Origin of the sequence: Enterobacter sp. HK-058-C-ECC, from assembly GCF_047531125.1 — a bacterium.
GTDB classification, from domain to species: Bacteria; Pseudomonadota; Gammaproteobacteria; order Enterobacterales; family Enterobacteriaceae; genus Enterobacter; species Enterobacter quasiroggenkampii.
The window spans coordinates 108,776-224,118 of sequence record NZ_JBLKCH010000003.1 but is presented as its reverse complement, the minus strand read 5'-3'; the positions used below and the strand labels follow the sequence as shown (position 1 = coordinate 224,118).

Genomic DNA, 115,343 nt, shown 5'->3' with positions numbered 1-115,343 from the left:
CATCGGTCTTAAACTGGCCGATACGCTTCCTGGCGTCAAACCTCAACTTCTCCGTCAGGCGATGGGTCTTAACGATCTCCCTGACTGGCTGCGCTAACTTAGATCCCCATCACACTTTATTTTCCCGGCCTCTGCGCCGGGGAAATCCCCTCGTTTGAAATAATCTAATTCCACCTCATTTTTCGCATTAGATTTACTAATGTCGCTTTTTTTTCGGTGCGGAAATTTGGCCCGTTTTTCCGCACGAAATATCACCATGTGCTAAATCCTGTTAGATCATTGTTAATTTTGTGCGGGATTAATCGCATTTTTCCAGTGAATAACTCTGTAGGCTTTTTAGCGTTTTTTGGTCATAAGCTAATGTGATGACCCATTTTGCCTTATGGTTAACTGCCGGTTTCGGTGGTAAGTTCAGGTAAAAGAGAACGTTTGCGTCGGTGCCCGAACGCGGGGCCGATACCGGGTTTCACGGTGAATTTTTTCAACGAGGACAAGATGGCTCAACAGACTCCTTTGTACGAACAACACGTGTTATGCGGCGCCCGCATGGTGGACTTCCATGGCTGGATGATGCCGCTGCACTACGGCTCGCAGATTGATGAGCACCACGCGGTGCGCACCGATGCCGGTATGTTCGACGTGTCCCACATGACAATTGTCGATCTGCGCGGTAGCCGCACCCGGGAGTTTTTGCGTTATCTGCTGGCAAACGACGTCGCCAAACTGAAGACGCCGGGTAAAGCGCTCTATACCGGCATGCTGAATGCCTCGGGCGGCGTGATTGATGACCTTATCGTCTATTACTTCACTGAAGATTTCTTCCGCCTCGTTGTAAACTCCGCCACCCGCGAAAAAGACCTCTCCTGGATCACCCAACACGCCGAACCTTATGCCATCGACATCACCGTCCGTGACGATCTGTCGCTGATCGCCGTGCAGGGACCAAACGCGCAGGCGAAAGCCGCCTCTCTGTTTAACGACGAGCAGCGCAACGCCACCGCTGGCATGAAGCCGTTCTTTGGCGTGCAGGCGGGCGATCTGTTTATCGCCACCACCGGCTACACCGGTGAAGCGGGCTACGAAATTGCGATGCCAAACGAGAAGGCCGCTGATTTCTGGCGTGCGCTGGTGGAAGCGGGCGTGAAGCCTGCGGGTCTGGGCGCGCGCGATACGCTGCGTCTGGAAGCAGGCATGAACCTCTACGGTCAGGAGATGGATGAAGGTGTCTCTCCGCTGGCCGCCAACATGGGCTGGACCATCGCGTGGGAACCGGCTGACCGTGACTTTATTGGCCGTGAAGCGCTGGAGATGCAGCGCGAGAAGGGCACTGAACAACTGGTGGGCCTGGTGATGACCGAGAAGGGCGTGCTGCGCGGCGAACTGCCGGTGCGCTTTACCGATGCTGACGGCAATCCTCGCGAAGGCGTGATCACCAGCGGAACCTTCTCACCGACGCTGGGCTACAGTATTGCACTGGCACGCGTGCCGGCGGGGATTGGCGAAACGGCGGTGGTGCAAATCCGCAACCGCGAAATGCCGGTCAACGTGACCAAACCGATTTTTGTTCGCGCCGGTAAGCCGGTCGCCTAATCATTTTTATCAGGAGAACTTCAATGAGCAATGTGCCAGCAGAACTGAAATACAGCAAAGAACACGAGTGGCTGCGCAAAGAGGCGGACGGCACTTACACCGTAGGGATCACCGAGCACGCGCAAGAGCTGCTGGGCGACATGGTGTTTGTTGACCTGCCTGACGTGGGCACGACCGTGAGCGCGGGCGACGACTGCGCCGTGGCGGAGTCCGTAAAAGCAGCATCCGATATCTACGCGCCGGTAAGCGGTGAAATTGTTGCCGTCAACGACGCGCTGAGCGATTCGCCAGAACTGGTCAACAGCGAGCCTTATGAAGGCGGCTGGATCTTCAAGATCAAAGCCAGCGACGAATCCCAGGTTGCCGCGCTGCTGGATGCGACCGCATACGAAGCACTACTGGAAGACGAATAACGTTGTGCCGGATGGCGCTGCGCTTATCCGGCCTGGAGATCAACGTAGGCCCGGTACGCGTTAGCGCCACCGGGCAACAGCGTTACAGATAACTACGATTCACTGCACGTTTCAGGAACCATCGCTCATGACACAGACTTTAAGCCAGCTTGAAAACCGTGGCGCCTTCATCGAACGTCACATTGGGCCGGATGCTCAGCAACAGCAGGAGATGCTAAAGACAGTTGGCGCGGATTCATTAAACGCACTGATCGGCCAGATTGTGCCAAAAGACATCCAGCTTGCCACGCCGCCTCAGGTGGGGGAAGCCACTACGGAATTCGCCGCGCTGGCGGAGCTGAAGGCCATCGCCGGCCTGAACAAGCGCTATAAGTCTTACATTGGCATGGGCTACACCAACGTGCAGTTGCCGCCGGTGATCCTGCGCAACATGCTGGAAAACCCGGGCTGGTACACCGCCTATACGCCGTATCAGCCAGAAGTCTCCCAGGGCCGTCTGGAAGCGCTGCTGAACTTCCAGCAGGTGACGCTGGACCTGACCGGCATGGATATCGCCTCCGCTTCTCTGCTGGATGAAGCGACAGCTGCCGCCGAAGCGATGGCGATGGCTAAGCGCGTGAGCAAGCTGAAAAACGCTAACCGCTTCTTCGTGGCGGCGGACGTGCATCCTCAGACGCTGGACGTGGTGCGCACCCGTGCGGAAACCTTCGGATTTGACGTGATTGTCGACGACGCTGACAAAGTGCTGGATCATCAGGACGTCTTTGGCGTGCTGCTCCAGCAGGTGGGCACCACCGGTGAAGTTCACGACTACGGCGCGCTGATTGCCGAGCTGAAATCCCGCAAGGTGGTTGTGAGCGTTGCCGCCGATTTTATGGCGCTGGTGCTGCTGACGGCGCCGGGCAAACAGGGCGCGGATATCGTATTCGGCTCAGCACAGCGCTTCGGCGTACCGATGGGCTACGGCGGCCCGCACGCGGCGTTCTTCGGCGCGAAAGATGAATTCAAACGTTCCATGCCTGGCCGTATTATCGGCGTCTCCAAAGATGCTGCCGGTAATACCGCGCTGCGCATGGCGATGCAGACCCGCGAGCAGCATATCCGCCGCGAGAAAGCGAACTCCAACATCTGTACCTCACAGGTGCTGCTGGCTAACATCGCCAGCCTGTACGCCGTGTTCCACGGCCCGGCTGGTCTGAAACGCATTGCCAGCCGCATTCACCGCCTGGCCGATATCCTGGCCTGCGGCCTGCAGCAAAAAGGTCTTAAGCTGCGCCATGCCCACTACTTCGACACCCTGTGCGTGGACGTGGCGGACAAGGCCGCCGTGCTGGCCCGCGCGGACGCGGCAAAGATCAACCTGCGCAGCGACATCCACAACGCCGTCGGCATTACGCTGGATGAAAGCACCACCCGCGACGATATCCTGAACCTGTTCAGCGTGCTGCTGGGTGACGCGCACGGTCTGGACATTGATGCGCTCGACAAAGAAGTTGCGCTCGACAGCCGCTCCATTCAGGACAGCATGCTGCGTAACGACGCCATCCTGACGCACCCGGTCTTTAATCGCTACCACAGCGAAACCGAGATGATGCGTTACATGCACTCTCTGGAGCGCAAGGATCTGGCGCTGAACCAGGCGATGATCCCGTTGGGATCCTGCACCATGAAGCTGAACGCCGCGGCAGAGATGATCCCAATCACCTGGCCTGAATTCTCCGAGCTGCACCCGTTCTGCCCGCCAGAGCAGGCGGAAGGTTATCACGTGATGATCAACCAGCTTTCCGACTGGCTGGTGAAGCTGACCGGTTACGACGCGCTCTGCATGCAGCCGAACTCCGGCGCGCAGGGTGAATATGCGGGCCTGCTGGCAATCCGTCACTATCACGAAAGCCGCAACGAAGGCCATCGCGATATCTGCCTGATCCCAAGCTCCGCCCACGGCACCAACCCGGCCTCTGCCCAGATGGCGGGCATGGAAGTGGTGGTTGTGGCGTGCGATAAAAACGGCAACATCGACCTGGCTGACCTGCGCGCGAAAGCCGAGCAGGCGGGCGACCGACTCTCCTGCATCATGGTGACCTATCCGTCCACCCACGGCGTGTATGAAGAGACCATCCGTGAAGTGTGCGACGTGGTGCACCAGTTCGGCGGTCAGGTATACCTCGACGGCGCAAACATGAACGCGCAGGTGGGCATTACCTCGCCGGGCTTTATCGGTGCGGACGTATCGCACCTCAACCTGCACAAAACCTTCTGTATTCCGCACGGCGGTGGCGGCCCGGGCATGGGGCCAATCGGCGTGAAAGCGCACCTGGCGCCGTTTGTGCCGGGCCACAGCGTGGTTCAGATTGAAGGCATGCTGACCCGTCAGGGCGCGGTCTCTGCGGCACCGTTCGGTAGCGCCTCTATCCTGCCAATCAGCTGGATGTATATCCGCATGATGGGCGCGGAAGGGCTGAAGCAGGCGAGCCAGGTGGCCATTCTGAACGCCAACTATATTGCGACGCGCCTGAAGTCTGCCTTCCCGGTGCTCTATACCGGCCGCGACGGTCGCGTGGCGCACGAGTGCATCCTCGATATTCGTCCGCTGAAAGAGCAGACCGGCATTAGCGAGCTGGACATCGCCAAGCGTCTGATCGACTACGGCTTCCACGCGCCTACCATGTCGTTCCCGGTTGCGGGTACGCTGATGGTGGAGCCAACGGAGTCGGAAAGCAAAGCCGAGCTGGACCGCTTTATCGACGCGATGCTGGCCATCCGCATGGAGATTGACCGCGTGCAGGACGGTGAGTGGACGCTGGAAGATAACCCGCTGGTTAACGCCCCGCACACCCAGCACGAGATGGTGGCTGAGTGGAACCACGGTTATTCTCGCGAGCTGGCGGTCTTCCCGGCAGGTGTGGCGAACAAATACTGGCCGACCGTGAAGCGTCTCGATGACGTCTACGGCGACCGTAACCTGTTCTGCTCCTGCGTACCGATGAGCGAATACCAGTAACATTGCTGCTGTAGTAACGTAGGCCGGGTAAGGCGAAGCCGCCACCCGGCTTTTTTATTGGGAGAAGATAATGGCAATTGCACTGGTCACCGGCGCCAGCCGCGGCATCGGGAAAGCCACCGCGCTGCAGCTGGCCCGCGAAGGCTACACCGTGGCGGTGAACTATCATCACAACATTAACGCCGCGCAGGACGTCATCAGGCAGATTGTGGATGCGGGTGGTCAAGCCTTTGCCGTACGTGCAGACATCAGCGATGAAGCTCAGGTGCTGGCGATGTTTAACAGCCTCGATCGCGAAGGCGAGCCGCTGACCGCGCTGGTCAATAATGCGGGGATTCTGTTTGAGCAATCCACCATCGAGAATCTCTCCGCCGAGCGCATTAACCGTGTCCTGGCGACCAACGTCACGGGCTATTTCCTCTGCTGCCGGGAAGCGGTAAAACGCATGTCCTTCAAACATGGCGGCAAGGGCGGGGCGATAGTAAATGTCTCTTCCGCGGCGTCCCGTCTGGGCGCGCCGGGTGAATATGTGGATTACGCCGCGTCCAAGGGGGCGGTGGATTCGCTGACAACGGGTTTATCGCTGGAGGTCGCGGCGCAGGGCATTCGCGTTAACTGCGTCCGTCCGGGTCTGATCTATACCGATATCCATGCTTCCGGCGGAGAGCCGGGGCGAGTGGATCGCGTAAAATCGTTACTGCCGATGCAGCGCGGCGGCCAGCCGGAAGAGGTCGCCCAGGCGATTGTCTGGCTGCTGAGCGAAAAGGCGTCGTACGTAACGGGGAGTTTTATAGAGCTGGCGGGCGGGAAATAAGCCGGGTGGCGACCCGGCCTACTATGCGTGTAGGCCCGGTAAGCGCAGCGCCACCGGGCAAAAAATCACAGCGCCTCGCCGTTGCTGGCAATCACGCCCTTATACCACTCGAAGCTCTTCTTACGGGAACGCGACATGTCGCCCGTGCCGTCGTCGTGCTTGTTCACGTAGATAAAGCCGTAGCGCTTGCTGTACTGGCCGGTGGTAAACGACACGCAGTCGATACAGCCCCATGGCGTATAGCCCATCAGATCCACGCCATCGTGGGTGACGGCCTTGATCATCTCTTCCACGTGGGCACGCAGGTAGTCGATGCGATAGTCATCGTTAATGCTGCCGTCTTCTTCCACCTTGTCGTAGGCGCCGAAGCCGTTTTCCACGATAAACAGCGGCTTCTGGTAACGCTCGTACAGTTCGCACAGGGAATAGCGCAGGCCTACCGGGTCAATCTGCCAGCCCCAGTCGGAGGCCTTCACGTGCGGGTTCGGTACGCTGCCTTCGAAACCGGAAATGGCATCGCCGGTACCGCCTTCCGCTTTCACCGCGTTGGTCATGTAATAGCTGAAGCCTAAGTAGTCGCAGGTGCCTTCACGCAGGATCTGCTCGTCATCCGCTTCCATTTTGATGGAGAACCCGCGGCGCTCCCATTCGTTCAGCACGTAGGACGGGTAGTAGCCGCGCAGTTGGACATCGGTAAAGACGTAGCGCTCGCGCATTGATTCCTGGGCGAACATCACGTCTTCCGGTTTGCAGGAGAACGGATAGAGCGCCACCATCGCCAGCATGCAGCCGACTTTCATCTCCGGGTTGATGCGGCGCGCGGCTTTCACCGCCAGGGCGCTGGCCACAAACTGGTGGTGCAGGACCTGATACATGGTCTCTTCCGGATTTTCATGTTCGGTATAGACCACGCCCGAGCAGCAGTAGCCGAACAGCGGCGCGCGCCAGTTACGCTGGTTGTTGATTTCGTTGAAGGTCATCCAGTATTTGACCTTGTTTTTGTAGCGCTCGAAGACCACTTCCGCGAAGCGCACAAAGAAATCGACCACTTTACGGTTGGTCCAGCTACCGTACTCCTTCACCAGGTGCAGCGGCATTTCGAAGTGGGAGAGGGTGATCACCGGTTCGATGTTGTATTTCAGCAGCTCATCGAACATGTCGTCGTAAAACTTCAGCCCTTCTTCGTTTGGCTGCGTTTCATCACCGTTCGGGAAGATACGCGTCCAGGCAATAGACGTGCGGAAACACTTGAAGCCCATCTCGGCAAACAGCTTGATGTCTTCTTTGTAATGGCCGTGGAAATCAATCGCCTCATGATTGGGATAATATTTCCCCGGCACCACGTCCTGCGTGATTTCGCGCGGCACGCCGTGTGCGCCGCCGGTTAATACGTCGCAAATGCTTGGCCCTTTGCCGCATTTGTTCCAGCCGCCTTCAACCTGGTGAGCGGCAACCGCGCCACCCCATAAAAAATCTTTTGGTAAGGTCAATTTTTTCATCGGTGCTATTCTCAATAAATGGCTTATTGGCATCGAGTCTAGCAAAGCGAAATTAAATGTCACGATATAACAATTTACGGTAAATGTGATTTGTCACATCAAAAAAACAGGGTGTTTTATTCTGCAAGTTTCTTCGCCAGCTTACGGCCGAGAGATTCCAGAATATAGATGACGGGAATTTGCGTGGTGATATCGTAGACGCCCGCAATACGCGTCTGGGGAACGTGCCAGGAGAGATTAAAGTCCGCCAGTTTTGCGAGACGCGAGTGCTCGTGGCTGGTAATGGAGAGCACCTTGCAATGATGCAGGCTAAACTGGCTGGCGAAGCGCAGGATCTCCTCGGTCTCACCCGAGACGGAGAGCACAATCGCCAGCGCATTTTTCGCCATGTCATTGGTGACCGGGAAATAAGGGTCATCAATATGGTTACTGAATTTTCCGATATTAGAAAAGAAACGTGCGCCATATTTTGCCAGCGAGCCTGACGTTCCTGCGCCGACAAATATAATGCGTTCCGACGATAAAATAATATCGACCGCACTATCTAATAACGCGTCGAACTCTTCATTATTTACGCTTTTAAAGAAGCTGATAATTTCGCTGGCGCCGAAATTCGCCTGCTGGGGCTCGTTTTGTTCAAGATAAAGCTTAAAGCGTACGCGAAACTCCGAGTAGCCTTCGCAGTTAAGCTTGCGGCAAAAGCGCAGGATAGTGGTCGTCGAGACACCCGCCGCATCCGCCAGCTCGCGGATGGTCATGTACATGACTTTGTCACGGTTTTTAATGACATAGTTGTAGACCATCATCTCCAGGTTATTGAGACTGGCAATGGCGGAGTGGGTAAACATACTCACAATGGCATAACTCTTATTCAGACCTCATGTATCCATCATAACATGCGGCCAGACGGCAGGATCCATTTTTATGCTCTTGATTCTTAATGGTTAAATTTTAATGTGAACAAATGTTAGGTGAAAAATTCATTTATGCCTATGATTTTTAGGTATAAATCCTGAAGTGAAATTATTTTAGCTAACAGGTGTTCACTGGAATCATTCTCAGTTAGCATAGTGATGCGATGAATAATCATCTTTTGTTTTCCCGGAGTTTTGTATGGTGAGTAGACCATTAATCGCACAGGGATATTCGCTGGCTGAGGAAATAGCCAACAGCATCAGCCACGGCATTGGCCTGGTGTTTGGGATTGTCGGTTTAGTGTTATTGCTGGTGCAGGCGGTCGATGCCAATGCCAGCGCAATGGCTATTACCAGCTACAGCCTGTATGGCGGGAGCATGATCCTGCTGTTCCTGGCCTCGACGCTGTATCACGCGATCCCGCATCAGCGGGCCAAGATGTGGCTCAAGAAGTTTGACCACTGCGCTATCTACCTTCTTATTGCAGGCACCTACACGCCGTTTCTGCTGGTGGGACTCAACTCACCGCTGTCGCGCGGCCTGATGATTGTTATCTGGAGCCTGGCGCTGCTCGGGATCCTGTTTAAGCTCACCATCGCGCACCGGTTTAAGGTGCTGTCGCTGGTCACCTATCTGACCATGGGCTGGCTGTCGCTGATCGTGGTGTACCAGCTGGCAATCAAACTGTCGATAGGGGGCGTAACGCTTCTGGCCTTAGGCGGCGTGGTGTATTCGCTCGGCGTCATTTTCTACGTCTGCAAGCGTATTCCGTACAACCATGCCATCTGGCACGGCTTTGTGCTGGGCGGCAGCGTGTGCCACTTTTTGGCGATTTATTTGTATGTGGGGCAGGCGTAGTTTTTTGTCGGGTGGCGGCTTCGCCTTACCCGACCTACGGGATAAGTAGGCCCGGTAAGCGCAGGGCCACCGGGCGATACAGCATCACTCTTCCAGTGAATAGGGCAGAGGCTCGATGCTCAGTGTGTTCACATCGTCACGCACGCGGAACACGCTGTCCGCTTCCATGTCGTTGTTCATAACGGCCTGCACCAGAAGACGTCCATCATCCAGCTGTACGGCGGCTAATACGGTGCCGGTACGGCGCCAGTTTTCACCCATCTTCAGCTCTAAATCTTCCCCTGCTTCAGGTACGCGGCTGGCATGGCCCGCGAGTGTCCATAACGCGCGTTTGTTTGCCCCGCGGAATTTCGCACGTGCGACCATCTCCTGGCCGGTGTAGCAGCCTTTTTTAAAGCTGATGCCGCCCAGCGCCTGCAGGTTCGTTGCCTGAGGAATAAACTGCGCGCTGTTTGCGACGTCAATGATCGGCAGACCCGCTTCGATGTTCAGCGCCAGCCACTGCTGACTGTTGTTAAGCTGCGCTTCGCCGCGCAGCGCCTCGGTGACGCGCTCGGCGGTTTCAGCATCGGTGACTAACAGAAAACGCTCAGCCGGGTGTTCAAACCACAGGATAGAGGTGGCACCTTCGCTGACGAGCTGCTTTTCGGCATCCGGCAGTTCGCTGAACAGATTTTTCAGCGCCGCACGCGCCTGGAAGCCGGCCACACCCAGCAGGACATGTTCGTCGTCCGGGGCGATAGTGACTTTGGAGAAGACCGCGTATTTTTTCAGCTCTTTGAGCTGGGCGTCACGCAGGCTGCGGCGCTCAATAAAGGCAAAACCGTCCTGACGGCGGAACAGACGCAGGTTGCTCCACATTTTGCCTTTTGGGTCGCAATGGGCGGCCAGCAGGTGCTGGTGTTCGGTCATCTGACTGACGTCGGCGGTCACCTGGCCCTGCAGATATTTTTCGGCGTCGGCACCGGTGAGCGTCGCCAGCGCCCAGTCATCAAGAGAAATAAGCGTCAGCGGCAGACGCGCAGAGGCGGCGGGCTGGCGAGGAGAAAATGGTGTAAAGGCCATAACGATATCCTGAATTGCTTAACGCTTTGATAATGCCTAATGGTAAAAGAGCCTGCAGGCAATGCAAGCGCTTTCAACAGGCCATTTGTGCCATAAACCGGTTGTGCGTAACACCACGCAAAATAATGTAATCCGCTGTCTTTGTAGGGATTATTCTGGAAGCCTGCTCGTCGATCGCAATATTCCAGTAATGAAACGCTCAAAAACACGTTACACTAGCTGGTGTCCCCGTAGAGAAATAAAGAACACTGAATGGGGTACCGACTGTGCCAAACGTAATGCAGGAAACTGAACATGGATATTAACAACAAGGCCCGTATTCACTGGGCGTGCCGTCGCGGCATGCGTGAACTTGATATTTCCATCATGCCTTTCTTCGAATATGAGTATGACACCTTAAGCGATGATGATAAGCATCTGTTTGTTCGCTTGCTTGAGTCTGACGATCCGGATTTATTCAACTGGCTGATGAACCACGGCAAACCCGCCGACACCGAGTTGCAACGGATGGTGCAATTAATTCAAACACGGAATCGGGAACGTGGTCCTGTGGCAATCTGATCTTCGCGTCTCGTGGCGCTCGCAGTGGATGTCTTTGTTGCTCCACGGCCTGGTTGCGGCCTTTGTGTTACTGATGCCGTGGCCGCTGAGCTATACGCCGCTGTGGCTGCTGTTACTCTCGTTTGTCGTGTTTGACAGCGTACGCAGCCAGCGTCGCATTAATGCCCGTCAGGGAGAGATCAAGCTACTGATGGATTCCCGCCTGCGCTGGCAGGGAAAAGAGTGGGATATTCTCGGTATGCCCTGGATGCTCAACAGCGGCATGATGTTACGGTTACGCAAGGTGGACGGCGGGCGTTGCCAGCATCTTTGGCTGGCGGCTGACAGTATGGATGCTGCCGAATGGCGAGACCTGCGCCGGATGCTGTTGCAACAGACGACGCAGGGGTAATGCGCGTTAGCTAAACTTTTCTGCCATTTCGCCCAGAATCTGCTCGCACCAGGTTTGCAGGCGTTCATCGCTAAGATCGTACTGGTTGGTTTCATCCAGCGCGAGCCCAACAAACAGCTCGCCGTCGGCAATAATCGGCTTTTTACTGGTGAACTCGTAACCTTCGGTTGGCCAGTAGCCGATGAAAGACACCCCTTTCGGCGCCAGCTTGTCGTGCAGCATGCCGAGCGCGTCCAGGAACCACTCCCCGTAACCCAGCTGATCTCCCATGCCGTACATGGCAATGATTTTGCCGTCGAGATTGACTGAATCGAGTTGATCCCAGATGGCTTCCCAGTCTTCCTGTATCTCACCAAAATCCCAGGTTGGGATGCCTAGGATCAGTACATCGTACTGTTCCATCAGCGCGACCGCGTCATCTTTCAGGTTATGCAACGTCACCAGTTCCGGGCCAATGATGTCGCGAATTTTCTCTGCCGCCATTTCGGTGTAGCAGGTGCTGGAACCATAGAACAGACCAATATTCATCGCGTAACTATCTCAATTCTTGCGTTGACTTTGCGCGTAGTGTACCAGAAACCGGTCACAATCAGGCATAATGACCTGACTGCAGAATCAAAGGGGCTGATGTGGAAAAGGATCTCGCACTCGTTGAACAGTTTCTCGACGCGCTGTGGCTGGAAAAAAATCTGGCCGAGAATACGCTCAGCGCCTATCGGCGCGATCTTACCATGCTGGTGGAGTGGCTGGCCCGTCGGCAGCTCTCGCTGGCGAGCGCGCAAAGCGACGATCTGCAGGCACTGCTCGGTGAACGTGTCGAAGGGGGCTACAAAGCGACCAGTTCTGCGCGCTTGCTCAGCGCCATGCGTCGGCTGTTCCAGCATCTCTACCGTGAGAAGATCCGCGAGGACGATCCCAGCGCGCTGCTGGCATCCCCAAAACTTCCGCAGCGGCTGCCGAAAGATCTCAGCGAAGCACAAGTTGAGAGATTATTACAGTCACCAGCAGTTGACCTGCCGCTGGAGTTACGCGATAAAGCCATGCTTGAGCTATTGTATGCTACCGGCCTGCGCGTTTCGGAACTGGTTGGCCTGACGATGAGCGACATCAGCCTGCGTCAGGGCGTGGTGCGCGTCATCGGTAAAGGAAACAAGGAAAGGCTGGTTCCGCTGGGCGAAGAGGCGGTTTACTGGCTGGAAACGTATCTGGAGCACGGTCGCCCATGGCTGCTCAACGGCGCGTCTATCGACGTTCTGTTTCCGAGCCAGCGCGCACAGCAGATGACGCGGCAAACGTTCTGGCATCGCATCAAGCATTACGCCACACTGGCCGGTATCGACAGTGAAAAGCTTTCGCCGCACGTATTGCGTCATGCCTTCGCGACGCATCTGCTCAACCACGGCGCGGATTTACGCGTGGTGCAGATGCTGCTGGGACATAGCGATCTTTCCACGACGCAAATTTACACCCATGTCGCGACGGAACGCCTGCGGCAGCTACACCAACAGCACCACCCTCGTGCGTGAGTGCCGACGAATTGTAACAGGATCAACTATGAAAAAGAGTTTCGCGCTGTTCACCCTGCTGGCAGCCTCCTTTACCGGTTTCGCCCATGCTGACGACGCCGCTATCAAACAGTCGCTCGCTAAGCTTGGCGTCACCGGCAGCGATATTCAGCCAGCACCGGTCGCCGGAATGAAAACGGTACTGACCAACAGCGGCGTGCTGTACGTCACCGAAGACGGCAAACACATTATTCAGGGGCCAATGTACGACGTGAGCGGCGCGCAGCCGGTCAACGTGACCAACCAGCTGCTGATGAAAAACCTGAACGCGCTCGAAAAAGAGATGATCGTCTATAAGGCGGCGCAGGAAAAACACGTCATTACCGTCTTCACCGACATCACCTGCGGCTACTGCCACAAGCTGCATGAAGAGATGAAAGATTACAATGCGCTGGGTATTACCGTGCGCTATCTCGCCTTCCCGCGCGCGGGCGTACAGAGCCAGCCAGAGCAGGACATGAAGGCCATCTGGTGTGCGAAAGACCGCAACAAAGCCTTTGATGATGCGATGAGCGGAAAAGAGGTTAAGCCAGCCTCCTGCGATATCGACATTGCTAACCACTACGCGCTGGGCGTGCAGTTTGGCGTGAGCGGTACGCCAGCGATTGTCCTGAGCAACGGGTATGTCGTTCCGGGCTATCAGGGACCAAAAGAGATGAAAGAGTTCCTCGACGCGCACCAGAAACAGGTTAGTGGTAAATAATCCGCGTGAAAGCCCCGATAAAATTGCGCCGCCGCGAGGCGGTTGAACCGGTTGATTTACCGGACGATCTCCCGCCGCTGCTGAAGCGCCTCTACGCCAGCCGCGGCGTGCGTCGCGCTGAAGATCTTGAACGCAGCGTGAAAGGGATGCTGCCCTGGCAGCAGCTGAACGGCATCGAAAAAGCCACTGAAATGCTCTACCACGCCCTGCGTGAGGGCACGCGCATCGTGGTGGTAGGGGATTTCGACGCCGACGGCGCCACCAGCACCGCGCTGAGCGTGCTCAGCCTGCGCGCGCTGGGCTGCGATAACGTCACGTATCTGGTGCCGAACCGTTTTGAAGACGGCTACGGACTCAGCCCGGAAGTGGTCGATCAGGCCCACGCCCGCGGTGCTCAGATGATCATGACCGTCGATAACGGGATCTCTTCCCATGCGGGGGTTGATCATGCCCACGCGCTGGGGATCCCGGTGCTGGTTACCGATCACCATCTCCCCGGTGAAACGCTGCCTGCCGCCGAGGCGATTATTAACCCCAACCTGCGCGACTGTGATTTTCCGTCGAAATCCCTTGCGGGCGTAGGCGTGGCGTTTTATCTGATGCTGGCGTTGCGTACCCTGTTACGCGACAAGGGCTGGTTCGAATCCCGCGGTATTGCCGTACCAAACCTGGCCGAATATCTCGATCTGGTGGCGCTGGGTACCGTCGCTGACGTGGTCCCGCTCGATACCAATAACCGTATTTTGACCTGGCAGGGCTTGAGCCGTATCCGGGCAGGCAAGTGCCGCCCGGGGATCAAGGCGCTGCTGGAAATCGCCAACCGCGACCCGCTCAAGCTGGCGGCAAGCGATTTGGGCTTTGCCCTCGGGCCGCGCCTGAACGCGGCCGGAAGACTGGACGATATGTCCGTTGGCGTCGCGCTGCTGCTGTGCGACAACATTGGTGAAGCGCGCGTGCTGGCCAACGAGCTGGACGCCCTGAACCAGACACGTAAAGAGATTGAGCAGGGGATGCAGGCCGAAGCGCTGACCCTGTGTGAAAAACTGGAGCGCAGCGGCGATACGCTGCCGGGCGGCCTGGCGATGTACCATCCCGAGTGGCATCAGGGCGTGGTCGGCATTCTGGCGTCGCGCATCAAAGAGCGCTTCCACCGCCCGGTGATCGCCTTCGCCCCCGCGGGCGACGGCACGCTGAAAGGCTCTGGCCGCTCGATTCAGGGTCTGCACATGCGCGACGCGCTGGAGCGTCTCGATACGCTGTATCCGGGCCTGATGATCAAGTTCGGCGGCCATGCGATGGCGGCAGGCCTGTCGCTGGAAGAGGCGAAATTCGACGAGTTTCAGCGCCTCTTCGGCGAGCTGGTTACCGACTGGATTGACCCGGCCCTGCTGCAGGGTGAAGTGGTGTCCGATGGCGAGCTTTCACCGCTTGAGATGACGATGGACGTGGCGCAAATGCTCCGCGATGCCGGTCCATGGGGGCAGATGTTCCCGGAGCCGCTGTTCGACGGCCGTTTCCGCCTGCTGCAGCAGCGCATCGTCGGCGAGCGTCATCTGAAGGTGATGGTGGAACCGGTCGGCGGCGGCCCGCTGCTGGACGGCATTGCCTTTAACGTTGACACGACGGTGTGGCCGGACAACGGCGTGCGCGAGGTCGAGCTGGCGTACAAACTGGACATCAACGAGTTTCGCGGTAACCGCACCCTTCAGATCATCATCGACAATATCTGGCCAATTTAGCGGCAGTAATCTCTATAAAAAAGGGCGTGGATTCGGTACAATCCCGCTCTTATCACCGCATTTTGACAAGTCCATAAAAGAAAACAGACCATGTTTGAAATTAATCCGGTAAAAAACCGTATTCAGGACCTCACGGAGCGCTCTGACGTTCTTAGGGGGTATCTTTGACTACGATGCCAAGAAAGAGCGTCTTGAAGAAGTAAACGCCGAGCTGGAACAGCCGGACGTCTGGAACGAACCTGAACGCGCACAGGCGCTGGGTAAAGAGCGTTCCTCTCTCGAAGCTATCGTAGATACGCTGGATCAAATGGCCCAGGGGCTGGAAGATGTTTCCGGTTTGCTGGAGCTGGCCGTCGAAGCCGACGACGAAGAAACCTTTAACGAAGCCGTAGCAGAACTCGACGTGCTGGAAGAGAAGCTGGCGCAGCTTGAATTCCGTCGCATGTTCTCCGGCGAATACGACAGCGCTGACTGCTATCTCGATATTCAGGCAGGTTCTGGCGGTACCGAAGCGCAGGACTGGGCCAGCATGCTGATGCGTATGTATCTGCGCTGGGCCGAAGCGCGCGGCTTCAAAACCGAAATTATCGAAGAGTCTGAAGGTGAAGTGGCCGGTATTAAATCCGTCACCATCAAGATCATCGGTGATTATGCCTACGGCTGGCTGCGCACTGAAACTGGCGTTCATCGCCTGGTGCGTAAGAGCCCGTTCGACTCCGGCGGCCGTCGTCATACCTCCTTCAGCTCCGCGTTTGTTTACCCGGAAGTTGATGAAGATATCGATATCGAAATCAACCCGGCGGACCTGCGTATCGACGTTTATCGCGCATCCGGCGCGGGCGGCCAGCACGTTAACCGTACGGAATCGGCGGTGCGTATTACCCACATTCCAACCGGGCTGGTAACGCAATGCCAGAACGACCGTTCCCAGCATAAGAACAAAGACCAGGCCATGAAGCAGATGAAAGCGAAGCTTTATGAGCTGGAGATGCAGAAGAAAAATGCAGAGAAACAGGCGATGGAAGACAACAAGTCTGACATCGGCTGGGGCAGCCAGATCCGTTCTTACGTCCTTGATGACTCCCGCATCAAAGACCTGCGTACCGGGGTTGAAACCCGCAACACGCAGGCGGTGCTGGACGGCAGCCTGGACCAATTTATCGAAGCAAGTTTGAAAGCAGGGTTATGAGGAACCAACATGTCTGAACAACAAGCACAGGGCGCTGACGCGGTAGTCGATCTTAACAACGAACTGAAAACCCGCCGCGAGAAGCTGGCAGCGCTGCGCGAGCAGGGCGTGCCGTTCCCGAACGATTTTCGTCGTGACCACACCTCAGACCAACTGCACGCTGACTTCGACGCGAAAGAGAACGAAGAGCTGGAAGCGCTGAACGTTGAAGTGGCCGTTGCGGGCCGCATGATGACCCGTCGTATCATGGGTAAAGCCTCCTTCGTGACCCTGCAGGACGTTGGCGGCCGTATCCAGCTGTACGTTTCCCGTGACGATCTGCCGGAAGGCATCTACAACGAGCAGTTCAAGAAGTGGGACCTGGGCGATATCCTGGGCGCAAAAGGTAAACTGTTCAAAACCAAAACCGGTGAACTGTCTATCCACTGCACCGAGCTGCGTCTGCTGACCAAAGCCCTGCGCCCGCTGCCGGACAAATTCCACGGCCTGCAGGATCAGGAAGCGCGCTATCGTCAGCGCTACCTGGATCTCATCTCTAACGATGAATCCCGCAAGACCTTCAAAATTCGCTCCCAGATAATGGCCGGTATCCGCCAGTTCATGGTCAACCGCGACTTTATGGAAGTGGAAACCCCGATGATGCAGGTGATCCCTGGCGGCGCGTCTGCGCGTCCGTTCATCACCCATCACAACGCCCTGGACCTGGACATGTACCTGCGTATCGCGCCGGAACTGTACCTGAAGCGTCTGGTGGTTGGTGGTTTTGACCGCGTGTTCGAAATCAACCGTAACTTCCGTAACGAAGGGATCTCCGTTCGTCATAACCCAGAGTTCACCATGATGGAACTCTATATGGCGTATGCGGATTACAAAGATCTGATCGAGCTGACCGAATCCCTGTTCCGTACGCTGGCGCAGGATATTCTGGGCACCACGCAGGTCCCTTACGGTGAAGAAGTCTTCGACTTCGGCAAGCCGTTCGAAAAACTGACCATGCGCGAAGCGATCAAGAAGTACCGTCCGGAAACCAATATGGCCGATCTGGATAACTTCGATTCTGCGAAAGCGATCGCCGAAAGCATCGGTATCAAGGTTGAGAAGAGCTGGGGTCTGGGCCGTATCGTGACCGAGATCTTCGAAGAAGTGGCCGAAGCGCACCTGATTCAGCCGACCTTCATCACCGAATACCCGGCTGAAGTCTCTCCGCTGGCGCGTCGTAATGACCAGAACCCGGAGATCACTGACCGCTTCGAATTCTTCATCGGCGGCCGTGAAATCGGCAACGGCTTTAGCGAGTTGAACGATGCGGAAGACCAGGCTCAGCGCTTCCAGGATCAGGTTGATGCGAAAGCGGCAGGCGACGACGAAGCGATGTTCTTCGACGAAGACTACGTGACCGCGCTGGAGCACGGCCTGCCACCAACGGCGGGTCTGGGGATTGGTATCGACCGTATGGTGATGCTGTTCACCAACAGCCACACCATCCGTGACGTGATCCTGTTCCCGGCGATGCGCCCGGTGAAGTAAGGCGTTAAGATGTAAAAAAGCCCCGAAAGGGGCTTTTTTATTGCGCCGCGAAGGCTTTGAGTTTTTCGCGGGCGGTTGTCGCTTCCATGACCATCCACGGGCTAAAGGCCCAGGGCGTCGCGTCCAGCGCGCGGAATAGCGCGTCCAGCTCAACCCACTGATAGTCCATCACTTCATCTTCGTTTATCGTCACGTCATTGGTGATGCGGGCGGCGAACACCGGGCAAATTTCGTTTTCCACGATCCCGGATGGGTCGGTTTCCCGATAGCGAAATTCAGGGGCGACGGCGGTGATATCGGTCAGTTCTGCGCCCACTTCAAAGCGGCAGCGGCGGATTATCGCCTGGACTGTCTCTTCACCCGACTGCGGGTGGCCGCACACGGAGTTGGTCCAGACGCCGGGCCAGGCTTTTTTGCTTAAGGCGCGTCGGGTGATCAGACATTCGCCTTTTGCGTTAAAAAGCCAGGAAGAGAACGCCAGATGCAGCGGGGTATGTAACGTGTGCGCGGCATACTTTTCCTGAGTGCCAATCACCATTCCCTGGTCGTTTACCAAAATAACGTGTTCTTGAATACTCATTGATGCTCCAGTGCCAAAATGCCGAGTGGTTCAGCACCATCAGCCGAAGCATTATACTGCATTCTTATACGAACGGTTTGGCTCGTAGAGCGGAAAAGGGCATGACCCCTGTTCGTTTTGGCTGTTATCATAGTGCGCCATTCACGCTGACCGAGGATCTGTTTTGTTTGCAGGAAGCCTGACGAGAAAACCCCTTACCGCTATTTTTTGCCTGACGCTGACGCTATTACTGGCGGGCTGTTCAGGGAGCAAATCTTCGGATACGGGAAGCTATTCCGGTTCGGTCTACACCGTCAAACGTGGGGACACTCTGTACCGGATTTCGCGCGCAACGGGGACCAGCGTGAAGGATCTGGCGCGGCTGAATAACCTCTCGCCGCCCTACACCATCGAGGTGGGGCAGCAGCTGAAGGTTAGCGGCGGATCGTCCGCGGGCAAAAAGCCCTCTTCGAAAGGCAAAACCGCCAAAGTGACGCCGTCTTATCAGGTGCCGCAATCGTCATGGCCGCCGGTTGGACAGCGCTGCTGGATTTGGCCTGCCAGCGGTAAAGTGGTCGCCCCTTACTCACTCTCTGAAGGTGGCAACAAGGGTATTGATATCGCCGCTGCGCGCGGTACGCCGGTTTATGCCTCCGGCGCGGGGAAAGTGGTTTATGTGGGTAACCAGCTTCGCGGCTACGGTAACCTGATTATGATTAAGCATGGCGAAGACTACATCACGGCCTATGCGCACAACGACACGATGCTGGTCAACAACGGGCAGAACGTCAAAGCCGGGCAGAAGATTGCCACCATGGGCAGCACCGGTACGGATTCAGTGAAGCTGCATTTCCAGATCCGCTATAAGGCGACGGCCATCGATCCGCAGCGCTATCTTCCTGCGCCCGGCAGCAAACCGAAGTGCTAAGTGATTATTTAATCGCCGGTTAGTTTTGAAGAGGCTTGTATGAAGGTGCGTAAGGTCTATAATGCCTTACGCACCTCAAAGCGGGCGTAGTTCAATGGTAGAACGAGAGCTTCCCAAGCTCTATACGAGGGTTCGATTCCCTTCGCCCGCTCCAAACAAACCTTTCTCAAGTTCTCCGCACCTCTACAAAACCCAGTAATCATAAGCCTCTCAGACTGATTTGATAATTCCAAACTCTACATGGTTCTAGTTAAATCTACACATACAGTTGTATAGTAATGTGTATAGGCGGTTCGCCATCATTCGGAACTATACACAATGCCACTTACTGACCTTGAAATCAGATGTTCTAAGCCGCGTGAGAAGCCCTATACGCTTAGTGACGGTAACGGCCTGTCGTTGCTTATTGAACCTAACGGATCTAAAGGGTGGCGGTTTCGATACCGCTTCGATGGCAAGCCCAAAATGCTGTCATTAAGTAGTCGGCAGACGGTTTATGACTGGGTGGCAAAAGGTGAAGTTGTGATGTCCGGAAACAAAATCGACGCCGCAGCTACTGAGAGCAGGAAAAAAAGTCTGCAAAAGCTGAGCCGCCAGACATGGGGCGAGAACGCGCCCTTGAAATGACATGGACTGACTTTTGGGAGATGATCAAAGCAAACGACAACGTAGAGCCTTTTCCTGAGGATGAAGGCCATATTATTGAGCGCGTTCGTGCCGCAGTGGATGAAATTTACTGGGATGTTGAATTCATGGATGACGGCGGGATCCGGCTTGATGATGGGGATGCTGAGTATTTTTTTACTCAGTACGATCTCAAAGAGAATGCCCTTGTGGCTATCCATGCCCTGAGACGGGAAATTTGCTATACGCTGGATAGGATCCGTTCCGGAAAACTGATAGATGATGTTTCTCTCTGGAGTTCGGCAGGTTTAAAGGCTCTCACGTTGCCTCTGGAGAACTTCGACTGATAAACCGTCATTACAAAGAAAAAGTGTAAACCCCGCCCAAAGCCCTGCTATTACTGGCCTCGCAGCAAAAGTGTAAAGTCAAGATATACAGAAATATACATGAAAATCTTCCCTGAGCCCGAAAAGTGTCAAGTCAGCGACTGATGCTAAGAAATGCCAGGGTTTTGGAGTTAAAAAATGGAAAGTGTAAACCCCGTTGAGAGCCTTACTAATACTGGCCTGAGAGCAAAAGTGTAAAGTGACGATGTATAGAAATGTTAAGGTTCGCGCGGGGTGGAAAGCAAAAGTGTAAAGTGGCCATCCTCACCCGCGCCAGTTACCCAAGAGTCATGCTTGGTCTCATGCTCCTGCTTACTCTCACAAGGGCAGGGTAAATGGGAGGAACGGAGCAGGGGAGTCTAAGTTACAGTTGCTTCGAACGGCCAACTAGCTACAAAAACTGGCTTAAAGCTAAGCAAATGGTTGTATACTTCGCTTTTAATAAAGACCTATTCATTGGAAGAAAACATAAGGATTGAATAATATGGGGTGTGATTGCATTAATTTTATTCCTGCTACATTCAAACCATCTAAGATAGTGGAGTTTTTAGAGTTTGTTGGTTATAGGTTTCAAGGGAAAAAGAAAACAGATGAATATGTTGTTTATTCAATGACTTTCTTTGAATTCATAGATTACAAATATAAAGAAGGTGTTTCACTCGAGATATATGACTTTGGAATTGATCGTGAAATAGAGATTAGTACTCACACTAGCATATGGCGTTCAGCTGATGATACGGATTTCCACAACTACACTATAAAGAAAATAAAAGAAAGGTTTGGTGGGTGGTTTCATTCTGATTATGGTAGGAATAGATATTTTAAAATTAGCTCTGACAGACTATCTGGAGCTGAGGCTGGAGTTTTGTATGCATACGAAAGTTTTTGTGAGAATCTGAAAACAATAACTATGATTACAAATTATCTTGAGAATAACAATGAAGGTGTTATTCAAACTTTTGATGGTGAGTTTTCATTTTTGAATAAATACAATCCAAAGGTAATGATTGCTAACATATTGATTCCGTATGTTATTTCTCTAACTGAGGAATTTTTCAGAGCTTCGTATATCGCATTGTTACGGTACTCTTCTGTTCGAGATAAAATAATATCTTCATCCAACCGTTTGGGCGGTGATGAGCTTGTTAGAATACAAAATAAAGAAATGGATGTTTGTGAGGCTATTTCAAAGTGGCTAAACTTCCAAGAGATAAGTAAAGTTTCAAGTCACTTTTGTGCTATTAATAAGAAAATTGACGTGTCAGGGGTTTTTCGAAAATACAAAAGAAATAAGCTGAATGGGTATGATTTATTTTCTCAATTTATTGAGAGGAGGCATGATTTGATACACAGAGCAAGCTATGATCACGATTATACAAAAGAATCAATTATTAGAGATATCAAAGATATAAATAATTTAATTGGGTTTATATATCTCCATATTGCTTTTGTGAATGGGTGGGAGGTTGATAAATATAGGAATGTCTCAATTTTAGAGTTGCCTAAAGGTAATTTACGTGTTTGATTTGTATCTCCGTAAAAACAATATAAATATTTTTTATAAAAAGGGCACAATTAAGGTGCCCTAGCATTGCAGGGTATCAAATACTTGTTTGAGGTTATTTGAATTCTTGGGGATGTATCGAAAAGGTACCGTTGCCTTCATGGGCCAAATGAAGTGATTCACAGCCACTCCACTAGGCTTTCGCTCTCAAAATTTTTTGATGGGTGATTTTTGATTTTATCTTATGAAACAGATACTTAAGTTTGCAGTCTTATAATCCAGATCAAACGAGAGAGTTGAACTGTCTATACGCTCAGTCAATTTTGTCCTCCATCTGATTACTCATAGTCCTTATTGCTCACGACATGACGTTTTCTCAGAAAGCCAAAGATCATAGCTATGAATGGTAGTCTTTTTTAAGGTCAGTTGGTGTCATCGGTCAGCTAAAGCGTTAAGCTATGTTGGATGTGTATAGGAATGTGTATAGTTGATTTTTTATAACAGGAACGATCCGCGTTTTAACTGGGTTTGTTTGTTGTTGTTTTGTTCCCTTCGTCCGCTTCAATCTCCGGATAAATCAATAAGTTATGATTTGGCAGTTAGTTACGTTGCCCCGCTTTAGCAGGTACAACTTAAACTACCCATTGTTCTACGCCCGCACCTGTCGCGTGATTGGTCTGTGGTACAAGGGAGCACATCATCACGCTGGCGGTGGTTCCAGGTTCTTACCGCGACAGCAAAACAACGAACAAAAAGCCGCATATCTGGCATATCTCCCGAACAGATTGATCATACGCATTTAAGCCCGATGTGCGGCCTTGTGGCTGCGTAAACAGGTGTATAGTGGTAAACGTACCTGCACACGATATGCAGGCCCTTCCAGCGCTTCGCTCACGCTCCGAAAGGTACACGAGCACCCTGATAAGGTGTGATCCCTCTGACAATCTGATTTGGTCACTGGTGACTTTCGCAAAGCGAAACCAACCAGGTTGGCCTGATGCAGTCGCTATGCTCCGCTTGTTGCTTGTACCACTAACGGGGCTTTATGGCTTCTATTGTCTGAAATCTAATACATTGCACAAACATCAAGTGGATTACTGTAAAGTTCATCTCTATGATTATGTGTGCCATTGCCAGTTAAGAAATGCGGAGAGGACAATATGGATGTTACTGATGAGGCTTTGTTGAGTTCTGGCTTTACACCATCGGATTTGAAGAAGATAAAGAACAACGTTGAAAGCTATGGTGGAACGTTGGGGAATGCAATCAGGGACCTGGCCAGGCGATTTATTCTTGCCGTGTGGGTTGTATCCGGTTGCCTTGCTGTATTCATTTTTCTTGTGATGTTCGCATCTGAGCAGAGTGTTTTCTCTGGTGCTATTGGCCTTTCTTGTGGCGCAGCGGTTGCAATTTTTATACAACCGCCTGTACTTGCTTATAAATCTTGGCGATTCTGTAGAGCGAACAAATCTTAATTAGTACTGTTATCAGTAGCCAGAAGATCAAAAATGACTTTCGCTTTGACACCATATCCAGCGATTTTCATCGTTAGCTTAGGCTTGCTCATTGTGTCAACTTTTCGGTAGTAATCACGCGGCAGCCAACGGAATAATCGCCAAGCTCCGGGTTTCCTTGCTAAGCCGAAGATACTATAGACACTCGTCCCTAGAGTCACTGTATTATAAAGAGCTAATCCACTTTTTGGGCTAAACCCCATAAATTGTGCGGTCTCCATTGCGCCATCAGCAAAAATTCCTTCCGATTTGGATTGTTCACCATAGCGAAGATGGCTTGCTTCTTTTGTTATACCGTTAATACCATCAACAAATAAAACTGCTCCTGCAAGAACTCCAACAGGGGTCATAGTGGACATCATAACCATCCCACCAAATAATGCTGCTCCAGATACCACTATATGAATTGCCGAAATCACGTATCCGACGATTTTATTGTTTTCCCTGACAAACTCGACCTTTGCATAAAGTTGGGCGGCTCTGGTTCTTAACAAGCGTTCTTGTTCTTGCAGATTATCTGTTTCGGCACGCAGATTTTTGATGCATGCAATGCATTCTTCATCGGTTTTGGCCCGTAGTGCAGTTTCAAATTCTTTCTCTACGACCTGCCTTATCTCTTCGACAAACTTGATACGTGTTATCCCATCTTGCAAATAGAATGCTGATAGCCGATTTGCAGTTTCGACGAGTTTCCGGGCTTCCAGATTTACCATGGTATCTGACCATGTTCTGTTCCACCCCCTGTTGAGCAGCGCAATATCCATTAAAGACTCCATCCCAAAATGTGTCTGGTCATTTTAAGTGCAATAAGGTCGAAGACAACAGGAAATACTTTCACAACCCGCCCCGTGGGGGGCCGTCTCTTTATTCTCCCAGTTTACATCTTCCTGCTTAAAATATCCTGGTGTTGCCACTGCGTCACACCAGCGTGAAAGCTGGCTATGCTCTTAGAAGGGTATGGCTGTGAGGTAGACAGGTACTAAGTAGATTGAATCATGCACTCTATAAGCCGCCTGGTTGTGAAAGGTGTAGATGGTTCCCTTCACTGACAGATAGATCGCATCATTTTCGACTTTCCTCAATGCGTTTTTGTCCGTAGTGATCATGAAAGGCTCGTCATCGTCCTTCAGACTCTTAATAAATGATTTATCGTCTTTGTTAGCATCATACAAATAGAAACGGTAGGAAAAGCCTGTGGTGGCGCCTGCACTCGCTTCCGTGATGAATAGATTAGCCTGGTTGTTTACTTTCACCTTCTTGATAATCTCTTGCTCAAGTGGTGAGAAGTGCAGCATGTTGTAAACCCCAAAGGCGATAACAATCAACGGTATCAGAAGAAGATACCGTCTCTTAAAAACCTGTGCGTTTTGCATAGTCGATACCCGCTCTTATCCAATATTGGTCATTAGGATCATCGCCGTAAGGCGTTGAGCCATACCAATTACCAAAAGCCGCATCAGTTGTTCCTGCGCGACTTTGCGCCCATCCTGCGCCCCTAAGTAATACTTCGTCAGGAATCCCCGCAGCGTGACCAACAGCCCCGTAATGGAAGTTTCCAAAACTCTCGAACTGTCTATCGCGCTGTTTGTAATCCCATGGTCCATGCCCTCTTACCTGCTGATAAAACCATGCATAGGTGAGGGCTGACGGGCCACGATGAAAGCGAGCCATCATCATATTACTGACGATATTCACGCCTGGCGGGGCGAAAGAGGACACATCAAACGGCGGGTGAGGTGATGCCGCTAATGTTGGGTATCTCACGCTTGCGCTCTCTCATTCCATGCATCGGTGAACTGCACGTTACCATCGCAGTATTTCCATGTGATTTTTTCATAACGAAGTTCTACGCACTCAAGGTGGGTATGCTTCTCTTTGGTCGGATCTTTGGTGTCGTGCATCACTGGCGAAACGCCGACAACTTTTACGCCTTCAAGCAGGAAGTTGAAGTATTCCGCTTCCTGTCCTGCGTCGTTGATCTTGTACCATTTGAACTCAGCAGATTTTAGCGTCTGACCAGTGGCTACGGCTTTATAGAGGTAGGGGGATGAACTATCAAACTCTTTTTGAATTAGCACAGCTGAGTGCTTGCGGGTTCCTGTGATCTTTCCCGTCATTCCGTCCGTTGGAATGCTGAGATTATGGGAAAATCCGGTGATCTCAATGCTGCCCTCACGATCTTGAACGTCTACAGAGCCTTTAATGTCTGCGCCGCCGTCATCTTTAAGCCATAGGTAAGCTGGAATAGCCATTTTTCTTTTCCTCATGTTGTTATACAAATTCATAAGGAAATTGTACCGACAGGGAAAGTGGGTGGTAAATAAGCGTATCAAATTCAAAGCGTTATATTTTATTGAGTTTGAGTTAAGTTAAACTAAATACATTTCTAATGTAAAAAGGCCGCATCCCGCAGCCTTTTCCTCTCACACTCACCCTCACCCTCACCCTTTCGGAAACACCCAAACATGCTTCTCCGGCAGCGAAAGATGGCAGTGCTGCGGATCCCGAACCTCATGCCCATACGCACGGATCACAAAATCATCCCCCACCGTGCGGAACAGGTACTCCCAGCGGTCGCCGAGGTACATGCTGGTGAGCAGCGGCAGCTCAAGCTGATTTTCCCCTGGCCCCTCAACCACCGCGACGCGCTCGACGCGGATCACCGCCGTGGCGTCAGCGCCACTCTGCACGCCTTCACCGGCCTGGCCCCACAGCACCCAGCCTTTGCCTTCGATACGCGCTCTACCGTCGCGCACTTCGGTGACCTTGCCGTGCAGGCGGTTGTTGCTGCCCATAAACTCGGCGGTAAACAGCGTCTTCGGCGAGCCGTACATCTCCTGCGGCGTGCCCTGTTGCTCAATTTTGCCGTTGTTGAGCAGCAGGATACGGTCGGAAATGGACATCGCTTCGTTCTGGTCGTGCGTCACCATCAACGCGGACAGCCCGAGCTTGATAATCAGCTCGCGCAGGAACACGCGGGCCTCTTCGCGCAGCTTGGCGTCGAGGTTGGAAAGCGGCTCGTCCAGCAAAATCACCGGTGGGTTGTACACCAGCGCACGGCCAATCGCCACGCGCTGCTGCTGCCCACCGGAGAGCTGGTGCGGGTGACGTTTGCCAAGATGGCCCAGGCCAAGCTGGTCCAGCACGTCCTGCACGCGCTGCTGGATCTCTTTGGCCGGAACTTTGCGCAGCTTGAGCGGATAGGCCACGTTCTCAAACACGGTTTTGTGCGGCCACAGGGCATAGGACTGAAATACCAGCCCCAGGTTACGCTCTTCCGCCGGGACCTCACTGCGCGGCGTGCCGTCGTATACTTTATTGTTGCCAATCACAATCGAGCCCTGGGTCGGTTTTTCCAGACCCGCGACGGCGCGGAGCAGGGTGGTTTTGCCGCTGCCGGAGGGGCCTAACAGGGAGACCACTTCGCCGCGCTTCAGGTTCATGGAGACACCTTTTAAAACAGGATTGTCGCCGTAGGTTAAGTGCAGATCGTCAACCGCTAATTCAATCATGTATTTTCACTCCGAAACGAAGGGCAATGCCCAGACCTACCACGACAAGCAGGATGTTAATGAAAGAGAGCGCCGCCACGATATCAATGGCACCCGCGGCCCAGAGGGAAACCAGCATCGAGCCGATGGTCTCCGTGCCGGGCGAAAGCAGATACACACCCGTTGAATATTCGCGCTCAAAGATCAGGAACATCAGCAGCCACGAACCGATAAGACCGTAGCGAGAGAGCGGAATGGTGACGTGGCGGGTGATCTGCCCGCGCGTCGCCCCGGTGCTGCGCGCCGCCTCTTCAAGCTCCGGCCCTACCTGCAGCAGCGTGGAAGAGATGAGCCTCAGCCCGTAGGCCATCCACACCACGGTATAGGCCAGCCAGACGCTGAAAATGGTGCTGCGCAGCGAGCGCAGCCAGACGATGACGTTCTCACGCATCCAGTCGGTCCAGGCAAACCCGGAAAGCCAGCCGGATTTCAGCGAGTTATCCAGCCACATCGGCAGGAACAGGAACACCCACAGGAAGGCCAGACCCGCCAGCAGGCCAGGCACGGCGCGCGGCACCAGCACGCTGTAGTCCAGGAAACGCGTGGTGTTGTCCGGCTTACGGTGCATGGCAATGCCGACAAACAGGTAGCACACCACGGCCAGCGCGCCGCCAATGACGCCAATCGCCATGGAGTTGACGATGGCGCGCAGCAGGTTGGGCTGCGCCCAGATGGTGCGGAAGGTGTTCAGAGAAAGCTCGTCCCACAGCGAAACGCCCACGCCCCAGTTGGAGATAAACGCGCGCAGCACCACGCCGAGCAGCGGAACGCCGATGGTAACGGTGAGCCAGAAGGCAATCACCGCGCCAGCCACCCAGCGCCATTTACCCAGCGGTAGCGCGCGGGCCTGCGAGGCCTTGCCCTTCATGGTGACGAAGCGGTTGGCAGTACGCATCAGGCGACGCTGGAGCATCACCAGCGGGATTGTGATGCAGATCAGCACCACGGCAACCGCCGCCATCAGGTTATAGGATGGGGTACCCATCTTGTTCGTCAGCTTATAGAGATAGGTCGCCAGCACCATGTTGCCTTCCGGGTCGCCGAGGACCAGCATCAGGCCGAACACTTCCAGCCCGAGGAAGAACAGCAGCACGGTGGCGTAGAGAATGGACGGACGTACCATCGGCAGGCTGACGGAGGTCATCACCTGCCAGGGCGACGCGCCCGCGGTGCGTGCGGCTTCTTCCACGTCGGAGCCCACGCTGCGCAGCGCTGACGAGATATACAGATAGGCGTGCGGGACGTGCGTCAGGCCGGCGATGACCACAATGCTCGACATGTCGTAGATGTTCCACGGCACAAAGCCAATCAGCGCCTCGGCCCACTGGGAGAGAAAGCCCACCGGACCGGCGGCCACCACGTAGCCGAAGCCCAGCACCATCGGTGACACGAAAATCGGGACCAGGATCAGCGGCTCAATCAGCCGGCGACCGGGCAGGTCGGTACGCACCATCAGAAACGCCAGCACGCCGCCCAGTGGGATAGAGATAAAGACCAGCCCGAAAGCCAGAATAAAGCCGCTTTTCAGGGCCTTATAAAAATCGGGGTCGGTGAAAATAAAATCAAATGATTCAAAGCTCCACTCTTTTGACGGCGAAAAGAACGGCGCGGACAGGAAGCTCTGGATCACGATAAACGACAGCGGCGTGTAGATAACCAGGGCGGTTATCAGCACGACGATGCCTCGCGGCAGGCTTTGCCACTTTCTGCGTAATGTATTCATGGGGTATCCCTGGTATTGCAGCCCAGAAAAACGAACTCAGTCGATAAGGGAGCGCGGCGGCCAGCGCCGCGCTCAGACGCTTATTTACCGGCGGCGGTACGCCACTCTTTGATGTACTCGAGGCGTTTTTTCGGCTGCAGGTATTCCAGCAGCGTTTCATCAACCGGGATCGGCTTCAGCGCGTTGCCGAGGATTTTGGTCAGGCCGTCGATATCGTTCTTGCCTTCGATATCGTTACGAATGGAGGGGATGTCCGCCTGATTGGCCAGAATGTTTTGCCCTTGTTCAGAAAGCACGTAGTCCAGCCACAGCTTCGCGGCATTGCTGTTTTGCGCCTGCTGGCTGATGAACGACACGCGCGACAGCACCAGGGTGTAATCCTTCGGATAGGAGATGCCGAGTGACGGATCGTTTTTCGCACGCGCTTCCGCATAAGAACCGAGGATGTTGAAGCCAATCAGGTTTTCACCGGAGGAGACGCGCTCCATCATGGTGCCGGTAGACGACTGCACCGACAGGCCTCCTTTGGCGACGTCGGCCAGGGTCTTAAAGTAGTTTGGATCGGCGTTGTGATCCTGCACCGAAAGCATAAAGCCCAGACCCGATTTTTCGATATCGTAGGTGGTGACTTTGTTCTTGAATTTGTCCGTCTGGCTGGCAATCAGCTTCGCCAGTGCGGCGTGAGAATCCGGCACGTCGCCAGCCGGGATCAGACGCTTGTTGTAGATAAAGACCACCGGCTCATAGGTGGTGCCGTAGGCCTTATCTTTCCAGACCGCCCATTTCGGCAGCTGGCTTTGCTCCGGAGATTTGTACTCCATGGCGTAGTCGGTGGCGAGCTTCAGGCCGGTGTCCATCGAGGAGCTCCAGACCACGTCGCCGCTCACGCCGCCGGAAGCCTGTTCGCTGATGAAACGGTTGTACAGCTCGGTGCTGTTCATGTCGTTGTATTCGACTTTAATGCCCGGGTAGGTTTTTTCGAAGCCCTGAATCAGCGGACCGGCAGCTTTGATGTCGGTGGTGGAATAGATGACAACCTTGCCCTCTTTCGTGGCGGCATCAACCACTTTTTGATACTCAGCAGGATACCCCTGCGGCAGGGCAGAGAGTGCAGAAGCAGAGAACAGTACGGTAGCGGTAAGCAGAGAAATTCGGAACGTGTTCGACATTATAGTTAACCTTTTAGTTACATTTGAGGAACTAATTGTCAACATAGCGTAAAGCGCGCCTCCGACAATAGGGAGGCGAGGGCAATGATTCCGAAGTGTGATTGTCGCCGTCGTTTCAGCAATTAACACCATAAAATCCGCGAACGTTAGCCAACGAACGGTTTCGGATTACGGTTTATCGGGGGCTTTGCGGTATAACCGGCGAGGATGACCAATATTGCCGTACAGCATTTCAACGCTGATTAACCCGCTTTCCACGCAGTATTCGAGATAGCGGCGCCCCGTGGTTTTGCTGATCCCCACGTTTTCCACCACCTCCTCAACCGACATCGCGCTGTCGGGATGCTCGGCGAACAGGCGTTTAATCCGCTCCAGCGTCTGGGGCTCAATGCCTTTTGTGGACGGCGTAACGGAGGCTTCCGCGGCAGGCAGATGAAACAGGCGATCCAGCGCATGCTGGTCGACCACCTTCACCTGCTGCACGGTGTGGATGAAGCGCATAAACCGCTCCAGCGAAGCGTGCAGGCGCTGGAAAAAGACGGGCTTGATTAGGTAATCAAACGCGCCGCTGCGCATGGCGTGGCTGCAGGTCTGCATATCGCTGGCGGCGGTGATGAAGATCACCGAACACTCATAGCTTTTCAGCAGCGGGTTATCGATGAGCTCCACGCCTTTACCGTCCGGAAGATAGTTGTCCAGCAGGATAAGCCGCGGCTGATGCTGACGAATCAGGCTGCATGCCTGCTCAATCGACGCGGCGATACCCACCACGCGTAAATGAAAATTCTGCTCGATATATTCGCGATGCAGCTCCGCCAGGTGCGGCTCATCTTCAACGATCACAACATCAAGTGCTCGGGTCATGCTTTAGCCCATTCGGAATAAACACAGAAAAAATAGTCCCTTGTGGCGTGTTGTCGGCAATCTCAATGCTGCCGCCAGCCTTATCGATATATCCTGCCACCAGATACAGGCCAATACCGTGCTCGGTGCCCACAATGTCGTTTTCACGTTCCGGTTTGCTGCTGAATCCCTGGCGGAAAATATGCGGCTTCATCGCATCCTCCACCCCACAGCCCCGGTCGGCCACCTCGATCAGCAGCTCCTGGTTACGGTCAGAAATGTAGAGTTCCACCGGCGCGGGGACCGGAGCCTTAAGGGTCGCGTCCACCGCGTTATCCAGCAGGTTACCAATAATGGACATCAGCTCCGTTTCGTTGAGCGTGGCAGGCATGCGGGTGAGCTGGCAGGCGGGGTCAAACAGCAGCTCGATGCCTTTTTCGCGCGCACTGACGTATTTTCCAAGCAGCAGACCACACAGCGCGGGAGAGGAAAAACGGGCGGAGACGAAGTCCAGCACCCGCTGCGCGCCTTCGGACTGCACCTGGATGTAACGAATCGCCTCGTCATAGTGTTTCATCTGCAGCAAGCCCACCAGCGTGGCGGTCCAGTTCAGTTGCTCGTGGCGCATAATGCGCAGGTTATCGGCATAGCGCTTGATCTGACTGAGCTGGCTGCTGAGGGTGTTGATGTCATTTTTGTCGCGAAAGCTGTAGACCCAGCCGCTTTCAACGCCGGGTTCGACCTCAATCGCCACCCGGTTGACGATTACCTCCCGCTGGTTCAGCACGGCAATCTGGTCGTGGCTGCCACTGCTCACCGAGGCGTAGCGCTGGGATAAAAAGCCCGGCGACGTCTGCAGAACGTCTTCCAGCGGTTTGCCGATAAGCGCTTTCTCACTTTGCCGAATATCCAGCATTTCTCGTGCGGCGCGGTTAATTAAAATCAGCTGCTTCTCTTCATTGACGGCAAATACCCCCTCATACATGGCTTCTAATAGCGCGCGCTGCTGCAAAACCAGCTGAGCGATATCTTTCGGCTCCAGTCGGAACATCTGTTTTTTGAGATTGCGGGTAAACAGCCAGGAGAACATAAACAGCAGCAGCAGAAGAGCCGCGCCGTACAGCCCGGACTGCCAGAGAATGCGGGCATTAATATTGGCAATATAGGAGGTCAGATAGCCGACCGAGACAATACCAATCACCTGGTGCTGTGCGTTAAAGATCGGCGCTTTGCTGCGCAGTGAAACCCCAATCCCGCCCTGGCGCACGGAAATAATGGTTTTGCCCTTTAATACCTCCGCATTATCTCCGCCGATCATCGGTAAATTAATCCGCTCCGGGGATTCCGAATGATAGAGATGCTGTTCCTCGGTATCGCCAATCACAATGTAGCTGGCATCGCTTTCGGCGCGCAGCGGCTGGATTAACCGAGCGATGCCGGGGATATCTCTGGCCGCAACCATTGCCGCCAGACCCGGCATCAGCGCGATCTGGCTGGCCTGAACCCGGGCACGCTGGCCGAGATCGTGATGGAGCTGCCGGTCAATAAAATGAAACAGGATCGTTCCCAGCAGAACTAACAGCAGGCAAGAGAAGCACACCAGCGCTAAAAACAGCTTTACCTGAAAAGAGAGTCTGCGTTTCATTCAACCTGCGGATGTTATGTAAAAGTGACATTTGCCGAGCCTGACATGGGCAAATAGCGGACGCAATCTGGCAAGAAAAGAGTTGTGACCTGGCTTTTCGTTTTCGGCGTTATAGCCATCAGGATCCCGTCAGGCTATTCTTCATTCAGCACGATAATAATTACAGAGGCAATGTCATGGATAAAGAGCTACTGGATGCGGGTTACCGGGCCTATACCGGCGAGAAAATTGACGTTTACTTCAACACCGGGATCTGCAAACACTCCGGTAACTGCGTGCGTGGCAGCGCAAAGCTGTTTAATCTGAAACGTAAACCGTGGATTATTCCCGATGAAGTGGACGTTGAAACGGTTGTCCGCGTGATTGATACCTGCCCGAGCGGTGCGCTGAAGTATCGCCAAAAATAAGCGAGGAACCATGGATATTCTGGAAGGCCATAACAAGTTTTACGTGAATGATGCGAACGGCAACCAGGTCGCGGAGATTGTCTTCGTGCCGACCGGCGAGCACCTGAGCATTATCGAGCACACCGATGTGGATGAGAGCCTGAAAGGGCAGGGCGTCGGTAAACAGCTGGTGGCGAAGGTGGTGGAGAAGATGCGCGGTGAGAACCGCAAAATTATTCCGCTGTGCCCGTTCGCGAAACATGAGTTTGATAAAACGCGGGAATATGACGATATTCGGGCGTAAATAACACCGGCGATGGCCGGTGTTTTTTTATCTTACCTGCTCAAGCAGCAATACCATCGCGATTAGCACCATTATCCCTCCAGATGCCATGCTCACGCGCCGCGCCGCCTGTGGCCGGGTCGCCAGCACCGCTTTCGAACCATACCCCACCAGCAGATAGACCAGCGTACAGGTGATAAGGTGCATCATCCCAAGCGTGGACATTTGCATTGCTAACGACCAGCTCCCGGTCGGGTCTGTAAACTGCGGGAGCAGGGCCAGGAACAGCAAAAACACTTTCGGGTTTAGGCCGCTAATACAGAGCCCTTTCACCGCCCACTGTCGCCAGTTTCCCGCGTGGTGGCTCGCCTTTTCCGGGGCGGCAGGGTGACGCAACAGTCCGATGCCGAGCCACAGAAGATACGCGGCCCCCGCGAGGGTCAGCCCGGTTAACGCCAGCGGATGTTGAGCAATCACGACCCCCACGCCAGCCACGACAATGAGCGTGGCTAACAGATGCCCTGACATCAGCCCCAGCACCGCCGGTACCACGCGTCGCCCGTTAATCCCGGCGCTAATGGCGTAGGCCCAGTCGGCGCCTGGCGTCATGATGAGCAGAAACGAAACCACCCAAAAGCCGGCCACAATACTCATTTCCATCGTTCTGAAAACTCCCGCAGTGCGTTAAACGTTGCGAAAAAGAATATCGTTAACCCTGCGAAATAGGCTTTCAATGTTATGCTCATAACACGGTGAAATTGAGAAAATCTTCCAAATGGACAGCATCGATCGAAAAATTCTTGCGGCGCTCCAGTCTGATGGACGCCTGTCGCTTACCGAGCTGGCTGAGCGGGTCAATCTGAGCCTCTCGCCCTGTCATCGTCGCGTGCGGGCGCTGGAGCAAAGCGGGGCCATAACGGGATACCGTGCCAGCCTGGATCCCGCCAAAATGGGGTTTAACTTCCTGGCAATCGTCTTTGCGACGCTGAAAGAGGGGGACCGAAAGGCGGTTAGCGCGTTTGAGGAGGCGGTGGAGGAGATCCCGCAGATCGTGCTGGCGCAGCGTCTCTTTGGCGATCCCGATTATCTGATGCACGTTGTGACCCGCGACCTCTCCGCTTTCCAGAAGCTCTATGACGAGAAGCTTTCCGCCATGCCTGGCGTGCAGCATCTTCGCTCAACGCTTGTCATGAAAACGGTGGTGCAGGACAGACCTTTTCCGCTGGACGTTACGGGACGAGACTGAATGACATGCCCGGCAGAACGCCGGGCATCAAAGAGGGGTTAGCCGACGAACATTACCGACACGCACAGCACCCCGACGATCAGCGTCAGCAGGTTGCCAATGGAGCGGTACGGTTTCAGGGAGGGGATGAGATACGTCGACAGCGTCGGCATGATAAACAGGATCATGGCGATAAGCGGACCGCTGATGGCGTAAATCATCGAAATGGCGTTCGGGTTAATGCAGCAGACGGCAAAGGTGATTAACGACACCCCCATAATGGAAATCGCGCGGTTAAAGGCGCGGCTCTTTTTCACGCCCACCTGATTCAGCGACGACTTCACGATCTCCGTCGCCCCTTCAATCACCCCAAAATAGGTGCCGAGGAACGATTTCGACATCGCAATTATCGCTACGACAATCCCGGAAATTCCCAACCACGCCGGTGAAGAGGGCATCATCGACAGCGCGGACAGGATCGTCACCCCTTCCTCTTTGGCGGCCACAATGTACGACGGCGGAATGGAAAGCAGGCAGCTGAAGACAAAGAACAGCACGCTCAGGCAGATAATCAGGTACGCCACCTTCATGATTTTCTTACATTTATCCATGGCGCCGTCGCCAAATTTCTCGCGACGGTCAACGGCAAACGTGGAGATAATCGGGGTATGGCTGAACGCAAACACCATCACCGGAATCGAAATCCAGACCTGGTGCAGCGTGTGGCGATCGACGGCCATCTGGCTGGTCAGCAGCGAGGGCTGCCAGCTGCCGATCAGGTAGAGCGAGACAAACAGGAAATAGGCAATTAGCGGAAACACCAGGAAGCCCATCACTTTTATCGTGATATGCCGTCCCATCAGGAAGATCAGATTCAGGACCAGCACCACGCCTAGGCTGACCAGCACGCGAACGGTGGTATCCACCGTCAGGTGTTTTCCCAACTGCTCGGTTAACGAGTTGGTGATGGCCACCGCATAAATCTGCACCACCACAAAGAAGGCGATGAAATAGAGCGTAGTGATCAGGTTGCCGATCTTCCGGCCGTAATAGTGCGAAACGGCGCCGGTGATCCCTTCGTTGCCTTTCGTTTTCGACGAGAGGATAAATTGCGCCAGCGCTTTGTGCGGCCAGTAGGTTAAGGGATAGGCCACGAGGGCGGTAATAAACAGGACGATTGCGCCTGCGGAGCCCAGCTGAATGGGCAGGAAGAGCGTTCCTGCGCCCACGGCCGTGCCGTAGAGAGCGAAACTCCAGAGAGTCTCATCTTTTGACCAAATTTTCGACATTAGAGCAACGTATCAACTATCAAACCATCGGAATGGAGTGCAATTTACCATAGTTATGCACGGAGAGCGCAGTTGCTTCGAAGGCGTTTGGCCGGAACGGACGTCCGGCCAGAAGGGGTTTAGCCTGCCAGGGCGCGTCGTTGCTGGCGGCGCTTAAGAAATTTCTCGCGGAGGCAATCGTACGCCCAGTTATAGAACATGGTGTACGGCAGGAAGAACAGGAAGAAACCTATTTCCAGTGTGAATGCCTGCAGCAGGGTGACGCCCAGTACGGCGGCGACAATCGACACGCCAATCACAATAAACCCGCATTCGAACCCCAGCGCATGCAACGCACGCACTTTTGCCGTACGTTTGACGCGCTGAACGGGCCAGAAACGGTCGAAGCCGAAGTTATAAATAATGTTCCACAGCATGGCGGTGGTCGCCAGAATAATGGTCAACCCACCCATTTCCACCACGGAACGCTGCATGAGCCACGCCGCCGTAGGGGCGAGGATCGCCGTCGCAATTCCTTCAAAACAGACTGCATGAAAGATCCGCTCCGGCAGTTTACGGTGGAGTGCATCCTGATGTTGCATAGCGATAGACCTCGTTATTCGCCGGTATCGGCGTTGATGTGGCCTATTTTCATCGCTAAAGCTGATATATTAAAGATAGTATCCATCGCTAAAGTAGATAGGTTATGCGCTATTCACCCGAAGCCCTTACCGCGTTTGTCGAGACCGTTGCGGCAGGCTCTTTCTCTGCGGCCGCACGCCGGCTGCGTAAAAGCCAGTCGACGGTCAGCACGTCCATTGCCAATCTTGAAGCCGATCTGGGCTTCGAGCTGTTTGACCGCTCGGCACGCCAGCCGGTGTTAACGGCCCAGGGAGAACAGGTGCTGGGCTATGTGCAGGCTATACTCGCCGCCAGCACGCGGCTGGATGAGCTGGCGGTGTCGCTATCGGCGCAAACGGAGGCGCGTCTGACGTTTGTCCTTTCCGATACCCTCAACCCGGACGTGCTGGAAGAGATGATGAAACAGTTTGACGCGCGCTTTCCCCATACGGAATTCGAATGTCTGATTGGCGAGGAGGAGGACGTGATCGACCTGCTGCAAAAGGAGCGCGCACAGATCGGCCTCACCGAAGCGCGAGACGGTTATCCTACGGATATCGGCGCTATCCGGCTGCCGATGCAGACCCGCATGGCGATCTATGTCGCGACCACGCATCCGCTCGCCGGACAACATGACGTTCAGCGTGACGAGCTGCACGGCTGGCGAGAGTTGCGGCTGAGCACCTATCTTGAGCGCGAGGCGGAGATCGCGCGCGGGCCCGTCTGGTCAGCCCCGAATTACCTGTTACTCTTGAGTATGGCGGTACAGGGATTTGGCTGGTGCGTCTTGCCGTGCGCGCTGGTGGATGAGTTTGCCGCCGCGAAATCCCTGGTACAGCTCAATGTTCCCGGCTGGCCGCGGGCGATCGGCATCGATCTGCTGTGGAATAAACGGTCCCCTCCCGGCGTTGCCGGAAGCTGGCTGCGACAGTATCTGCAGGATGCACGCTGATCCTTGTGATTAAACTCACTATTTTTAAACAATTAAGATAATTGCCAGTAACAATCCTCTACTATCGTCATGTCATTTAACACAGAGGTCGTGATGAAAGATGTCGTAATAGTGGGTGCGTTGCGTACAGCTATCGGCTGTTTTCAGGGAGCGCTTGCGCGTCACTCGGCGGTTGACCTGGGGAGCGTGGTGGTGAAAGCGCTCGTGGAACGTAGCGGGATCGCAGCACATGAAGTTGACGAGGTGATTCTGGGACAGGTCCTCACGGCCGGTGCCGGGCAAAACCCTGCGCGTCAGGCGGCGCTGAAGGGCGGGCTGCCCAATACCGTCTCCGCTATCACCATCAACGACGTCTGTGGTTCAGGATTAAAAGCGCTGCATCTCGCGACGCAGGCCATTCAGTGTGGTGAGGCGGACGTGATCATTGCGGGCGGGCAGGAGAATATGAGCCGCGCGCCGCACGTGTTGACCGACAGCCGCACCGGCGCACAGCTGGGCAACAGTCAGCTGCTCGACAGTCTGGTGCATGACGGCCTGTGGGATGCCTTCAATGACTATCATATGGGCGTGACGGCGGAAAATCTGGCGCGCGAGTACGGTATCAGCCGTGAGGTGCAGGATGCCTATGCGCTGAGCTCGCAGCAAAAAGCGCGTGCGGCGATTGATTCCGGTCGTTTTCGCGACGAAATTGTCCCGGTCAGCGCGCTGCGTCAGAACGGCGAGGTGATGGTTGTGGATACCGATGAACAGCCTCGCACCGACGCCAGCGCTGAAGGGCTGGCCAGGCTGAATCCTGCTTTTGAAATGCAGGGCTCGGTGACGGCGGGAAACGCCTCTTCCATTAACGACGGCGCTGCCGCCGTCATGATGATGAGCGAAAGCAAAGCCCTCGAACTCGATCTTCCCGTGCTGGCCCGCATTAAGGCATTCGCCAGCGTGGGGGTTGATCCTGCGCTAATGGGGATCGCGCCGGTCTACGCCACCCGTCGCTGTCTGGAGCGTGCAGGGTGGCAGCTTTCTGATGTGGATCTGATCGAAGTGAATGAAGCCTATGCTGCGCAGGCGATCTCCGTCGGAAAAATGCTGGAGTGGGATCCGCTGCGGGTTAACGTGAACGGTGGGGCGATCGCGCTGGGGCACCCGATCGGGGCGTCCGGCTGCCGGATCCTGGTTTCGCTGGTCCACGAAATGAAAAAGCGCAATGCCCGCAAAGGGATTGCCACGCTCTGTATCGGCGGCGGGCAAGGGGTGGCGCTGGCCATCGAACGCTAACCTTTCCTCATTGAAAAGACCTCCTCCGGGAGGTTTTTTTGTGCCCTTTTTCTCCCGTCGGTTTAATTGTGATCCGAACATCATTTCCGTTATAAACAAAAATAAAAAATGAAACGTTGTTTTAAATGTAATTGAAAAGCTCACTTTATGCCGATAGTATGTGCTTATTATGAAAAACGGAACGCTGTTTCGTTTTACTTCCCGCCTTCGGGCATGACCACATCTGGAGGTTACCGTGGACGTCAGAGAAAGCATCCACAGCGCGCACGCCAAAACGCTGGATACTCAGGGGCTGCGCAAGGCATTTTTAGTCGAGCAGATATTCGAGGCCGACAGGTACACCATGGTTTACAGCCATATCGACCGCATTATTGTGGGCGGCATTATGCCCGTCACGAAAACCGTCTCCGTGGGCGGCGAGGTCGGTAAACAGCTGGGCGTGAATTATTTCCTCGAGCGTCGCGAGCTGGGGGTGATCAATATCGGTGGGCCGGGCACCATCACCGTAGACGGACAGTGCTATGAGATTGGCCATCGCGAGGCACTGTACGTAGGTAAAGGGGCGAAAGACGTGGTCTTTGCCAGCATCGACGCCAGCAAGCCTGCGAAGTTTTACTACAACTGCGCGCCGGCTCACACCACCTGTCCAACCAAAAAAGTGACCACGGCAGACGTCGCGCCCGTGACGCTGGGCGACAACCTCACCAGCAACCGCCGTACCATCAATAAATACTTCGTGCCGGACGTGCTGGAGACCTGTCAGCTCAGCATGGGGTTGACCGAGCTTGCGCCAGGGAACCTGTGGAACACCATGCCGTGCCATACCCACGAGCGCCGGATGGAAGTCTACTTCTACTTCAACATGGATGAGGACGCCTGCGTGTTCCACATGATGGGACAGCCGCAGGAAACGCGCCATATCGTGATGCACAACGAGCAGGCGGTGATTTCGCCGAGCTGGTCTATTCACTCCGGCGTTGGGACAAAAGCCTACACCTTTATCTGGGGAATGGTGGGCGAAAACCAGGTCTTTGATGATATGGACCATGTTGCGGTCAGCGATCTGCGCTAGTCGCGGGCGGTGAAGCGTAAACCTGCCTGTGAGTGACAGGCTCTGAAAGAGTAAGGAATAAACATGATTCTGGATGCATTCTCTCTGCAGGGGAAAGTGGCGGTGGTTTCCGGATGTGACACCGGGCTGGGTCAGGGGATGGCGTTAGGCCTGGCGGAAGCGGGCTGCGATATCGTCGGGATTAATATCGTTGAACCGACGGAAACCATCGAACGCGTGACGGCGCTGGGTCGTCGTTTCCTGAGCCTGACCGCCGACCTGCGTAAAATCGATGCCATTCCTGAACTGCTGGATCGCGCGGTGGCGGAATTCGGCCATATCGACATTCTGGTCAACAACGCCGGACTGATTCGCCGTGAAGATGCGATCAACTTCAGCGAACGCGACTGGGATGACGTGATGGATTTGAACATCAAGAGCGTATTTTTCATGTCCCAGGCGGCGGCAAAGCACTTTATCGCGCAGGGGAACGGCGGCAAGATCGTGAATATTGCCTCCATGCTCTCGTTCCAGGGCGGTATCCGCGTGCCGTCTTACACCGCGTCCAAAAGCGCCGTGATGGGTGTGACCCGCCTGCTGGCAAACGAGTGGGCGAAGCATAATATTAATGTGAATGCCATTGCGCCGGGTTACATGGCGACCAACAACACCCAGCAGCTGCGCGCAGACGAGCAGCGTAGCGCGGAAATCCTCGACCGTATTCCTGCGGGGCGCTGGGGTCTTCCGCGCGATCTGATGGGGCCGGTGGTCTTTCTGGCCTCGTCGGCATCGGACTATATCAACGGCTACACCGTGGCGGTTGATGGCGGCTGGCTGGCACGTTAATTCCACCTGCATGACGAACCTCTGCCCTCGGGTGGAGGTTTTTTTTGGCTAAAAATTGCCATTATCCATATGACATAAGATGAAAAATCCATACTGAAAATTCATAAATGACGCGTATCACAGTTTTATCGCTTAAATATTAGGTAATTAATAAAAAACGGTGCGATTTCAGCATTAGTTGAAATTGTAATGTCCATCACAGATCGTGATGCCATAGCGAAATAATCCATATCTTCACGAATTCCCGCCTGACACTTTTCTTCACTATCTCGTAATTTCATTTAACGAATTTTGCTGTTGAGGCAGGAAAAATATGACATCTATAAATGACTCTACCCTAATGCCCGCTGCGCTGCGCGATACCCGGCGCATGAATCAGTTTGTCTCCATTGCCGCTGCCGTGGCGGGCCTGTTATTTGGACTGGATATTGGCGTCATTGCCGGTGCATTACCGTTTATTACCGATCACTTTACCCTGAGCAGCCGCCTGCAGGAGTGGGTGGTGAGCAGCATGATGCTGGGCGCGGCCATCGGCGCGCTGTTCAACGGCTGGCTCTCGTTTCGTCTGGGGCGCAAATACAGCCTGATGGCCGGGGCGATTCTGTTTGTCGCCGGCTCCATTGGCTCCGCGTTTGCCGCAAACGTTGAGGTTCTGCTGCTTTCCCGCGTGCTGCTGGGCGTGGCGGTGGGGATTGCCTCCTATACGGCACCGCTTTATCTCTCCGAAATGGCGAGTGAGAACGTGCGCGGGAAGATGATCAGCATGTATCAGCTGATGGTCACGCTGGGTATTGTGCTGGCGTTCCTGTCTGACACGTACTTCAGCTACAGCGGAAACTGGCGCGCAATGCTCGGCGTGCTGGCGCTGCCAGCGGTGGTGCTGATTGTCTTAGTGATTTTCCTGCCGAACAGCCCGCGCTGGTTGGCGCAAAAAGGGCGCCACGTGGAGGCAGAAGAGGTGCTGCGCATGCTGCGCGATACCTCCGAAAAAGCCCGCGAAGAGCTGAACGAGATCCGCGAAAGCCTGAAGCTCAAACAGGGGGGCTGGGCGCTGTTTAAAATCAACCGCAACGTGCGCCGGGCGGTCTTCCTCGGCATGCTGCTGCAGGCGATGCAGCAGTTCACCGGCATGAACATCATCATGTACTACGCGCCGCGCATTTTCAAAATGGCCGGGTTCACCACCACGGAACAGCAGATGATCGCCACCCTGGTGGTCGGGCTGACCTTCATGTTCGCCACCTTTATTGCCGTATTCACCGTGGACAAGGCGGGCCGCAAACCGGCGCTCAAAATTGGCTTCAGCGTGATGGCGCTCGGCACGCTGATCCTCGGCTACTGCCTGATGCAGTTTGATAACGGTACGGCCTCCAGCGGACTTTCCTGGCTTTCTGTCGGGATGACCATGATGTGTATCGCAGGCTACGCGATGAGCGCCGCGCCCGTAGTGTGGATCCTGTGCTCCGAAATCCAGCCGCTTAAATGCCGTGACTTTGGCATCACCTGCTCCACGACCACCAACTGGGTGTCGAACATGATCATCGGCGCGACGTTCCTGACGCTGCTGGACGCGATTGGCGCAGCGGGAACGTTCTGGCTCTATACGGTGCTGAACGTGGCGTTTATTGGCATCACGTTCTGGCTGATCCCGGAGACTAAAGGCGTGACGCTGGAACACATCGAGCGCAAGCTGATGGCCGGGGAGAAGCTGCGAAACATCGGCGTGTGATCGTATTGCCTGTCTACGTATTCCAGCGTATGCAGGCGATAACGGATATTGGTTTAACAAGGCGCTGAACAGAGCGCCTTTTTTTATTGGCATCGGTTATGTTAAAAGAAGAAATCAACGAAAAGGAGGGATGATGAAAACGATCGGCCTGTTAGGTGGAATGAGCTGGGAATCGACAATCCCTTATTATCGCCTGATTAACGAAGGGGTGAAGCAGCGTCTGGGTGGTCTGCACTCCGCAAGCCTGCTCCTGCACAGCGTGGATTTCCATGAAATCGAAGCCTGCCAGTCGAGCGGCGAGTGGGACAAAGCCGGGGAGATCCTGGCCCAGGCGGCGCTCGGGCTTGAGCGGGCCGGCGCCGAGGGGATAGTGCTGTGTACCAATACCATGCACAAGGTGGCGTCGCATATTGAGAACCGCTGCTCGCTGCCGTTCCTGCATATCGCTGACACGACCGGGCGCGCAATTGCGGCATCCGGGATGCGCCGCGTAGCGCTGCTGGGCACACGCTACACCATGGAGCAGGATTTCTACCGCGGGCGCTTGCGCAGCGAGTTTGGGATCGAAAGTCTGATCCCGGAAGAAGAAGACCGGGCGGGCATCAATCAGATTATCTTTGACGAGCTCTGCCTTGGCACCTTCAGTGAAACCTCCCGCGCCTTCTACGTCAGCGTCATCGAAAAACTTGCGCAGCAGGGGGCCGAAGGGGTGATCTTTGGCTGCACGGAGATCGGTTTACTGGTACCCGTTGAGCGAAGCCCTCTCCCGGTATTTGATACCACCGCTATTCATGCTGCGGATGCCGTGGCGTTTATGCTGTCCTGAGCATCCGGTTCTGGTTACATGTTGGCGGCGTCATAAGCGGATTGCGCCGCCACAATAGCATCAATATTATTTTCCACCCAGTGCGCCAGCACCGTCACCGTTTCAGTTAACGTCTGGCCAAGCGGTGTCAGGCTGTACTCGACTGTGACAGGTACCGTGGCGAATATCTTTCGCGACACCAGCCCATCTCGTTCCAGCTTGCGTAAAGACTGGGTCAGCACCTTTTTGGTGATTCGCTGAATATCGCGTTGAAGATGATTAAAGCGCATCGGTCCATTCTCAAGGCGCGCAAGGATTAACAGTGCCCACTTATCGGCGATACGCGTCAGCACGCCGCGTGTCGGGCAGCGCTCATCGAACACGTTGTAAGGAGGCATCTCCTTTTTCAATACTGCTGTAGGGGTCATGGTGGTTCCCTCGAGGTAACCAGGTGAGATAAAAGTGCCTTCTTACGCCCGTGAATATTTGCGTGTATAAAACGACGTAAGGTTTCTATTTGATACCAGGGAACCGAAAATGGCAACGGGCTCGCAGAGCAATTTTAAAATCGTCTTAATCGTTTGACTCACAAGGCAATATTGCATCAGGAGATAAATCATGAGCGTTGTAGTTATCTATTATTCTGGCTACGGTCATACTAAACGCGTTGCAGAAACAGTCGCCGAGGGCGCGCAGGCTGAGCTGATCGCCATTGACAGCAATGGCGATATTCAGGAAAGCGACTGGCAAAAACTCAACGATGCTAAAGCGATTATTTTTGGCGCGCCAACCTACATGGGAAGCGTACCGTGGCAGTTTAAGAAATTCGCTGATGCGACCTCTAAAGCCTGGTTCGTGCGTAGCTGGCAGGACAAAGTGTTCGCGGGCTTCAGCAACAGCGCCAGCCTGAACGGTGATAAGCAGGTGTCGTTACAATACCTGCAAACGCTGGCCTCTCAACACGGTGGGATTTGGGTGAGCCTGGGGCTACCGCCGTCAAATACGCTTGCCGCTACCCGTCAGGACATTAATAATCTGGGCGGTTCTGTTGGTTTACTGGTGCAGTCTCCTTCAGATGCTGATGCTGGCGCCATTGCCAGCGGCGATCTGCAAACCGCGGTGAAATTCGGCGAGCGTGTAGCGGCTATTGCGAAACGTTTTAACTGAGTGTTCAGGCGCCCGCTGTTTAGTGGGGCGTCTGATTCAACATCTTATTCAGCCGGTCGGTCAACATACTTAGCCCTCCTTGCAGATGCTCACTGAACGCCTCCACCAGCGCCGACGCCGGGCGATGCAATGGGCGGATTAGGCTCACGGTAAAAGGAACCGAGACGCTAAACCGACGCACAACAATTCCACTTTCCGCATAGTCCAGCGCCGTAAGCGGATTCACCACCGCGACGCCGACGCCTGCGCGCACCATCGCACAAATCGAGGCCGCGCTGTGCGTTTCTACCACCATTCGCCGTTTTACCTGATGCTCGGCAAACAGGGTATCCAGCAGCTGTCGATAACTGTCGGTCTGCGACAGGCTAATATAGTTTTCCCCGTGGAAATCTTCCGGCGTGAGTACCGCCTTACCGGCAAGCCGATGTCCGGCGGGCAGAACGCACACTTCATCTAATGAGAGCAACTCCGTGCGCGCCGTGCCCGCTGGGGAGGAGAGGGTCTCGGTTATCCCTAAATCATGACGCTGAGCCGAAAGCCACTCTTCAAGCAGGGGAGACTCCTGCGGCACGATGGTGAGGCTGACCTCCGGATAGCGGGCCAGAAAGGGCTGGAGCAGCATCGGCAAAAAGGATTGCGAGAAGACGGGCAGGCAGACAATCGACAGCTCGCCCTGGCGAAACTCGCGCAGGCTTTCCGCGGCACTCACTATTCTGTCCAGCCCGTACCAGGAGCGCTGGACTTCCTCAAACAGACGTAACCCCTGTACCGTCGGGTGAAGCCTGCCCCGGGTGCGTTCGAACAGCTTCAGCCCCAGCACTTTCTCGAAGCGGGCCAGCTCGCGGCTTACCGTCGGCTGCGAGGTATGCAGCATCTGTGCGGCTTCGGTGAGATTGCCGGTGGTCATCACGGCGTGGAAAATCTCGATATGGCGTAAATTGACGGCGGGCATAGGGCACCTGAAAGCAGAGAACTGTCCATATCATTTTTGCATAGACTCGCGATAAAACGATATTTTTTATTCTCTTTGCGCTGTGGCGTAATCATCAAAACGCATTTATCCGGAGAAGACCATGCCACGCCCGCTGAACCAGACTGATACCGATTTGAACGCCGACAACCTGCTGCGCCTGCCTGCCGAGTTTGGCTGCCCGGTGTGGGTCTACGACGCGCAGATCGTCCGCGAGAAGATCGCCGCCCTGCATCAGTTCGACGTGGTGCGTTTTGCCCAGAAGGCCTGCTCCAATATTCATATTCTGCGCCTGATGCGCGAGCAGGGCGTGAAGGTGGACTCCGTTTCACTCGGCGAAATCGAGCGCGCGCTGGCGGCCGGATACGATCCGAAAGCCGACAGCGACGCGATCGTCTTTACCGCCGATGTGATCGACGATGCGACGCTTGAGCGCGTTCACGAGCTGCAGATCCCGGTGAATGCCGGTTCTGTGGATATGCTGGAACAGCTGGGTCAGGTTTCTCCCGGCCATCGCGTCTGGCTGCGCGTGAACCCGGGCTTTGGTCATGGCCACAGCCAAAAAACCAATACCGGCGGCGAAAACAGCAAGCACGGGATCTGGTATGCCGATATGCCTGCCGCGCTGGAGGTATTACAACGCTACAGCCTGAAGCTGGTGGGGATTCATATGCACATTGGATCAGGGGTGGATTACGGCCACCTGGAGCAGGTGTGCGGCGCGATGGTGCGTCAGGTTGTCGACTTCGGTCAGGATCTGGAGGCGATCTCTGCGGGCGGCGGTCTCTCCATTCCTTATCGCGAAGGGGAAGAGGCGATCGATACCGATCACTATTACGGTCTGTGGAGCGCCGCGCGCGATCAAATCGCCGCGCATCTTGGCCACGCGGTAAAACTGGAAATTGAGCCGGGCCGTTTCCTGGTGGCGGAAGCCGGTGTGCTGGTTTCGCAGGTGCGCAGCGTGAAGGAGATGGGGTCTCGCCACTTCGTACTGATTGACGCGGGCTTTAACGACCTGATGCGTCCGTCCATGTACGGTAGCTATCACCACATTACTGCCCTGGCTGCCGACGGCCGCGATTTAACGCAGGCGCCGCGCGTTGAGACGGTCGTTGCGGGGCCGCTGTGCGAATCGGGTGACGTGTTTACCCAGCAGGAAGGCGGCAAAGTGGAGACCCGCGCGCTGCCAGAGGTCAAGCCGGGGGATTACCTTGTGCTGCACGACACCGGCGCGTACGGGGCGTCAATGTCCTCTAACTACAATAGCCGCCCGCTGCTGCCGGAAGTGCTGTTTGATAACGGCAAGGCGCGGCTGATCCGCCGTCGCCAGACCATTCAGGAACTGCTGGCTTTAGAACTCATCTGAGTAAAGTAGGGCCCGGTGGTGACCGAATCGCGTAAGACCAGCGTGCCGGTAAACGGCGGGATGGCATCGACCGGCTGGTTTCTTGCCAGCCGGATCGCCTGATCGATGGCGGTGACAATCATATTGTCGATGGGCAGATAAACCGATGAGAGCGCAGGCTCCAGCCATTTCGCGCTTGGGGCATCGTCAAAGCCGAACAGTGAAATATCTTGCGGGATTTTAAGCCCCGCCTGGTGTAACGCTTTGGACGCCCCCAGCGCCATATCGTCGTTACAGGCAAACAGGGCGCTAAACGATACACCGTCGGCAATCAATTCCTTGCACAGCTCATATCCCCCGGTCATTCCCGCATCGCCGTACTTAATCCGACGCTCGTCCAGACGGATGCCGTGCTTTTCCAGCGCCTTGCGATAGCCCATCAGCCTCGCTTTTCCGGTTGGGGTATGGATCGGGACGGTGATACAGGCGATCTCCCGATGACCCTGTTCGATCAGATAATCCACAGCCTTAAATGCGGCATCCTGCTGTTCGAAGAACACGCAGCGATCCGGTGCCTGGCTCACTTCACGGTTAATGACCACCAGCGGTGTTTTTACGGTGTTCATCAGTTTGATGATCGCTTTTTCGCTCATATAGCGCGTATAAAGCACGATGGCATCGCACTGGCGATCGGCCAGCATCTGCACCGCCTGCTCTTCCTGTTCCGGCGCGTCGTGACCGTCGGTGACGATCAGCTGTTTCCCGTGGGTTTCAGTCTGCCGCGACGCCTGCTGGAGAAGGCGGCCAAAGTAAAAGCCGTCGAAGGTCGAGACGACCAGACCAATGCTGTTGCTGGTCTGGTTAGCCAGCGAGCGTGCGAGAAAGTTCGGCCGATAGCCCAGCTCTTCCATCGCAGCAAACACCTGCTGACGCGTACTCTCTTTAACCTGACCCGTGCCGTTCAGCACGCGCGATACCGTGGCCTTCGACACGCCCGCGCGCAGTGAGACATCCAGCATTGTTGCCATTCTACATTCCTGCTTCCACGTAATGATCTGCAGTTTAACACAGAGCTTACGCCGTATAAGCGATGCGGGAAGCGCAAAAATTCCGCCACGATCACGCTTTTTGGTAACGATTCGTCAGGCCTGCCTGAAGTCAAACTAAATAGTCTGGCTCTGGTAAAATAATCGCCAATCGAGCTGGAGACGTCAGGCCAGCCCATTAATGAGAATACGCAGGTGAAACGTGAAAAAGACAGTTATCCTCCCGCTCTACGATGCACCGCAGTATGCTGAGCATGTTACCGACTGGATCTGGCAGGCCTTTGGCGAAGGGCTTCCCCGGGAATTTTTCCACAGTATTGTTGAGCACAGCCAGACGCCGGGGGCATTACCGCTGACGTTTATTGCCGTTGAGGACGAAAAGCTTCTTGGTACGGTGGGGCTCTGGCGCTGCGATTTGATCACCCGACAGGATCTCTGTCCGTGGCTGGCGGCGCTGTACGTTGACGACGCGGCGCGAGGCAAGGGGCTGGCGGGAGAACTTCAGCGGCATGTTATCGCTTACGCCGCGCAGTTCGGGTATGAGGAGCTCCATCTCTGGTCTGCCTGCCGCGACTTCTACGAACGTTACGGCTGGCAGTATATCGGTGATGGGCTGGAATACCCCAACACGCGGGTTCACCTCTACCGTTATTCGCTCTGCGCTTCTGCAGGCGACGCAACGGAGTGACGACGGACCAGCGTCGGGCTAAACAGATGCGTTATTTCCGGCGGCTGACGCTGTTCAGCCAGCGCGAGTGCCAGCTCGGCGGCCTGCGTTGCCATGGTGATGATTGGGTAGCGCACGGTGGTCAGACGCGGGCGAACGTAGCGGGAGACCAGCACGTCATCGAAGCCAATCAGCGAAATTTCTGCCGGTACCTCAATCCCGTTGTCATTCAACACCCCCATCGCCCCTGCGGCCATAGAGTCGTTATAGCTGGCAACCGCCGTGAAATTCCGTCCGCGCCCCAGCAGCTCGGTCATGGCCTGTTCACCGCCGCTCTCATCCGGTTCGCCGTAGGCCACCAGACGGTCATTACACGGCAGCCCGTTTTCACGCAGGGCGTCGTAGTAGCCCTGCAGGCGATCCTCCGCATCGGAAATCGGGTGATTGGAACAGAGATAGCCAATTCGGGTATGGCCCTGCTGAATCAGGTGCCGCGTGGCAAGCCAGGCACCGTAGCGGTCGTCGAGGGCAACACAGCGTTTCTCAAAGCCGGGAATAATGCGGTTGATAATCACCATGCCCGGCATCTGCTTCATCAGATGAATCAGTTCGGCATCCGGGATCATTTTGGCATGAACCACCAGCGCCGCGCAGCGGTGACGGATCAGCTGTTCAATGGCCTGGCGTTCCTTTTGTTCGTTATGATAGCCATTGCCGATCAGCAAAAAATTGCCTGTCTGATAAGAAACCTGTTCAACCGCTTTCACCATGGCGCCGAAAAAGGGATCGGAAACATCCCCCACCACCAGCCCGATGGTTTCTGTAGACTGCTGGGCGAGCGCGCGGGCATTGGCATTGGGATGATAATTCAGGGATTCCATGGCGCTTTGTACCGCCTGACGTGATGCGTCACTGGCTTTTGGTGAATCATTAATTACGCGCGAGACGGTTGCCACCGACACGCCTGCCAGACGGGCCACATCCTTTATTGTCGCCATTCATTACCTTCTTATTGGGGGTAAGCGTTTACACACCAAATAGTGTTGCGGAAAAGCGGCGTGCATTCAAGGGGAGCGGATTTTCGCGCTCCACAAACGTGACGCAGCACACCCCTGGCGGTGTAATCGTTACACGCCCAGTCATGTCTGAAGGATGTGAATCTGAACCTTTAGTTACACTTTGCCTCAGGCTGTTGCGATTGTCCGATAGCAAGGGTGTTAAAGAGGTTGATACAGTTGAGATCCCAGAGGTATTGATTGGTGAGAATTCTTAGTACGGTTTCGTACTCATCTCTTGCACCAACCTGCGCGGATGCGCAGGTTTTTTTTCGCCTCCACTTTTGCTGTCGCTCCCTTACCACTTCTCGTGTAATCTGCCACCATTTACTATCGACCCTCCACACTGGCTGGCAAAGGGAGTTGAGATGCTATTTGGGTTCTTCCGTACGCTTTTCCGTATTCTGTTTCGCATCCGCATCACCGGCGATGCCCGGGCGCTTCGCGGCGAACGCGTTCTCATCACACCAAACCATGTTTCCTTTATAGACGGCATTCTGCTGGCGCTGTTTTTGCCCGTGCGCCCGGTGTTTGCGGTGTATACCTCCATCAGCCAGCAGTGGTACATGCGCTGGCTCACGCCGTTGATTGATTTTGTCCCGCTCGACCCGACAAAACCGATGATGATTAAACATCTGGTACGCCTGGTCGAGCAGGGGCGCCCGGTGGTCATTTTCCCGGAAGGGCGTATCTCCGTGACCGGTTCGCTGATGAAAATCTACGACGGCGCGGGGTTTGTCGCGGCGAAGTCAAAAGCGACCGTGGTGCCGCTGCGTATTGAAGGCGCGGAGCTGACCCATTTCAGCCGTCTCAAGGGGCTGGTGAAGCAGCGTCTGTTCCCCAAAATCACGCTGCATATCCTGCCGCCAACGTCGTTACCGATGCCCGACGCGCCGCGTGCCCGCGATCGCCGTAAAATCGCCGGGGAAATGCTGCATCAGATTATGATGGAAGCGCGTATGGCCGTGCGCCCGCGCGAAACGCTGTACGAATCCCTGCTTTCCGCGCAGTACCGCTATGGCGCGAAGAAAAACTGCATCGAAGACATCAACTTTACCCCGGATACCTATCGCAAACTGCTGACCAAGACCCTGTTTGTGGGCCGTATTCTGGAGAAGTACAGCAAAAAGGGCGAAAAGATTGGCCTGATGCTGCCTAACGCGGGCATCAGCGCGGCGGTGATTTTCGGCGCGGTTTCCCGGGGCCGGATCCCGGCGATGATGAACTACACGGCGGGCGTGAAGGGGCTGACCAGCGCCATTGCTGCCGCTCAGATTAATACCGTCTTTACCTCCCGTCAGTTTCTGGACAAAGGCAAGCTCTGGCATCTTCCCGAGCAGCTCACCCAGGTGCGCTGGGTCTTCCTGGAGGATCTGAAAGCGGACGTGACCACCGGCGACAAGCTGTGGATTTTTGCGCATCTGCTGGTGCCGCGTCTGGCGCAGGTCAAACAGCAGCCGGAAGATGACGCCATTATCCTCTTCACGTCAGGCTCAGAGGGCAACCCGAAAGGCGTCGTCCACAGCCACAAGAGCATTCTGGCGAACGTTGAGCAGATTAAAAGTATCGCCGACTTTACCGCGAACGACCGCTTTATGTCGGCGCTGCCGCTGTTCCACTCCTTTGGCCTGACGGTGGGGCTGTTCACGCCGCTCCTGACCGGCGCAGAAGTTTTCCTCTACCCGAGCCCGCTGCATTACCGCATTGTGCCGGAGCTGGTGTATGACCGTAACTGTACCGTTCTGTTCGGGACCTCAACCTTCCTGGGGAACTATGCGCGCTTTGCCAATCCGTATGATTTTTATCGCGTGCGGTATGTGGTGGCTGGCGCGGAAAAACTGCAGGAGAGCACGCGCCAGATCTGGCAGGACAAGTTTGGCCTGCGCATTCTCGAAGGCTATGGCGTTACCGAGTGTGCGCCCGTGGTCTCGATTAACGTGCCGATGGCGGCGAAACCGGGCACGGTTGGCCGAATTCTGCCGGGGATGGACGCGCGTCTGCTGGCGGTGCCGGGCATTGAGGACGGGGGCCGTCTACAGCTGAAAGGGCCAAACGTAATGAACGGGTATCTGCGCGTGGAAAACCCGGGCGTGCTGGAAGCGCCGACGGCGGAAAACGTCAACGGCGAGGTTGAAACCGGCTGGTACGACACCGGGGATATTGTCCGTTTCGATGAACAGGGCTTTGTACAGATTCAGGGACGCGCGAAACGCTTCGCCAAAATTGCCGGCGAAATGGTCTCTCTGGAAATGGTGGAGCAACTGGCGACGGCCGTGTCCGCCGAGAAGATGCACGCCACGGTGGTGAAGAGCGATGCCAGCAAAGGCGAGGCGCTGGTGCTGTTTACGACCGACGGTGAGCTTAAGCGCGACAGGTTACTGAGCTATGCGCGTGAACACGGTATTCCTGAACTGGCCGTGCCGCGCGATATTCGCTACCTGAAACAGCTCCCGGTACTGGGCAGCGGGAAGCCAGATTTCGTGACCCTGAAAGGCATGGTTGAAGAGGCGGAACAGCAAAATGCGTGAGTCAGTACACACTAACACATCCCTCAGGTCGAAAGGCATGATGGCCGTAATCGCCGCGCAGTTTCTTTCTGCGTTCGGTGATAACGCGCTGCTGTTTGCCACGCTGGCGCTGCTGAAAGCCGAGTTTTACCCCGACTGGAGTCAGCCGATCCTGCAGATGGTGTTTGTGGGCGCTTACATTATTTTTGCTCCGTTTGTGGGGCAGGTGGCGGACAGCTTCCCGAAAGGCCGGGTGATGATGTTTGCCAACGGCCTCAAGCTGCTGGGGGCGGCCAGCATTTGCTTTGGCTTCAATCCGTTTATTGGCTACACGCTGGTGGGCATTGGCGCCGCTGCCTACTCCCCGGCGAAGTACGGCATTCTCGGCGAGCTGACCACCGGGGATAAGCTGGTGAAAGCCAATGGTCTGATGGAGTCATCCACTATTGCCGCTATCCTGATTGGCTCCGTTGCGGGCGGCGTGCTGGCCGACTGGCATGTGCTGGCGGCACTGGGCGTGTGTGCAGTGGTGTATGGCGGGGCTGTCGTGGCGAACCTGTTTATTCCGAAGCTGCCTGCGGCTCGCCCGGGTCAATCCTGGCGATTTAAACCGATGACCGGCAGTTTCTTTACCGCCTGCCGCGTGCTGTGGCATAACGGTGAAACGCGTTTCTCCCTGATGGGGACCAGCATGTTCTGGGGCGCGGGCGTTACGCTGCGCTTCCTGCTGGTCCTGTGGGTGCCGGTGGCGCTGGGCATTACGGACAACGCGACGCCAACCTATCTTAATGCGATGGTGGCTATCGGGATTGTGGTTGGGGCGGGCGCGGCGGCGAAGCTGGTCACGCTGGAGACGGTCGCACGCTGCATGCCCGCAGGGATCCTGATTGGCGTCGTGGTGCTTATCTTCTCGCTGCAGCATGCGTTATTGCCCGCGTATGCCCTCCTCATCCTGATTGGTATTCTGGGGGGCTTCTTCGTGGTGCCGCTGAATGCGTTACTGCAGGAGCGGGGCAAGCAGACCGTCGGGGCAGGCAATGCCATTGCGGTACAAAACCTGGGTGAAAACCTGGCGATGCTGTTCATGCTGGGGCTTTACTCGCTGGCGGTAAAAGTGGGGGTGCCGGTGGTGGGGATTGGCGTCGGGTTTGGCGGGCTGTTTGCGATTGCGATTGCTGCATTATGGCTCTGGCAACGTCGCCGTTGATATCTGGCCGGGTGACGGCTTCGCCTTACCCGGCCTGGGTTTGAGCACCTGTAGGCCCGGTAAGCGTCGCGCCACCGGGCAAAAGCGTCAGGCTATGGTGCAGGATAAGTATAAACCTGATGCACTGCTTCAATCTCCGCTAACACCTCTTCACTCAGGTTCAGGTGGAAACTCTCAATATTGGTTTTCAGCTGTTCCATCGTGGTTGCGCCCAGCAGGGTACTGGCAACAAACGGCTGACGACGCACGAAGGCCAGCGCCATCTGCGCAGGGTCAAGACCGTGACGCTTCGCGATATCCACATAAGCGGCAACGGCTTTCTGCGTCTGCTCGCCGCTGTAGCGAGTAAAGCGGCTAAAGAGGGTGTTACGCGCCCCGGCCGGTTTCGCGCCGTTCAGGTATTTCCCCGTCAGGGTGCCGAAGCCGAGACAGGAGTAAGCAAGCAGTTCCACTTCTTCATACTGCGACACTTCGGCCAGGCCCACTTCATAGCTGCGGTTAAGCAGGCTGTACGGGTTCTGAATAGTCACGATACGCGGCAGATCGTGCTTATCCGCCAGGTGCAGATAGCGCATGACCCCAAAGGCCGTTTCGTTAGACACGCCAATGTAGCGGATTTTTCCCGCACGCTGGCATTCGGTCAGCGCTTCCAGCGTTTCCAGCAGCGTCACCGCGGGGGCGCTCTCATTCCAGCTGTACCCGAGCTTGCCAAAGCAGTTGGTTGGCCGCTGCGGCCAGTGTACCTGGTACAGGTCGAGATAGTCGGTTTGCAGGCGCTTGAGGCTGGCGTCCAGCGCGGCGCGGATATTTTTGCGATCGAGGATCTGGTTCGGGCGGATCCCAGTATCGTTGTTGCGCGCGGGGCCGCTGACTTTGGAGGCAATCACCAGCTTTTCACGGTTGCCGCGTTTTGCCAGCCAGTTACCGACGTAGGTTTCGGTAAGTCCCTGCGTCTCAGGACGTGGCGGAACAGGGTACATCTCTGCGACATCAATCAGGTTAATGCCCTGGCTGACGGCATAATCGAGTTGTGCATGGGCATCGGCTTCGCTGTTTTGTTCACCAAATGTCATCGTGCCCAACCCCAGTTGGCTAATTTCCAGAGCGCTGTGGGGGATACGGTGATAATGCATAGCCGGCTTCCTCAGTAGACATATAAACCGCGTCAGGGCGTACCCGACAAAGGAATATAAACATGGCAGAGGGGAAGCAAAAGGGGAAGAAAAAAATCAAAAAGGCCAGCAAGCGACTGACCTCTCTCTGATTATCGCTCGATAATTTGCGATACTTCGTCGCGATTGATCTGCATTTTATTGCCTTCCTGGTCGCGGTAGCTGACCAGACCGGTATCATCGTCGACTTCGGGTTTACCGTCGGTCAGGATCATTCGACCATCTTTTGTCGCCATGACGTAATCGCTGCTACAGCCCGACACGGCAAACGCTAAACCGACTGCTGACACTAATACTGCCCATTTTTTCATCGTTATCGTCCTCATCTGGCTTGTATCAAATCATAATCTAGTATTAACCCGATATGGCGACTTGAGGAAGCGGTAAAATCTTAAAAAGCAGTCGATTATGTTTGAGAGCTCTCAAAATAAGTAAAAAACTATGTTTTCAACAGGAAATGACGTGCGAGTAGTGCGCCGGTGAAATTCTTTTTGAGATAAAAACCGCGCGGCAACGTCAGTATCGGCTCACCCTGCGCGCCGATTGCCTCGGTAAGGGCTTTACTGTTGGCTGCTTTTGGGCGCAGCTGTAATACCTCTCCGTGTCGGGCGGTGATGCGCTCAACCTGCCCAAGAACAATCATGTCCATCAGCTCCTCCCAGTCCAGACGCAGCTGATGCTCCTCATTCTCGTCCGGGCTCCAGAGCAGCGGCGCGCCAACGCGACGGTCGGCCAGGGGGATCTGACGCTCACCCTCAACCGGTACCCACAATACGCGCTTCAGCTTGTGACGAACGTGGCTGGTTTCCCACGTTACGCCGGTATTGCCGGTTAATGGCGCAACGCAGACAAAGGTGGTCTCAAGCGGCTTGCCCTGGCGGTCTACAGGAATGGTTTTTAGCTCCACGCCAAGGGCTGCAAAATCTTGCTCAGGTTTGCTCCCTGCGCTGGCACCCAGCCATAGCTCCAGCAGCATGCCGATCCAGCCTTTATCTCGTTTCAGATCCTTCGGGATCGGCAGCCCGGCCATTGCTGCCAGCTCGCCAAGCGAAAAACCGGCCAGACGCTGTGCCTGCAGTAGCAACTGGCTCTCGCTGGACGGTGGTGAGCCCAAGGGTGTAAGCGGATGCATGACGGTAACCTTTTGATTAAAAAATAAACGAAGAAATTGTCCCCTGTGGATAGAGTTTAACTTTTTCTGTACCAATATGACATCTCTATGATTTATAGGTTTTTTTATTGGTCTGAAATCGTTTCGCCTGGGTGGAAAAAGCGGTTGTTCAAATCTGGTCACTGACAATGAACAGGATCTTACACCATGTTATCCACAGAAAAATGGGATAACTGGGCATAACCCTGACTACTGTTTCCATTTACAGCCTTGACGTGCGATGAAAATCGAATTTTCACACAAATTGTGACTAACTAATTGGCACAATCTGTGGATAAAACCGACGCTGTTCGATCTTTCATCAGCACGACGATCCCTGGTGTGACGATCGTCACGCTATTCAGTTTTTTGTTTACGCAAACGCATCTAACTCTATGAATATAATCATGTTAATCAATGCGAGCAAAAAAGGGTGTTCGACGGTCGTTGAGGTTGTTCATCGGTAATCAGACACTTCTTCACAACTATATCCACAGAAAAGGTGAATAAAATTCCCTTCACTGTCGCTCATCTGTTTATAACTCAGCACTTATTTGTGAGTTATTCAATTGTTATTAGGTTGCAGGCCTGTAAGAGAGTGGTTTACCGCCTCCCTGTAGTGTGAAACAATCATTCATATATAAGGTTTAGTTTGGGGTAGTCCGGTGATTGATGACGATGGCTACCGCCCGAACGTAGGAATAGTAATTTGTAATCGTCAGGGCCAGGTGATGTGGGCCCGTCGATATGGTCAACACTCCTGGCAGTTCCCGCAAGGCGGGATCAATCCGGGAGAGTCCCCAGAACAAGCGATGTACCGGGAGCTTTTTGAAGAGGTCGGTTTGAGCCGAAAAGATGTTCGCATCCTGGCTTCGACCCGCAACTGGTTGCGTTACAAGTTACCGAAACGTTTGGTGCGTTGGGACACAAAGCCGGTTTGTATCGGCCAGAAACAGAAGTGGTTTCTGTTGCAGTTGGTGGGCAACGATTCAGACATCAATATGCAAACCAGCAGTACGCCGGAGTTTGATGGCTGGCGCTGGGTGAGCTATTGGTATCCTGTTCGTCAGGTCGTGTCATTTAAGCGCGATGTTTACCGTAGGGTGATGAAAGAGTTTGCAAGTGTGGTGATGCAGCTTCAGGAGATCCCGCCTAAGCCGCAGAGCGCACCTGCCTGGCGACGTAAAAGAGGTTAAGCTACGCAAATCATGCTCACCCGCTTGCGAGAAATAGTCGAGAAGGTGGCCAGCGCGCCGCGTCTGAACGAGGCGTTGAATATACTGGTCACCGACATCTGTCTTGCGATGGAGACCGAGGTCTGTTCGGTGTATCTGGCCGACCACGATCGGCGCTGCTATTACCTGATGGCGACCCGTGGTTTGAAAAAACCACGTGGACGCACCGTTACGCTCGCATTTGATGAAGGTATCGTGGGTCTGGTTGGGCGACTGGCTGAACCTATTAACCTTGCTGACGCGCAAAAACACCCCAGCTTTAAATACATCCCTTCCGTAAAAGAAGAGCGCTTCCGCGCTTTCCTTGGCGTGCCGATTATCCAGCGTCGCCAGTTGCTCGGCGTGCTGGTTGTCCAGCAGCGTGAACTACGTCAGTACGACGAAAGCGAGGAGTCTTTCCTCGTCACGCTGGCCACGCAGATGGCGGCGATCCTCTCTCAGTCTCAGCTTGCCGCGCTCTTTGGTCAGTATCGCCATACGCGCATTCGTGCCCTTCCGGCATCGCCAGGTGTGGCGATTGCTGAAGGCTGGATGGACGCCACGCTGCCGTTAATGGAGCAGGTTTACGAAGCCTCAACGCTTGATGAAGCGCTGGAGCGCGAGCGTCTCACCGCCGCGCTGGAAGAGGCAGCGAATGAATTTCGTCGTTACAGCAAGCGTTTTGCCGCAGGCGCGCAAAAAGAGACGGCGGCCATCTTCGACCTCTATTCGCACCTGCTCTCCGATGCGCGTCTGCGTCGTGAGCTTTTTGCGGAAGTGGATAAGGGCTCGGTCGCGGAGTGGGCGGTTAAGAAGGTCATCGAAAAATTTGCCGACCAGTTTGCGGCTTTGACCGACGGTTACCTGAAAGAGCGGGCAGGGGATCTGCGCGCTCTGGGGCAGCGCCTGCTGTTCCATCTTGATGACACCATTCAGGGCCCGAATGCCTGGCCAAAACGGTTTGTTCTGGTCGCCGACGAACTCTCGGCAACGACGCTGGCTGAACTGCCGCAGGACAGGCTGGCCGGTGTGGTGGTGCGCGATGGTGCCGCCAACTCACACGCCGCCATTATGGTGCGCGCGCTGGGCATCCCTACCGTTATGGGGGCGGACATTCAGCCGTCGGTGCTGCACCGACGTACGCTGGTGGTCGACGGCTATCGCGGTGAGCTGCTGGTCGATCCTGAGCCGGTTCTGCTCCAGGAATACCAGCGTCTTATCAGCGAAGAGAATGAATTAAGCAAGCTGGCGGAAGATGACGTTAACCTGCCCGCCCAGCTTAAGAGCGGTGAGCGGATCAAAGTCATGCTCAATGCCGGTTTAAGCCCCGAGCACGAAGAGAAGCTGGGCAGCCGCATCGACGGTATTGGCCTGTACCGTACTGAAATCCCGTTCATGCTGCAAAGCGGTTTCCCCTCTGAAGAGGAACAGGTGGCGCAGTATCAGGGGATGCTGCAGATGTTTAACGACAAACCTGTCACCCTGCGAACCCTGGACGTCGGGGCGGATAAACAGCTGCCCTATATGCCGATCAGCGAAGAAAACCCGTGCCTGGGCTGGCGTGGGATCCGCATTACGCTCGATCAGCCGGAGATCTTCCTGATCCAGGTGCGCGCGATGCTGCGTGCCAACGCGGCGACGGGCAATCTCAGCATCTTACTGCCGATGGTCACCAGCATTGATGAGATCGACGAGTCCCGGCGACTGATCGAACGTGCTGGCCGTGAAGTGGAAGAGATGATCGGCTATGCGATCCCGAAACCGCGGATTGGGGTCATGCTGGAAGTGCCTTCGATGGTCTTTATGCTGCCGCAGCTGGCAAACCGCGTTGATTTTATCTCTGTCGGCACCAACGACCTGACGCAATATATTCTGGCCGTCGACCGTAACAATACCCGCGTCGCCAGTATCTACGATAGTCTGCATCCGGCGATTATTCGCGCCTTAGCGATGATTGCCCGAGAAGCGGAGCAGTACGGCATTGATTTACGCCTGTGTGGTGAAATGGCCGGGGATTCCATGTGCGTTGCGATCCTGATTGGTCTGGGATACCGCCATCTGTCGATGAACGGTCGCGCTGTTGCTCGCGTGAAATACCTGTTGCGGCATATCGACATCGATGATGCCCGCGAGCTGGCAGAACGCAGCCTTGAGGCGCAGCTGGCAGCGGAGGTCCGTCATCAGGTCGCGGCGTTTATGGAACGACGCGGTATGGGCGGTCTGATCCGCGGCGGCCGCTAAAGCCCTTCTCCCTCTCCCACAGGGAGAGGGGGAAGGTGAGGGCACCAGCGTACATAAAACCCTATACACATCTTTTACATCTCTGGCGCATCCTCCGCGCCCGCCTTATGCTATGATTCGCAACTTTGGAGCCTCTGCTTACGGCAGAATCGCATTTCTACCGCTGTCCACTTTCAGCGGAATAACAACATCTTGTGGTGACAGATGAACAGTGGTTATCTGCATTTTCCGGAATTTGATCCGGTCATTTTCTCAGTAGGACCTGTTTCGCTTCACTGGTACGGTCTGATGTACCTGGTGGGCTTCATTTTTGCCATGTGGCTCGCTGGTCGTCGCGCCAGCCGTCCTGGCAGCGGCTGGACTAAAAACGAAGTTGAAAACCTGCTGTATGCGGGCTTCCTCGGCGTGTTCCTCGGTGGCCGTATTGGGTACGTATTGTTCTATAACTTCCCGGTATTCCTGAACGATCCGCTCTATCTGTTCCGCGTCTGGGACGGCGGCATGTCCTTCCACGGCGGCCTGATTGGGGTGATCCTGGTGATGGTGATTTTTGCCAAACGCACCAAACGCAACTTCTTCCAGGTGTCCGATTTTATCGCGCCGCTGATCCCGTTTGGTCTCGGGGCGGGCCGTCTGGGCAACTTCATCAACGGTGAGCTGTGGGGCCGCGTCGACCCGAGCGTTTCCTTTACCATGCTGTTCCCGGGCTCGCGCGCGGAAGACATGGCGCTGCTGCCGTCGCATCCTGAGTGGCAGTCCATTTTCGATACCTACGGCGTGCTGCCGCGCCATATGTCTCAGCTGTACGAGCTGGCGCTGGAAGGCGTGGTGCTGTTTATCATCCTCAACCTGTTTATCCGCAAACCGCGCCCGATGGGGGCTGTCTCCGGCCTGTTCCTGATCGGCTACGGTGCATTCCGTATTATCGTCGAGTTCTTCCGCCAGCCGGACGCACAGTTTACCGGCGAGTGGGTACAGTACATCAGCATGGGGCAGATCCTCTCCATTCCGATGATTGTCGCGGGTGCCATTATGATGATTTGGGCGTATCGTCGTCGTCCACAGCAACAGATTTCCTGAGGAACCATGAAACAGTATCTTGAACTGATGAAAAAAGTGCTCGATGAGGGCACGCCGAAAAACGACCGCACCGGCACCGGTACGCTCTCCATTTTTGGCCACCAGATGCGCTTCAACCTGCAAGAAGGTTTCCCGCTGGTGACGACAAAGCGCTGCCATCTGCGCTCGATCATTCATGAACTGCTCTGGTTCCTGCAAGGCGATACCAACGTTGCGTATCTGCACGAAAATAACGTCTCAATCTGGGACGAATGGGCAGATGAAAACGGCAATCTGGGCCCGGTTTACGGCAAGCAGTGGCGCGCATGGCCCACGCCTGATGGCCGCCATATTGACCAGATCACCACCGTGATGAACCAGCTGAAAAACGATCCGGACTCGCGCCGCATCATCGTTTCCGCCTGGAACGTCGGCGAGCTGGATAAAATGGCGCTGGCACCGTGCCACGCGTTCTTCCAGTTCTATGTGGCGGATGGAAAACTCTCCTGCCAGCTCTATCAGCGCTCCTGTGACGTGTTCCTCGGCCTGCCGTTTAACATTGCCAGCTATGCGCTGTTAGTTCACATGATGGCGCAGCAGTGTGACCTGGAAGTGGGCGATTTCGTCTGGACCGGTGGGGATACCCATCTCTACAGCAACCATATGGAACAGACGCATCTCCAGCTGACCCGCGAACCGCGTGCGCTGCCGAAGCTGATTATCAAACGCAAACCGGCATCAATATTCGATTACCGCTTTGATGATTTCGAGATTGAGGGCTACGACCCGCACCCGGGCATCAAAGCGCCCGTCGCGATCTGATGCGATAAAGCCTGACACAACCGGTGCTGTTTAGCGCCGGTTTTTTTTCGCCTGTCTCCCGTTTCCCGAAGCGCTATCCAGAAAGCCTGCAACGCGCTGCAACTCTCCCACTTCTCCGGATGACGTCTCGTAAAACGAGGATCCGATACTCGTCATGTCCACGGCGCTTCGCCACACTCCCGGTATGAAAAAAGAGAACGGTTTTACGCTTATCGAAACGCTGGTCGCCGTTTCGCTTGTCGTCATCCTTAGCGCCTCGGGCCTGTACGGCTGGGACAGCTGGCAACGGCAACAGCGGTTGTGGCAAACCGCCAGCCAGGTGCGAGATTACCTTCTGTTTCTGCGCAACCATGCCAACCGCCACAACCGCGACCATCAAATTACCCGTCAGCGGATGGGGGACCGGGACTGTCTGGCGAGCTCTGCCGTGCAAGGCTGTGAAAAGGACAGTCCCTTTGTGCTGATTCCACTCTGGCCTGAGGTCACGATCGGCGAGGTCACGCCGTCCCTCGGGTTCTACGGATTACGGGATACGGCATGGGCGGGGCGGATACGCGTTCAAAGCCGTGCTGGAGAATGGTTGATTATGGTCTCAAATGGAGGACGCATCAGGATGTGTCAGGTCTCTGAGGGAGGTTCATGTTGATGAGGCAGCGCGGTTTCTCACTGACAGAAGTGTTGATTGCCACGGCGATGAGCAGCCTTTTGCTGATAAGCGCATCGCGTTTTTTACCCGGGCTACAGCGGGCCGTATTACTGCAATCCGGCCAGCGAGAGCTGGAAGAAGAGGTCTGGCAACACCTGTTCGCCCTCGGCAAACAGCTTCAGCGTGCGGGGTACTGCGCGGGAAATTGCCAGGGACAGGCGCTGGCGATCGGCAGGCAGGGGAGCTGCATCATTGTGCGGTGGGATGCCAACAGTAACGGTCGCTGGGATAGCAGCACATCAGAAAATGATAGCACCGGTTTTCGTCTGGAATCGGGGGCGCTGGAAACCCTGCGTGGCGCGGCGTCGTGTGAAGGAAAAGGGTGGGAAAAGCTCACGGACCCGGACAGGCTTGCGATCGCGCATTTTGTCGTGAGGAAAGTGGAACATGCCGGTTTTGCGCCAGAGGTAATTATCGAACTGGCCGCGAGGCGTAAAGGCGATAAAGGGGAACCCTGGCAGGCGTTGTATACGGTCACGGGGTACAACCTGTGAGCCGTCAACGCGGGATGTCTTCGCTGGCGCTGGTTCTGCTTTTATTGGTGCTCGGTACCCTGATCCTGACGGGGCTAAACCAGCAGGTCACAACGTTCAGTGCGCTCGTTGGCGGTGAGAGCCGCTCGCTTCAGCAGCAGGCGACGGTACAGTCCGCGCTTGAGTGGGGACGTGTTCAGCGCTGGGCGCCAGAGCTACAAATCCAGTGCAAAAAGGCATCGACATGGCGAGTGTGTTTGCGTCAACTGAGTGAGGCGCGTGTACTACTGACAGCCGGCGGTAACGACCTGCTGCTCTGGCGTGCAGGGGAGATCGTCGACGGGAACGTGCGCTTTTCGCCTCACGGCTGGAGCGATTTTTGTCCCCTTAAGGAGAGCGCGTTATGTCAGCTGCCGTGAGCAGAGAAAAAGGGTTTAGCATGGTTGAGGTCCTGCTGGCGATGATGCTGCTGCTGGTGGTCGTGACCGCACTGTCGGGGTATCACCGGGCACTGGCGGCGCGGTTCACCGCATTTAATCAGTATCGCCAGCTCTGGCACCATGCCTGGAACCAGTCTCAGCTCTCAACAAATGTTCTTCCTGCAGGCTGGCAGGCCCGTCGGGGGCAGACAACGCTCGCAGGATGTGTCAGCATCACGGTTACACTTATTTCTCCTCTGGGGCGGCGCGGTGAGTTAACGCGTCTGCATTGCCCGGTTAGCCAGTAGTCGGGAGCGTCTATGTTAAGGGTCTACCACTCAAATCGTCTGGATGTGCTGGAAGCACTGATGGAGTTTATCGTTGAGCGCGAGCGGCTTGACGATCCTTTTGAGCCTGAAATGGTGCTGGTGCAGAGCACCGGTATGGCACAGTGGCTGCAAATGTCGCTTTCCCGCAAGTTTGGCATTGCCGCGAATATTGATTTTCCGCTGCCTGCGAGCTTTATCTGGGAGATGTTTGTCCGCGTGTTGCCGGATATCCCGGAGCAGAGCGCGTTCAACAAGCAGGCCATGAGCTGGAAGCTGATGGCGCTGCTGCCGGAAATGCTGCAGCACGATGAATTTGCCATGCTGCGTCACTACCTCAATGACGATACCGACAAGCGCAAGCTGTTCCAACTGGCGTCGCGCACCGCCGATCTCTACGACCAATACCTTGTTTATCGCTCTGACTGGTTAATTCGTTGGGAAGCGGGCGAGTTGGTTGAAGGCCTGCCGGAGGCGCAAATATGGCAGGCCCCGCTGTGGAAAGCCCTGGTAGAGCATACGGAGAAACTGGGCCAGCCTAAGTGGCACCGTGCCAATCTCTACGATCGGTTTATCTCGATACTTGAAAATGCGTCGGAGCGCCCGGCCCGACTGCCGTCACGCGTATTTATCTGCGGAATATCCGCATTACCCCCTGTCTATCTGAAAGCGTTGAATGCGCTGGGTAAACATATTGATATCCATATTTTGTTTACCAACCCTTGCCGACAGTACTGGGGGGATATCCTCGACGAACGCTGGCTGGCGCGGCTGGTGACCCGCCAACGAAAACGCCTTTTTGAAGAACGATCCATCCCGCTGTTTAAAGACGGCTCGACTGCCGGGCAGCTTTTCGATGAAGACGGTATTCAGAACCTGCCCAATCCGCTGCTTGCCTCATGGGGGAAGCTGGGGCGTGACTACATTCACATGCTTTCAGACATCACTTCCTCAGGTGAAGGTGACGTGGATGCCTTTGTTGAGATCGCCCCGGACAGCCTGCTGCATAATATCCAGTTAGATATTCTGGATCTGGAAAACCGTGCTGTCATGGGCGTGACGGCGAACGAGTTCGAACGCAGCGACAATAAGCGAAAACTGGATCCTGACGATCGCAGTATCACGATCCACGTTTGTCACAGCCCGCAGCGTGAGGTCGAAGTGCTTCACGACCAGCTGCTGGCGATGCTGCAGGAAGATCCCGACCTGACGCCACGCGATATCGTGGTGATGGTGGCGGATATCGACAGCTACAGTCCCTTTATTCAGGCCGTTTTTGGCAGCGCGACGGGCGAGCGATACCTGCCTTACGCGATATCTGACCGTCGTGCCCGCCAGTCGCATCCGGTATTACAGGCGTTTATCACTCTCCTGTCACTGCCGGATAGCCGGTTTATCTCCGAAGATGTCCTGGCGTTGCTGGATGTTCCCGTGCTGGCCGCACGCTTCAACATCAATGAAGAGGGCCTGCGCTACCTTCGTCAGTGGGTTAACGAGTCTGGCGTACGCTGGGGGATCGATGACGATAACGTTCAGGAATTCGAGCTTCCCCCTACCGGGCAGCACACCTGGCGATTTGGCCTGACGCGTATGCTGTTGGGCTATGCCATGGAAAGCAGCCAGGGCGAGTGGAATGAGGTGCTGCCTTACGATGAGTCCAGCGGGTTAATTGCTGAACTGGTGGGGCATTTAGCATCGCTATTAATGCAGCTTAACCGCTGGCGATATGCGCTGTTGCAGCCGCGTCCACTTGAAGAATGGCTCCCGGTCTGCAGGGCGTTACTCAATGATTTCTTCCTGCCGGACAATGACACCGAAGCGGCGATGGCGCTCATTGAAACCCAGTGGCAGGCTATCATCGACGAAGGCGTGAATTCTCATTACCACGAGGCCATCCCGCTGTCGCTGTTGCGGGATGAGCTGACGCAGCGGCTTGACCAGGAGCGAATCAGCCAGCGTTTCCTGGCGGGTCCTGTCAATATCTGCACCCTGATGCCCATGCGTTCTATCCCGTTCAGGGTGGTCTGCCTGCTTGGCATGAACGACGGTGTGTATCCGCGCGCGCTGCCGCCGCTGGGGTTCGATTTGATGAGCGCAAACCCAAAACGGGGCGATCGTAGCCGCCGTGATGATGACCGCTACCTCTTCCTGGAAGCGCTCATTTCCGCGCAGAGTAAGCTCTATATCAGCTATATCGGTCGTTCCATTCAGGACAACAGCGAGCGTTTCCCCTCCGTTCTGGTGCAGGAGCTGGTGGACTATATCGGCCAGAGCCACTACCTGCCGGGAGATGAGGAGCGCAACTGTGATGAGAGCGAGCAGAGGGTGAAAGCCCATATCACCTGTTTCCACAGCCGCATGCCGTTTGACCCGGTGAACTATATTGCCAGCGAGCGCCAGAGCTACGCCCTTGAGTGGTTGCCGGCGGCGAAAAAGGAAGGGAATGCGCATACCGATTTCATTCAGGAACTTGCCCCGCGCCCTATCGACACACTGACCTTCGAGCAGCTTCAGCGGTTTTGGGCGCATCCGGTGCGCGCCTTTTTCCAGCAACGACTGCAGGTCAACTTCCGCTCTGAAGAGAGCGAAATTCCTGAGGCAGAGCCGTTTACGCTGGAAGGTCTGGAGCGCTATCAGTTAAATCTGCAGCTGCTGAACGCGCTGGTTGAAGAGGAAGATGCCGACAAACTTTACCGCCGCTACCGTGCTGCAGGTCAGCTGCCCTACGGAGCGTTTGGGGAGATCGTCTGGGAGGCGCAGTGTCAGGAGATGACCGCCCTGGCAGAGCGCGTACGAGCGTGCCGACAGCCAGGGAAAAGTATTGAAATCGATCTCAACTGCAACGGGGTACAGCTCACGGGCTGGTTAACCCAGGTTCAGCCGGATGGGCTGCTGCGCTGGCGGCCCTCTATGCTCAGCGTTTCTCAGGGTTTGCAACTCTGGCTCGAACATCTTGTCTACAGTGCGGGAGGGCATAAAGGTGAAAGCCGGATTTTCGTGCGCAAAGAGGGCGAGTGGCGCTTCCCGCCGATGGAAGCCGAGCAGGCGTTAGGGTATCTCTCTTTGTACATTGAGGGCTACCGCCAGGGAATGAACAAACCGCTCCTGTTACTGCCGGAAAGTGGCGGCGCCTGGATAAAAGCCTGTTATGACGCACAGAATGATGCGATGTTAACGGATGAGGCTTCGTTGCAGAAAGCACGCAGCAAATTTATGCAGGCCTACGAAGGAAACATGATGGTGCGGGGCGAAGGGGATGATGTCTGGTATCAGCGTTTGTGGCGAACGCTCGAACCAGAATACCTGGAGGCTATCACGGAAGAGGCGCAGCGCTACCTGCTGCCGTTGTTTAAATTTAATCAGTCCTGAGCGCTGTATAAAAATTGCGCAGATAAGGGTGTTCATTTATGATGCATTTCTTATCACGGACTGATGTACCCAAAGAAAGAGATGTTGGCGTGTCCAGCACGCAGTTTGTTAATGATGTAGCCGTGATAAAGAGGTCGTAATGCCAGGCAGCACCTTGTTTAAAGCGTTTGTTTTGTTTATTGCCCTTTGGGCGCCCGTCACTCACGCAGACTCCGGTTGGCAACCCGTTCAGGAAACTATCCGTAAGAGCGAAAAGGATACCCGTCAATATCAGGCTATTCGCCTTGATAACGGGATGACCGTGCTGCTGGTTTCCGACCCGCAGGCGGTGAAATCCCTGTCGGCATTAGTGGTGCCGGTTGGGTCGCTGGAAGATCCTGACGCTCATCCTGGGCTTGCACACTATCTGGAACATATGACGCTGATGGGGTCAAAAAAATACCCGCAGCCAGATAGCCTGTCCGAATTTCTGAAGATGCATGGCGGCAGCCACAATGCCAGTACGGCGCCGTACCGCACCGCCTTTTATCTCGAAGTCGAAAATGATGCGCTGGAAGGGGCGGTCGATCGCCTCGCTGATTCCATCGCCGCGCCGTTGCTGGATAAAAAATACGCCGAGCGTGAACGCAATGCGGTGAATGCCGAGCTGACCATGGCCCGCACCCGAGACGGTATGCGCATGGCGCAGGTCAGCGCCGAAACCATCAACCCTGCGCACCCGGGCTCGCGCTTCTCCGGGGGTAACCTGGAAACCTTGAGCGACAAACCGAACAGCCCGGTGCTGGATGCCCTGCACGCGTTTCGCGATAAATACTACTCCGCCAACCTGATGAAGGCGGTCATCTACAGCAATAAACCGTTGCCAGAGCTGGCAGCCATGGCGGCCAAAACCTTTGGCCGGGTGCCGAATAAAAATATCGACCTGCCGCAAATCACCGTTCCGGTGGTCACGGATGCGCAAAAAGGCATCGTGATCCACTACGTTCCTGCTATGCCGCGCAAAGTGCTGCGCGTGGAATTCCGCATTGATAACAACACGGCACAGTTTCGCAGTAAAACCGATGAGCTGGTCACCTACCTGATTGGTAATCGTAGCCCGGGTACGCTGTCTGACTGGCTGCAAAAGCAGGGGCTGGCGGAAGGCATTCGCGCCGACTCCGATCCGGTTGTGAACGGCAATAGCGGCGTGCTGGCGATCTCCGCGACGCTGACCGACAAAGGACAGGCCAACCGCGATGAAGTCGTGGCGGCTATCTTTAGCTACCTCGCTTTGCTGCGCGAGAAAGGCGTCGATAAGCGCTATTTTGATGAACTCGCGCACGTGCTGGATCTCGATTTCCGTTACCCGTCCATCACCCGCGACATGGACTATGTGGAGTGGCTGGCGGATACCATGATCCGCGTGCCGGTGGAACATACTCTCGACGCGGTGAATATTGCCGACCGGTACGATGCCGGGGCGGTAAAAGCTCGCCTGGCGATGATGACGCCGGAGAATGCCCGCATCTGGTACATCAGCCCGAACGAACCGCATAACAAGACGGCGTATTTTGTCGATGCCCCTTATCAGGTGGATAAAATCAGCGCTCAGACCTTCGCCGACTGGCAGAAAAAGGCCGGGGAGATTGCGTTGAAGCTGCCGGAGCTGAACCCCTATATTCCGGATGACTTCTCGCTGATCAAAACGACGAAAGATTACCCGCACCCGGAGCTCATTATTGATGAGCCCACGCTGCGCGTCGTGTATACCCCAAGCCGCTATTTCGCCAGTGAGCCTAAAGCCGATGTCAGCGTGGTGCTGCGTAACCCGAAAGCCATGAACAGCGCCAAAAATCAGGTGATGTTCGCGCTCAATGACTATCTCGCCGGTATCGCGCTCGATCAGCTCAGCAACCAGGCCGCCGTGGGCGGGATCAGCTTCTCCACCAACGCCAATAACGGTTTGATGCTTAATGCAAACGGCTATACCCAGCGCTTGCCTCAGCTGTTCCAGGCTCTGCTGGAGGGCTACTTCAGCTACACGCCGACGGAGGAGCAGCTTGAGCAGGCTAAATCCTGGTATGCCCAGATGATGGATTCTGCCGAGAAGGGCAAGGCTTACGATCTGGCGCTTATGCCGGCGCAAATGCTGTCGCAGGTTCCTTATTTCCAGCGTGAGGATCGCCGCGCGCTGCTGCCTTCCATCTCCTTAAAAGACGTGCTCGCGTACCGCGATGCGCTGAAAACCAACACGCGTCCGGAGTTCCTGATCGTCGGCAACATGAGTGAGGAGCAGGCCAAAACCCTGGCGGAGAATGTTCGCACTCAGCTCGGCTCTAAAGGCGACGAGTGGTGCCGCAACCAGGACGTGCTGGTTGAGAAAAAACAGAATGTGATTTTTGAAAAGGCGGGCAACAGCACGGATTCCGCGCTGGCCGCGGTCTTTGTGCCAACGGGCTATGATGAATTCGCCAGTTCAGCGCAGAGCGCCGTGCTGGGACAGATTATTCAGCCGTGGTTCTATAACCAGTTACGCACAGAGGAGCAGCTTGGCTACGCGGTGTTTGCCTTCTCCATGAACGTCGGTCGTCAGTGGGGGCTGGGTTTCCTGCTGCAAAGCAGCGATAAACAACCGGCGTATCTCTGGCAGCGTTACCAGGCCTTCTTCCCGCAGGTGGAAGCAAAACTGCGCGCCATGAAGCCGGAAGAGTTTGCCCAGATCCAGCAGGCCGTCATCGCGCAGGTGATGCAGCCGCCGCAGACGCTGGGTGAAGAAGCCTCGCAACTGAGCAAAGATTTCGATCGCGGTAATCTGAAATTTGATTCGCGTGATAAAGTAGTGGCCGAGATAAAACAGCTGACGCCGCAGAAGGTTGCCGACTTCTTCCATCAGGCGGTTATTAAGCCGCAGGGAATAACCATCCTGTCTCAGGTTTCCGGTAGCCAGAACGGGAAAACGGAGTACGTAAACCCGAAAGGCTGGAAAGTCTGGAAGAGCGTCAGCGCGCTGCAGCAATCTATGCCCTGGAGTAAGAAAGAATGACCGATACCGCTGAGTCCCTTGATCCCTTACGTTTACCTCTGCAGGGTGAACGATTGATTGAAGCCTCAGCGGGAACGGGAAAAACCTTCACCATTGCCGCCCTCTATCTGCGCCTGCTGTTAGGGCTTGGCGGCAACGCTGCTTTTCCACGTCCTTTGAGCGTGGAAGAGCTGCTGGTGGTCACCTTCACCGAGGCCGCTACCGCAGAGCTGCGGGGCCGTATTCGTACCAACATCCACGAGCTGCGCATTGCCTGTCTGCGTCAGAGCACGGATAACCCCCTCTACGCCAGCCTTCTGGAAGAGATTGCCGATAAGCAGCAGGCCGCCCAGTGGCTGCTGCTCGCTGAACGGCAGATGGATGAAGCGTCCGTCTTTACCATTCACGGTTTTTGCCAGCGCATGCTGAGCCTGAATGCGTTCGAGTCCGGTATGCTGTTCGAACAGCAGCTCATTGAAGATGAGTCCGTGCTTCGCTATCAGGCCTGCGCGGATTTCTGGCGTCGCCACTGCTACCCCTTACAGCGTGATATCGCCGAAGCGGTACATGCGCTCTGGAAAGGCCCGGAAGCGCTGCTGCGCGCGATCGATCGTTATCTGCAGGGGGAAGCGCCGGTCATTAAATCCCCGCCGCCGGCAGATGAAACTCTGGCCTCACGGCATGAAAAAATCATCGCGAAAATTGCGGATATCAAGCAAAAATGGATGGAGTCAGTCGGCGAGATTGACGCCATTATCGAAAATTCCGGGATTGACCGTCGCAAGTTCAACCGTGGCAATCAGGGAAAATGGATCGATAAGATCAGCGCCTGGGCGCAGGAAGAGACGCGAGGCTATCAGCTCCCGGACGCGCTGGAGAAATTCTCCCAACGTTTCCTGGCTGAGCGGACCAAAACCGACGGCATTGTGCCTGAGCATCCCCTGTTTGTGGCGATTGAAACCCTGCTGGCGGAGCCTCTCACGCTCAACGATCTGATGATCACCCGCGCCATGACCGAAATTCGTGAAGCCGTGGCGCGCGAGAAACGCCGCCGGGGTGAACTGGGTTTCGACGATATGCTGAGCCGCCTGGATGCGGCGCTGTGCAGTGAAAATGGCGAAGCGCTTGCCGCCGCGATTCGCACCCGCTTCCCGGTCGCGATGATTGACGAATTTCAGGACACCGACCCTCAGCAGTACCGCATTTTCCGCCGTATCTGGCGCCAGCAGCCCGACACCGCGCTGTTGTTAATCGGCGATCCGAAACAGGCCATCTACGCCTTCCGCGGTGCGGATATTTTCACCTATATGAAGGCTCGCAGCGAGGTTGATGCGCACTACACGCTCGATACTAACTGGCGCTCCTCTCCCGGCATGGTGGAAAGCGTCAACGCGTTGTTTAGCCGTATGGATACGGCGTTTATGTTCCGGGAGATCCCGTTTCAGCCGGTAAAATTTGCCCCGAAAAATGCCTCGCTGCGCTTCGAGTTTAACGGCGTGACGCAGCCTGCCATGAACTTCTGGCTGCTGGATGGGGAAGGCTGTGGCGTTGCCGACTATCAAAATGCCATGGCCCAGCACTGTGCCGCGCAAATCCGTGACTGGCTCAGTGCCGGGGCGCGGGGCGAGGCGCTGCTGTGGAAGGGGGATAACCCCACCCCGGTAAAGGCATCGGATATTACGGTGCTGGTGCGCAGCCGTCAGGAGGCCGCATTCATCCGCGACGCCCTGACGTTACTGAATATCCCCTCCGTCTACCTCTCGAACCGTGACAGCATCTTTGAAACGCTTGAGGCGCAGGAGATGTTATGGCTGCTGCAGGCCGTGCTGGCCCCGGAGCGGGAAAGCACGCTGCGCAGCGCATTAGCCAGCGCGATGCTCGGACTGAACGCGCGCGATATTGATACCCTCAACAATGACGAAGCCGCGTGGGATGCTGTGGTGGAGGAATTTGTCCACTACCGGGAAAGATGGCAGAAGCGCGGCGTGATGGCGATGGTGCGCGAGCTCATGGCTCAGCGCCACATTGCGGAGAATATGCTGGCTACCGCAGGCGGGGAGCGGCGGCTAACTGATATTTTGCACATCAGCGAACTCTTGCAGGAAGCGGGTACGCAGCTGGAGAGCGAGCACGCCCTGGTGCGCTGGCTGGCGCAGCAGATTGCCGATCCGAACAGCAATTCGTCCAGCCAGCAGATGCGCCTCGAGAGTGATAAACATCTGGTGCAGATCGTCACCATCCACAAGTCGAAAGGCCTGGAATATCCGCTGGTCTGGCTGCCGTTTATCGCCAATTACCGCGTGCAGGATCAGGCTTTTTACCACGATCGCGAGTCTTTTGAGGCGGTGCTCGATCTCAGCAACGCGGAGTCCAGCGTTGAGCTGGCAGAGGCCGAACGTCTGGCGGAAGATTTACGCCTGCTCTATGTGGCGCTAACCCGCTCGGTCTGGCACTGCAGCCTGGGTGTTGCGCCGCTGTTCCGGCGTCGGGGCGAAAAGAGCGGGGAGAGCGATTTTCATCTGAGCGCGCTGGGGCGGCTTATTCAGCAGGGTGAACCCAAAGACGCGGCGGGCCTGCGCCAGTGCATCGAATCCCTTTGCTCTGAGCATGTTGCCCTGCATATTCCTTCGCTGCCCGACAACAGCCGCTGGCACATGCCGGAGCCGCACAAGTCAGATCTCCATGCCCGTCGGGTGGTACGCACGATTGCCGACGACTGGCGCGTTACCAGCTACTCCGGCTTACAGCAGCACGGGCAGAGTATTGCGCAGGATCTGATGCCAAAACTGGACGTGGATGCCGCAGGCGCCGGTAGCGTACCCGTTGAGCCGGTGCTGACGCCGCACCAGTTCCCGCGCGGCGCCTCGCCGGGCACGTTTTTGCACAGCCTGTTTGAAGAACTGGATTTTACCCAGCCGGTTTCCGAAGAGTGGGTGCTACAGATGTTACAGAGCGGTGGTTACGACGCGCAATGGCAGCCGGTTCTCACCGACTGGATCCGCGCGGTTCTGCATGCTCCGCTCACCGCGCAGGGGATCTCGCTTAGCCAGTTGACCGCCAAAGATAAGCAGGTGGAGATGGAGTTTTACCTCCCCATCGCCAGCCCGCTCAGGGCCGAGGCGCTTGATGCGTTGATCCGCGAGTACGATCCGTTATCCGCCGGATGCCCGCCGCTGAACTTCCGCCAGGTGCAGGGGATGCTAAAAGGCTTTATCGACCTTGTTTTCCGCCACGACGGGCGCTACTACCTGCTGGATTACAAATCGAACTGGCTGGGCGAAAACAGCGAAGCCTATACCCAACAGGCGATGGCGTCGGCTATGCAACTGCATCGCTACGATCTGCAGTACCAGCTTTATACCCTGGCGCTGCACCGTTACCTGCGCCATCGTATTGCCGATTACCGTTACGACGCGCATTTTGGCGGCGTGATTTACCTGTTCCTGCGCGGCGTGGATGCCAACGACCCGCGTTCCGGCGTCTTTAGCACGCGTCCGGCTGTGGAGCTGATTGAAAAAATGGATAACCTGTTTGCTGCAGGCACGGAGGAGGTGGCATGACGATGCAGGCGCTACTGCTGGACGCGGTTGAACAACGATTACTGCGCCACCTGGACGTGCAGTTTGCCATGATGGTGGCAGGCGAGGAGCCTGCCGTCATGCTTGCCGCCGCTATTCTGAGCAAAGACGCGGGGGAGGGGCACGTATGTCTGCCGCTGTCGCGTCTGGCGGTGGATGAGAAAATGCCTCCGGCTTTACAGTCGTGTTTCGCGCTGCTGGGTGATGCCGTGGACTGGCAGGCGATACTACGCCGTTCGCCTGCCGTGAGCGGAGCCGATACCGGGACGCCAATGATTCTGGTCGGCGAGCGTTTGTATCTTAACCGGCTGTGGCGTAACGAACTGACGGTGGCGCGCTTTTTCAGCGAGACCAACGCCCCGCTTCCCTGCGATGAAACGCGCCTCCGGCAAACGCTGGATACGCTGTTTTCCTCTGACGAGGCGACAGACTGGCAGAAAGTGGCGGCTGCCGTGGCCTTAACGCGTCGGATCTCGGTGATTTCTGGCGGTCCGGGCACCGGGAAAACGACCACCGTGGCAAAACTGCTTGCCGCACTGATTCAGCTCTCGGGTGCGCAAAAGTGCCGTATTCGCCTGGCGGCCCCCACCGGTAAAGCGGCGGCGCGTCTGACGGAGTCGTTGGGCGGCGCACTGCAAAAGCTGCCGTTAACCGGGGATCAGCTTGCGCTTTTCCCCAATGAAGCCAGCACGCTGCACCGGTTGCTTGGCGCACAGCCAGGCAGCCAGCGTCTGCGCTATCATGCCGGTAATCCCCTGCACCTGGATGTGCTGGTGGTGGATGAGGCGTCGATGATTGACCTGACGATGATGTCGCGTTTGATTGATGCGCTACCGCCGCACGCGCGCGTCATTTTTCTCGGCGATCGTGACCAGCTTGCCTCCGTGGAGGCGGGGGCCGTACTGGGCGATATCTGCACCTATGCCAGCCTGGGGTATACCGCTGAACGCGCCCAGGAGCTCGCCCGTCTCACCGGATGTACGCTCACCTCTGAAAGCCACTCGCTTGCGGGCGCGCTGCGCGACAGCCTGTGTCTGCTGCAGAAAAGCTACCGTTTCGGCAGCGACTCCGGCATCGGCCAGCTTGCGGCGGCCGTAAACCGGGGAGACAGGCACGCCACCTCCGCGGTGTTTGCCGGAACCTTTACGGATATTGAGAAAAAATCGCTGGAAAGCGGGGAGGCGTATCAGGCGATGCTGGATGATGCCCTGCAGGGGTATCAGCACTTTCTGACGGGGGTACAACAGCAGCGTCCGCCGGAGCAGGTCATTGCCGCGTTTGGTGAATATCAGCTGCTCTGTGCACTGAGGGAAGGTCCCTTTGGTGTCCGGGGTCTTAACGACAGGCTGGAACAGTTGCTGGCGCAAAAACGCAAAATTAACCGTACCCCGCACTCGCGCTGGTATGAAGGGCGACCGGTGATGATCTCCCGTAACGACAGCGCGCTGGGGTTGTTTAACGGGGATATCGGGATTGCGCTCGACTGCGGCCAGGGCCTGCGCGTCTGGTTCCAGATGCCGGACGGCAGCGTGAAGTCTTTCCAGCCCAGCCGTTTGCCCGAGCATGAAACCGCCTGGGCGATGACGGTGCATAAATCCCAGGGCTCCGAGTTTATCCACGCGGCGCTGGTCCTGCCCACGCAGCTTTCCCCCGTCATTACCCGCGAGCTGATCTATACCGCCATTACGCGCGCGCGTCAGCGCCTGTCACTGTATACGGATGAACGCGTGCTGGTGCAGGCGATTGCCACCCGCACGGAACGCCGAAGCGGGCTGGGCGCGATATTTGAGTCCCTCTGAACGAACGCCCTCGCCGGACGGTGAGGGCGTCATATCATCCCAGGTCTGCCATCAGCACTTTTGAACGGCGCTGATAGTTGTACATCTCTTTCTTCGTTTCCGGCAGGGAGTCAATATCCACCGGCGTGAACCCGCGCTCCTGGAACCAGTGAATGCTGCGCGTCGTCAGGACGAACAGCTTGCTCAGCCCCATCTGGCGCGCCTGTGCCGCCACGCGCTCAAGCAGCATTTCACCGCGTGAAGAGCTGCGGTAATCAGGATGCACCGCCACGCAGGCCATTTCACCGATCTTCTCTTCCGGGAACGGATAGAGCGCGGCGCAGGCGATGGTCAGGTTATCGCGCTGAATAATGGTGAATTTGTCGATCTCCATCTCCAGCTGCTCGCGTGAACGACGCACCAGAATACCCTGCTGTTCCAGCGGGCGGATCAGTTCCAGAATACCGCCGATATCGTTGATGGTGGCGCGGCGTATCTGCTCCGCGCTCTCCATGACAATCTGCGTACCAATACCGTCGCGGGAGAACAACTCCTGCAGCAGGGCGCCATCTTCCTGATAGCTGATCAGGTGGCTACGGCGCACGCCGCTGCGGCAGGCCTTCACGGCGCCACGCAGGAAGCGGACGGTGCCGGAGTAGTAATCGCCTTCGGCTTCCAGCGCCTCCACGCGGGCCTGGGCTTCATTCGGGAAGAGTTCCGGCACGATCGTTCCTTCATCGTTCACGACGCCCTGGGAGGAGCAGAACCCAATCATTTTTTCCGCCTTCAGCTTGATCGCCAGCTGCGTGGCGATCTCTTCTGAGGTGAGGTTAAAGCTTTCGCCGGTCACCGAAACGGCGACCGGGCCCATCAGGACGATGGCTCCGCTGTCCAGCTGGCGGTGTATGGCTTCTTCATCAATACGACGAATGCGGCCGCTGTGGCAGTAATCCACGCCATCGTCCACGCCGAGCGGCTGGGCAATGATGAAGTTGCCGCTCACGACGTTGATATGCGCGCCCTGCAGCGGCGTGTTGTTCAGGCTCATGGACAGGCGAGCGGTAATATCCAGCTGCAGCAGGCCTGCCGCCTGCTTCACCAGCTCAAGGGTTTTGGCATCGGTGACGCGGGTATGTTTGTGGTAAATCGGCTCATGGTGGTGAGCGGCCAGGTTGGCGTCGATCTGTGGGCGCGCGCCATAGACCACCACCAGGCGGATCCCCAGGCTGTGCAGCAGGCCAATGTCATTGACGATGCTGGAAAAATTTTCATGCTCAATGGCTTCGCCGCCAAGCATGATGACAAACGTTTTTCCCCGATGGGCGTTGATATAGGGAACAGAATGGCGGAATCCCTGGACCAGTTCGGTTCTACGTTCCTTCACCATGGCACAACCCTTAATGAATGTTTATTCGTAATTTCTGTATTTTTATTCGATTGTGGCCGCGTGTGCAAGCGCAAATTTTCCGCGACCCACAGAAAATGATAAGTAATCCGTGCGTTAGCGTATGATTGTTTACCCTTTTATAGATGACAGTTTATGCGTCATTCGTTAAAGTTTTCGGTCAATCTGGACATTTTGTATATCAATCAGTGTTCTTGCTCGGGAGAAGCATGTCGGGATCCAATTCAGCAATAAGCCGCCGCCGTTTGTTAAAAGGGGCCGGGGCAATGTGGTTGCTTAGCGTCAGTCAGGTCGGTCTTGCCGCCACCAGTCAGGTCGTGGCGGTGCGCGTCTGGCCATCGTCGACCTATACGCGCGTGACGGTCGAATCCAATCGCGTGCTGAAATATAAGCAATTTGCCCTCAGCAACCCGGAACGTGTGGTGGTGGATCTCGAAGGCGTTAACCTCAACTCCGTGCTGAAAGGGATGGCGGCGCAGATCCGCGGCGACGATCCGTTTATTAAATCGGCGCGCGTCGGGCAGTTCGATCCGCAAACCGTGCGCATGGTGTTTGAACTGAAGCAGAACGTGAAGCCGCAGCTGTTTGCCCTGGCGCCTGTCGCGACGTTCAAAGAGCGCCTGGTCATGGATCTCTACCCGGCCAATGCGACGGATATTCAGGATCCGCTTCTCGCTCTGCTGGAGGACTACAACAAGGGCGATCTGCAGCGTCAGGTTCCGCCGGCGCAAAGCGGTCCGCAGCCGGGGAAAGCAGGGCGCGATCGTCCGATTGTGATCATGCTCGATCCAGGCCACGGCGGCGAAGACTCCGGCGCGGTGGGGAAATACCGCACGCGTGAAAAAGACGTGGTTCTGCAAATTGCCCGTCGTCTGAAGGCGTTGATTGATAAAGAAGGCAATATGCGCGCCTATATGACGCGCAATGAAGACGTCTTTATTCCGCTGAAGGTCCGGGTGGCGAAAGCGCAGAAGCAGCGCGCAGATTTGTTCGTCTCGATCCATGCGGATGCGTTTACCAGCCGTCAGCCAAGCGGCTCGTCGGTGTTTGCGCTCTCAACCAAAGGCGCGACCAGTACCGCTGCGCGATACCTGGCGGACACCCAGAACGCCTCGGACCTGATCGGTGGCGTGAGCAAAAGCGGCGATCGCTACGTTGACCACACCATGTTCGATATGGTGCAGTCGTTGACCATTAACGACAGCCTGAAGTTTGGTAAAGCGGTGCTGGGCAAGCTGGGCAACATCAATAAGCTGCATAAGAACAGCGTTGAACAGGCCGGATTTGCAGTACTTAAGGCACCGGACATCCCGTCCATCCTCGTTGAAACCGCGTTTATCAGTAACGTGGAAGAGGAGCGTAAGCTCAAGACGGCAAAATTCCAGCAGGAAGTGGCGGAGTCGATTCTGGCAGGGATTCGTGCGTATTTCTCTGACGGGGCGACGCTGGCGCGGCGCGGGTAGATCTTTTGGCCGGGTTTACGCCCGGCAAATTCACAAACGACAGATACAAAAAAACACCCTTAAGGGTGTTTATTGTTTTAGAAGTGTTGGTTGCGGGGGCCGGATTTGAACCGACGACCTTCGGGTTATGAGCCCGACGAGCTACCAGGCTGCTCCACCCCGCGTCCGTCTTTCTACTCTTGTAGAAGCTTACTTCTTCAAATTTGATTGGTTGCGGGGGCCGGATTTGAACCGACGACCTTCGGGTTATGAGCCCGACGAGCTACCAGGCTGCTCCACCCCGCGTCCGTCTTTCTACTGTCGTAGAAGATACTTCATCAAATTTTAATTGGTTGCGGGGGCCGGATTTGAACCGACGACCTTCGGGTTATGAGCCCGACGAGCTACCAGGCTGCTCCACCCCGCGTCCGTGGATGCGCACTATACTCGGATAGGTTTGTGATGCAACCCCTTTTTCACATTTATCATGATTTTGTATGCAAATTGAACGACATGGCGCTGTTTGGACTATTTTTTGCGCAAAATTTGCCAAAGGGCATGCGATCGCATTTCATTAGCCCTGGCGGTTTGTTATCTTCATCACGCGGAAATGGGCAACTTAAAGACGAGACAGAATGAAAGGACGTTGGGCGAAGTATCTGATGGCGGGCGCAATGGTAGCGATTCTTGCGGCCTGTTCTTCCAAACCGACCGATCGCGGTCAACAGTATAAAGACGGGAAGTTATCCAAGCCTTTCTCTTTAGTTAATCAGCCTGATGCTGTCGGCGCACCGATTAATGCCGGTGATTTCTCCGAGCAGGTCTACCAGATCCGCAACGCGTCACCGCGTTTATATAGCGCACAGAATAACGTTTATAGCGCGGTACAGGACTGGCTGCGGGCGGGCGGCGATACGCGCAACATGCGCCAGTTTGGTATCGACGCCTGGCAGATGGAAGGGGCCGATAATTACGGCAACGTTCAGTTTACCGGCTACTACACCCCGGTTATCCAGGCGCGACACACGCGTCAGGGCGAATTCCAGTATCCTATCTACCGTATGCCGCCAAAACGCGGTCGTCTGCCGTCGCGCGCCGAAATCTACGCCGGTGCGCTGAGTGAAAATTACGTTCTGGCCTACAGCAATTCCCTGATGGATAACTTCATCATGGACGTTCAGGGCAGCGGCTACATTGATTTTGGCGACGGTTCACCGCTTAACTTCTTCAGCTATTCCGGTAAAAACGGCCACGCCTATCGCAGTATTGGCAAGGTGCTGATCGACCGCGGCGAAGTGAAGAAAGAAGACATGTCGATGCAGGCGATCCGCGAGTGGGGCGAAAAGCACAGCGAGGCCGAGGTGCGTGAGCTGCTGGAGCAGAACCCGTCGTTTGTCTTCTTTAAACCGCAAAACTTCGCGCCGGTGAAAGGGGCGAGCGCGGTACCGCTGATTGGCCGTGCGTCGGTAGCATCGGATCGTTCGATTATTCCTGCGGGCACCACGCTGCTGGCAGAGGTCCCGCTGCTGGACAACAATGGCAAGTTCAACGGCCAGTATGAGCTGCGTCTGATGGTGGCGCTGGACGTCGGCGGCGCGATCAAAGGTCAGCACTTCGATATCTATCAGGGCATTGGCCCGGATGCAGGCCACCGCGCAGGCTGGTATAACCACTACGGACGCGTGTGGGTACTGAAGGCCGCACCGGGTGCCGGAAACGTATTCAGCGGCTGATTGTGGTATTCTGAGCGCAATACGGATTACTGTTCAGGGTGAGGAGAACCTCACCCTTTTTACATCTGAGGTGTTATGTCTGTGGTAATCAGCGATGCCTGGCGCCAGCGTTTTGGCGGCACGGCACGTCTCTATGGTGAAAAAGCCCTGCAGCTGTTTGCGGATGCGCATGTCTGCGTCGTGGGCATTGGTGGTGTGGGGTCGTGGGCCGCAGAAGCGCTGGCGAGAACCGGTATTGGCGCAATCACGCTGATTGATATGGATGACGTGTGCGTCACCAACACCAACCGTCAAATCCACGCCCTGCGTGATAACGTCGGCCTGGCAAAATCTGAGGTCATGGCGGAGCGCATCCGTTTGATCAACCCGGAGTGCCGCGTGACGGTGATCGACGACTTTGTGACGGCAGATAACGTCGCGGAGTACATGAGCAAAGGCTACAGCTATGTGATTGACGCCATCGACAGCGTGCGTCCAAAAGCCGCGCTGATCGCCTACTGTCGTCGTTACAAGGTCCCACTGGTGACGACCGGCGGCGCGGGCGGGCAAATCGATCCGACGCAGATCCAGGTGGCCGATCTGGCGAAAACCATTCAGGATCCTCTTGCCGCCAAGCTGCGTGAACGCCTGAAAAGCGACTTTAACGTGGTGAAAAACAGCAAAGGCAAGCTGGGCGTTGACTGCGTGTTCTCGACCGAAGCGCTGGTCTACCCGCAGGCGGATGGCTCCGTGTGTGCGATGAAAAGCACGGCGGAAGGGCCAAAGAGAATGGATTGCGCCTCAGGCTTTGGCGCGGCCACCATGGTGACCGCTTCCTTCGGCTTTGTGGCGGTGTCTCACGCCCTGAAGAAGATGATGGCGAAGGCGGAACGTCAGGCCTGAGCCTGACGGGCGGCGTCCAGTACCGCGTCGCTGAGCGCGATCAACCCCTGACCGCGCGAGGCGCTGAGCTGCGCGCGCAGCCCCAGCTCATCAAATAACGCCAGCGGCGAGTGCGCCAGCAGTTCCGCCGCGCTTTTCCCTTCCACTGCCGTCAACAATACGGCCAGCAGGCCCCGAACGATGCGGCCTTCGCTGTCGCCGAAGAAGTGCAGCTTCTCGCCGGACACGCTTACGCCCAGCCAGACGCGGTTTTCGCAGCCAGCGATCTCTTTCGCCTGCGCCTTGAGATCGTCAGAGAGGGTCGGTAATTGCTTACCAAGAAGAATCAGCTGGCGATATTTATCTTCCCACTGTGAAAGCGGGGCAAAGGTCTGTTTTAACGTCTCTTCAGTGATGACGGTGCCAAACGGATGTCCGGCTAAAGCAGCGTGAGTCATTAATCCACCAGTATTTCAAGCGCGCGGTCAACGGCAGCGACCAGCGCGTCAACATCGCTTTGTGTGTTATAGGGCGCGAACGAGGCACGCAGCGTACCGCTCACGCCGAGCGCCGCCAGCAGCGGCTGCGCGCAGTGCTGCCCGGCGCGCAGGGCGATGCCATACCCGGCCAGCAGCGTCACCATGTCGCTGTGATGCACACCCGTAAAATCAAAGGCGAGCAGGCTTGAGTCCTGAACGCGGAACGAGCGGAAACCCGGGCGCTTCTTCAGTTCTTCCTCTGCCAGCGTCGCCAGTCCCCGGCTCCAGCTTTCAGCCTGAACAACGTCTGTTTCTGCCAGCCACTCCAGCGCCGCGCTTAGGCCAATGACACCCGCCACGTTCGGCGTACCGGCTTCCAGGCGGTAAGGCACATCCTGCGTTTTGAAACCGTCAAAAGTCACTTCGGTGATCATCTTGCCGCCCCCGAGCCACGGCGTCATTTTTGCCAGCAGTTCCGGCTTGCCATACAACGCCCCTATACCGGTTGGTCCATAGAGCTTGTGCCCTGAGAAGGCATAGAAGTCGATATCCAGCGCCTGCACGTCGGCGGGGAAGTGCACCACGCCCTGCGCGCCGTCGACCATCACCACCATCCCGCTGGCATGGGCTATCCGAATAGCCTGAGCCAGGTCCGGGCAACCACCGGTAACGTTGGACATCTGTCCGAGCGCCAGAATGCGGCTGCGGGGGGTAATCAACTCGGGGAGACGGGCCACATCGGGCAGAAGGTCTGCGCCAAGCGGAAGCTTCACCACGCGTGCACCCGTTTGTTCGGCCACCATCAGCCACGGTACCAGGTTGGCGTGATGTTCCGCCTCGCTGACGACGATCTCATCGCCCGGCTGAAGCAGCGGGCGCGCGTAGCACTGGGCCACCATATTGATGGCCTCGGTGGTGCCGCGCGTCCAGACGATGCTCTTCCCGCTTTCGGCATTGATCAGGTGCGCAACCCGATCGCGCGCCGCTTCATAGCGCGCGGTTAATCGCTGCGCTTCGGCAAACTGGCTGCGATGCACGTTCCCGGCGCTCAGGCTGTAGAACTGCTGCGTGGCGTCAATGACCGCCTGTGGCTTGAGGGCGGTGGCGGCACTGTCCAGATAAATACCGGCATCGGCCAGCGCCGGAAACTGTGCGCGGAACTGCGCAGGACTGAAAGCGTTCATGGGATTCCTCATTTCAATATCACGATCGTCGCGCAATTTCAGCGGCAGGGCAAGGAGGTTGATATCTATCGGAATTGTCTGCTTATCCTGATGACCCCAAAAAAGCAGGTTATGCTAAATAGTGTTAGGCGGATGTTTTAGCCTGTTATAAATCGAGGTTTGAATAGCATTAATTGCTAAAGGAGAATAATCATGAATAAGACAGCTGCAATCATCTCTGCCTGTGCGTTTACTTTTGCCCTGAGCGCCTGTTCCGGTAACAACTACGTGATGCACACCAACGATGGTCGTTCCATCGTTTCGGAAGGGAAACCGACAACCGATAACGATACCGGGATGATTTCGTACAAAGATGCTAACGGGAACAAGCAGCAGATCAACCGCACGGACGTGAAAGAGATGAAAGAGATCGAGCATTAACCGATCGCAGGCGAAAAAAAAGCACCGCAAATTGGCGGTGCTACATTAATCACTATGGACAGACAGGGTAAATGTACAGGAAGTGAAAAATTGGTAGCGTTGCTACCGTGGTCTGAATCGCAGACCAATTGCAAACACAACAACACAACATCACAACCGTAAGCCAAAAGCCCTTCAGAACACGCATTCCGAAAAAAGCTCTTCGTTCCGGCTCAGGAAGTGCCGCCACTATAGGTATTTGCTGGTAGTTCCTCAACGGACAAATTATAATGGCTCAGATAAAAAAAACTAATAGGTTAAACGTTGTTTCCTATTTGTTAAATTCCGTTAACATCTAAGCCAGATAACCATGTCAAAGCGATTGCCCCCCCTCAACGCATTACGTGTTTTTGATGCAGCAGCACGTCACCTGAGCTTCACCCGCGCAGCCGATGAGCTTTTTGTGACACAGGCCGCAGTAAGTCACCAAATCAAGTCTCTGGAGGATTTTCTGGGCCTTAAGCTGTTTCGTCGACGCAACCGCTCGTTGCTGTTGACCGAAGAGGGGCAGAGCTATTTTCAGGATATTAAAGAGATTTTTTCGCAGCTCACTGAAGCCACGCGTAAGCTACAGGCCCGCAGTGCAAAAGGTGCCCTGACTGTCAGTTTATTGCCCAGTTTTGCCATTCAGTGGCTGGTGCCAAGACTCTCAAGCTTTAACTCAGCTTATCCGGGGATAGACGTTCGAATCCAGGCCGTGGATCGTCAGGAAGACAAGCTGGCCGATGACGTGGACGTCGCGATTTTTTATGGTCGCGGTAACTGGCCGGGCTTGCGTGTTGAGAAATTATACGCAGAATATCTCCTGCCGGTCTGTTCTCCCCTGCTGTTAACGGGTGACAAGGCGCTGAAGTCCCCCGCTGACCTGGCGCAGCATACGCTTTTACATGATGCCTCTCGACGCGACTGGCAAACTTATACCCGTCAATTAGGTCTTACTCATATAAACGTGCAGCAGGGACCCATCTTTAGCCACAGTGCGATGGTGTTACAGGCTGCCATTCACGGGCAGGGCGTGGCGTTGGCGAACAACGTCATGGCGCAGTCCGAAATCGAGGCAGGTCGCCTGGTCTGCCCTTTTAATGATGTACTGGTCAGCAAGAATGCGTTTTATCTGGTTTGTCATGACAGTCAGGCAGAACTGGGTAAAATAGCCGCCTTCCGGCAGTGGATACTGGCGAAAGCGGCAAGCGAGCAAGAAAAATTCCGCTTCAGGTATGAACAATAACGTTTGTGTGCCGGGCACGCATTAATTCAGGACTTAAACATGACCAGCCGATTCATGCTGATTTTTGCCGCGGTGAGTGGCTTTATTTTTGTTGCACTGGGCGCCTTCGGCGCACATGTCTTAAGCAAGTCGTTGGGCGCTGTAGAGATGGGCTGGATCCAGACCGGCCTTGAATATCAGGCGTTCCATACGCTGGCGATCTTTGGGCTGGCGGTGGCGATGCAGCGCCGTATCAGCATCTGGTTTTACTGGAGCAGCGTCTTCCTGGCGCTGGGCACGGTGCTTTTTAGCGGCAGCCTCTACTGTCTGGCACTTTCGCATTTACGCCTGTGGGCGTTTGTTACACCTGTCGGCGGCGTCAGCTTCCTGGCGGGTTGGGTATTAATGTTTATCGGAGCTATCCGTCTGAAACGCAAGGGCGTTGTTCATGAATAAGGTTGTTTTATATTGTCGCCCGGGGTTTGAGAAAGAGTGCGCCGCGGAAATTACCGATAAAGCGGCGAAGCGCGAAATCTTCGGCTTTGCTCGCGTAAAAGAAAACGCGGGTTACGTGGTTTTTGAATGCTATCAGCCTGAAGATGCGGATAAGCTGGCACGCGAGCTGCCGTTCAGCTCGCTGATCTTTGCGCGCCAGATGTTTGTCGCGGGTGAGTTGCTGAAGGATCTTCCCCCGGAAGACCGCATCACCCCCATTGTCGGCATGCTGCAGGGCGTGGTGGAGAAGGGCGGCGATCTGCGCGTTGAAGTGGCGGATACCAACGAAAGTAAAGAGTTGATGAAATTCTGCCGTAAGTTCACCGTTCCGCTGCGTGCGGCGTTGCGTGATGCGGGCGTGCTGACGAACTACGAAACGCCGAAGCGTCCGGTGGTGCATATCTTCTTTATCGCACCGGGCTGCTGCTATACGGGCTATTCGTACACCACCAACAACTCTCCTTTCTTTATGGGCATCCCGCGTCTGCGCTTTCCGGCCGATGCGCCAAGCCGTTCCACGCTCAAGCTGGAAGAGGCGTTCCACGTCTTTATCCCGGCGGATGAGTGGGATGAGCGTCTGGCAAACGGCATGTACGCCGTCGATCTCGGCGCGTGCCCGGGCGGCTGGACCTATCAGCTGGTGAAACGCAATATGTGGGTATCGTCCGTCGATAACGGTCCGATGGCGCAAAGCCTGATGGACACCGGGCAGGTCACCTGGCTGCGTGAAGACGGCTTCCGCTATCGCCCGAACCGTAACAACATCTCATGGATGGTGTGCGACATGGTTGAGAAACCGGCGAAAGTGGCCGCGCTGATGGCCTCCTGGCTGGTAAACGGCTGGTGTCGCGAGACCATTTTCAACCTCAAGCTGCCGATGAAAAAGCGCTATGAGGAAGTGTCGCAGAACCTGGCCTACATTCAGGAGCAGATGGACGAACACGGGATTAATGTGGAGATCCAGGCGCGTCAGCTGTATCACGACCGCGAAGAGGTGACGGTGCATATTCGTCGCTGGTGGGCGGCCGTAGGCGGGCGTCGCGACGAGCGCTAATACGTGCTTTGTTTTGCCCGGTGGCGCTGCGCTCACCGGGCCTACAAAACCGTGTCGTCGTTTTAACGTTCTAACCTTAACTGCTGTAAATTCCCGTCCAGCTGTAAATCCGTCTGTAGCGTTGCGATTTCCCGGCAGATAAACGCCATCTCTTTATGCGCCTCCAGCTTCTTGCGCCATTTTTCTGGCACCTCATCCAGACGGGCGTAAATGCCTTCCAGACTCTGAAAATCGGTCAGCAACTGCGCGGCGCTCTTCGGCCCAATCCCGGCCACTCCCGGTACTTTAGAACTGCTGATCCCTGCCAGGCCCCAGTAATCCGGCAGTTGCTCAGGCGATACGCCAAATTCGCTGGCAATGAACGGCGCATCCAGCCAGCGTTTTTGAAAATAGTCGCGAATGCGGATAGTGGGGGAGAGCAGCTGGCAGTAGCCTTTGTCCGTTGAAACGATCGTGGCCTGATGCCCGGCACTCGCCACCTTTACGGCCAGGGTGGCCGCGAGATCGTCGGCTTCATTTCCCTGTGCGCCCCAGCAGGGGACGCCCCGCTGTTCAAATGCGGCGCGCAGCATGGGCAATTCGGCGTGAAGATCGTCCGGCATCGGTGCGCGTCCTGCTTTGTAGTCGGGCAGACGCTGGTGCCGCCAGCCCGTATTTCGGGCTTCGTCATCAAATACCGCGACCGCATGGGTGGGTTCACTGTGGCGGATAAGCTGTTCCAGCGCGTGCAGGCAGGTGTCTTTACAAGGCGTCCCCTGTACCGCATGGATACGGCGAATCAGGTTAAGTGCATCGACGATAAGTAAATGAACGGCCACAGATAATCTCCCTTCTATCTAATGCATGAAGGGTAACACTGTCAGCAGCATGAAACTATGAATGGTGGGGAAAACAGGAAGAAGCCTCGCAAAACGAGGCTTCCTGAGAGGCTTAATCGCAGGTTACGATCTTCATCGCCAGGCCGCCGCGAGAGGTTTCGCGGTATTTGGCGTTCATATCTTTACCGGTTTCGTACATGGTCTCGATAACCTTATCGAGACAGACGCGCGGTTCGCTGGTGCGGCGCAGCGCCATACGCGCCGCGTTCACCGCCTTCACGGAGGCAATCGCGTTACGCTCGATACACGGCACCTGTACCTGGCCAGCAACCGGGTCACAGGTCAGCCCCAGGTTGTGTTCCATGCCGATTTCCGCAGCAATGCACACCTGCGCCGGGCTTGCGCCCAAGAGCTCCGCCAGACCCGCTGCCGCCATGGAGCACGCCACGCCGACTTCACCCTGACAGCCCACTTCCGCACCGGAAATGGAGGCGTTCATCTTATATAGAGAACCAATCGCACTGGCCACCAGCAGGTAGCGCGCCAGCGAGTTCGCATTCACTTCACGGATAAACTTGTCGTAGTACGCCAGTACCGCCGGAACGATGCCGCAGGCACCGTTGGTCGGTGCGGTGACCACACGGCCCCCTGCGGCGTTTTCTTCGTTTACCGCCAGGGCAAACATGTTGATCCAGTCCACCACGGCCATCGGGTCCGTTGTCGTTTTGTCGGTGCTCACCAGCATACGGCGCAGCGCTGCCGCACGACGCGGTACGCGAAGCTTGCCCGGCAGAACGCCTTCGGTGGTGATCCCGCGCTCAATACCGCCGCGCATCACATCCCAGACGTTAGCGAAGTGCTGTTCCAGCTCCTCTTTGCTGTGCAGCGCCAGCTCGTTTTTCATCATCAGACCGGAGAGGGAAAGGCCCGTCTCCTGGCAGTGGCGCTGGAGGTCTGCCGCCGTTTTGTACGGATACGGCACCTCGACAGAAGAGGTGTTGGTTTGACCAAAGTGGTCTTCGTCGACGATAAAACCGCCGCCGATAGAGTAATAAGTCTGGCTGTATACCGCTTTGTCGCCGGCCAGCGCGGTGATGCGCATACCGTTTTCGTGCAGCGACAGGTTGTCCGCATGGAAATTCATGCAATGGTCAACCGGGAATTCAACCTCATGCTCGCCGTTCGCCAGCAGCAGGCGCCCGTGGGTGTTCACGTCCTGGATAAAGCCAGGGATCGCATCAATATCAACGGTGTCCGGCAGGTTTCCCGCCAGGCCCATGATAATGGCGATATCGGTGTGGTGGCCTTTCCCGGTCAGGGAAAGCGAGCCGTATACATCGACAACCACGCGGGTGACGTCGTGCAAAATGCCGCGTGCAATCAAGTCATCCGTGAACTGCTTACCGGCTTTCATCGGTCCGACGGTGTGAGAGCTGGAAGGACCAATACCGATTTTGAAAATATCGAATACGCTAATCATGATGCGTCCATTGCTTTCAGTCAGAGAGGAGGGCGTGCGCCGTCCGGGGACGGCGCGGGTGAGAATCAGAACATGGTGTACAGGGAGTAGAAGATCGCAGAGATAGCGATAAGCCCCATGATAACCACAAAGACGTTGCTGACATGACCGCTGTACTTACGCATAGCCGGGACTTTCTGAATCGCGTACATCGGCATCAGGAACAGAATCATCGCGATGACCGGGCCGCCCAGGGTTTCAATCATGCCCAGGATGCTTGGGTTCAGCGTCGCTACCGCCCAGGTGGTGAGCAGCATGAACAGTGCAGTGATTTTGTTCAGCTTGTTGATTTCAATGCTCTTGCCTTTACCGCGCAGAGATTTAATCACCATACCGTTGAAGCCTTCACGTGCGCCCAGGTAGTGGCCCAGGAAGGATTTGGTGATGGCGATCATCGCGATGATCGGTGCCATCCACGCAATCAGCGGTGCGTTAAAGTGGTTCGCCAGGTAAGACAGAATAGAGATGTTCTGCTCTTTCGCTGCCGCCAGGTCCGCCGGGGAGAGGCTCAGTACGCAGCTGAAGACGAAGAACATAACGGTCAGCACCATCATGACGTGAGCGCGTGCCAGAATGCTGGAGCACTTCTTCTCTGCGCCATCACCGTACTCTTCACGTTTCGCCACGGCGAAAGAGGAGATGATAGGAGAGTGGTTGAAGGAGAAGACCATAACCGGGATCGCCAGCCACAGGGTCATCAGCAGGCCGTTACCGGTCGCAGACGCGCTGCTCAGGGACAGGGTTTCCAGCGCTGCACCGTTCCACTGTGGGATCAGGTAGCAGGCCAGCAGCATCAGTGCGGCCACAAACGGGAACACCAGTACGCTCATCGCTTTCACAATCATCTGCTCACCGAAGCGCACGATGGTCATCATGCCGACAATCAGGATCAGAGACAGGATGGCACGCGGTGGTGGCGTCATGTGCAGCTGGTGCAGCATGAAGCTTTCAACGGTGTTGGTGATCGCCACGCTGTAAACCAGCAGGATAGGGTAAATCGCGAAGAAGTAGAGCAGGGTAATCAGTTTACCTGCGCCCACGCCGAAATGCTCTTCAACCACTTCAGTGATGTCTTCACCCGGGTTTTTACCGGACAGCACGAAGCGGGTCAGACCGCGGTGTGCAAAGAAGGTCATCGGGAAAGCAATGATAGCCATAATGATCAGCGGAATCAGACCGCCGACGCCTGCGTTGATAGGAAGGAACAGTACACCAGCGCCGATTGCCGTGCCGTAAAGGCCAAGCATCCACATGGTATCCGTTTTGCGCCAACCACTTCGGGATTCAATCGAAGCAACGGTGCTGGTTTGAGTGGTTTCCATCTGTATCTCCTGGAGGAAGCGAATTGTCAGGTTTTTAGTCAAATCCGATGAAAAAGTGCCTGACGGTAATATGAAATTCGTTCAGTGACGGTTTTTTAATAATTTTTGCCCGTAACTATTGGCGGGCGGAAAGATACATTCTAGTTATGAATCTATCAGTGATCGTGATCCCAAATGCAATAATCCACTTATGATGTGGGCATCTTTAGACCATTTATCTGTTAAAAAAACATCAAAGAGAATTTACGGGCGCGAAGGCTACCACCAACGACATGTGCGCTGAAAGACCGCCCCGTGATATAGGTGTCTTTCGCTGTAAAGAAATGGGTTTTTAGTATTTTCTGGCAGGTAATTTGGATTAAGGCTGATAATTTACGGTTGCAAAATGCAGGTAATCGTTTGCGTATGTGACAACTTTGTAAAAGATATAAGTGATGCCTATGAATTACATCAGGAATAAAAAAAGCCGGGACGCGCAACAGGGCGACCCGGCTTTGATGAGATATCGCTAAGCGTCAGGTGCAGATTTCGTAGCAAGGAATATAGGCTGAGCCCGGCAGCTTCATGCGGTGCTGGGCGACAAAGCCCTGAAGCATGTCATCCATACGGCGCATCATCTCCGGATCGCCGTGGATCTTGTACGGACCGTACTGCTCAATGGCGCGGATACCGACCTCTTTGACGTTGCCCGCCACAATCCCGGAGAAGGCGCGACGCAGATCGGCGGCCAGGACTTCCACCGGCTGATCCGGGTAAAGTTTCAGGTTCGCCATGTTCTCGTGTGAAGGCTCGAACGGGATCTGCAGATCCGGTGCAATGCGGATTGACCAGTTAAAGCTGTAGGCATCCCCGGTATCGCGACGGTTCTCTTTCACCAGCGGCATCGCTTTTTTCATCTGACGCGCCACTTCCGCAGCATCGTCGATGATGATGCGATAGTGACGACGCGCGGCTTCACCCAGCGTGTGCACGATAAACTCGTCCAGCACGCGGAAGTAGTCGGCGCTCTCTTTTGGTCCGGTCAGGATCAGCGGCAGAACCTGATCTTTGTTGGCCGGGTTCATCAGAATACCCAGCAGATAGAGCAGCTCTTCCGCTGTCCCCACGCCGCCCGGGAAGATGATGATGCCGTGGGCGATACGGACAAACGCTTCAAGACGTTTCTCGATATCCGGCATGATAATCAGTTCATTAACCAGCGGGTTAGGTGGCTCTGCGGCGATGATGGACGGCTCGGTCATGCCGATAAACCGTCCCTCTTTGTAGCGCTGCTGCGCGTGACCCACTGCGGCACCTTTCATTGGCGCTTCCATCGCACCCGGACCACAGCCGGTACAGATATTCAGCTCGCGCAGGCCAAGCTGGGTACCCACCCGACGCGCATAAAGGTATTCGGTTTCGTTAATGGAGTGACCGCCCCAGCAGACGACCATGTTCGGCGCTTCACCCACGTGCAGGGCACGGGCGTTGCGCAAAATGGAGAACACCAGGTTGGTGATATGGACCGAGCTTTCCAGATCGAGATGCTGGAAACGGCCTGCGTTGTGGATCTGCCCGTTAACAAACAGGATGTCACGCAGCACGGCAAACAGGTTAGCCTGAAGTGAACGGATGATGCGTCCGTCGACAAACGCCTCTTCCGGCGGGTTGATGACTTCAAGCTTCACGCCACGCTCGCGGCGCAGCACGTTGATATCAAAGCTTTCGAAGCGGGACAGCAGTTCTTTACTGTTATCTGTCAGGCTTCCGGAGTTCAGAACGGCAAGTGAACAGTTACGAAACAGTTGATAAAGATCGCTGCTGGCCGTGCGTTTAAGCATGTCCACTTCCAGCTGCGACAACATATCCATTGAGCCAAGCGGGCTAATATGTGTAATCAAGTGAGCTCCTTACGGGACGATTATCGTCTTTCCCTGTTGATTACAATAGCCCTGGCGCGTGACGTTTCACAACCTAAAGCGCGGAAGATACCGCGCATATTGTGAAAATATTTATATTACTGACGCACCAGCCGGCCCGTCGCCGGCACAAAATCGGTATTGGTGCGCCACGGGTTAATGTCCAGACCGCCGCGGCGGGTGTAGCGCGCGTAAACGCTCAATTTTTCTGGCTGGCAGAAGCGCTGAATATCGCTAAAGATGCGCTCCACGCACTGCTCGTGGAATTCATTGTGATGGCGGAACGACACCAGGTAGCGCAGCAGCTTTTCCCGGTCAATTTTCGGGCCGCGGTACTGGATCTGCACCGAGCCCCAGTCCGGCTGATGCGTGATCAGGCAGTTGGATTTCAGCAGGTGGCTGACCAGCGTCTCTTCGACCACCTTGCCGCTCGCCGCGTTTTCGAGGTAGTCCGCGCTGAATTCATAATTCTCCACCTCGATGTCCTGATCGTCGATGCAGGTTCCGTTGAAGTGGGCGACCGGCTGGCCTTCCAGCTCGTGCAGGCGATACAGTGAGACGCTCACCTTTCCCTGCGCGCAGGCGCTTAAATCACGTTCCAGGGTGTGCTGAACATCCTCCCAGCTGTTGAATTTGGTCTGGTTAAAGCTGTTGAGATAGAGCTTAAAGCTTTTCGACTCGACGAGATTCACGCTGGCGTAGTCCAGCTCAACGTGGCCCACCGCCACCTGCGGCAGGCCGCGCGCGTTGAGCCACGAGAGTTCGTACAGCGTCCAGATATCGCCACCCACGAACGGCAGCGCGTCCGCGTGCAGTCCCAGAGGATCGCGGTTCAGGCTACGCGGCACGCCCTGCAGCAGGCTTGCATCGTAGGTATCGCGGTAATCGGTCGATTTACCCAGCGTTAAGCCGGTTAACGCCTGATGATTTTCGTAAGACATGTTTCATAGCCACTTTACAGGTACACTTATGGCCTGAGTTTATCCTGTCTGACAAGAAGAGAGAAATCGGTGGACATCGAAACTGCAAATGCCCTCACTACCTTTACGACCCGCTACTGCGACGCATGGCATGAAAAGCAGGGCACGTGGCCGCAAAGCGCTGATTTATATGGCGTCCCTTCGCCATGCATTATCTCTTCGCTTGATGATTACGTGATCTGGCAGCCGAAGCCGAATACCGGCGAGCAGAATGTAAATGCGGTTGAACGGGCAATGGACATTGTGGTACAACCAGCGGTTCATGCGTTTTATGCCACGCAGTTTGCAGGGGATATGCCTGCGCGCTTTGCGGACATGACGCTGACGCTGTTGCAGACCTGGAGCGAAGACGATCTGCAGCGTGTTCAGGAAAACCTGATCGGTCATCTGGTCACGCAAAAGCGCCTTAAGCTTTCTCCGACGCTCTTTATCGCCACGCTGGACAGCGAGCTGGACGTTATCTCCGTCTGTAACCTGTCAGGTGAAGTGATTAAAGAGACTATCGGTACCCGCAATCGCGAGACTCTCGCCCCCTCTCTTGCGGATTTCCTCACCCGACTTGAGCCCCTTCTGTAATCCATGCTGCTACAGCGCGTGTGAGAGATCTCTTACAAGGTTTGTGAGAGATCGCTGGAACATTCAGTATTACCTCATTAAATTCAGATTAATATCACTCTATTTTTCAATGCATTAGTTGTTCATCCTATTATTTTTAGGGAGTCCCGGCGTCTTACAACGCTGGCTGAGTGGGTTGTAAGACGAAGCGGAATAGCGGATTCTATCTCCGTCGACAGGAAGCCGACACGAGAAACGAACATCAGGATGATGGCGTTTCTCACACAGGACTCGTCAGGATGGCGCTGCAGGAAGGCTTCAGGATGAAGCAAAGTGGATAACGCAGGATGCGTAAGGGACACCTCCAGGAAGGAGAACGAGAGCCGGTCAGGATGGTCGGTGGGTCAGGAAGGCCAGGACGTTTCAGGATGAAACAAACACGTCAGGAAGATGTGTGCAGGATGCGAAAGGTAGACGGATGACCAGGCCTTCGGGCTTCAGGAAAAGTTGTCACGGATGAGCAGGGAGCACGAATTGTAGCTGGAATGCTGCGGAACGAACCGGGAGCACTGTTTTTACAGTGCTCCCTTTTTTTATTTCTGCCTTTCGCAATGCTATGCTGCGCGCCGTTCACATTTTCAGTTGAGGTTACTATGACGCAACACGATAGCGTTCGTGCTCAGTTGCACGCCATCGAAGCCCTTTTGCGCCAACATCAGCTGTGGCAGGAGACCGCGCCGCAGCCAGAAGCGTTCGCCAGCACCCAGCCCTTCTGCCTGGATACGCTGGCCCCGTTTGAGTGGCTGCAGTGGGTGTTAATTCCGCGCATGCACGCCCTGCTTGAGGGGGGGCACCCCTTGCCGCAGGCGTTTGCTGTCTCTCCCTATTATGAAATGGCGCTCGAAGCGACGCACCCTGCGCGCGACGTCATGCTGGTCGAACTGGAAAAACTGGATGCCCTGTTTGCCGGTGAAGATGCATGACGCTTGAGATCCTCTATCAGGACGAGTGGCTGGTGGCGGTGAATAAACCGTCAGGCTGGCTGGTGCACCGCAGCTGGCTGGATCGCGACGAGAAAGTGGTGGTGATGCAGACCGTTCGCGACCAGATTGGTCAGCATGTATTTACCGCCCATCGCCTCGACCGGCCGACCTCCGGCGTGCTGCTGATGGGGCTTTCCAGCGAAGCTGGCCGTGTGCTGGCGCAGCAGTTCGAACAGCACCAGATCCAGAAGCGCTACCACGCGGTCGTGCGTGGCTGGCTGACCGAGTCTGCCACCCTGGACTACCCGCTGGTGGAGGAACTGGACAAAATTGCCGATAAATTTGCCCGCGATGATAAAGGCCCGCAGCCCGCCGTGACGGATTATCGCGGCATGGCGACGACGGAAATGCCGGTGGCCACCAGCAAATTTCCGACCACACGCTACAGCCTGGTTGAGCTTCTGCCCAAAACCGGGCGTAAGCACCAGCTGCGACGCCATCTTGCGCATCTGCGCCACCCGATTATTGGCGACAGCAAACACGGTGATTTGCGCCAGAACCGCAGCGCGGCCGAGCACTTTGGCTGCCATCGTCTGATGTTACACGCAAGCGAGCTCAGCCTGACGCACCCGTTTACCGGCGAGCCGCTGACTATCCGTGCGGGGCTGGACGACGTCTGGATGCAGGCGCTGTCACAGTTTGGCTGGCTCGGACAACTCCCCGAAAATGAAAGGGTTGAGTTTGTATCGGGCAACGTTCAGGATGAAGAGTAAGCGCATTCAATATGGGAAAATAGCATGGCTGAAGTAGGCATTTTTGTCGGCACAATGTACGGCAACTCGCTGCTGGTCGCGGAAGAGGCGGAGGCGATTCTGGCAAGCCAGGGCCATAAAGCCACGGTCTATGAAGATCCGGAGCTGGCGGACTGGGAAAAGTATAAAGATAAATACATTCTGGTGGTGACCTCCACCACCGGGCAGGGCGATCTGCCGGACAGCATCGTGCCGCTGTTCCAGGGCATTAAAGACCAGCTTGGCTATCAGCCAGATGTTCACTACGGCATCATCGCCCTCGGCGATAGCTCTTACGCAAACTTCTGCGGCGGCGGCAAGCAGTTCGATGCGCTCCTGCAGGAGCAGTGCGCCCAGCGCGTGGGCGAGATGCTGCTGATTGATGCGGGTGAGCACCCGGAGCCAGAAAGCGAATCAAACCCGTGGGTGGAGAACTGGGCCTCACTTCTCAAATAACACTCTGCCCGGCGGCGCTTCGCTTGCGCGGGCCTACGGGTTTTCCAGGCCGGGTCAGGCGTAGCCGCCACCCGGCATTACCCCCTGCCCCAAACGCCATTTCCGTGAACCACCTTCCACTCCTCTGGGCTTATGCCCTAAACAACCTCCCTTACACCCTTTAATACTGTGTTTTTGCACGGTGAGGTGAAGAGGCACTCCTTCATATACTTTTCCGGTCACGATAAAACGGCTTCAGGCCGTACCAAAACGACAAAATCTATCTCATTCTGCTTACCCTACCGGTGCTGTACAGAATGAACCAGGCGAAAGCTATGTTTCAGGAGTGCAACAATGAGTTCATTAAGCCACGCAGCGAGCAGCGCTGAAAAGCGCACCAATGCCCGCTACTGGATAGTGGTGATGCTGTTTATCGTCACGTCCTTTAACTATGGTGACCGCGCCACGCTGTCGATTGCCGGCTCGGAAATGGCAAAAGATATCGGCCTCGATCCCGTGGGCATGGGTTACGTTTTCTCCGCCTTCTCGTGGGCCTACGTCATCGGGCAAATTCCTGGCGGCTGGCTGCTGGACCGCTTTGGCTCTAAACGGGTCTATTTCTGGTCCATCTTTATCTGGTCGATGTTTACCCTGTTGCAGGGCTTCGTCGATATCTTCAGCGGCTTCGGCATTATCGTGGCGCTCTTCACGCTGCGCTTCCTGGTGGGGTTAGCGGAAGCGCCTTCCTTCCCGGGCAACAGCCGCATTGTGGCGGCCTGGTTCCCGGCGCAGGAGAGGGGAACGGCGGTGGCGATTTTTAACTCCGCACAGTACTTCGCGACGGTGATCTTTGCGCCCATTATGGGCTGGCTGACCCATGAGGTGGGCTGGTCGCACGTGTTCTTCTTTATGGGTGGACTCGGGATCGTCATCAGCTTTATCTGGCTGAAAGTGATCCACGAACCCAACCAGCATCCTGGCGTAAACAAAAAAGAGTTGGAGTACATCGCAGAAGGCGGCGCGCTGATCAACATGGATCAGAAATCCTCGACGGCGAAAGTCCCGTTCAGCCAGAAATGGGCGCAGATCAGGCAGCTCGTCGGTTCGCGCATGATGATCGGGATCTATCTGGGCCAGTACTGTATCAACGCCTTGACCTACTTTTTCATCACCTGGTTCCCGGTTTACCTGGTGCAGGCACGCGGCATGTCGATTCTTAAAGCGGGGTTTGTCGCCTCGGTTCCGGCCATCTGCGGCTTCGTGGGAGGCGTGCTCGGCGGGGTCATTTCCGACTGGCTGATGCGCCGCACCGGTTCCCTGAACATCGCGCGTAAAACGCCTATCGTGCTCGGCATGCTGCTCTCCATGACCATGGTGTTCTGTAACTACGTCAATGCCGAGTGGATGATTATCGGCTTTATGGCGATGGCCTTCTTCGGCAAAGGCATTGGCGCGCTGGGCTGGGCGGTGATGGCGGATACGGCCCCGAAAGAGATCAGCGGCCTGAGCGGCGGTCTGTTCAACATGTTCGGCAATATCTCCGGGATTGTTACACCCATCGCTATCGGCTACATCGTCGGCACCACCGGATCGTTCAACGGTGCGCTAATCTACGTGGGTGTGCATGCGCTGGTGGCGGTGCTGAGTTACCTGGTGCTGGTGGGGGATATCAAACGCGTCGAACTTAAACCTGTTGCGGAGCGTGGCTGATGACAACGCAATCGAGCCCAACCGTCACGGAGATGAAGGTCATCCCGGTGGCCGGGCAGGACAGCATGCTGCTCAATATTGGCGGTGCGCATAACGCCTGGTTTACCCGTAATATCGTCGTGCTAAAAGACAGCGCAGGAAATACCGGCGTGGGCGAGGCGCCAGGCGGAGAGGTGATTTACCAGACGCTGGTCGATGCCATTCCGCAGGTCGTGGGGCAGGAGATTGCCCGCCTGAACAAGGTGGTTCAGCGGGTGCATAAGGGCAATCAGTCGGCAGACTTTGAGACGTTCGGAAAAGGTGCCTGGACGTTTGAACTGCGCGTCAACGCGGTTGCCGCCCTGGAAGCGGCTCTGCTTGATTTACTGGGGAAGGCGCTCAATGTCCCGGTCTGCGAACTGCTGGGGCCCGGCAAACAGCGCGATGCAGTCACCGTGCTGGGCTATCTGTTCTACGTTGGCGATCGCAATAAAACCGATCTCCCCTATCTGGCCCGAACCGCGGGCGACCACGACTGGTATCAGTTGCGCCACCAGGAAGCGCTCTCCAGCGACGCGGTGGTGCGGCTGGCCGAGGCGGCGCAGGATCGCTACGGCTTTAAGGATTTCAAGCTGAAGGGCGGCGTACTGCCCGGCGAGCAGGAGATTGAAACGGCCCGGGCGCTGAAACGGCGCTTCCCGGATGCACGGATCACCGTCGATCCCAACGGCGCATGGCTGTTGGATGAAGCCATTAGCCTGTGCAAAGGGCTGGGGGATGTCCTGACCTATGCGGAAGACCCCTGCGGCGCGGAGCAGGGCTTCTCGGGCCGCGAAGTCATGGCCGAGTTCCGTCGTGCCACCGGGCTGCCGGTGGCGACCAATATGATTGCCACGAACTGGCGCGAAATGGGTCACGCGGTGATGCTGAACGCCGTCGACATACCGCTGGCGGACCCGCACTTCTGGACGCTCTCCGGCGCAGTGCGCGTGGCCCAGCTGTGCGATGACTGGGGGCTCACCTGGGGCTGTCACTCGAACAATCACTTTGATATTTCGCTGGCGATGTTTACCCACGTTGGCGCCGCAGCGCCGGGTAACCCGACCGCCATCGACACCCACTGGATTTGGCAGGAAGGGGAAGCCCGCCTGACGAAAAATCCGCTGGAAATCACAGAGGGCAAAATTGCCGTACCGGATGCGCCGGGCCTGGGCGTGGAGCTGGACTGGGATCGGATCCAGAAAGCCCATGAGGCGTATAAAAAATTGCCGGGCGGCGCGCGTAACGACGCGGGCCCGATGCAGTACCTTATTCCCGGCTGGACATTTGACCGTAAGCGCCCTGTTTTCGGACGTCACTGATAAAAGGATTGAATGATGAGTACTTTATCTACCCCTGTCGTCACCGCCATGCAGATTGTTCCGGTAGCGGGCCATGACAGCATGCTGATGAACCTGAGCGGCGCGCACGCCCCGTTCTTTACCCGCAACATTGTCATTATCAAAGACAATGCTGGCCATACCGGCGTGGGCGAAATTCCGGGCGGGGAGAAGATCCGCAAAACCCTGGAAGAGGCCATTCCGCTGGTGGTGGGCAAAACGCTGGGCGAATACAAAAATGTCCTCAACACCGTGCGCAATACCTTTGCCGATCGCGATGCCGGGGGCCGGGGCCTGCAGACCTTCGATCTGCGCACCACTATCCACGTGGTGACCGCAATTGAAGCCGCGATGCTGGATCTGCTGGGCCAGCATCTGGGCGTTAACGTTGCGTCGCTGCTGGGCGAGGGGCAGCAGCGCAGCGAAGTGGAAATGCTGGGCTATCTGTTCTTTGTCGGCGACCGCAAGCTGACGCCACTGCCTTACCAGAGCCAGCCCGAAGAACAATGCGCCTGGTACCGGCTTCGCCACGACGAGGCAATGACCCCGGATGCGGTGGTGCGCCTGGCGGAAGCCGCTTACGAGAAATATGGCTTCAACGATTTTAAACTGAAGGGCGGCGTGCTGGCCGGGGAAGAAGAGGCGGAAGCCATCACCGCGCTGGCAAAACGCTTCCCGCAGGCGCGCGTGACGCTGGATCCGAACGGCGCCTGGTCGCTTAATGAAGCGATCGCGATCGGCAAGCAGCTGAAAGGCGTGCTGGCATATGCGGAAGATCCATGCGGCGCTGAACAAGGCTTCTCTGGCCGTGAAGTGATGGCGGAATTCCGTCGCGCTACAGGGCTGCCAACCGCGACCAATATGATTGCTACCGACTGGCGTCAGATGGGGCATACCTTATCCCTCCAGTCAGTCGACATTCCGCTGGCTGACCCGCACTTCTGGACGATGCAGGGCTCGGTGCGCGTGGCGCAGATGTGCCATGAGTTTGGCCTGACCTGGGGTTCGCACTCCAACAACCACTTTGATATCTCTCTGGCGATGTTCACGCACGTCGCCGCCGCCGCGCCGGGCACCATCACGGCTATCGACACCCACTGGATCTGGCAGGAAGGTAATCAGCGTCTGACTAAGCAGCCGTTTGAGATCAAAGGAGGCATGGTGCAGGTGCCTTCCACGCCGGGGCTGGGGGTTGAGCTGGATATGGATCAGGTCATGAAGGCCCATGAGTTGTATCAGAAACACGGTCTGGGCGCGCGCGACGATGCGATGGCGATGCAGTATTTGATCCCGGACTGGGCATTCGACAATAAACGTCCGTGCATGGTACGATAAACGCATTGGGACCGCTCCCACTGGCGGTCTTTTACGTGGTGTATGCTTAACGTAACGACTATGCGTAAGGATGGCTTATGAAAATTGTTATCGCACCGGACTCGTATAAGGAAAGTTTGAGTGCGCTTGAGGTTGCGACAGCGATAGAACGTGGTTTTCGCGAGATCTTTCCCGAGGCGGTTTATGTGAAACTGCCGGTCGCGGACGGTGGCGAAGGGACGGTTGAGGCGATGATCGCTGCAACGCAGGGAAGCATTGTGCATGTTCCGGTGACCAGCCCGCTGGGCGAGCGCGTGGAGGGGTTCTATGGCTTGTCCGGAGATAAGCAGAGCGCCTTTATTGAAATGGCGGCGGCAAGCGGCCTGGAGTTGGTTGCACCTTCGCTGCGTAATCCGCTGAAAACCACCTCCTGGGGCACGGGCGAACTGATTCGTCACGCGCTGGATGCGGGCGTTAAGCATATCATTATTGGCATTGGCGGCAGCGCCACCAATGACGGCGGCGCAGGCATGGTGCAGGCGCTGGGTGCGAGGCTGCTGGACGACAATGAACAGCCTCTTGGGCTGGGCGGGGGCGAGCTGGGAAAACTCGCGCGTATCGACCTGAGCGGGCTGGACAGACGTCTGGCGGAGTGCCGGATTGAGGTGGCCTGCGATGTAACCAATCCGCTTACCGGGAAGGACGGCGCGTCAGCCGTATTTGGCCCGCAGAAGGGGGCCACACCCGAGATGATCGTCACCCTGGACAACGCGCTTGCGCACTATGCGAGCGTGATTGCCCGGGACCTGGATATTGATGTGCTAAACCTTGCTGGCGGCGGCGCGGCGGGGGGCATGGGCGCGGCGCTCTACGCCTTTTGCGGCGCGCAGCTGCGCCAGGGCATTGAGATTGTGACCGATGCGCTACACCTGGCCGACCAGGTGGCCGATGCGGATCTGGTGATCACGGGAGAAGGCCGCATTGACAGCCAGACGATCCACGGCAAAGTCCCGGTGGGGGTGGCGAAGGTGGCGAAACGCTTTAACAAACCCGTTATCGGCATTGCAGGAAGCCTGACGGCGGACGTTGGCGTGGTACACGATCACGGCATTGATGCGGTGTTTAGCGTGATCTACACCATCTGCTCGCTGGAAGACGCGCTGGAAAATGCCGGCGAGAACGTCAGGATGGCCGCAAGAAATATCGCGGCGGTGCTGAAAGTGGGGCAGGCATTTTAGCTGGGATTGCCGGGGGGCGGCTTCGCCTTACCCGGCCTACGTTAGTGCACCTGTAGGCCCGGTAAGCGTAGCGCCACCGGGCTTCTACCTCAGCTCCCCAACACCTTCATCGCTTCGCGCGTCACGTTATCCATTTCATCCAGCAGCTCCAGGAACTCCGGTTCAAGCTCCGATTCCGGCGTGCCCGCACGCAGCTGCTGCTCCAGCAGTTGGCAGAGGTTTTTCAGCCGCGGTACGCCGCTGTACCCGCAGCTGCCGTGCAGCTTGTGGATTGCGTCCAGCAGATCTTCCGGGTTTTCACCCACCAGCTGCTCTTCCACCTTATTGCGAATTTCCGGTAGAAACGCGACCAGCATTTGCAGCATGTCGCGGGCGAGATCGGGTTTACCCGCCGCCTGGCGCAGCGCAAGCTGCCAGTCAAAGGTGGCGTTCTGATTAACGCTTATCTCAGACTGCTCGCTGGAAACCGTGTACGTTCCGCCAATATGACCCGGCTTGTAGCGCAACAGCAGGCTATGAAGTTTCTCTTCATCGATGGGCTTTGCCAGATAGTCATTCATCCCGGCGCTCAGCAGCTTCTCCTTCTGGCCCGCCATCGCGTGCGCGGTGACAGCAATAACCGGCGTTTGCTGCTGATGCGGCAGCTGGTGGATCAGCTCGCAGGCCCGAATGCCGTCCATGCCCGGCATCTGAATATCCATCAGGATTAAATCAAACTGCATCTGCTTAGCCTGTTCAACCGCCTGCGCGCCGCTGGTGCACAGTTCAACATGCTGAACCTGGTCTTCAAGCAATGCGCCAATGAGCTTCAGGTTGGCCGGATTATCATCCACCGCCATCACGCTCATCGGCAATTTTTGCTCATCGTTAATCAGCGGAAGGGCATGCTGGCTAAGACGGCAATATTCCGTGAGCGCAGGCAGCAGGCGGGTCGCGGTGAGCGGTTTAAGCAAGCAGGCGGCGGCCCCGTCATTTTTCAACTCTTCTGCATTCAGCTGCGCGTGGCAAGGCAGCGCCAGCAGCAGGTAGTCGGTCATCGACGCGGCTTTCGCCAGCCGCTCCTGCTGCATGGTCAGCTCGCCGGTGAAGGTGACCGGGATCCCCATCAGCAGGATGTCATAATGCTCAACGGCCAGAGCGGAGAAGGTTGGGCTATAGACCACCTCCAGCGGCGTGGTGCTTAAGATGTCGAGCGCACACTGCGCCGCCGCAGCGTTAGGTTCAACGTAGGCCAGACGCTTGCCTTTCAGGCAGTCCGTCACCGGGCCATCGGTCAGCACGTTCGGATTGAGGTCCAGATTAATGTGGAACCAGAAAGTTGAACCGCGATTTGGCTGGCTGTGGAAAGAGATATCGCCGCCCATCTCGTTCACCAGACGCTGGGTGATCACCAGCCCCAGACCGGTGCCGCCATGACGGCGGGAGATACTGGCATCCGCCTGACGGAACGCCTGGAACAGACGCGACTGGTCGCGCTCCGGAATGCCGATGCCGGTATCGCGGATCTGGACTTCAATCTGGACCTTATTGCTGCTGATCGAGCGTTTCTCTACCAGGACGTCGATATTACCGCTTTCGGTGAATTTAATGGCGTTCCCGACAAGGTTGGTAATGACCTGCTGCAGGCGCAGCGGATCGCCAATAACGTTATCCGGCACGTCGTTTTTAATGTTAAGCGTCAGCTCCAGGCCTTTGTCGTGCGACGAGTGCGCGAGCAGCGTCACCACTTCATCGAGCGTGCTGCGCAGCGGGAAGGGAATACTCTCGAGGATCAGCTTGCCCGCTTCCAGCTTGGAGAAGTCCAGCACGTCGTTGATGATCGCCAGCAGGTTGTTGGCCGAGCGTTCAATGGTGTGCAGGTGATCCCGCTGAGTAGGATTCAGCTCGCTTTTCAGGGTCAAACGGGTAAAGCCAATCACGCCATTGAGCGGCGTGCGCAGCTCGTGCGACATATTGGCAAGGAATTCCGATTTGATACGCGCCGCTTCCTGAGCGCGCTTTTTCGCCAGATCCAGCTCAACGTTCTGGATCTCCATCTGCTCCAGCGTTTCGCGCAGGTCGGACGTCGCCTGGTCAACGTTGTGCTGCATCTCTTCGTGATAGGCCGCCAGCGACATCGCCATCGAGTTGATGCCGTTTTTCAGCATATCCAGCTCGCCCAGCATAAACCCTTCCACACGGCTGTCGAGCTGTCCCCGGCGGATGCGGTCAACCGTGTTAACCATGTTGCGGATGGGACCCGTCACGTCGCGCATCAGGCGCCAGCCGAAGATCAGCGCAATGCCGATGCAGAACAACATCATCACGCCGGAGATGAAAATCTCTTTGTACTGCTGTAGCCGGACCGATTTGAGATCCAGCTCCAGCGCCACATATCCCAGCATATTATTGCTGGATTTGGCGTCGGATTGCGCAGACTCATCGGGGGAATAGCTTTCTGATACGATCGGCGTGCGCAGGATCATGATATCGCCGCGCCGCAGTACGGTGAGGTGACGCGGGAATGGCGTACCGTCCGGGATCTTCAGGGCCGCCGGATCGAGATGAAAGTTCGAGGTGACAAACAGGCGGTTATGTTCGTCGTAAACGGAAATGGCGCGTACGATGTCCGAGTGGCGGCGGTGGAGTACGCTGATTAACTGCCCAATGGATTCGCGGTTTTGCAGGTTCATGCCGTACTCGCTGGAGACGGCAAGCGGTTCGATAATGCTGGCGCCTGCATCCTCCAGCTGTCGCTGCAAATCGTTATAGCGATGCACCACAAAGAAGATACTCAGCAGCAAACCGATGAGAACGGTGGGGGCGAGGATCAAAATCATCATGCGCGCGCGCAGGCTGTAGTTGGTCATGGCGTTCCGTTATGGGACAATTAAGATAATTATGTTTATGTGAGAAAAATCTCGGCGATGGCGCAATTCTACTCTGCAAAGCGACGCGTGACGACGCGTCAAATCATCACTGTTGAGGCCACGGACCTTGATCCGTTTGGTCAGGGAGTGGCACGCCACAATGGTAAGGCTCTGTTTATAACAGGTTTACTGCCAGCAGAACGAGCAGAAATTACGCTGACGGAAGATAAACGCCAGTTTGCGCGCGGGCAGGTTAAGCGTCGCCTCAACGATAGCCCGGAGCGTGTGGCGCCCCGCTGTCCCCATTTTGGCGTGTGCGGCGGCTGCCAGCAACAGCACGCGAGCACAGAATTACAGCAAAAAAGCAAAAGCCGCGCGCTGGCGCGTCTGCTTAAACATGACGTTAACGAAATTCTTGCCGATGCGCCCTGGGGCTATCGTCGTCGCGCGCGGCTGAGCCTCAGCTATCAGCCAAAAACGGAGCGGCTGGAGATGGGGTTTCGCAAGGCTGGCTCCAGCGACATCGTTGATGTGAAGCAGTGCCCCATTTTGGTGCCCCATCTTGAGGCATTGCTTCCGGAAGTGCGCATCTGCCTCTCCGGGCTGGACGGCGTTCGCCATCTTGGGCATGTCGAACTGGTCATGGCAAACAATGGCCCGCTGATGGTGCTGCGCCATACCGCGCCGTTGTCGAAAAAAGATCGCGAAAAACTGGAACGCTTTTCGCATTCCCACGACCTGGCGCTTTTCCTTGCACCACAAAGCGAGATACTTGAACAGGTTACCGGTGAGGCGCCCTGGTATGCGTCAAACGGGCTACGCTTAACGTTCAGCCCGCGGGATTTTATTCAGGTCAATGATGGCGTTAACCAGCAGATGGTGGCGAAAGCGCTGGCGTGGCTGGATGTTCAGAAAAGCGACCGGGTGCTCGATCTGTTCTGCGGAATGGGCAACTTCACGCTGCCGCTGGCGCGAGAAGCGGCCAGCGTCGTCGGCGTGGAAGGCGTTGAAGCGCTGGTGGCGAAAGGGCAGGAGAACGCGCGGCAGAACGGCTTGCAAAATGTGACATTCTTTCATCAAAATCTTGAGGAAGATGTCACCCAACAGCCGTGGGCAAAACAGGGCTTCGATAAAATTTTGCTCGACCCGGCACGTGCCGGTGCCCCGGGCGTGATGGCACATATTATTAAACTCGCGCCGAAGCGTGTGGTCTATGTTTCCTGTAACCCGGCAACGCTTGCCCGGGACAGCGAGGCATTACTCAGCGCGGGTTACCAGATTCAGCGTCTGGCAATGCTGGACATGTTCCCGCACACTGGGCATCTGGAATCGATGGTGTTGTTCGAGCACATCTAATTTGTTTGGCTTGTCGACTTCGACAGGCCCTGGTCCCTAAAGGAGAGGACAATGGTTGCGGTAAGAAGTGCACATCTCAATAAAGCTGGGGAGTTTGACCCACAAAAATGGATCGCAAGTCTGGGAATTTCCAGCCAGCAGTCGTGTGAACGCTTAACCGAAACCTGGGCCTATTGTCTGCGCACCACGCAGGGGCATCCCGACGCCGATCTTCTCCTGTGGCGCGGCGTGGAGATGGTTGAAATCCTGTCCATGCTGAACATGGATATCGAAACGCTGCAGGCCGCCCTGCTGTTCCCCCTCGCGGATGCGGACGTGGTCAGCGAAGACGTGCTGCGCGACAGCGTCGGGAAATCCGTCGTCGCGCTGATCCACGGCGTACGCGATATGGCGGCTATCCGCCAGCTTAAAGCCGCGCACACCGATTCCGTCTCCTCAGAGCAGGTCGATAACGTTCGCCGGATGCTGCTGGCCATGGTGGATGATTTCCGCTGCGTGGTCATCAAGCTGGCCGAGCGTATTGCCCACCTGCGAGAGGTGAAGGATGCACCGGAAGACGAGCGCGTGCTGGCCGCCAAAGAGTGTACAAACATCTATGCGCCGCTGGCGAACCGCTTAGGGATTGGTCAACTGAAATGGGAGCTGGAAGATTACTGCTTCCGCTATCTGCACCCGGCGGAATATAAACGGATTGCCAAACTCCTGCACGAGCGCCGTATCGATCGCGAGCACTATATCGAGGAGTTTGTCGGCGGCCTGCGTCAGGCGATGAAAGAAGAGAACGTGCGCGCCGAAGTCTACGGTCGACCAAAACACATCTACAGCATCTGGCGCAAAATGCAGAAGAAACACCTCGCCTTTGACGAGCTGTTTGACGTGCGCGCCGTGCGTATCGTGGCGGAGCGTCTGCAGGACTGCTACGCCGCGCTGGGGATAGTACACACTCACTTCCGTCATCTGCCGGATGAGTTCGATGACTATGTCGCTAACCCCAAACCGAACGGCTATCAGTCTATCCATACCGTGGTGCTTGGCCCGGGCGGTAAAACGGTCGAGATTCAGATCCGCACCAAACAGATGCATGAAGATGCCGAACTGGGCGTTGCCGCGCACTGGAAATACAAAGAAGGCACGTCCGGCGGGGCGCGTTCAGGCCACGAAGACCGCATTGCCTGGCTGCGTAAGCTGATTGCGTGGCAGGAAGAGATGGCCGATTCCGGCGAGATGCTCGACGAAGTGCGCAGCCAGGTCTTTGACGATCGGGTGTATGTCTTTACGCCGAAAGGGGACGTTGTTGACCTGCCGGCCGGCTCTACGCCGCTCGATTTTGCCTACCACATCCATAGCGATGTGGGGCACCGCTGCATCGGGGCGAAAATTGGCGGGCGTATCGTACCGTTCACCTATCAGCTGCAGATGGGTGACCAGATTGAAATCATTACCCAGAAGCAGCCGAACCCGAGCCGGGACTGGCTTAACCCGAACCTGGGGTATGTCACCACCAGCCGCGGACGCTCGAAAATTCACGCCTGGTTCCGTAAACAGGATCGTGACAAGAATATCCTTGCCGGTCGTCAGATCCTCGACGACGAGCTGGAGCATATTGGAATCAGCCTGAAAGAGGCGGAGAAATTCCTGCTGCCGCGCTACAACTTCAACGAGCTTGATGAGCTGTTAGCGGCCATTGGCGGCGGTGATATTCGTCTGAATCAGATGGTGAATTTCCTGCAGGCGCAGTTCAATAAGCCAAGCGCGGAAGAGCAGGACGCGGCGGCGCTGAAGCAGCTGCAGCAGAAAACCTACGCGCCGCAGCAGCGCAGCAAGGACAACGGCCGCGTGGTGGTCGAAGGTGTCGGTAACCTGATGCACCACATTGCTCGCTGCTGCCAGCCAATCCCAGGGGATGATATCGTCGGCTTTATCACCCAGGGGCGCGGAATTTCGATTCACCGTTCCGACTGCGACCAGCTTGCCGAGCTGCAGTCCCATGCGCCGGAGCGCATCGTGGAAGCGGTCTGGGGGGAAAGCTATTCCGCTGGCTACTCGCTGGTGGTGCGCGTTACCGCCAACGACCGCAGCGGCCTGCTGCGCGACATCACGACTATTCTCGCCAACGAGAAGGTCAACGTGCTGGGCGTCGCCAGCCGCAGCGATACCCGCGAGCAGCTTGCCACCATCGATATGACTATCGAAATCTACAACCTGCAGGTGCTGGGCCGCGTGCTCGGCAAGCTGAACCAGGTGCCGGATGTGATTGACGCGCGTCGTCTGCACGGCGGCTAAACATCCTCTTCCGTAGGCCGGGTAAGGCAATGCCGCCACCCGGCATTTTTTCATCAGGACAGAACTATGACTCAAATCGACCGCCTGCTCGGCATCATGACACGCCTGCGCGACCCGGAAAACGGCTGCCCGTGGGACAAAGAGCAGACTTTCGCCACCATCGCCCCGTACACCCTTGAAGAGACCTACGAGGTGCTGGACGCCATTTCACGTGAAGATTTTGACGACCTGCGCGGCGAGCTGGGCGATCTGCTGTTCCAGGTGGTGTTCTACGCGCAGATGGCGCAGGAAGAAGGGCGCTTTAACTTTGACGATATTTGCGCTGCCATCAGCGACAAGCTTGAGCGCCGTCATCCCCATATTTTCGGTGATGCTACCGCAGGAAACAGCACCGAAGTGCTGGCCCGCTGGGAGCAGATCAAAAGCGCAGAGCGGGCAGAAAAATCCCAGCACTCCGCGCTGGATGATATCCCGCTGAGCCTGCCCGCGCTGATGCGCGCGCACAAAATCCAGAAACGCTGCTCCGCGGTGGGGTTTGACTGGACCTCCCTCGGCCCGGTGCTGGATAAAGTGCACGAAGAGATTGACGAAGTCATGCACGAAGCGCAGCAGGCGGTGGTGGATGAAGCAAAGCTTGAGGAAGAGATGGGCGATCTGCTGTTTGCGACCGTCAACCTTTCTCGCCACCTGGGTGTAAAAGCGGAAACGGCACTGCAAAAAGCCAACCTGAAATTCGAACGCCGCTTTCGCGAAGTAGAGCGGATTGTCGCCTCGCGAGGCCTGGAAATGAGCGGTATTGACCTCGACGCGATGGAAGAAGTCTGGCAGGAAGTAAAGCGCCAGGAAACTGATCTCTAACGACATTTTGCGATCAAGCGCAATTTGTGTGATTTTTTAAATGACAAGCGCTTGATTTGCGTCAAAAACATTTACCCAAAAGGGGCTATTTTCTCACTCCTTATGTTTGTCATGGCCTGGAATGGAGACGGAGAATGAAAGTTTGTGGCGCTCGCCGTGTTCGGGTATACTACTTTCCCGTCCTGGTTATTCCATCGTTTCACCCTAACTTCTCAGGTTCAGCATGACAACGAACTATATTTTTGTGACCGGCGGGGTCGTATCCTCTCTGGGTAAAGGCATTGCCGCAGCCTCCCTCGCAGCCATTCTTGAAGCCCGTGGCCTCAATGTGACCATGATGAAACTGGATCCGTACATCAACGTCGATCCGGGCACCATGAGCCCAATCCAACACGGGGAAGTGTTCGTTACTGAAGACGGCGCTGAAACCGATCTGGATCTTGGCCACTACGAGCGTTTCATCCGCACCAAAATGACCCGTCGTAACAACTTCACGACCGGCCGCATTTACTCCGACGTTCTGCGTAAAGAGCGCCGTGGTGATTATCTGGGGGCCACCGTTCAGGTTATCCCGCACATCACTAACGCCATCAAAGAACGCATTGTTGCGGGTGGCGAAGGCCACGACGTGGTGCTGGTTGAAATCGGCGGTACCGTGGGTGATATCGAATCCCTGCCATTCCTGGAAGCGATTCGTCAGCTGGCGGTAGACATTGGCCGTGAACACGCGCTATTCATGCACCTGACGCTGGTGCCGTACATGGCCGCCGCAGGTGAAGTGAAAACCAAACCGACTCAGCACTCTGTTAAAGAGTTGCTCTCCATTGGTATTCAGCCAGACATCCTGGTTTGCCGTTCCGATCGTGCGGTGCCGGCGAACGAACGTGCGAAAATTGCATTGTTCTGTAACGTGCCTGAAAAAGCCGTTATTTCAATGAAAGATGTCGATTCCATTTATAAAATCCCGGGCCTGTTGAAATCTCAGGGCCTGGACGATTATATTTGTAAACGATTCAGCTTGAACTGTCCGGAAGCCAACCTGTCTGAATGGGAACAGGTTATTTACGAAGAAGCCAACCCGGCAGGCGAAGTGACTATCGGTATGGTCGGCAAGTACATCGAGCTGCCGGATGCCTACAAGTCCGTGATCGAAGCGTTGAAACACGGTGGTCTGAAGAACCGTGTCTCCGTGAACATCAAGCTGATTGATTCGCAGGATGTTGAAACGCGTGGCGTTGAAATCCTGAAAGATCTGGATGCTATTCTTATCCCTGGCGGCTTCGGCTACCGTGGTGTAGAAGGCAAGATCGCCACCGCGCGCTATGCGCGTGAAAACAATATTCCATACCTCGGCATCTGTCTGGGTATGCAGGTTGCGCTGATCGAATTTGCGCGCAACGTAGCGGGAATGGAAAACGCGAACTCTACGGAATTTGTGCCAGACTGTAAGTACCCTGTTGTGGCGCTTATCACCGAATGGCGTGACGAAGAAGGTAACGTCGAAGTCCGTACCGAGAAGAGCGATCTGGGTGGCACCATGCGTCTTGGCGCACAGGCCTGCCAGCTGACTGACGATAGCGTGGTTCGCAAGCTGTATGGCGAGCCGGTCATCACCGAGCGCCATCGTCACCGCTATGAAGTCAACAACATGTTGTTGAAACCTATTGAAGCCGCGGGCCTGCGTGTTGCGGGACGCTCCGGGGATGATCAGTTAGTCGAGATCATTGAAGTGCCAAACCATCCGTGGTTTGTCGCCTGCCAGTTCCACCCGGAATTTACTTCAACGCCACGTGACGGGCATCCGCTGTTTGCAGGCTTTGTGAAGGCCGCCAGCGACTACCAGAAGCGTCAGGCGAAGTAAAAAAAGTTAGAACGGCAACGCGTACCTTTGGTACGCGTTGTTTGTCTGGAGTTTTAGTTTAACTTGTACTGAGGAAAATCTAATGTCCAAAATCGTTAAAGTCATCGGTCGTGAAATCATCGACTCCCGTGGTAACCCGACCGTTGAAGCCGAAGTTCACCTGGAAGGTGGTTTCGTTGGTATGGCTGCTGCTCCATCAGGTGCTTCTACCGGTTCCCGCGAAGCGCTGGAACTGCGCGATGGCGACAAATCTCGCTTCCTGGGTAAAGGCGTACTGAAAGCGGTTGGCGCTGTAAACGGTCCTATTGCTCAGGCAATCATTGGCAAAGACGCCAAAGACCAGGCTGGCATCGACAAGATCATGATCGATCTGGACGGTACTGAAAACAAATCTAACTTCGGTGCGAACGCAATCCTGGCTGTTTCTCTGGCAAACGCCAAAGCGGCTGCGGCTGCGAAAGGTATGCCACTGTTCGAGCACATCGCTGAACTGAACGGCACCCCAGGCAAATACTCCATGCCTGTACCAATGATGAACATCATCAACGGTGGTGAGCACGCAGACAACAACGTTGATATTCAGGAATTCATGATTCAGCCAGTTGGCGCGAAATCCCTGAAAGAAGCGGTACGTATGGGTTCTGAAGTGTTCCACAACCTGGCTAAAGTTCTGAAAGCTAAAGGCATGAACACGGCTGTTGGTGACGAAGGTGGCTATGCGCCAAACCTGGGTTCTAACGCAGAAGCACTGGCTGTTATCGCAGAAGCAGTAAAAGCTGCAGGCTACGAGCTGGGCAAAGACATCACCCTGGCGATGGACTGTGCAGCATCTGAATTCTACAAAGACGGTAAATACGTTCTGGCTGGCGAAGGCAACAAAGCGTTCACCTCCGAAGAGTTCACTCACTTCCTGGAAGACCTGACCAAACAGTACCCAATCGTGTCTATCGAAGACGGTCTGGACGAGTCTGACTGGGCTGGCTTCGCATACCAGACTAAAGTACTGGGCGACAAAATCCAGCTGGTGGGTGACGACCTGTTCGTAACCAACACCAAGATCCTGAAAGAAGGTATCGAGAAAGGCATCGTTAACTCCATCCTGATCAAATTCAACCAGATCGGTTCCCTGACCGAAACGCTGGCTGCGATCAAAATGGCGAAAGACGCTGGCTACACCGCGGTTATCTCTCACCGTTCTGGCGAAACTGAAGACGCTACCATTGCTGACCTGGCTGTGGGTACCGCTGCAGGCCAGATCAAAACCGGTTCTATGAGCCGTTCTGACCGTGTTGCTAAATACAACCAGCTGATTCGTATCGAAGAAGCTCTGGGCGAAAAAGCACCATACAACGGTCGTAAAGAGATCAAAGGTCAGGCATAATCGCCTACGCCTTAAAATGAAAATGCCAGTCGAATGACTGGCATTTTTTTTGGCTATTTAAAATCGACCGCCATTTGCTCCGGGATCGTCAGCCCCTGGGTGGTTTGCACGCAGCGGGCGATGTAATCCGTAAACCGGGGTGGCTTCGGCATCCCCATGCTCAGCAGCTTATCGTTGCTGAAGCGCACGTTAAGCGTGGCAAACGCACCGTATAACCGCATGGCTTTCAGCATCAGACGTTCGTTGCACGGCCCAAAAATATGTTTCAACTCGCGGCGCATTCTGACCAGCGTTTCGTAGCTGACCTGAGCATATTTATCCCCGACGGGGGCTTTCTCCAGCGCCTGCGCCATTGCCTGATCGATATCCGCAAAGCGAACGCTGTTCTCTTCACCGGCAGAAATGTGTACCACTTCCCCCGGACGCGCGTTGCTGTTCAGCAGCATTAACAGCGCGTCGGCGCAATAATCCACCGGAACAACGTCGATCCTGTCTTCCATGGAGCACATAAACTTCTGCAGCATCAGGCCCATGCTAAAGACCCAGAAAATGCTGCTCGACGGCGTGCAGCCGTGGCGGGTATGGCCGACAACGATGGACGGACGCGCGATGAGCAGCGGCAGGTTCGGACATTCCTGACGCATCAGCTGTTCGATGGTTGACTTCGAATAAGTGTATTCCACCAGGTGTTCAGCATTCTCTCTGAATTCCGCGCTTTCGGCGACCAGGGAATCCTGCTCCGGTGTGCATGACATTGCCGTGCCTACGTGGAGGAAACGCTGCAGTCCTGAGACTTGCTCCATACGGCGCGCCAGCGCCAGCGTTCCTTCAACGTTGACCTTCCAGATGAGCGGGTTGTTACCAAATGAGGCGACAGCCGCACAGTTCACGACATGCGTGACCCGATCCAGACGGGGATCGTTCAGGAAGGCTTCAGGCTGGCTGAGGTCGCCAATCAGTATATTATCCACATTCAGAGAGGCCAGTTTGTCCTCAGGAACGTTGAACTTGCGCATGTTCTCCAGCACGCGCTCCAGCCCGCTCTGCGGATCGCTGGCACGCGCGAGCAAAAGCAGTTTTACGGGTTGATCGTTGGTGAGTATTTTTTCAAGAACTGCACCGCCCAGAAATCCGGTCACGCCTGTAATCAATAACATCTTCATTAATACCGTCTCATTATGATTGATGAGGCGGATTGTAGGAGGGCAAAAGTAAACGGCATTTAAATAATAAAACGCCGAAATCAATGGCGTCTTAAGCTTATTTTAAGGAAAGGAAATCAGGTGGAGATATTGGACATTGCAGATTGGGTAAAAATTCAATTTATTAAAATTAATATTTTAACCTATTGATTTTTGTGTTTTTTGTTTCCACACCACCAGGTGGTTAGCTTAATTCAAAATGTAATAAATATAATACTTTGTTACACCAAACATTTACCGGGTAAATGATTTAACCCACCCTTAACGTAAATCAGACGACACATGACGCAGGCTGTTTTATTTAGCCTGCGAATGATTTTCAGAGCAAAAGGGGAAGCGTGGCGCTGGCTGTTTGCTGGCTAACGTCGCCGTAATGACCATCCAGCGTAATCAGGGACGTAGTCAGCAGCTCAACCAGCAGCATGACCCCAACCTTAGCATTGAGCGCGCCCGCGCTAAGCGGCCCCTCTGGCTTGGCGGCCACCAACTGCATGTCGCTCAGGGACGCCAGCGGGCTGCGGGGCGTATTGCTGAGAGCCAGTACCTTAACGCCACGTTTGCTGGCAAGTTTCACCACGTGGAGTAAATCCCGCGTTGAACCCGAGCTGGAGATAGCCACCACCAGAGTCTCTTTTGAAAGCGTTGTCGCATTCATGGCCGCGCGGTGCATATCGCTAAACAGCTGTGCGGGTTTCCCCAGACGCAACAGCTTGTAGTGGAGATACTCCCCGAGGATCGCGCTGGCCGCAACGCCATAAATCTGCACCGACTGCGCCTGATGCAGCGCCAGCGCGGCCTTTTCAAGCAGCGCGCGGTCAAGAAGCCTGGCGGTATCCTGCAATGCCTGCACCGACTCATCCACCACGTTATCAATCTCATCCGCCGCCTGACGCGCGGGCTGGCCCTGCTGAATATCCAGCGCAAGCGCCATTTTAAATTCGTTATAGCCCTTGCAGCCCAGCGTCCGGCAAAGACGCGTGACGCTGGCCTCGCTGGTGTGGCTCTCGCGCGCCAGCTCGGTGATCGTCAGGTAGAGCACCCGGGCTGGATCGCTGAGGACAAACTCACCGAGTTTTTGTTGTGTTGGGCTGTACCCGGAAGCCTCCTGGCGTAGCTTCAGCAGCAGGTTTTCATGGTCTGACATGCTCGATCCTTAATGCGTTTCTCTGCGACTAGTGTGGCGGAAAGCGGGGGAAAGATGCCAGTCATTTTGAAAAAGTATGATCGTCGTCCTGGTTTTTGATGATAATTTTCACTATTAAATATTTATATGGTAAAAATTTTCATCGTTTAATGAGGGGATGAAAAAATGATGCAAATATTCAGTGGGGCTTCTTCAGGAGGATGGTTTGAAAAAGCGCAGCGCTTTGGCAAATCCTTTATGTTGCCGATTGCCGTGTTGCCTGCGGCGGGTCTGCTGCTGGGGATAGGCGGCGCGTTATCGAATCCCAACACGCTGGCAGCCTATCCGTTTTTAGACGTGAGCTGGCTGCAGGCCATTTTCACCATCATGAGCAGCGCAGGATCCATCGTGTTTGCGAACCTCTCGGTGCTGTTTGCCGTTGGGGTGGCCGTCGGGCTGGCAAAAAGCGACAAGGGCACGGCCGGGCTGGCGGCGTTACTCGCGTTTCTGGTGATGAATGCCACCATCAACGCGCTGCTGATCCTCACCGGCAAACTCGCGCATGAGAACCCGGGGGCCGTGGGGCAGGGCATGACGCTGGGTATTCAGACGCTGGAAACCGGCGTGTTTGGCGGCGTGGTGATTGGGCTGGTGACCTGCGCGCTCCATCATCGGTTTAATAAAATTGCGCTTCCGCAGTTCCTGGGCTTTTTTGGCGGCTCGCGCTTTGTTCCTATTATCAGTTCGCTGGCGGCGATACTCGTCGGTGCGCTCATGACCGTGGTCTGGCCGCATTTCCAGAAGCTGATTTTTGGTCTGGGCGGGCTGGTGGATGCGACCGGCTATCTGGGCACCCTGCTGTACGGCTTTATTCTCCGCATGCTGGGCCCGTTCGGTCTGCACCACATCTTCTATCTGCCTTTCTGGACCACCGCGCTTGGCGGGAGTGAAATCGTCAACGGCCATCTGGTTGAGGGCACACAGCGGATCTTCTTCGCTCAGCTGGCTGACCCGAACACGCAACATTTCTATGAGGGCACGTCACGCTTCATGTCCGGGCGCTTTATTACGATGATGTTTGGCCTGCTCGGGGCGTGCCTGGCGATGTACCACACGGCAAAACCCGAGAACAAAAAACGCGTTGCCGGACTGCTGCTTTCTGCGGCGTTAACCTCGTTCCTGACAGGGATTACCGAGCCTATCGAATTCTCGTTCCTGTTTATTGCGCCGGTGCTCTACGTCATCCATGCGCTGTTTGACGGGCTGGCATTCATGCTCGCGCACATGCTGCATATCACCATCGGGCAAACCTTCTCTGGCGGTTTCATCGACTTCGTGCTGTTCGGCATTTTGCAGGGAGAGGCCAAAACCAACTGGATGTTCGTTCCGCTGGTCGGCGTACCGTGGTTCTTCCTGTACTACTTTACCTTCCGCTATCTGATTAACCGCTTTGATTTCGCGACGCCGGGTCGGGAAAAGGAGGCGATGGCTGACGAAGTCAGTCTGCCGCAAAACTAACGCGCTGCTGCGGTGATCGCCGGATTAGGCGGAAAAGACAATCTGGACGAGGTGGACTGCTGCGCCACGCGTCTTCGCGTCACGGTTAAAGACGGCAGCAAAGTGAATGACGCGGCGCTGAAAGCCACCGGGGCGCGCGGCGTTATCGTGCGCGGCAACGGCGTTCAGGTCATCTATGGCCCGCACGTCACGATTATCAAAAACGAAGTGGAAGAGATCTTATCGTAATGAAAACTGTACTGGATACCCTGAAGGGAAAACTGGTCGTCTCCTGTCAGGCGCTGGAAAATGAACCGCTGCACAGCCCGTTTATTATGTCGAGAATGGCGCTGGCGGCGGCACAGGGCGGGGCCGCGGCTATTCGCGCCAACAGCGTGGTGGATATTGAGGCCATAAAGCAGCAGGTGTCTTTGCCGGTCATCGGCATCATCAAACGGGACTATCCCGAAAGCGAGGTGTTTATCACCGCGACAATGAAAGAGGTGGATGAGCTCATGAGCGTCTCGCCGGACATCATTGCGCTTGATGCGACGGCGCGGGAACGTCCTGGCGGCGAATCCCTTGAAACGCTGGTCTCGCGCATCCGCTCACGCTATCCCGCGGTGCTGCTGATGGCGGATATCTCCTCCGTGGAGGAAGCCGTGACGGCGCAGGCGCTGGGCTTCGACTGCGTCGGCACCACGCTTTACGGCTACACGGCGGAAACTGCGGGCCATACGTTGCCTGACAACGACTGCGCCTTCCTGAAAGCGGTGCTGGCGGCCGTGACGGTGCCCGTGGTTGCCGAAGGCAACGTGGATACGCCTGAACGTGCGGCCAGATGCCTGGCGCTGGGCGCGCATACGGTGGTGGTCGGCGGCGCGATCACCCGTCCACAGCAAATCACGGAACGGTTCATGGCGGCGATTGGCGCGTAAAGCACCGATGGAGCATGACCATCCGGCGGGGATCTGCGATACTTATCGTTTATCCCCTTTACTGAGATGACTATGCAGTACCCGATTAACGAGATGTTCCAGACCCTGCAAGGCGAGGGTTACTTTACTGGCGTTCCCGCTATTTTCATTCGTTTACAGGGATGCCCGGTTGGCTGTGCCTGGTGTGACACCAAACATACGTGGGATAAGCTCGCAGATCGGGAAGTGTCGCTGTTTAGCATTCTGGCGAAAACCAAAGAGAGCGATAAGTGGGGCGCGGGCAGTGCCGAAGATCTGCTGGCCATTATTGGCCGTCAGGGCTGGACGGCCCGTCACGTCGTGATCACCGGCGGTGAACCCTGCATCCACGATCTGACCCCGCTGACCGAGCTGCTCGAAAAGAACGGCTACAGCTGCCAGATCGAAACCAGCGGCACCCATGAAGTGCGCTGCTCGCACACCACCTGGGTGACGGTATCGCCAAAAGTAAATATGCGCGGTGGGTATGACGTGCTGTCTCAGGCGCTGGAGCGCGCGGATGAGATTAAGCACCCGGTAGGGCGTGTGCGTGATATCGAAGCGCTGGATGAACTGCTGGCCACCCTGACGGATGAAAAGCAGCGGGTGATTGCCCTGCAGCCTATCAGCCAGAAAGACGATGCAACGCGCCTGTGCATTGAAACCTGTATTGCGCGCAACTGGCGCCTGTCGATGCAGACGCACAAATATCTGAATATTGCCTGACCCTTTCGTGGCCCCGCCTATCGCG

At 55.8% G+C, this 115,343-nt stretch carries 100 protein-coding genes, 4 tRNA genes and 2 pseudogenes (1 of these 106 cut by a window edge); 68 read left to right on the top strand and 38 right to left on the bottom strand.

The genetic code is table 11. From position 1 onward, the window contains the following. From ubiI to ACMWJS_RS09170, 5 genes are all read left to right on the top strand, one after another. A protein-coding gene (gene ubiI, locus ACMWJS_RS09190) for an FAD-dependent 2-octaprenylphenol hydroxylase (RefSeq protein WP_048029109.1) crosses the window boundary here: on the top strand, positions 1 to 97 show its final stretch. 1,106 nt of this gene lie to the left of the window's left edge; 97 of the gene's 1,203 nt are visible here — the last part of the coding sequence; its start codon lies off the left edge, out of view; it ends in the stop codon at positions 95 to 97. Between the two features lie 398 nt (positions 98 to 495). Then, positions 496 to 1,590: a glycine cleavage system aminomethyltransferase GcvT gene (gcvT, locus tag ACMWJS_RS09185; protein WP_045910150.1), complete on the top strand. Its 1,095-nt coding sequence runs from the start codon at positions 496 to 498 to the stop codon at positions 1,588 to 1,590. A 23-nt stretch (positions 1,591 to 1,613) separates the two neighbouring features. After that, complete coding sequence (gene gcvH / locus ACMWJS_RS09180) at positions 1,614 to 2,003, top strand: glycine cleavage system protein GcvH (protein WP_008499718.1); 390 nt, start codon at positions 1,614 to 1,616, stop codon at positions 2,001 to 2,003. A 127-nt stretch (positions 2,004 to 2,130) separates the two neighbouring features. After that, entirely contained in the window at positions 2,131 to 5,004 is a 2,874-nt protein-coding gene (gene gcvP, locus ACMWJS_RS09175; RefSeq protein ID WP_048029111.1) for an aminomethyl-transferring glycine dehydrogenase, read from the top strand. Positions 5,005 to 5,074: 70 nt separating this feature from the next. After that, positions 5,075 to 5,818 (top strand): SDR family oxidoreductase, encoded by a 744-nt coding sequence (locus tag ACMWJS_RS09170; RefSeq protein WP_045909915.1) that lies wholly within the window; start codon positions 5,075 to 5,077, stop codon positions 5,816 to 5,818. Between the two features lie 65 nt (positions 5,819 to 5,883). Here the strand turns inward: ACMWJS_RS09170 and ACMWJS_RS09165 are convergent, their stop codons facing one another. Both ACMWJS_RS09165 and ACMWJS_RS09160 read right to left on the bottom strand, forming a co-directional pair. Further along, positions 5,884 to 7,317, bottom strand: coding sequence for a 6-phospho-beta-glucosidase (locus ACMWJS_RS09165; RefSeq protein WP_414746970.1), 1,434 nt, complete (start codon positions 7,315 to 7,317; stop codon positions 5,884 to 5,886). Between the two features lie 116 nt (positions 7,318 to 7,433). Next, positions 7,434 to 8,165, bottom strand: coding sequence for a MurR/RpiR family transcriptional regulator (locus tag ACMWJS_RS09160; protein ID WP_021242053.1), 732 nt, complete (start codon positions 8,163 to 8,165; stop codon positions 7,434 to 7,436). 265 nt (positions 8,166 to 8,430) lie between these two features. On the opposite strand from ACMWJS_RS09160, the gene trhA reads away from it, so the two are divergent. Continuing rightward, complete coding sequence (trhA, locus tag ACMWJS_RS09155) at positions 8,431 to 9,090, top strand: PAQR family membrane homeostasis protein TrhA (RefSeq protein ID WP_045335239.1); 660 nt, start codon at positions 8,431 to 8,433, stop codon at positions 9,088 to 9,090. An 84-nt stretch (positions 9,091 to 9,174) separates the two neighbouring features. Here the strand turns inward: trhA and ygfZ are convergent, their stop codons facing one another. After that, positions 9,175 to 10,155: a tRNA-modifying protein YgfZ gene (gene ygfZ, locus ACMWJS_RS09150; RefSeq protein WP_414746969.1), complete on the bottom strand. Its 981-nt coding sequence runs from the start codon at positions 10,153 to 10,155 to the stop codon at positions 9,175 to 9,177. Positions 10,156 to 10,449: 294 nt separating this feature from the next. Here ygfZ and sdhE point away from each other — a divergent pair, with 294 nt between their 5' ends. Further along, complete coding sequence (gene sdhE, locus ACMWJS_RS09145; RefSeq protein ID WP_149367670.1) at positions 10,450 to 10,716, top strand: FAD assembly factor SdhE; 267 nt, start codon at positions 10,450 to 10,452, stop codon at positions 10,714 to 10,716. Next, the gene (locus ACMWJS_RS09140) at positions 10,697 to 11,107 is read left to right on the top strand and encodes a protein YgfX (protein ID WP_262808607.1); all 411 of its coding nucleotides are present in this window, start codon (positions 10,697 to 10,699) and stop codon (positions 11,105 to 11,107) included. Before sdhE ends, ACMWJS_RS09140 begins: the two co-directional genes overlap by 20 nt. Before the next feature lie 6 nt (positions 11,108 to 11,113). On the opposite strand, the gene fldB is transcribed toward ACMWJS_RS09140, so the two are convergent. Continuing rightward, complete coding sequence (fldB, locus tag ACMWJS_RS09135) at positions 11,114 to 11,635, bottom strand: flavodoxin FldB (RefSeq protein WP_008499710.1); 522 nt, start codon at positions 11,633 to 11,635, stop codon at positions 11,114 to 11,116. Between the two features lie 101 nt (positions 11,636 to 11,736). Between fldB and xerD the strand changes: the two genes are divergently transcribed. From xerD to lysS, 5 genes are all read left to right on the top strand, one after another. Further along, positions 11,737 to 12,633: a site-specific tyrosine recombinase XerD gene (gene xerD / locus ACMWJS_RS09130; RefSeq protein ID WP_008499709.1), complete on the top strand. Its 897-nt coding sequence runs from the start codon at positions 11,737 to 11,739 to the stop codon at positions 12,631 to 12,633. A gap of 28 nt (positions 12,634 to 12,661) precedes the next feature. Continuing rightward, positions 12,662 to 13,375, top strand: coding sequence for a bifunctional protein-disulfide isomerase/oxidoreductase DsbC (gene dsbC / locus ACMWJS_RS09125; RefSeq protein ID WP_023333302.1), 714 nt, complete (start codon positions 12,662 to 12,664; stop codon positions 13,373 to 13,375). Positions 13,376 to 13,380: 5 nt separating this feature from the next. Further along, positions 13,381 to 15,114 carry a single-stranded-DNA-specific exonuclease RecJ gene (recJ, locus tag ACMWJS_RS09120; RefSeq protein WP_069719994.1) on the top strand — a complete coding sequence of 578 codons (1,734 nt, stop codon included), beginning with the start codon at positions 13,381 to 13,383 and terminating at the stop codon, positions 15,112 to 15,114. Positions 15,115 to 15,204: 90 nt separating this feature from the next. After that, a protein-coding gene (prfB, locus tag ACMWJS_RS09115) for a peptide chain release factor 2 (RefSeq protein WP_095908218.1) occupies positions 15,205 to 16,303 on the top strand; the annotation gives its coding sequence in 2 pieces (ribosomal slippage) (positions 15,205 to 15,279 and positions 15,281 to 16,303; 1,098 coding nt in all). A 9-nt stretch (positions 16,304 to 16,312) separates the two neighbouring features. Next, the gene (gene lysS, locus ACMWJS_RS09110) at positions 16,313 to 17,830 is read left to right on the top strand and encodes a lysine--tRNA ligase (RefSeq protein ID WP_021242046.1); all 1,518 of its coding nucleotides are present in this window, start codon (positions 16,313 to 16,315) and stop codon (positions 17,828 to 17,830) included. A 37-nt stretch (positions 17,831 to 17,867) separates the two neighbouring features. Here lysS and idi read toward each other — a convergent pair whose 3' ends face one another. Continuing rightward, positions 17,868 to 18,410 (bottom strand): isopentenyl-diphosphate Delta-isomerase, encoded by a 543-nt coding sequence (idi, locus tag ACMWJS_RS09105; RefSeq protein ID WP_039265495.1) that lies wholly within the window; start codon positions 18,408 to 18,410, stop codon positions 17,868 to 17,870. 163 nt (positions 18,411 to 18,573) lie between these two features. Between idi and actS the strand changes: the two genes are divergently transcribed. The 6 genes and pseudogenes from actS (at position 18,574) to ACMWJS_RS09075 (ending at position 23,306) form a co-directional block, all read left to right on the top strand. Beyond that, positions 18,574 to 19,317 carry an amidase activator ActS gene (actS, locus tag ACMWJS_RS09100; RefSeq protein WP_414746968.1) on the top strand — a complete coding sequence of 248 codons (744 nt, stop codon included), beginning with the start codon at positions 18,574 to 18,576 and terminating at the stop codon, positions 19,315 to 19,317. 80 nt (positions 19,318 to 19,397) lie between these two features. Next, positions 19,398 to 19,471, top strand: a tRNA-Gly gene (locus tag ACMWJS_RS09095). Positions 19,472 to 19,635: 164 nt separating this feature from the next. Next, positions 19,636 to 19,795, top strand: a pseudogene (locus ACMWJS_RS09090) (Arm DNA-binding domain-containing protein); the annotation flags it as partial. 145 nt (positions 19,796 to 19,940) lie between these two features. Further along, positions 19,941 to 20,288: a hypothetical protein gene (locus ACMWJS_RS09085; RefSeq protein ID WP_414746967.1), complete on the top strand. Its 348-nt coding sequence runs from the start codon at positions 19,941 to 19,943 to the stop codon at positions 20,286 to 20,288. Positions 20,289 to 20,802: 514 nt separating this feature from the next. After that, complete coding sequence (locus ACMWJS_RS09080) at positions 20,803 to 21,852, top strand: hypothetical protein (RefSeq protein WP_414746966.1); 1,050 nt, start codon at positions 20,803 to 20,805, stop codon at positions 21,850 to 21,852. 1,139 nt (positions 21,853 to 22,991) lie between these two features. Then, positions 22,992 to 23,306, top strand: a complete 315-nt coding sequence (locus ACMWJS_RS09075) for a hypothetical protein (protein ID WP_015673660.1) — start codon at positions 22,992 to 22,994, stop codon at positions 23,304 to 23,306. Here ACMWJS_RS09075 and ACMWJS_RS09070 read toward each other — a convergent pair. The 9 genes from ACMWJS_RS09070 to ACMWJS_RS09030 form a co-directional block, all read right to left on the bottom strand. Next, positions 23,303 to 24,109 carry a DUF4225 domain-containing protein gene (locus tag ACMWJS_RS09070; protein ID WP_223539527.1) on the bottom strand — a complete coding sequence of 269 codons (807 nt, stop codon included), beginning with the start codon at positions 24,107 to 24,109 and terminating at the stop codon, positions 23,303 to 23,305. The genes ACMWJS_RS09075 and ACMWJS_RS09070 overlap by 4 nt on opposite strands. Before the next feature lie 183 nt (positions 24,110 to 24,292). Then, positions 24,293 to 24,718 carry a hypothetical protein gene (locus ACMWJS_RS09065; protein ID WP_262802534.1) on the bottom strand — a complete coding sequence of 142 codons (426 nt, stop codon included), beginning with the start codon at positions 24,716 to 24,718 and terminating at the stop codon, positions 24,293 to 24,295. Beyond that, a complete protein-coding gene (locus ACMWJS_RS09060; RefSeq protein ID WP_252152166.1) occupies positions 24,696 to 25,109 on the bottom strand; it encodes a polymorphic toxin type 44 domain-containing protein in 414 nt (137 codons plus the stop codon). Before ACMWJS_RS09060 ends, ACMWJS_RS09065 begins: the two co-directional genes overlap by 23 nt. After that, entirely contained in the window at positions 25,106 to 25,597 is a 492-nt protein-coding gene (locus ACMWJS_RS09055; RefSeq protein WP_088204235.1) for an Hcp family type VI secretion system effector, read from the bottom strand. Before ACMWJS_RS09055 ends, ACMWJS_RS09060 begins: the two co-directional genes overlap by 4 nt. A gap of 189 nt (positions 25,598 to 25,786) precedes the next feature. Further along, positions 25,787 to 26,857, bottom strand: coding sequence for an ABC transporter ATP-binding protein (locus ACMWJS_RS09050; protein WP_021242036.1), 1,071 nt, complete (start codon positions 26,855 to 26,857; stop codon positions 25,787 to 25,789). Further along, the gene (locus ACMWJS_RS09045) at positions 26,850 to 28,619 is read right to left on the bottom strand and encodes an ABC transporter permease (RefSeq protein WP_023294491.1); all 1,770 of its coding nucleotides are present in this window, start codon (positions 28,617 to 28,619) and stop codon (positions 26,850 to 26,852) included. Before ACMWJS_RS09045 ends, ACMWJS_RS09050 begins: the two co-directional genes overlap by 8 nt. A gap of 80 nt (positions 28,620 to 28,699) precedes the next feature. Further along, complete coding sequence (locus ACMWJS_RS09040; RefSeq protein WP_048029136.1) at positions 28,700 to 29,788, bottom strand: ABC transporter substrate-binding protein; 1,089 nt, start codon at positions 29,786 to 29,788, stop codon at positions 28,700 to 28,702. A gap of 168 nt (positions 29,789 to 29,956) precedes the next feature. Next, positions 29,957 to 30,652, bottom strand: coding sequence for a response regulator (locus ACMWJS_RS09035; protein ID WP_023326016.1), 696 nt, complete (start codon positions 30,650 to 30,652; stop codon positions 29,957 to 29,959). Continuing rightward, positions 30,636 to 32,276, bottom strand: coding sequence for a sensor histidine kinase (locus tag ACMWJS_RS09030; RefSeq protein WP_063622393.1), 1,641 nt, complete (start codon positions 32,274 to 32,276; stop codon positions 30,636 to 30,638). The genes ACMWJS_RS09035 and ACMWJS_RS09030 overlap by 17 nt, the downstream gene beginning before the upstream one ends. A 176-nt stretch (positions 32,277 to 32,452) precedes the next feature. On the opposite strand from ACMWJS_RS09030, the gene yjdI reads away from it, so the two are divergent. Together yjdI and ACMWJS_RS09020 are read left to right on the top strand one after the other, a co-directional pair. Further along, on the top strand, positions 32,453 to 32,683 hold the full coding sequence (yjdI, locus tag ACMWJS_RS09025) for a 4Fe-4S mono-cluster protein YjdI (RefSeq protein ID WP_008499689.1): 231 nt from the start codon (positions 32,453 to 32,455) through the stop codon (positions 32,681 to 32,683). Positions 32,684 to 32,693: 10 nt separating this feature from the next. Further along, a complete protein-coding gene (locus tag ACMWJS_RS09020; RefSeq protein WP_008499687.1) occupies positions 32,694 to 32,966 on the top strand; it encodes a GNAT family N-acetyltransferase in 273 nt (90 codons plus the stop codon). 27 nt (positions 32,967 to 32,993) lie between these two features. Here ACMWJS_RS09020 and ACMWJS_RS09015 read toward each other — a convergent pair whose 3' ends face one another. Then, positions 32,994 to 33,605: a LysE family translocator gene (locus ACMWJS_RS09015; RefSeq protein WP_048029141.1), complete on the bottom strand. Its 612-nt coding sequence runs from the start codon at positions 33,603 to 33,605 to the stop codon at positions 32,994 to 32,996. A gap of 115 nt (positions 33,606 to 33,720) precedes the next feature. Between ACMWJS_RS09015 and ACMWJS_RS09010 the strand changes: the two genes are divergently transcribed. Further along, entirely contained in the window at positions 33,721 to 34,191 is a 471-nt protein-coding gene (locus ACMWJS_RS09010) for an Lrp/AsnC family transcriptional regulator (protein WP_008499685.1), read from the top strand. 38 nt (positions 34,192 to 34,229) lie between these two features. Here ACMWJS_RS09010 and ACMWJS_RS09005 read toward each other — a convergent pair whose 3' ends face one another. After that, complete coding sequence (locus tag ACMWJS_RS09005) at positions 34,230 to 35,459, bottom strand: amino acid permease (protein ID WP_414746965.1); 1,230 nt, start codon at positions 35,457 to 35,459, stop codon at positions 34,230 to 34,232. 119 nt (positions 35,460 to 35,578) lie between these two features. After that, entirely contained in the window at positions 35,579 to 36,040 is a 462-nt protein-coding gene (locus tag ACMWJS_RS09000) for a multidrug/biocide efflux PACE transporter (protein ID WP_111967506.1), read from the bottom strand. A 104-nt stretch (positions 36,041 to 36,144) separates the two neighbouring features. On the opposite strand from ACMWJS_RS09000, the gene ACMWJS_RS08995 reads away from it, so the two are divergent. The 6 genes from ACMWJS_RS08995 to ACMWJS_RS08970 all read left to right on the top strand — a co-directional run bounded on the left by ACMWJS_RS08995 (position 36,145) and on the right by ACMWJS_RS08970 (position 42,735). Beyond that, positions 36,145 to 37,011, top strand: coding sequence for a LysR family transcriptional regulator (locus tag ACMWJS_RS08995; RefSeq protein WP_048029146.1), 867 nt, complete (start codon positions 36,145 to 36,147; stop codon positions 37,009 to 37,011). Positions 37,012 to 37,104: 93 nt separating this feature from the next. Then, positions 37,105 to 38,283: an acetyl-CoA C-acetyltransferase gene (locus tag ACMWJS_RS08990; RefSeq protein WP_045415627.1), complete on the top strand. Its 1,179-nt coding sequence runs from the start codon at positions 37,105 to 37,107 to the stop codon at positions 38,281 to 38,283. Between the two features lie 235 nt (positions 38,284 to 38,518). Beyond that, the gene (gene kduI / locus ACMWJS_RS08985; protein WP_045909902.1) at positions 38,519 to 39,355 is read left to right on the top strand and encodes a 5-dehydro-4-deoxy-D-glucuronate isomerase; all 837 of its coding nucleotides are present in this window, start codon (positions 38,519 to 38,521) and stop codon (positions 39,353 to 39,355) included. Positions 39,356 to 39,418: 63 nt separating this feature from the next. Then, positions 39,419 to 40,180 carry a 2-dehydro-3-deoxy-D-gluconate 5-dehydrogenase KduD gene (gene kduD / locus ACMWJS_RS08980; protein ID WP_048224726.1) on the top strand — a complete coding sequence of 254 codons (762 nt, stop codon included), beginning with the start codon at positions 39,419 to 39,421 and terminating at the stop codon, positions 40,178 to 40,180. A gap of 313 nt (positions 40,181 to 40,493) precedes the next feature. After that, entirely contained in the window at positions 40,494 to 41,909 is a 1,416-nt protein-coding gene (locus ACMWJS_RS08975; RefSeq protein ID WP_045909900.1) for a sugar porter family MFS transporter, read from the top strand. A 133-nt stretch (positions 41,910 to 42,042) separates the two neighbouring features. Next, positions 42,043 to 42,735, top strand: a complete 693-nt coding sequence (locus tag ACMWJS_RS08970; RefSeq protein ID WP_414747008.1) for an aspartate/glutamate racemase — start codon at positions 42,043 to 42,045, stop codon at positions 42,733 to 42,735. Between the two features lie 14 nt (positions 42,736 to 42,749). On the opposite strand, the gene ACMWJS_RS08965 is transcribed toward ACMWJS_RS08970, so the two are convergent. Further along, complete coding sequence (locus ACMWJS_RS08965; RefSeq protein ID WP_126534001.1) at positions 42,750 to 43,142, bottom strand: winged helix-turn-helix transcriptional regulator; 393 nt, start codon at positions 43,140 to 43,142, stop codon at positions 42,750 to 42,752. Positions 43,143 to 43,332: 190 nt separating this feature from the next. Between ACMWJS_RS08965 and ACMWJS_RS08960 the strand changes: the two genes are divergently transcribed. Then, a complete protein-coding gene (locus ACMWJS_RS08960; protein ID WP_045909897.1) occupies positions 43,333 to 43,881 on the top strand; it encodes a flavodoxin family protein in 549 nt (182 codons plus the stop codon). A gap of 19 nt (positions 43,882 to 43,900) precedes the next feature. Here ACMWJS_RS08960 and ACMWJS_RS08955 read toward each other — a convergent pair whose 3' ends face one another. Then, positions 43,901 to 44,833 (bottom strand): LysR family transcriptional regulator, encoded by a 933-nt coding sequence (locus tag ACMWJS_RS08955; RefSeq protein WP_069720001.1) that lies wholly within the window; start codon positions 44,831 to 44,833, stop codon positions 43,901 to 43,903. A 121-nt stretch (positions 44,834 to 44,954) separates the two neighbouring features. Here ACMWJS_RS08955 and lysA point away from each other — a divergent pair, with 121 nt between their 5' ends. Next, positions 44,955 to 46,217 carry a diaminopimelate decarboxylase gene (gene lysA, locus ACMWJS_RS08950; protein ID WP_048224715.1) on the top strand — a complete coding sequence of 421 codons (1,263 nt, stop codon included), beginning with the start codon at positions 44,955 to 44,957 and terminating at the stop codon, positions 46,215 to 46,217. On the opposite strand, the gene ACMWJS_RS08945 is transcribed toward lysA, so the two are convergent. Next, positions 46,187 to 47,224 carry a LacI family DNA-binding transcriptional regulator gene (locus tag ACMWJS_RS08945; RefSeq protein ID WP_111967509.1) on the bottom strand — a complete coding sequence of 346 codons (1,038 nt, stop codon included), beginning with the start codon at positions 47,222 to 47,224 and terminating at the stop codon, positions 46,187 to 46,189. The two genes, lysA and ACMWJS_RS08945, sit on opposite strands and share 31 nt — an antisense overlap. A 220-nt stretch (positions 47,225 to 47,444) precedes the next feature. On the opposite strand from ACMWJS_RS08945, the gene ACMWJS_RS08940 reads away from it, so the two are divergent. Continuing rightward, positions 47,445 to 47,930, top strand: coding sequence for a GNAT family N-acetyltransferase (locus tag ACMWJS_RS08940; RefSeq protein ID WP_414746964.1), 486 nt, complete (start codon positions 47,445 to 47,447; stop codon positions 47,928 to 47,930). On the opposite strand, the gene galR is transcribed toward ACMWJS_RS08940, so the two are convergent. Beyond that, a complete protein-coding gene (galR, locus tag ACMWJS_RS08935) occupies positions 47,891 to 48,907 on the bottom strand; it encodes an HTH-type transcriptional regulator GalR (RefSeq protein ID WP_021242019.1) in 1,017 nt (338 codons plus the stop codon). The genes ACMWJS_RS08940 and galR overlap by 40 nt on opposite strands. A 425-nt stretch (positions 48,908 to 49,332) precedes the next feature. On the opposite strand from galR, the gene aas reads away from it, so the two are divergent. Next, positions 49,333 to 51,492, top strand: a complete 2,160-nt coding sequence (gene aas, locus ACMWJS_RS08930; RefSeq protein WP_414746963.1) for a bifunctional acyl-ACP--phospholipid O-acyltransferase/long-chain-fatty-acid--ACP ligase — start codon at positions 49,333 to 49,335, stop codon at positions 51,490 to 51,492. Further along, the gene (gene lplT / locus ACMWJS_RS08925) at positions 51,485 to 52,678 is read left to right on the top strand and encodes a lysophospholipid transporter LplT (protein ID WP_414746962.1); all 1,194 of its coding nucleotides are present in this window, start codon (positions 51,485 to 51,487) and stop codon (positions 52,676 to 52,678) included. Before aas ends, lplT begins: the two co-directional genes overlap by 8 nt. A 92-nt stretch (positions 52,679 to 52,770) precedes the next feature. Here lplT and ACMWJS_RS08920 read toward each other — a convergent pair whose 3' ends face one another. The 3 genes from ACMWJS_RS08920 to mutH form a co-directional block, all read right to left on the bottom strand. Then, entirely contained in the window at positions 52,771 to 53,811 is a 1,041-nt protein-coding gene (locus ACMWJS_RS08920) for an NADP(H)-dependent aldo-keto reductase (protein ID WP_048029159.1), read from the bottom strand. Between the two features lie 131 nt (positions 53,812 to 53,942). Further along, a complete protein-coding gene (locus tag ACMWJS_RS08915) occupies positions 53,943 to 54,161 on the bottom strand; it encodes a YgdI/YgdR family lipoprotein (protein WP_008499668.1) in 219 nt (72 codons plus the stop codon). A 128-nt stretch (positions 54,162 to 54,289) separates the two neighbouring features. Beyond that, entirely contained in the window at positions 54,290 to 54,982 is a 693-nt protein-coding gene (gene mutH / locus ACMWJS_RS08910; RefSeq protein ID WP_045909890.1) for a DNA mismatch repair endonuclease MutH, read from the bottom strand. 683 nt (positions 54,983 to 55,665) lie between these two features. Here mutH and rppH point away from each other — a divergent pair. The 12 genes from rppH to recD all read left to right on the top strand — a co-directional run bounded on the left by rppH (position 55,666) and on the right by recD (position 74,007). Then, a complete protein-coding gene (gene rppH / locus ACMWJS_RS08905) occupies positions 55,666 to 56,196 on the top strand; it encodes an RNA pyrophosphohydrolase (protein ID WP_013098553.1) in 531 nt (176 codons plus the stop codon). 12 nt (positions 56,197 to 56,208) lie between these two features. After that, a complete protein-coding gene (gene ptsP / locus ACMWJS_RS08900; protein WP_032643187.1) occupies positions 56,209 to 58,455 on the top strand; it encodes a phosphoenolpyruvate--protein phosphotransferase in 2,247 nt (748 codons plus the stop codon). Positions 58,456 to 58,659: 204 nt separating this feature from the next. Continuing rightward, positions 58,660 to 59,535 (top strand): prolipoprotein diacylglyceryl transferase, encoded by an 876-nt coding sequence (lgt, locus tag ACMWJS_RS08895; RefSeq protein ID WP_048224706.1) that lies wholly within the window; start codon positions 58,660 to 58,662, stop codon positions 59,533 to 59,535. Between the two features lie 6 nt (positions 59,536 to 59,541). Then, positions 59,542 to 60,336 (top strand): thymidylate synthase, encoded by a 795-nt coding sequence (gene thyA, locus ACMWJS_RS08890; RefSeq protein ID WP_014885081.1) that lies wholly within the window; start codon positions 59,542 to 59,544, stop codon positions 60,334 to 60,336. Between the two features lie 184 nt (positions 60,337 to 60,520). Continuing rightward, a complete protein-coding gene (locus ACMWJS_RS08885; protein WP_262779273.1) occupies positions 60,521 to 60,982 on the top strand; it encodes a prepilin peptidase-dependent protein in 462 nt (153 codons plus the stop codon). Continuing rightward, entirely contained in the window at positions 60,976 to 61,536 is a 561-nt protein-coding gene (locus ACMWJS_RS08880; RefSeq protein WP_414746961.1) for a prepilin peptidase-dependent protein, read from the top strand. The genes ACMWJS_RS08885 and ACMWJS_RS08880 overlap by 7 nt, the downstream gene beginning before the upstream one ends. After that, positions 61,533 to 61,934, top strand: a complete 402-nt coding sequence (locus ACMWJS_RS08875) for a DUF2509 family protein (protein ID WP_334763377.1) — start codon at positions 61,533 to 61,535, stop codon at positions 61,932 to 61,934. Before ACMWJS_RS08880 ends, ACMWJS_RS08875 begins: the two co-directional genes overlap by 4 nt. Continuing rightward, positions 61,919 to 62,242 carry a prepilin-type N-terminal cleavage/methylation domain-containing protein gene (locus ACMWJS_RS08870; protein WP_048029169.1) on the top strand — a complete coding sequence of 108 codons (324 nt, stop codon included), beginning with the start codon at positions 61,919 to 61,921 and terminating at the stop codon, positions 62,240 to 62,242. The genes ACMWJS_RS08875 and ACMWJS_RS08870 overlap by 16 nt, the downstream gene beginning before the upstream one ends. 12 nt (positions 62,243 to 62,254) lie before the next feature. Continuing rightward, a complete protein-coding gene (recC, locus tag ACMWJS_RS08865) occupies positions 62,255 to 65,629 on the top strand; it encodes an exodeoxyribonuclease V subunit gamma (protein ID WP_414746960.1) in 3,375 nt (1,124 codons plus the stop codon). 139 nt (positions 65,630 to 65,768) lie between these two features. Then, positions 65,769 to 68,651 carry a pitrilysin gene (gene ptrA, locus ACMWJS_RS08860; RefSeq protein WP_069720008.1) on the top strand — a complete coding sequence of 961 codons (2,883 nt, stop codon included), beginning with the start codon at positions 65,769 to 65,771 and terminating at the stop codon, positions 68,649 to 68,651. After that, positions 68,648 to 72,190 (top strand): exodeoxyribonuclease V subunit beta, encoded by a 3,543-nt coding sequence (gene recB, locus ACMWJS_RS08855; RefSeq protein ID WP_414746959.1) that lies wholly within the window; start codon positions 68,648 to 68,650, stop codon positions 72,188 to 72,190. Before ptrA ends, recB begins: the two co-directional genes overlap by 4 nt. Next, positions 72,187 to 74,007 carry an exodeoxyribonuclease V subunit alpha gene (gene recD / locus ACMWJS_RS08850; protein WP_414746958.1) on the top strand — a complete coding sequence of 607 codons (1,821 nt, stop codon included), beginning with the start codon at positions 72,187 to 72,189 and terminating at the stop codon, positions 74,005 to 74,007. The genes recB and recD overlap by 4 nt, the downstream gene beginning before the upstream one ends. Positions 74,008 to 74,041: 34 nt before the next feature. Here the strand turns inward: recD and argA are convergent, their stop codons facing one another. Continuing rightward, the gene (gene argA, locus ACMWJS_RS08845) at positions 74,042 to 75,373 is read right to left on the bottom strand and encodes an amino-acid N-acetyltransferase (protein ID WP_023294467.1); all 1,332 of its coding nucleotides are present in this window, start codon (positions 75,371 to 75,373) and stop codon (positions 74,042 to 74,044) included. A gap of 227 nt (positions 75,374 to 75,600) precedes the next feature. On the opposite strand from argA, the gene amiC reads away from it, so the two are divergent. After that, the gene (gene amiC / locus ACMWJS_RS08840; RefSeq protein ID WP_021242006.1) at positions 75,601 to 76,854 is read left to right on the top strand and encodes an N-acetylmuramoyl-L-alanine amidase AmiC; all 1,254 of its coding nucleotides are present in this window, start codon (positions 75,601 to 75,603) and stop codon (positions 76,852 to 76,854) included. Between the two features lie 87 nt (positions 76,855 to 76,941). Here the strand turns inward: amiC and ACMWJS_RS08835 are convergent. From ACMWJS_RS08835 to ACMWJS_RS08825, 3 genes are all read right to left on the bottom strand, one after another. Further along, positions 76,942 to 77,018: transfer RNA gene (locus tag ACMWJS_RS08835), tRNA-Met, on the bottom strand. A gap of 44 nt (positions 77,019 to 77,062) precedes the next feature. Further along, positions 77,063 to 77,139, bottom strand: a tRNA-Met gene (locus ACMWJS_RS08830). 44 nt (positions 77,140 to 77,183) lie between these two features. Next, positions 77,184 to 77,260, bottom strand: a tRNA-Met gene (locus ACMWJS_RS08825). Between the two features lie 208 nt (positions 77,261 to 77,468). Here ACMWJS_RS08825 and mltA point away from each other — a divergent pair. Then, on the top strand, positions 77,469 to 78,566 hold the full coding sequence (gene mltA, locus ACMWJS_RS08820; protein ID WP_414746957.1) for a murein transglycosylase A: 1,098 nt from the start codon (positions 77,469 to 77,471) through the stop codon (positions 78,564 to 78,566). A 75-nt stretch (positions 78,567 to 78,641) separates the two neighbouring features. Beyond that, a complete protein-coding gene (tcdA, locus tag ACMWJS_RS08815; RefSeq protein ID WP_006811804.1) occupies positions 78,642 to 79,448 on the top strand; it encodes a tRNA cyclic N6-threonylcarbamoyladenosine(37) synthase TcdA in 807 nt (268 codons plus the stop codon). On the opposite strand, the gene csdE is transcribed toward tcdA, so the two are convergent. Both csdE and csdA read right to left on the bottom strand, forming a co-directional pair. Then, the gene (gene csdE, locus ACMWJS_RS08810; protein ID WP_045908462.1) at positions 79,439 to 79,885 is read right to left on the bottom strand and encodes a cysteine desulfurase sulfur acceptor subunit CsdE; all 447 of its coding nucleotides are present in this window, start codon (positions 79,883 to 79,885) and stop codon (positions 79,439 to 79,441) included. The genes tcdA and csdE overlap by 10 nt on opposite strands. After that, positions 79,885 to 81,090 (bottom strand): cysteine desulfurase CsdA, encoded by a 1,206-nt coding sequence (gene csdA / locus ACMWJS_RS08805; protein WP_048029183.1) that lies wholly within the window; start codon positions 81,088 to 81,090, stop codon positions 79,885 to 79,887. The genes csdE and csdA overlap by 1 nt, the downstream gene beginning before the upstream one ends. 192 nt (positions 81,091 to 81,282) lie before the next feature. Here csdA and ACMWJS_RS08800 point away from each other — a divergent pair, with 192 nt between their 5' ends. From ACMWJS_RS08800 to rlmM, 4 genes are all read left to right on the top strand, one after another. Beyond that, the gene (locus tag ACMWJS_RS08800; protein WP_008499648.1) at positions 81,283 to 81,510 is read left to right on the top strand and encodes a YgdI/YgdR family lipoprotein; all 228 of its coding nucleotides are present in this window, start codon (positions 81,283 to 81,285) and stop codon (positions 81,508 to 81,510) included. Positions 81,511 to 81,859: 349 nt separating this feature from the next. Next, complete coding sequence (gcvA, locus tag ACMWJS_RS08795) at positions 81,860 to 82,777, top strand: glycine cleavage system transcriptional regulator GcvA (protein ID WP_008499647.1); 918 nt, start codon at positions 81,860 to 81,862, stop codon at positions 82,775 to 82,777. Between the two features lie 39 nt (positions 82,778 to 82,816). Then, positions 82,817 to 83,212, top strand: coding sequence for a DUF423 domain-containing protein (locus ACMWJS_RS08790; protein ID WP_008499646.1), 396 nt, complete (start codon positions 82,817 to 82,819; stop codon positions 83,210 to 83,212). After that, on the top strand, positions 83,205 to 84,305 hold the full coding sequence (gene rlmM, locus ACMWJS_RS08785) for a 23S rRNA (cytidine(2498)-2'-O)-methyltransferase RlmM (RefSeq protein WP_048029185.1): 1,101 nt from the start codon (positions 83,205 to 83,207) through the stop codon (positions 84,303 to 84,305). Before ACMWJS_RS08790 ends, rlmM begins: the two co-directional genes overlap by 8 nt. 62 nt (positions 84,306 to 84,367) lie before the next feature. Here the strand turns inward: rlmM and xni are convergent, their stop codons facing one another. The 5 genes from xni to queF all read right to left on the bottom strand — a co-directional run bounded on the left by xni (position 84,368) and on the right by queF (position 90,803). After that, positions 84,368 to 85,123, bottom strand: coding sequence for a flap endonuclease Xni (gene xni / locus ACMWJS_RS08780; RefSeq protein WP_021241892.1), 756 nt, complete (start codon positions 85,121 to 85,123; stop codon positions 84,368 to 84,370). 112 nt (positions 85,124 to 85,235) lie between these two features. Beyond that, the gene (gene sdaB, locus ACMWJS_RS08775) at positions 85,236 to 86,603 is read right to left on the bottom strand and encodes an L-serine ammonia-lyase II (protein WP_414746956.1); all 1,368 of its coding nucleotides are present in this window, start codon (positions 86,601 to 86,603) and stop codon (positions 85,236 to 85,238) included. Positions 86,604 to 86,668: 65 nt separating this feature from the next. Further along, the gene (locus ACMWJS_RS08770; RefSeq protein ID WP_045908466.1) at positions 86,669 to 87,964 is read right to left on the bottom strand and encodes an HAAAP family serine/threonine permease; all 1,296 of its coding nucleotides are present in this window, start codon (positions 87,962 to 87,964) and stop codon (positions 86,669 to 86,671) included. 515 nt (positions 87,965 to 88,479) lie between these two features. After that, on the bottom strand, positions 88,480 to 89,844 hold the full coding sequence (gene ppnN / locus ACMWJS_RS08765) for a nucleotide 5'-monophosphate nucleosidase PpnN (protein ID WP_008499641.1): 1,365 nt from the start codon (positions 89,842 to 89,844) through the stop codon (positions 88,480 to 88,482). A 116-nt stretch (positions 89,845 to 89,960) separates the two neighbouring features. Further along, a complete protein-coding gene (gene queF / locus ACMWJS_RS08760) occupies positions 89,961 to 90,803 on the bottom strand; it encodes an NADPH-dependent 7-cyano-7-deazaguanine reductase QueF (protein WP_063622377.1) in 843 nt (280 codons plus the stop codon). A gap of 69 nt (positions 90,804 to 90,872) precedes the next feature. On the opposite strand from queF, the gene syd reads away from it, so the two are divergent. The 8 genes from syd to ACMWJS_RS08720 all read left to right on the top strand — a co-directional run bounded on the left by syd (position 90,873) and on the right by ACMWJS_RS08720 (position 99,226). Beyond that, entirely contained in the window at positions 90,873 to 91,418 is a 546-nt protein-coding gene (gene syd / locus ACMWJS_RS08755) for a SecY-interacting protein (RefSeq protein WP_045908467.1), read from the top strand. A 632-nt stretch (positions 91,419 to 92,050) separates the two neighbouring features. Beyond that, positions 92,051 to 92,380 (top strand): YqcC family protein, encoded by a 330-nt coding sequence (locus tag ACMWJS_RS08750; RefSeq protein WP_023309024.1) that lies wholly within the window; start codon positions 92,051 to 92,053, stop codon positions 92,378 to 92,380. Further along, entirely contained in the window at positions 92,377 to 93,153 is a 777-nt protein-coding gene (gene truC / locus ACMWJS_RS08745; RefSeq protein ID WP_414746955.1) for a tRNA pseudouridine(65) synthase TruC, read from the top strand. Before ACMWJS_RS08750 ends, truC begins: the two co-directional genes overlap by 4 nt. Positions 93,154 to 93,177: 24 nt before the next feature. Continuing rightward, positions 93,178 to 93,627 (top strand): flavodoxin, encoded by a 450-nt coding sequence (locus ACMWJS_RS08740; RefSeq protein WP_414746954.1) that lies wholly within the window; start codon positions 93,178 to 93,180, stop codon positions 93,625 to 93,627. A 333-nt stretch (positions 93,628 to 93,960) separates the two neighbouring features. Beyond that, complete coding sequence (gene gudP / locus ACMWJS_RS08735) at positions 93,961 to 95,316, top strand: galactarate/glucarate/glycerate transporter GudP (RefSeq protein ID WP_262821365.1); 1,356 nt, start codon at positions 93,961 to 93,963, stop codon at positions 95,314 to 95,316. After that, on the top strand, positions 95,316 to 96,656 hold the full coding sequence (locus tag ACMWJS_RS08730; protein ID WP_063622376.1) for an enolase C-terminal domain-like protein: 1,341 nt from the start codon (positions 95,316 to 95,318) through the stop codon (positions 96,654 to 96,656). Before gudP ends, ACMWJS_RS08730 begins: the two co-directional genes overlap by 1 nt. Before the next feature lie 12 nt (positions 96,657 to 96,668). Further along, positions 96,669 to 98,009: a glucarate dehydratase gene (gene gudD / locus ACMWJS_RS08725; RefSeq protein WP_414746953.1), complete on the top strand. Its 1,341-nt coding sequence runs from the start codon at positions 96,669 to 96,671 to the stop codon at positions 98,007 to 98,009. Positions 98,010 to 98,086: 77 nt separating this feature from the next. Continuing rightward, entirely contained in the window at positions 98,087 to 99,226 is a 1,140-nt protein-coding gene (locus tag ACMWJS_RS08720; protein ID WP_414746952.1) for a glycerate kinase, read from the top strand. An 89-nt stretch (positions 99,227 to 99,315) separates the two neighbouring features. Here the strand turns inward: ACMWJS_RS08720 and barA are convergent, their stop codons facing one another. Next, on the bottom strand, positions 99,316 to 102,075 hold the full coding sequence (gene barA / locus ACMWJS_RS08715) for a two-component sensor histidine kinase BarA (protein WP_414746951.1): 2,760 nt from the start codon (positions 102,073 to 102,075) through the stop codon (positions 99,316 to 99,318). Between the two features lie 57 nt (positions 102,076 to 102,132). Here barA and rlmD point away from each other — a divergent pair, with 57 nt between their 5' ends. The 5 genes from rlmD to eno all read left to right on the top strand — a co-directional run bounded on the left by rlmD (position 102,133) and on the right by eno (position 109,814). Then, positions 102,133 to 103,431: a 23S rRNA (uracil(1939)-C(5))-methyltransferase RlmD gene (rlmD, locus tag ACMWJS_RS08710; RefSeq protein WP_048029198.1), complete on the top strand. Its 1,299-nt coding sequence runs from the start codon at positions 102,133 to 102,135 to the stop codon at positions 103,429 to 103,431. A gap of 51 nt (positions 103,432 to 103,482) precedes the next feature. Next, complete coding sequence (gene relA / locus ACMWJS_RS08705) at positions 103,483 to 105,714, top strand: GTP diphosphokinase (RefSeq protein WP_008499628.1); 2,232 nt, start codon at positions 103,483 to 103,485, stop codon at positions 105,712 to 105,714. Positions 105,715 to 105,780: 66 nt separating this feature from the next. Continuing rightward, entirely contained in the window at positions 105,781 to 106,572 is a 792-nt protein-coding gene (mazG, locus tag ACMWJS_RS08700) for a nucleoside triphosphate pyrophosphohydrolase (RefSeq protein ID WP_414746950.1), read from the top strand. Positions 106,573 to 106,795: 223 nt separating this feature from the next. Beyond that, positions 106,796 to 108,433, top strand: coding sequence for a glutamine hydrolyzing CTP synthase (gene pyrG / locus ACMWJS_RS08695; protein ID WP_032648095.1), 1,638 nt, complete (start codon positions 106,796 to 106,798; stop codon positions 108,431 to 108,433). 82 nt (positions 108,434 to 108,515) lie between these two features. Beyond that, on the top strand, positions 108,516 to 109,814 hold the full coding sequence (gene eno / locus ACMWJS_RS08690; protein ID WP_024909267.1) for a phosphopyruvate hydratase: 1,299 nt from the start codon (positions 108,516 to 108,518) through the stop codon (positions 109,812 to 109,814). 53 nt (positions 109,815 to 109,867) lie between these two features. On the opposite strand, the gene ACMWJS_RS08685 is transcribed toward eno, so the two are convergent. Next, the gene (locus ACMWJS_RS08685; protein WP_248222218.1) at positions 109,868 to 110,977 is read right to left on the bottom strand and encodes an SDR family oxidoreductase; all 1,110 of its coding nucleotides are present in this window, start codon (positions 110,975 to 110,977) and stop codon (positions 109,868 to 109,870) included. A gap of 358 nt (positions 110,978 to 111,335) precedes the next feature. Further along, complete coding sequence (locus ACMWJS_RS08680) at positions 111,336 to 112,160, bottom strand: MurR/RpiR family transcriptional regulator (protein ID WP_414746949.1); 825 nt, start codon at positions 112,158 to 112,160, stop codon at positions 111,336 to 111,338. A 165-nt stretch (positions 112,161 to 112,325) separates the two neighbouring features. On the opposite strand from ACMWJS_RS08680, the pseudogene ACMWJS_RS08675 reads away from it, so the two are divergent. The 3 genes and pseudogenes from ACMWJS_RS08675 (at position 112,326) to queE (ending at position 115,318) form a co-directional block, all read left to right on the top strand. Further along, positions 112,326 to 113,885: pseudogene (locus ACMWJS_RS08675) on the top strand (PTS transporter subunit EIIC). Further along, positions 113,885 to 114,574 carry an N-acetylmannosamine-6-phosphate 2-epimerase gene (locus tag ACMWJS_RS08670; protein WP_414746948.1) on the top strand — a complete coding sequence of 230 codons (690 nt, stop codon included), beginning with the start codon at positions 113,885 to 113,887 and terminating at the stop codon, positions 114,572 to 114,574. Before ACMWJS_RS08675 ends, ACMWJS_RS08670 begins: the two are co-directional and overlap by 1 nt. Positions 114,575 to 114,646: 72 nt before the next feature. After that, positions 114,647 to 115,318: a 7-carboxy-7-deazaguanine synthase QueE gene (gene queE / locus ACMWJS_RS08665; RefSeq protein WP_021241905.1), complete on the top strand. Its 672-nt coding sequence runs from the start codon at positions 114,647 to 114,649 to the stop codon at positions 115,316 to 115,318. The last annotated feature ends 25 nt before the right edge of the window (positions 115,319 to 115,343 follow it).

Coding starts and splice junctions, on each gene's coding strand:
- gcvT (WP_045910150.1), top strand. CDS start 496: ATGGCTCAACAGACTCCTTTGTACGAACAACACGTGTTATGCGGCGCC.
- gcvH (WP_008499718.1), top strand. CDS start 1,614: ATGAGCAATGTGCCAGCAGAACTGAAATACAGCAAAGAACACGAGTGG.
- gcvP (WP_048029111.1), top strand. CDS start 2,131: ATGACACAGACTTTAAGCCAGCTTGAAAACCGTGGCGCCTTCATCGAA.
- ACMWJS_RS09170 (WP_045909915.1), top strand. CDS start 5,075: ATGGCAATTGCACTGGTCACCGGCGCCAGCCGCGGCATCGGGAAAGCC.
- ACMWJS_RS09165 (WP_414746970.1), bottom strand. CDS start 7,317: ATGAAAAAATTGACCTTACCAAAAGATTTTTTATGGGGTGGCGCGGTT.
- ACMWJS_RS09160 (WP_021242053.1), bottom strand. CDS start 8,165: ATGTTTACCCACTCCGCCATTGCCAGTCTCAATAACCTGGAGATGATG.
- trhA (WP_045335239.1), top strand. CDS start 8,431: ATGGTGAGTAGACCATTAATCGCACAGGGATATTCGCTGGCTGAGGAA.
- ygfZ (WP_414746969.1), bottom strand. CDS start 10,155: ATGGCCTTTACACCATTTTCTCCTCGCCAGCCCGCCGCCTCTGCGCGT.
- sdhE (WP_149367670.1), top strand. CDS start 10,450: ATGGATATTAACAACAAGGCCCGTATTCACTGGGCGTGCCGTCGCGGC.
- fldB (WP_008499710.1), bottom strand. CDS start 11,635: ATGAATATTGGTCTGTTCTATGGTTCCAGCACCTGCTACACCGAAATG.
- dsbC (WP_023333302.1), top strand. CDS start 12,662: ATGAAAAAGAGTTTCGCGCTGTTCACCCTGCTGGCAGCCTCCTTTACC.
- lysS (WP_021242046.1), top strand. CDS start 16,313: ATGTCTGAACAACAAGCACAGGGCGCTGACGCGGTAGTCGATCTTAAC.
- idi (WP_039265495.1), bottom strand. CDS start 18,410: ATGAGTATTCAAGAACACGTTATTTTGGTAAACGACCAGGGAATGGTG.
- ACMWJS_RS09085 (WP_414746967.1), top strand. CDS start 19,941: ATGACATGGACTGACTTTTGGGAGATGATCAAAGCAAACGACAACGTA.
- ACMWJS_RS09075 (WP_015673660.1), top strand. CDS start 22,992: ATGGATGTTACTGATGAGGCTTTGTTGAGTTCTGGCTTTACACCATCG.
- ACMWJS_RS09070 (WP_223539527.1), bottom strand. CDS start 24,109: ATGGATATTGCGCTGCTCAACAGGGGGTGGAACAGAACATGGTCAGAT.
- ACMWJS_RS09065 (WP_262802534.1), bottom strand. CDS start 24,718: ATGCAAAACGCACAGGTTTTTAAGAGACGGTATCTTCTTCTGATACCG.
- ACMWJS_RS09055 (WP_088204235.1), bottom strand. CDS start 25,597: ATGGCTATTCCAGCTTACCTATGGCTTAAAGATGACGGCGGCGCAGAC.
- ACMWJS_RS09050 (WP_021242036.1), bottom strand. CDS start 26,857: ATGATTGAATTAGCGGTTGACGATCTGCACTTAACCTACGGCGACAAT.
- ACMWJS_RS09045 (WP_023294491.1), bottom strand. CDS start 28,619: ATGAATACATTACGCAGAAAGTGGCAAAGCCTGCCGCGAGGCATCGTC.
- ACMWJS_RS09040 (WP_048029136.1), bottom strand. CDS start 29,788: ATGTCGAACACGTTCCGAATTTCTCTGCTTACCGCTACCGTACTGTTC.
- ACMWJS_RS09035 (WP_023326016.1), bottom strand. CDS start 30,652: ATGACCCGAGCACTTGATGTTGTGATCGTTGAAGATGAGCCGCACCTG.
- ACMWJS_RS09030 (WP_063622393.1), bottom strand. CDS start 32,276: ATGAAACGCAGACTCTCTTTTCAGGTAAAGCTGTTTTTAGCGCTGGTG.
- yjdI (WP_008499689.1), top strand. CDS start 32,453: ATGGATAAAGAGCTACTGGATGCGGGTTACCGGGCCTATACCGGCGAG.
- ACMWJS_RS09020 (WP_008499687.1), top strand. CDS start 32,694: ATGGATATTCTGGAAGGCCATAACAAGTTTTACGTGAATGATGCGAAC.
- ACMWJS_RS09015 (WP_048029141.1), bottom strand. CDS start 33,605: ATGGAAATGAGTATTGTGGCCGGCTTTTGGGTGGTTTCGTTTCTGCTC.
- ACMWJS_RS09010 (WP_008499685.1), top strand. CDS start 33,721: ATGGACAGCATCGATCGAAAAATTCTTGCGGCGCTCCAGTCTGATGGA.
- ACMWJS_RS09005 (WP_414746965.1), bottom strand. CDS start 35,459: ATGTCGAAAATTTGGTCAAAAGATGAGACTCTCTGGAGTTTCGCTCTC.
- ACMWJS_RS09000 (WP_111967506.1), bottom strand. CDS start 36,040: ATGCAACATCAGGATGCACTCCACCGTAAACTGCCGGAGCGGATCTTT.
- ACMWJS_RS08995 (WP_048029146.1), top strand. CDS start 36,145: ATGCGCTATTCACCCGAAGCCCTTACCGCGTTTGTCGAGACCGTTGCG.
- ACMWJS_RS08990 (WP_045415627.1), top strand. CDS start 37,105: ATGAAAGATGTCGTAATAGTGGGTGCGTTGCGTACAGCTATCGGCTGT.
- kduD (WP_048224726.1), top strand. CDS start 39,419: ATGATTCTGGATGCATTCTCTCTGCAGGGGAAAGTGGCGGTGGTTTCC.
- ACMWJS_RS08975 (WP_045909900.1), top strand. CDS start 40,494: ATGACATCTATAAATGACTCTACCCTAATGCCCGCTGCGCTGCGCGAT.
- ACMWJS_RS08970 (WP_414747008.1), top strand. CDS start 42,043: ATGAAAACGATCGGCCTGTTAGGTGGAATGAGCTGGGAATCGACAATC.
- ACMWJS_RS08965 (WP_126534001.1), bottom strand. CDS start 43,142: ATGACCCCTACAGCAGTATTGAAAAAGGAGATGCCTCCTTACAACGTG.
- ACMWJS_RS08960 (WP_045909897.1), top strand. CDS start 43,333: ATGAGCGTTGTAGTTATCTATTATTCTGGCTACGGTCATACTAAACGC.
- ACMWJS_RS08955 (WP_069720001.1), bottom strand. CDS start 44,833: ATGCCCGCCGTCAATTTACGCCATATCGAGATTTTCCACGCCGTGATG.
- lysA (WP_048224715.1), top strand. CDS start 44,955: ATGCCACGCCCGCTGAACCAGACTGATACCGATTTGAACGCCGACAAC.
- ACMWJS_RS08945 (WP_111967509.1), bottom strand. CDS start 47,224: ATGGCAACAATGCTGGATGTCTCACTGCGCGCGGGCGTGTCGAAGGCC.
- galR (WP_021242019.1), bottom strand. CDS start 48,907: ATGGCGACAATAAAGGATGTGGCCCGTCTGGCAGGCGTGTCGGTGGCA.
- aas (WP_414746963.1), top strand. CDS start 49,333: ATGCTATTTGGGTTCTTCCGTACGCTTTTCCGTATTCTGTTTCGCATC.
- lplT (WP_414746962.1), top strand. CDS start 51,485: ATGCGTGAGTCAGTACACACTAACACATCCCTCAGGTCGAAAGGCATG.
- ACMWJS_RS08920 (WP_048029159.1), bottom strand. CDS start 53,811: ATGCATTATCACCGTATCCCCCACAGCGCTCTGGAAATTAGCCAACTG.
- ACMWJS_RS08915 (WP_008499668.1), bottom strand. CDS start 54,161: ATGAAAAAATGGGCAGTATTAGTGTCAGCAGTCGGTTTAGCGTTTGCC.
- mutH (WP_045909890.1), bottom strand. CDS start 54,982: ATGCATCCGCTTACACCCTTGGGCTCACCACCGTCCAGCGAGAGCCAG.
- ptsP (WP_032643187.1), top strand. CDS start 56,209: ATGCTCACCCGCTTGCGAGAAATAGTCGAGAAGGTGGCCAGCGCGCCG.
- lgt (WP_048224706.1), top strand. CDS start 58,660: ATGAACAGTGGTTATCTGCATTTTCCGGAATTTGATCCGGTCATTTTC.
- thyA (WP_014885081.1), top strand. CDS start 59,542: ATGAAACAGTATCTTGAACTGATGAAAAAAGTGCTCGATGAGGGCACG.
- ACMWJS_RS08885 (WP_262779273.1), top strand. CDS start 60,521: ATGAAAAAAGAGAACGGTTTTACGCTTATCGAAACGCTGGTCGCCGTT.
- ACMWJS_RS08880 (WP_414746961.1), top strand. CDS start 60,976: ATGTTGATGAGGCAGCGCGGTTTCTCACTGACAGAAGTGTTGATTGCC.
- ACMWJS_RS08870 (WP_048029169.1), top strand. CDS start 61,919: ATGTCAGCTGCCGTGAGCAGAGAAAAAGGGTTTAGCATGGTTGAGGTC.
- recC (WP_414746960.1), top strand. CDS start 62,255: ATGTTAAGGGTCTACCACTCAAATCGTCTGGATGTGCTGGAAGCACTG.
- ptrA (WP_069720008.1), top strand. CDS start 65,769: ATGCCAGGCAGCACCTTGTTTAAAGCGTTTGTTTTGTTTATTGCCCTT.
- recB (WP_414746959.1), top strand. CDS start 68,648: ATGACCGATACCGCTGAGTCCCTTGATCCCTTACGTTTACCTCTGCAG.
- recD (WP_414746958.1), top strand. CDS start 72,187: ATGACGATGCAGGCGCTACTGCTGGACGCGGTTGAACAACGATTACTG.
- argA (WP_023294467.1), bottom strand. CDS start 75,373: ATGGTGAAGGAACGTAGAACCGAACTGGTCCAGGGATTCCGCCATTCT.
- amiC (WP_021242006.1), top strand. CDS start 75,601: ATGTCGGGATCCAATTCAGCAATAAGCCGCCGCCGTTTGTTAAAAGGG.
- mltA (WP_414746957.1), top strand. CDS start 77,469: ATGAAAGGACGTTGGGCGAAGTATCTGATGGCGGGCGCAATGGTAGCG.
- tcdA (WP_006811804.1), top strand. CDS start 78,642: ATGTCTGTGGTAATCAGCGATGCCTGGCGCCAGCGTTTTGGCGGCACG.
- csdE (WP_045908462.1), bottom strand. CDS start 79,885: ATGACTCACGCTGCTTTAGCCGGACATCCGTTTGGCACCGTCATCACT.
- csdA (WP_048029183.1), bottom strand. CDS start 81,090: ATGAACGCTTTCAGTCCTGCGCAGTTCCGCGCACAGTTTCCGGCGCTG.
- ACMWJS_RS08800 (WP_008499648.1), top strand. CDS start 81,283: ATGAATAAGACAGCTGCAATCATCTCTGCCTGTGCGTTTACTTTTGCC.
- gcvA (WP_008499647.1), top strand. CDS start 81,860: ATGTCAAAGCGATTGCCCCCCCTCAACGCATTACGTGTTTTTGATGCA.
- ACMWJS_RS08790 (WP_008499646.1), top strand. CDS start 82,817: ATGACCAGCCGATTCATGCTGATTTTTGCCGCGGTGAGTGGCTTTATT.
- rlmM (WP_048029185.1), top strand. CDS start 83,205: ATGAATAAGGTTGTTTTATATTGTCGCCCGGGGTTTGAGAAAGAGTGC.
- sdaB (WP_414746956.1), bottom strand. CDS start 86,603: ATGATTAGCGTATTCGATATTTTCAAAATCGGTATTGGTCCTTCCAGC.
- ACMWJS_RS08770 (WP_045908466.1), bottom strand. CDS start 87,964: ATGGAAACCACTCAAACCAGCACCGTTGCTTCGATTGAATCCCGAAGT.
- queF (WP_063622377.1), bottom strand. CDS start 90,803: ATGTCTTACGAAAATCATCAGGCGTTAACCGGCTTAACGCTGGGTAAA.
- ACMWJS_RS08750 (WP_023309024.1), top strand. CDS start 92,051: ATGACGCAACACGATAGCGTTCGTGCTCAGTTGCACGCCATCGAAGCC.
- truC (WP_414746955.1), top strand. CDS start 92,377: ATGACGCTTGAGATCCTCTATCAGGACGAGTGGCTGGTGGCGGTGAAT.
- ACMWJS_RS08740 (WP_414746954.1), top strand. CDS start 93,178: ATGGCTGAAGTAGGCATTTTTGTCGGCACAATGTACGGCAACTCGCTG.
- gudP (WP_262821365.1), top strand. CDS start 93,961: ATGAGTTCATTAAGCCACGCAGCGAGCAGCGCTGAAAAGCGCACCAAT.
- ACMWJS_RS08730 (WP_063622376.1), top strand. CDS start 95,316: ATGACAACGCAATCGAGCCCAACCGTCACGGAGATGAAGGTCATCCCG.
- gudD (WP_414746953.1), top strand. CDS start 96,669: ATGATGAGTACTTTATCTACCCCTGTCGTCACCGCCATGCAGATTGTT.
- ACMWJS_RS08720 (WP_414746952.1), top strand. CDS start 98,087: ATGAAAATTGTTATCGCACCGGACTCGTATAAGGAAAGTTTGAGTGCG.
- barA (WP_414746951.1), bottom strand. CDS start 102,075: ATGACCAACTACAGCCTGCGCGCGCGCATGATGATTTTGATCCTCGCC.
- rlmD (WP_048029198.1), top strand. CDS start 102,133: ATGGCGCAATTCTACTCTGCAAAGCGACGCGTGACGACGCGTCAAATC.
- relA (WP_008499628.1), top strand. CDS start 103,483: ATGGTTGCGGTAAGAAGTGCACATCTCAATAAAGCTGGGGAGTTTGAC.
- mazG (WP_414746950.1), top strand. CDS start 105,781: ATGACTCAAATCGACCGCCTGCTCGGCATCATGACACGCCTGCGCGAC.
- pyrG (WP_032648095.1), top strand. CDS start 106,796: ATGACAACGAACTATATTTTTGTGACCGGCGGGGTCGTATCCTCTCTG.
- eno (WP_024909267.1), top strand. CDS start 108,516: ATGTCCAAAATCGTTAAAGTCATCGGTCGTGAAATCATCGACTCCCGT.
- ACMWJS_RS08685 (WP_248222218.1), bottom strand. CDS start 110,977: ATGAAGATGTTATTGATTACAGGCGTGACCGGATTTCTGGGCGGTGCA.
- ACMWJS_RS08680 (WP_414746949.1), bottom strand. CDS start 112,160: ATGTCAGACCATGAAAACCTGCTGCTGAAGCTACGCCAGGAGGCTTCC.
- ACMWJS_RS08670 (WP_414746948.1), top strand. CDS start 113,885: ATGAAAACTGTACTGGATACCCTGAAGGGAAAACTGGTCGTCTCCTGT.
- queE (WP_021241905.1), top strand. CDS start 114,647: ATGCAGTACCCGATTAACGAGATGTTCCAGACCCTGCAAGGCGAGGGT.